We start from the raw sequence: 115,343 nt of genomic DNA, 5'->3' as shown, positions 1-115,343 counted from the left end.
CTATTGGGACGAAGGCAAACCGTACCTCGACCAACTCACCATCCAAGTGATCGGTGACCGTCAACAGCAGCGGGACACCGTTTCTTCTCAGAACACTGATCTCTTCATTGCCAACGCGATGGGTGCTGAGGAGTGGATCGCTGGGACCGACATGCAGCTACCAAGTTTCGACGTGGGCGGCTCGCGGTCGATGTTCTTCAATACCGCTCGAGCTCCCTTCGACGATCCGCGTGCACGGGAGGCGATAGCTCTAGCCCTCGATCTGGAAGACATTGCGTATGCAAATGAGCCAGAAGAGGGTTCCACTTCACCGGACAGTCTCTTCGCTGAGGATTCGCCATTCTATGACGTGGACTTCGCCCTGCCCTCGCAAGACCCCGATGAGGCTCAACGTCTATTTGACGAACTGGCCGAGGAGGGCAGTCCAGTCGAGTTCTCCATTGTTGCCGGAGGTGCGGGCGGCACTCGCTCTGCTGAGCTCATTCAGTCAGAGCTGGGCGCCTACGAGAACGTCACCGTCAACCTCGACATCATCCCGCTACCCAACTTCGAGGAGCAAGTAGCATTCCGCGGTGAATTCGATCTCGCGATTCGCCCAGGCTCTATGTTCGTCAACTCACCATCACCAGGAATCGACCAGCTGCTGCGTACCGGCGGTGTCAACAACATCTCCAACTACAGTTCTGACGAGATGGACGAGCTTCTTGACGCGGTGCGCGCCGAATCGGAGGTTGAGGACCAACGCGACGCTCTGAGTGAAGTGTTTGACCTCTACCTCGAGGAGTTGCCCTGGCTGCCCTTTGGGAATACCGAGCTAGTCGTCACGCACATCCCAGAACTTGAAGGTATCGAGCTGTTCGAGGAAGGAACGGCACGATACCAAGAGTTGTACCGGACCGACTGAGCCCAAACGGCGGACTGATTTTCAACGACGACAACCAGGGATAAGCGGTTATGGTGATATTACGCGCGGTGGCAGAGAAGCTTCTGTATCTTTTGCCCGTGCTGCTGTTGGTCACTTTGGCCACGACATTACTCATAGATCTGCTACCAGGGGACCCCGCAGTCACAGTACTTGGGCTGGGAGCCACCCCTGAACAGGTAGAACGTATCAATACCGAATATGGCTTTGATCGACCCTTCTATGAGCGATACGTGACGTGGCTCTTCGGAGCGCTCACGGGGGATTTTGGTAATTCACTGGTCACGTCTCGACCGGTCTTGGCCGAAATTACAGCGCGACTACCCGTGACTATCCAACTGACGGCTATGTCCCTGGTCCTGGCTGTCGTCTTTGCCATCATTCTGGCCCTTGTGGCCGCAGTGAAGGAGGGAAGCAAATTCGATCGGATGATGGCGGCACTGGCGAGTGCGTCAATGTCAGTGCCGCCGTTCGTCGCCGCCGTCGTCCTCGTCTTCATCTTCGCGCTGGTGCTGGGATGGTCGCCGGTGGCCGGCTACAGCCCGCTGCGTGACGGTCTAGGACGCAACCTCTATTACATGGCGTTGCCGGTCATCACCATGGCGATGCTGGAGACGGGGTTCTTCTACCGAATATTGCGCGGCGACCTCGGGACGACCCTTCGGGAGGACTACATCCTCGCTGCGCGTTCAAAGGGTTTGGGGACCGGTTACATCATGCTGAGGCACGCACTGCGGCCGTCGCTGTTCTCCCTGATGGCTATGGTGGGGCTCTCTGTGGGCAGACTGCTGGGGGGCTCAGTCATCGTCGAGTACTTCTTCAGTATCCCGGGGTTGGGCCAACTACTGGTCAACTCGGTCACCACGCTGGACATCCCCGTGATTCAAGCATCTGTGGTGCTTATCGCCATTTTCTATGTACTCATCAACAGCACTGTTGACGTCCTGTACTCCGTGGTCGATCCAAGAGTGAAACTGAGGTAGTTATCCATGAGTGTCTCTGAGCCCATGACCTCACCGACTTCGCCCAGACCAGGGCGATTGCCGAAGAAGCCCCAAAGCGCGGGGTCTAGATCTCAAACAGTCATCTTTTGGCTCGCGGTGGGGTGGATGGTGGCACTGGTGCTGGCAGCCATCCTTGCGCCGGTCTTGCCGCTCCGGGACTTCGCTGATACATCAGGGGAGCGACTGGAGCCGCTAGGATCCTGGCCTGAGGTTTTGGGAACCGACATGCTCGGGCGCAGCACTCTCTCCCGCGTCATCTATGGCGCACGTGTGTCGTTGACAGTCGCCTTTCTCGCCACAGGCATGGCATTAGTCATGGGGTTGATCCTCGGCCTGTTGGCGGCGTACCTGCGTGGTGTCGTGGAACGGGTGATTGAGATTGTCGCGGCCAGCGTGCTTGCATTCCCCGCGCTGGTGCTTCTCCTTGCCTTAGTTGCTGTGCTGCCGGCTTCGATACTCAGCCTCGCCACAGCGCTAGGGATCGTCGCCACGCCGGCGTTCATTCGCCTGGTCAAAGCAAACGCCCTAGCCCAGGTGAATCGCGAGTATGTCACCGCCGCCAAAGCCTTGGGGGCCCGCGTTCCCCGAATACTCATCCGCGAGCTGCTGCCAAATACCTTTGTTCCTTTGGTGTCGCTGGTGGCAGCATCGATTGCCATCGTGATCGTGGTCGAAGGTTCGCTGAGTTTCCTCGGCTTCGGAATTCCTGCGCCGCAGCCCAGCTGGGGGGGGAGCTATTGCTGAAGGCAAGGATGTTCTCGCGAATTCTCCCCGACTGGTTCTCATTCCCTCCGTCGTCATGTTCCTCACGGTTTTTGCCTCCAACACGATTGGCGACAAGTTAAGAAGCTATCTGGATATTGGGGAGGTCAAATTGTGAGTGAGTCTTCACCGCTGCTGGACGTCAGAGGCTTGAGGTGTGTCATTCCCACTCCACGTGGGGAGGTGCAGGTGCTGTCAGGGGTTGACGTGTCCCTGGAGAAGGGGCAGACCCTTGGGCTGGTGGGCGAATCGGGCTCAGGGAAGTCGATGTTCGCACGCTCGATCATGGGGATCAGCCCACCTCACGCGAGACTTGAGGGCGAGATTAATTTCGCTGGCCAAGATCTCCTCACGCTCCCTAAGAAAGCCGCACGACGCGTGTGGGGAAAGCGCATCGGAATGGTCTTCCAAGACCCGATGACGTCCCTGAACCCGGTGGTACGTATTGGCAGACAAGTGGGAGAGGCTGCTGAGAAGCATCTAGGCCTCAGCCGGCAGCAGGCCCGGAAACGTGCGATCGACCTCCTGGAGTTGGTGGGTATTCCAGAGCCAGCCAAGCGCCACCGCAGTTATCCGCACGAATTCTCCGGAGGCATGAGGCAACGGGTCACGATTGCTATGGCACTAGCATGTGAACCCGATCTCTTGATCGCCGACGAAGCCACCACTGCTCTCGATGTGACCGTCCAGCGGCAGATTCTCGACCTGGTGAAATCAATTCAGACAGACCGACAGATGGCGATGATTCTTGTCAGCCACGACCTCGGCGTGGTGTCTGACCGATGCGACGACGTCGCCGTGATGTACGCCGGGCGCATCGTGGAAAAGTCCCCCACAGATCGACTCTTCTCGGACCATCGGCATCGCTACACTGAGGCATTGCTTCAAGCAATTCCCCGGTTCGACACACCGAAGCACAGTCACCTCGCGGCTATTGAAGGCAAGCCCCCCAACCTAGCGGCGCTTTCGACGGGCTGCCCCTTCGCTCCCCGATGCGCTCACGAAATCGACGCGTGCACCGAAGCGATGCCGCCCATGAGGAGCGCCGAGGACGAACTCCACTGGTTCGCCTGCGCAAACCCGTCAAGGAGTAAGGAGCTTCTTTCGTGACTATGACGAAAGCCGAGAACCGAGTGCCACTGCGTGTGGTGAATCTTGAGTGTACGTTCCCTACCAGGGGGGGAACGGTGCAGGCGGTGTCCGGAATCAGCTTCGAGGTCCGTCCCGGAGAGGTTCTCGCCCTGGTAGGAGAGTCAGGGTGTGGTAAATCAACCACAGGCAAAGCCATCATGCAATTGCCGCCACCCACCTCAGGCTCAGTGGAGTTCGAAGGCACGGACTTAACAAGCGTCACCGGCAGCTCACTACGGGATATACGGCGTCGTTTACAGATTATTTTCCAGGATCCAATTTCTGCTCTGAATCCCCGTAGAAAAATCAAAGACATTATTGCCGAAGGGCTGGTCATTGCAGGCGTGCCTAAGGAGGAACGCCAGAAACGGGTAGAAGTCGCTATGCGTCAGGTGGGCCTGGACCCGGCCAATGGAGAGCGCCGCCCCCGCGAGTTCTCCGGCGGACAGTGCCAGCGCATTGCTATTGCACGAGCGATCGTGGTCAACCCCACCATGCTCATCTGTGATGAACCTGTTGCCTCACTCGATGTGTCCATTCAGGCGCAGATTCTCAATCTGTTGGAAGAGACTCGGAGGACTTACGACCTTTCGATGCTCTTCATCTCCCATGATTTGGCTGTAGTCAACAGCATTAGTGACCGTGTAGCCGTGATGTATCTGGGACGCATTGTGGAAATCGGGGATGCGGATTCTGTCTATCGCCATGCCGCCCACCCCTATACGAATATTTTGCTGGATTCCGCGCCAACAGTTGGCGACGTTGTGCGCCCACCAAGCGGCCTGGAACTCAAGGGTGAGGTTCCATCGCCGCTGAACCCGCCCTCCGGATGCCGGTTCCGAACCCGCTGCCCGCGTGCGACCGCAATATGCGCTGAGCAGGAACCGGTTCTGCAAGAGGTCAGAACCGAACATCAAGTCGCCTGCCACCACCCAGTCGTGGACCCAGACCTACCGAATAATGAGAGGCCTCACGTATGAACCCCGTGGGATTCCCTGCAACGTCTGACTTTGAAGAAATTTCAGTTGAAGATCGACTCTCTATTCAAGACCAAGTGGCGCGCTATTCGTGGGCCTTTGACTCCGGGAACTTAGAGGAATACCTCGGTCGATTCTGGCCAGACGGGGTGTTGGAGCATCCCAAGCGCGACGGAACTCCTGGTCGCTTCGAAGGCCACGAGGGAATTCGGGAGTTCATTCGGGATTTCAAAGGGCGAGAGACTCAGACGTGGGGGCACCAGCACCAACTGAACACGATGCTTATGGAGCGTAAGGGACCAGAGGAGATTCAACTGAACGCTTATTGTGTGGTGTTGCGGCATGAGTTTCACCGCCCTTACTGGCCAACAGGCTCATCTTTTCGCGTGGGCACTTGGCATGCGTTGTACACGCAGCGAGACCTGCACTGGCGAATCTCGCTGCTGCAGATCCGGATGTGGACGGATGTCTCAATTGGTCAAACCGGCGTAGACGCTGTTGACCGCCCGCCGCATTCACCGGGAACACGGCAGTAGCTAGGAGAGGCACTCACCATGGAAAAGATGCCAACGGAGGATCCCCGGGTGATGGGCTTTCTTGGAAGCCCGCACATGTTGTTTATTGGTGGCAAGTGGGTTGAGCCACTTCGGGGAGAGTCGTTCACCACTGAGAATCCAGCATCAGAGATCGTACTGAGTGAAATCGCAGCGGGCGGCCCCGACGATGTGGACCGAGCTGTGGAAGCTGCGCGCAAGGCCTTCGACGACGGCCGTTGGTCTTCAGCCGCTCCTGCCGAACGCACTCGGCTGTTGCTTCGTTTGGCGGATGTGCTCGAGGCGCACGGAGACGAGATGGCAATAATAGAGAGTCTCGACAACGGCATGCCTCTCTCTAGTGCGCGACAACGGGCGCTCGTTGGGGCGGTGGAGAGCCTGCGGTACTACGCGGGGTGGGCGACTAAGCTTGTGGGTGACACTTCGACACCGTCGCAACCGGGGGAGTGGCTGGCCTACACCTTGCGAGAACCGATCGGGGTGGTGGGACTCATCGTTCCTTGGAACAGTCCGCTGCTCATGGCGGTCAACAAGCTGGCCCCAGCACTGGCTGCCGGTTGCATGGTGGTCCTCAAGCCAGCTGAGCTCACTTCGCTGAGTGCTCTGCGCCTTGTCCAGCTGGCCGAGGAAGTCGGGTTCCCGCCGGGCGTGATCAACCTTGTCACCGGTACAGGTGAACTAGCCGGCCAGCGACTCATCGAACATTCCGGTATTGACAAGATTTCCTTCACTGGTTCCACTGCTACGGGAAAGAAAATCATTAGCGCCGCTGCGGGGAACTTTAAGCGGGTGAGTCTAGAACTGGGAGGTAAGTCCCCCACTTTCATTTTTGATGACGCCGACTTGGACAAGGCCATCCCCGCTGCTGCAAACGGCATCTTCGGTCACACAGGTCAGATTTGTGCTGCTGGCTCACGTCTCTACGTTGACCAAAATGTATTCGACAGAGTCATTGAAGGCATCGCAGAATATGCCCGTGCGTTGCGTGTTGGCAACGGGATGGAACCGGAGACGGATATAGGCCCGGTGATTTCGGACGGGCAGCGCAACCGGGTGCTGAGCTACGTCGACAGTGGTCGTGAAGAAGGTGCCGAGGTCGTCATCGGGGGAGGCAGAATCGATGGCCCCGGCCACTTCGTGGAACCCACAGTGTTCGTCAATACCTCTCACCGGATGCGTGTGGTGCGGGAGGAGATCTTCGGCCCGGTCCTGTGCGCGGCGCCGTTCGACGAGGCCGACACAGTCGATTCGCTGGCTGACCGCGGCAACGACACCGACTATGGGCTCTCGGCCGCTGTCTGGACGCGCGACATAAGCCGCGCTCACCGGCTTGCCCGCCGGCTCAAGGCAGGAACCGTCCGCGTGAATACACCACTGGGTGTTGACTACTCGATGCCTTTCGGAGGTTTCAAGCAATCCGGCTGGGGGCGAGAAAATGCGCGGACAGGCGTTGAAGCGTACACCGAACTGAAGTCCGTTTTCGTGGGGCTTTGACGCCTCAGGCAGATTCTGGGAACTGAGTGCCCAATGCGTTGAGAATCCCGAGCGACTTGGTGCGGACTTCCTCCCATTCGTTCTCGGGTATCGAATCGGCTGTGATGGCTCCGCCCACTCCTAGGTGAAAATCTCGGTAGACAGTACCGTCATCCTCCTCACGCCGGGTGAGCACCACTGTGCGAATAAGCACCGACAGGTCCATGGCCCCGGATGAGCTGAAATAGCCAGCAACACCGGAGTAAGGTCCGCGCCGCCCGGTCTCGAGCTCCTCAAGAATGTTCATAGTTGAGATCTTTGGTGCCCCCGTCATCGAACCCGGCGGGAACGCCGCGGCAACTACATCAGCCGGGTGAGTTCCCGCAGTGGTGCGAGCGCTCACCGTAGAGACCAGCTGATGAACGGTTGGATAGGTCTCAACGGCACAGAGCCGTTCAGTGCGAAGAGTGCCGGGCACCGCGTGGACCGAAAGGTCGTTGCGCACCAGATCGGTGATCATGACATTCTCTGCTCGGTCCTTCGGGTGTGTCCTCAGATCCTGCAGGAGGGCCTCGTCAACCTCTGGATTAGTGCTGCGGGGTCGAGTACCTTTGATCGGCTCAGAGCGAGCGGTACCTGAGGCGTCAATACTGAGAAACCGCTCCGGTGAGGTGGACAAAATTTCGACCCCATCGAACCGGAGGTACTGGGTGAATGGAGTTCGATTTTCCCGCCGAATTCGGCGAAACACTTCGATGCCATCTGCTTCGCCTAACAGTGGCCCGCTCACTGACGTGGTGAGGCAGATCTCGTAAGAATTGCCTTCGGCGATGTGAGTCTGAGCGGCGAGGATTTTGTCCAGATAATCTTTCTTGGTGTCTCGCAGGTGGAGGTGCGCATCTGCCGACGCGTTGAAAATTCCTGTGGAACGGTCAGCGGAGTTGTCCACGTCGGGAAATGCGTTCTGCACGCTGGACTCTGCGGCAGCAAATGCTTCCGTGACGCGCTCCTCCCACTGCCGGTCTCTGCCCCAGGATTGCAGTTCCGCGGTGCCGGTCCGGTGGTCTAGCACCAGTGCGTGGGTGACGCGGAAGAGTTGTGCGTCATATGGAGGGCACAAAGGGTCAGGTTGCGAAGCAGCACCATCGGGTGACCCTCGCTCTCGCTTGAGCTCGTAGCCCAGCCACCCCACCCAACCCAAGGCAAACGGCGCAGTATTCGGGTGCCACTGGCCAAGCACAGGACGAGAGACGTCAGACGGGGAGTTCGGTTGGGAGAGGTTTGGTTCAGTGATTGCCCAATTGCGTCGAAGCCACTCGAAGAAGGGCATCTTCTGTAGAGAACAACTCGTGGGAGTGATTTGCCGTGTCGCTCCGGCCCAATGATGGACCTCAGCGGAGTGCTCTCCCAGGGAGAATGCCAGGATGCTGTACTTGCTGCGCTCAGGACGCAGTGTGCGGGCGTGGTCTGAGGAGTCCATCAAACAAGCGGGGGCTTGAGGATGAGCCCTGGCAAGTTGAGCGAAGACCTCGATGGCGAGATCTTCCTGGCATCCCACGTCGAAAACTTTGCGGTAAAGGCGGTGCGATTGTTCCGCTGCGTGGTCGTTGAGTGTATGCATGATTCGGATGACTCGCGCTCCTGATACGTTCGGCGACCGCAGGCTTATTCGTGCATACCTTGCTACGCCTAGTGGTGCAGGATCAGGCTCATCGCTTCTGCACGGGTCGCTGCGTCACGGAGTTGCCCTCGAACAGCTGAAGTGATTGTTTTGGCTCCCTGCTTGGCGACACCGCGCATGGACATGCACATGTGCTCTGCCTCGATCACAACAATGGCACCCTGGGGTTGCAGGTGCGTCATCAGGGCGTCGGCGATCTGGGTGGTCAGCTGCTCCTGAATCTGCGGTCGCCTGGCAAAGAGATCAACAAGCCGGGCCAGCTTGCTGAGCCCGGTGACTCTGCCCTCAGGCGAGGGGATATAGCCGATATGAGCCAAGCCCAGGAATGGTACCAGGTGGTGTTCGCACATCGAGTAGAAGGACACATCGCGGACTAAAACAAGCTCCTCGTGTCCGATATCGAACGTGGTCTCCAGCAATTCGTTCGGAGTCTGGCCCAGTCCCTTGAAAACCTCCTCGTACATCCGCGCTACCCGGCCCGGAGTTCCGCGCAGCCCGTCACGGTCGGGGTCCTCGCCGATCGCACGCAAGATCTCACCCACCGCGGCTTCAATCCGCAACAGATCTATACCGGCCCCCTGTTGGTTCCGATCCGATTCCAGAGCCATCAAGTCATTCACAAAGGATTCTCCTCACACTTCGGCGTAGGACAGATTCTGCGGTGATCTCATGCGCATCAACTTCAACGCTCTCAGCACACAGGTCCCGAGAGACCCGGAAACGCAAGGGTCGGCGTACTTTCCAGACGCGTCAATCGCCGCATCTGGAAGCGCGCCGACCCCTGCCTTCCGCACAGGCGAGGAGCGTCTAGCTCGCTTTCTTCCGCCAGCCACCTTCGGTGTAGGACTCGCGGACCACCTCGGAGTACGGCACCGGGCTGACGTCCACGTTGACGTTGTACTGGCGGTGAGGCTCCACGGCTGGTTTCCTGGTTCCGCCGTCTGGCTCACCCCAAACGACTTGGAGCTGGGAGCCGATTTCGACGTCCGGATCCACAATCGCCAATGACAAGCCGCGCTTCTCATTCCAGCTGTATCCGGTGTACATCGACAATCCGCGCACTTTGCCTGACTCATCGACCACAGAGTCAAAGTTTGACGCGCCGTAGTTGGCCAACGGCAGGTCGAAGAACTTATAAGGAAGACCGTCCTTCTGGTACATGGATGCGTGAACGGTAGCCAGGTCGTCACCGCTCCATGCCAGAGTTACCTTCTTACGCTGTGAGTCGACATTCATCTGTTTCAGCGCATCGGCACCGATGAAGTCGTGGTCGAACTTGATGAACGAGCCGTATCCCAGTTCCCAAGGTGTCGTGTAGTACCCCTCGATGGAGTCTGGTACGTAGGAGCCCGCGATCGTAGAATTCGCCTCATAGCTGTCGGCCCCCAACCACTTACGGTAGTCGGCGAGCTCATCGCCCGAATAGATTCCGGGCAGTGGTGAAGGGATCCAGCCCGACTCCAGAGTATTGGAGGGGTAGGCTCGAGAACCTGCTGGCTGAATGCCCAGTTCGGCACCGGCCTCCAAGATAGTCTCTCGGATGAAGTCGTAGTCCTCGTACGGGCCCCAAAGTTCCAGTCCCGGTGCACCCGCCATGCCGTGGCGCAGGGTTCGCACCTGCTTCCCGCCAACGTTCATCCACCCCATGTTGAAGAACTTGAGCTTCTCCACCGGGCCGCCATTGACCTTCTCGATGACTTCCCATGCACGAGGTCCTTGGATTTGCAGTCGCCATAGCTTCCGGGTCACCGATTTGCCCATCGGACGAGAAGGCGAACGCCGGTCGATGGTGAGATCAGCATCGTAGCCGCCTTTCTCAGCTTGGAAGAGGAGCCAGTTCGCAGCAGGGCTGCGTCCAACATAGGTGAACTCATCCTCGGCATCGCGGAAGAGGATTCCGTCACCGATGACATGCCCGTATGGAGTCACCGGCACGTACTGTTTTGCCTTGCCGACGGGGAAGTTCTCCACCGAGTTGATGGCGGTGTCCGAGATCAGCTTCAGGGCGTCTTTGCCTCTGACCAACAGATTGTCCATATGGTGGGTCTGGTCAAAGAGCACAGCGCTGTCTCGCCATGCTTGCACTTCGCTGCGCCAGTTGCTGAACTCTGAGGCGACCACGGGGTAGACGTAGGCGCCTACTTGGGCGTTGCGGAGATGGTCTATGACGTTGCTGGATTCGTTCAACACATCTTGCAGGGACTTATGCGACATGTTTTTCCTTTCATAGGAGGGAAATTGAAATTTCTCTGATGCTTTCGTAAATGGGTTGGGTGACGTTGAGCGTTACGGGAGATGATTGCGTCGTTTGTGTGCCAGGAGAGTCTGTTCGAGTAGGCAGGCGATAGTCATGGGGCCTACACCGCCTGGGACCGGGGTAATCCAACTGGCGCGCTCGGCTGCGGGAGCGTATTCGACATCACCTGTATTGTCTGCGTACCCCGCATCTACCACAACGGCACCAGGTGCGATCCAGTCGCCTCTGACAAGTTCGGGCCGCCCGGCGGCAGCGACGACGACGTCAGCCGCCGCCACTTTCTGAGCAAGATCAGAGGTCTTGGAGTGGCAGTACGTGACGGTGGCATTTTCCGCCAGCATCAAGAGCCCCATAGGAATACCCAGTATTCGACTCCGCCCGATCACGACGACGTCCTTTCCGGCGACCGAGATGTCGTAGCTCTCCAGCAACCGCATAATTCCTCCTGGAGTTGCTGACCGAAAGCCCTCACCGCCAAAAGCCATGGACGCTAGCGAACTGCTCGTCACGCCATCCACGTCCTTGCGTGGGTCTATAGCTTCGAAGGCCTTTTCCTCGTCGACTTGGGGCGGTGCGGGATGTTGGACGAGGATCCCGTCTACCTCTGGATCTTCTGAAAGCGCACTGACCTCTTCGACGACTCGTTCAGTGGTGGAGTCTTTGGGAAGCTGAATAAGTCGAGGTTCGATGCCCACCTGGTGGCTGCGGTTGACCTTCATTCGCACGTAGGTGTGCGAGGCCGGGTCGTCGCCGACGATGACCGTGGCCAGGGTTGGGGTTTTTCCCGTCGAAGTCCGTATGTGGCCTATCTCCTGGTGCAAACTCTCCATGATGGTCTTTGCAGTCGCTCTGCCATCTAAAGTACGAGCAGTCATGAGACGGTGTTCCTTCGCTTCGGGGGACGTTTCAGGCGCTGGATGGGGTAGGTGATGCCGAAGTTCTGGTCGGACTAGAAGACGATGGTGATGTTGCCATCGCGGAGCACCCGATCTTCGCAGTGGGCCTTGACCGCGTTAGAGAGCACCCTGCGCTCAACGTCGGCTCCGCGTCGCTGCAGTTCTTCGGTGCTGTCCTTATGCGTGACAGAAACAACGTCCTGGGAAATGATCGGGCCTTCGTCGAGGTCTTTGGTCACGTAGTGTGCAGTAGCCCCAATCAGCTTCACCCCTCGTTCTTTGGCCTTTCGGTATGGTCCAGCGCCGATGAATGCGGGGAGAAAGGAATGGTGGATGTTAATGACGGGTACTCCAACGCTGTCGATGAAGATCTCGCTGAGTATCTGCATGTAGCGAGCCAGCACCACTAGATCCACGTTGTTGAGCAGTAATTCAAGGTGGCGGCTCTCTGCCTCCTCACGTCTCTCCTTGTCTACAGGAACGTAGAAATAAGGGATGCCGAAGGCTCGGACGTCGTCGCTGAGATCGGGGTGGTTCGAAATCACCATCGTGATGTTGACGGGGAGCTCACCACGGCGTTGTCTCCACAGGAGGTCAAGCAAGCAATGATCAGACTTCGAGGCGAAGACGGCCACGCGCTTGCGCCTCTTGGCCTCAATGAGCTGCCACTCCATACCAAAATCCTCCAAAGCCACTGATAGCTGTGCTCGGAGCTCATCTATGCGGGTGGTGAGTTGGGGAATGGTGAAGACCGTCCGTTGGAAGAATCGCCCACCTTCCGGGTCTGAAGTGTGTTGGTCCAGAGAGGAGATGTTCGCCCCGGCCTCAGCGAGTGTGCTCGTGATTCGCGAGACGATCCCTGATCTGTCAGTGCCCTGCACAATGAGACGAGCACTGTCGTCCAACGCAGGGTCAACCTTTGCAGCCCCCAAAGACAGTGGGGCCGTGCTCTCGGGATTCGAGGCAGTAGGTGTTTTCACTAGTACTCCTGTGAGATCCGGTTTATTGAGTCTGGGAGAGAAGGTCGCGTCGCCACGCTTCGGTTCTCGCCAAGTCGTTGAAGGTGAAAATATGGAATCCGGTGACGGTCGACTCTGACTGAGCAAGATTCTGGACGAGCCCACGGATCAACTTGGTTGGCTTATAGCCTGAGGGGCTGAAAAACTTCCAGAACATGTTCTGCTGCTTCGTTAGGAAGTTAGCTGACTGGCCCAATCCCAGACCAGCGGATATTCGCATCAGTTTCTGACGACTTACCGGGCCAGGCATCCCTGCGTAGACCGGAAGGTGCACACCGCGATTACTGATCTCCGAGGCCCAAGAGGTGACTGTGTCCGGGTTGAAGCAGATCTGAGTAATCACCCGATCCGCAAAGTCGGCCTTGTCATCCAATGCCCGATCAATGTCGCTCAGCGGAAACTTCGCGTGTCCCTCGGGATAACCACCGACGCCAACGTCGGTGAAATGGTGGCCCCGTTCGCGCAGGCTCCGCAGCAAGCCCAGGGCGTCAGTGAACTCGCCAGCCGGCTCTTCAGCGTCACCTCCGACGACGAAGATTCTGTCGATCCCCGCAGCCTCGAGACGGGAGGTCAGGGTGTCCAGCTCCTCAGGGCCAGTCACCAGCCGCGCGGGCACATGCGGGGCAACCGTATAGCCCTTCTCGCGCAGAAAAATACTGGTTTCGAGCGTGGGCTCAAGTCCCTTGCCCCCCGTCGCCGTGACTGTCAGCGGCACCTCAACCGGAACCTCCGCCACAATTTTTTCCTTGACGGACTTGAACGGCATCACTTCATAGCTGATGTTTGCCACGAGAGAAGCGAGAACTCTCTTCTCCTCATCTCCGCGGGCGATTGTACTGGCCATGAGACTTCCTCAGGGTAGGTAATGGGCAGGCATAATTTTGCTCTGCGAAACATCCTACGAGGTGACCTGCGCCACTCAATAGAGCAGGTGACGCAACTGCGTCCGAGGCATTTGTCTCGGTTCTTGACCTTCTCACCGGGCGGGGTCGCCGGATCGGCAGCGGTTATGTCAAGGGTGGAACCATGCCAGCCTTCACTGCGATCAAAGCGGCCTGCGTGCGGGACCTCACATTCAGTTTGGCCAGCATGTTGGACACATGGGTGCGAGCCGTTCGCTCGGAAATGTTGAGTTCCTGGGCAATCTCGCGATTGGAGCGCCCCTGCCCCACCAGTATGAGCACGGTACGTTCTCTCTCGGTTAGCGCAGACACCCCCGATGGCACAGCCATCGCCTGTGTGAGTTTCTTGGTCATGGCCGAGTCGATGAACACCTCGTCGCGCGCCGCGGCCCGTATAGCTGAGGCGACCTCCAACGGCCCTGCATCCTTCAGAAGATAGCCCACCGCGCCCAGCTCCAACATGGTGTTGAGCCGCTCTACCTCGTCGAAACTAGTCAACACGACAACTTTTAGCGCCGGATGCTTACGCCGGATCTCTTTCATCGTGCTCATGCCGTCTAGTCGAGGCATGACCAAGTCCAGCAGGACAATGTCAGGAAGGTTGCCATACGTTTCTAGTTCGGCCAGGAGAAGCAGAGCTTCCCTGCCGTCAGAAGCCTCACCGATCGCTACGATGTCATCCAGCACATCCAAGTACGCGGCGATTCCGCGCCGCGCAACCGCATGGTCGTCGACGATCAGAACCCGAAGGCTCTCCTCCGCTCTTTCGACGGAGAGTCCCCTCGGCGCTGGTCCTTCCTGGTCCGTGTCACTCATCATGCCTCCCGGGAGTCTGTTCGCCCAAGCTCTGGCGACGCCTTTTGGTAGGGGAGTTCAACGCGAACCAGAGTTCCTATGCCCCCAAAGTCAAAATCCACAAACAACACGCCTTGCCAGCGCTCCACACGTTGTCGCATGAACGTCAATCCATTCCCCTCCTCTGGTTGAATCGACTCAGCGCTCGGGGACCGCTTGAGGCCGCCGCCATCGTCCCGGACATATAACTGAATGGTTCGCCGGGGATCGACGTCGAGGCTGATAGTTACCCGCTCTGCCGACGAGTGCTTGACTGCGTTGTGAACGGCCTCAGCGATTACGTGATAAATGTCCTCAGCGAACTCCCCTTCGATCTCATCTGTGATGTAGCCGAGGGTTATGTCGAAGCTCACCCCAGTCTGTCGGTGGATGCTGGATGTGAGTTTATTTAACGAGTCCCGGAGACCCGCGCCGCTGACGGCCGTCGGCCTGAGCTGCGTCACGAGGCCTCGGAGGTCTTTGAGTACCGACTCGCTGATGCCTTCGAGGTCCGTGGTGATCTCCTGGATCCGCTCTAGATGCTCGGGTCGGTCGCCGTTGCTGAGAACCTTCAAAGTCTGAGTGAGCATTCTCATGGAGAAAACGTTTTGCACGACCGAGTCATGGAGGTCCCTTGCCAGCCGCTGGCGCTCCTCACGTTGGATGGCGTTGCGTTCCTGTTCCAATAGAAACGCATAGTCTATGGCCAGGCCTGCTTGTTCAGCCATGGACAGTAAGAAATCGAAACTGTCCTGATCAACATCTTTTCCAGGCGCAAAGAATGCATTCAGAATCCCGATCGTGCTCTCTCGAACCTTGATCGGGATAGACGCAAATGAGTCCCACACGGGGTACCGGTGGTATTCGTGCAAGGGTTGCCATGCGGGGTTATTCATGACTGCCTCGTAACGATGAGGGATCACTACTGGTCGACCAGTGTGGAAAGCCTCCAGCATTCTGAGGTCCGCTCCACGCCGTTTGCATTCCATCAGTCGGGAGAAGAAGACGCTGCGCGCGGAACCTGGAAAGCCCGCGATACCCAGCATGTGGAGCTTGTCCCCCGAGTGCTCGTTGGTGAACACTTGGACTGCGGCCAGGCCATCCACTTGGAGTATCTCGTGGGCCAATGCTCGGAGCGTCGCAGGGAGAGACCGCTCACCCGCAACCCGCGCGGCGGTGCGAGCGACCGCAGCAGCACGGCGTTCTCGTTGGAGGGTTGCCTCAACCTCTCCCCATCCCGGTGATTTAGAGCACATTAACAGTCAATATACTATCCTGACATCAGGACTTCACGGGATTTGCTTTACTCTGATTGCATCTAATGAATTAGATAACATGATATATTATAATTTTTTGGGTCCACGATGAAGCATTACCTTGCTTAAAAGCATCATCAGGACTTGCTTTTCAATATCGGTCAGCACGTCGAACCATTCATGCTCCACCTGGAGATGCCCTGCGTAGCTCTCGCGTATCGAGGTTTCGCCCTTAGGAGTCAGGCGAACCATGACAGATCGAAGATCTCCAGCGAACGGTTCTTTTGTCACCATGTCAGCCGAGCTAAGTCGATTAAGTGCTGCGGAGACTGTCGCCCGGCCCATATTTGTCACCTCGGTGATGCGGCGGGATGGGATAGGTCCCAGCGTCCACAGAGCTATACAGATGCGAAAGTCCGACCTGGACCATCCACCTGGACGGTGAACTCGCTGATTTCCGTCGTCATCCATCAGCTGGTGAAGTTTGCGGAACATCAAACCAACACGAGGCACCACCGAATCCTCATCAATGCCTTCCTCAGCAACTTTGTCTGCCAGCAAGTCGACAAAGGTGGGAAACGGAGGTCTGAGAAAGTCCTTTTCAGCGCTCATGTTCGGAAGTATAGTCATGCAGACGACGCCGCTGTCTCGGAAGTGGTGTAGTGGGTGACAGTCACTAATTCCGACATATCATCGAGGCCCGGTCTGCCCCCTTCGCGCCCGATACCACTCTGTTTAGCCCCGCCGAACGGAACCGCAGGACTGGGCCTGCCGAGCCCATTGACCCAGACTGTCCCGGCGTGCAGCCGTGGAACCACGGTGTCGAGGAACGTCTGATCCGGCGACCAGACCGTGGCACCGAGCCCAAATGGCGTGCTGTTGGCCATTTCGATGACTTCTTGGGTCGAGGAGTAGGGCACCACCGGAAGAATCGGACCAAACTGTTCATCGTCCACTACAGATGCGCCGGGCCGCGCCGAAACGACGATTGACGGATGGACATAATAACCCCGGGCGCTGTCGCGTTTACCCTCGAAAACTACCTCTGCAGCGGAGTGCGCCTCCTCCAGCATCAGTTCGATTTTTTCGTACTGTGCCCTGGTGGTCAGCACTGGGGCTGTGGCCTCTGGATCAAAGGGATGGCCAATCTTCGTCTCTCGGGCCAGTGCAACCAGACGGTTGGTGACGTCGCCGGCCACACCCTCGGGTGCATAGACACGTTTAGCAGCCACGCAAGCCTGCCCGCTAGAACCGAAAGCACTAGTGAAAATCTTGGGCACTACCGTGTCCAGGTCCGCGTCGGGACCGATTATTGCCGGATCATTGCCGCCGAGCTCTAGCTGAACGCGGGTCAAAGAACTAGCAGCGCTTGCCATAATTGTTCTGCCGACCGGCACACTGCCGGTGAAGGAGACGAGAGCGACCTCCGGTGATTCCGACAGCACCGGTCCGGTATCCTCCGTGCCAGCGATGATATTGACCCACCCCTCAGGGACTACATCGGCGATTGCACGGGCCAATCGAAGTGCCGCCAGGGGAGTGGCAGGTGAAGGCTTGGCCACCACGGTGTTCCCTGTGGTGAGTGCGGCACCGATCTTGTTGGCCATCATGAGCACCGGCATATTGAACGGGGTGATGGCGACTACCACTCCCAGGGGTTTGCGCTGCAGTTCGGTGACGTGCAATTCATCGGAGCTGAGCACCTCGTTTTGCGGTGCGGAATGAGCCCAATACCGAAACGACATGCTCACCGCTGTTGCCTCCATGCGGGCGGAGCGCAACAACTTGCCATTTTCGAACGAGATGATCATTGCGAGCTCTTCCTCGATGGCCTCGGCACGTTCAGCCATAGCTAGGAGAACGCGCTGACGGAGCTCGCGATCCCCCGTATCAGCTGCGAATGCGTTCGAAGCAGCGGCAATGGCTCGTCTAGCTGCTTCAGCCCCGACAGCCTGGTACTCAACGCTTAGCGAGAGATCCCAGGGAGCGCGGATGGTGGCGGGTGTTGTTCCGGGCACCAACTCTCCGCCAATGAGATGGAGTCCCTGGGTGGCAGCATCCGCAGCCAACTGGTGGGCTCGTTCAGGAGTGGCCGCGTGCTGCATGTTCATCAGTGGGTTCCTTCCAACTGTCGTACGAAGTTTTCAGCCAGAGCTAGGACGGTGAGGTATGTATTCGCACTGGGGACTGTAGGCATGACGGAAGCATCCACAACCCGAACCCCTCGAGTGCCGTATACCCGGCAAAACGGATCCACAACGGCATCGGGGTCGGTTTCGGCGCCCATGCGTGCGGTAGATGTCAGGTGCATGGTGTCTTTGACTGAAGCCAAGATTTCCATATCGTCGACGGGCGAAGTTGGCTCACCAGTGGTGATCCTGCCGAAAGACTCGTGGCGCATGAGCGCACGAGCTCGCGTGAGCCCGTCTCGCATACGGTCGAGGTCGCGTCGGTCATCGAGAAACTGAAGTTCGAAATGCGGTTCGACAAGCGGGTCCGCTGAGCTCAGTTCCATGAACCCTCGGGATTCGGGTGACTGGAGAGAGACTGCTATGCCTGCTGTATCTTGGCCGAACCAGTAGTTGTGGTTAGTGGCCATGAGCATCATGTCGTTTTCCCGACCTAAACCGGAGGAGTAGCGCACCACAATATTGGTCGGTCGGTGTCCGACCGAAGACTGGGCTCCAGGAGTGACGGGGACTTCCACAAAGGTCACGCAGTGATCCTGCGCGTTTCTGCCTACCGGAAGATCGATCCGATGGTCAATGCCATGGGGTTCAAGACTCTCGGCACGGCCGATCCCGGACCGCATAAGGATGGCAGGTGAAGCTGTGGCGCCCGCCGAGAGAATGACCTCTCCGCGTGTGCGATACTCCTGCTGATGTGCGGTGACCACACCGACAGCGCGATCCTTCTCGAAGATAACCTTGTCGACATGCGTCTCGCCAACAATTGCAAGGTTGGGACGATCACGCGCCGGTTCCAGATAGGCGTGATTCGTAGAGACCCGGAGGCCGTTGCGAATATTCATAGCGGTGGGGGAAACTCCCGAACTGCCAGGGGCATTGTGATCTGGGTGCCAAGGGTATCCAGCAGCCAGAGCGGCATCACGAACCGCTAGATCCACGCCACCCCACCCTGACTCGGGCTCTCGGTAAACCGGCGTGGGCCCCTCAGAGCCGTGATAGGGCTCCTGCCCGAAGTCGAGATCCGCTTCAATGGCACAGAAACTCTCCAGCATGGTCTCGGGGCCCCAGCCCTCGGCCCCTAACGCCTCCCAGGCCCGAAAGTCATCCGCGATCCCGCGAATGGCATACAGTCCGTTCACCGTTGAGCTGCCACCGAGTCCCCGCCCTCTGCGATAAGGGAACGGCTCCTGCCCCTTGGCGCGAGTGGCAGTAGTGCCGTGCCAATAGAACTCGGGATTCTTGTCGTTGGGGGGAGGGGCCAATGTGAGACCGAGACCTTTGGTCCGGTCCCGGAACTCTTTGGGGGTTTCCGCCGCGCGATAGTCGGGTCCAGCCTCCAGCAGCAGCACGGAGCACTCAGGGTCTTCGCTCAGACGAGCAGCAATGAGCGCTCCGGCTGAGCCGCCGCCGACAATGATGTAATCCCAGCCGTGCATAGTGTGTGGTCTCCCAGATCTCTTCGGCTCTCGGGGAAGTTAGACATTTCACTTCCTGAACTGCGCCTAGTAAATGTCAAACAGTGTACGCCTCAAATGAGGCCCACGTCACTACAGCCCGCATAATTTCCCGTCATAGCAACTCACGAGGAATACTTTGGTAGCAAGTCGAACTCTCATTAGGTACATCTATTGACAAATAAACGTGATACCCGTCACTCTAAGTAAGACCGGGCAACGTGCCGATCGCCCTGATGATAGGAAGAGCAATGACGCATTCCCCCCTTTCCCCCACTAAAGCCGCTGCCGGCGTCGTCCTCACTGGCCTGCTGACCCTGACGGCATGCGGAGGTGACGATGCCTCTCCGGGTGCCGAGCAGTCTGAAGAGGAGCTCGACCTCGACGCACTGGAGCTAACTGACGATCAGGAAGCTGAACTCACTGAACTCTACGAGGCTGCCACAGAGTCGGGCGAAACCGACGTCACTATATATGCGGGCCATCACGATGAGTTCCTCGCCATCTACGAAGGCTTTGAAGAGCGTTTCCCCGGGTTGACTGTTGTCCCCGAAACCTTAGTGGGCGCTGATTTGGAGACCACTATGAACGCGGAACGCGAGACTGGCCAGCATGTGGCGGACATTATTTCCAATCCCAACGCGGATCGATATGCCGAGCAGGGTTTTGCGGAAGAATTCCGGCCCAGCACCTACGAGACTCCTGAATGGGCTGAAGGACAAATCCACGAGTCCCAATTCGAGGATCCCGAAGGCTTCTATCACGCTCCATGGGCTCTGCTGTTCTCCTTCGGTTACAACACTGAGGTGCTTGAAGAGTCCGATCTTCCGGAGACCTGGGAGGACCTCGCTGATCCAGAGTGGGACGGACAGCTGACCATGATGACACCGGCGGTGCCTGGTGGCATGCAGACTGTGCTCACCATTCTGCTGCAGGGTGATGCTGTCGATGAGGACTGGCTGCGGACCGTGGCCGATCAGTCTCGAATCGTTGCTCAGGACCAGCTTGGACTCCAGTCCGTGAGCTCCGGAGAGTACGCTGCTGATATCAGCTCGGCGGCAACATCTCTAAGAAATGCCCAAGAGAGTGGCGCTCCCGTCGATATTCACTTCTTGGAGAACCCCGTGGTGGCGACAGAGAAGTGGATGCTGGCTGACAACGCCCCAAATAGAGAAGCTGCTCAGTTGTACCTGAACTACATCTACACACTGGAAGCCCAGGAGCAGGTAATGATCTCCGGAAACTTCCCGTTAGTTCCTCACGAGTCGCTGGAGTCTCCCTACGGTTGGCCCAATTTAGAGGATATTGATTTCGTCAGTCTTCCCTCTCAGAGCCAGCTCCGTGAAGAGATAGCTGCCAACCAGGACCTGTTCCAAGAGATCACGGCCACGGACTGACATTGAGAATGTCGCCCCACTGCCTAAGTCACCATAGTGAGGAATGAGATGACAGACATGAACGAGGCACTCCTTGAACGGCTCGAGTATCTCGAGAAGTGTCTTCACGAGCTGACTTCAGCCCAGGACATCCAGAAGCTGCAGCAAAAGTATTTCCGGGACTTGGCGGAAAGGAACTGGGACGGTGTTGCAGAGGCGTACGCGGAGGATGCCGTGTGCGACATCAGGCAACATGGCCCACATCAGGGTAAAGAAGAGATCGCCACGATGTTCTCGACCGAACTTGAGCCAGTAGTTAAGAGCCGAGACGGATATATGCTCTCTTCTCCTGATATTACTGTTGACGGTGACACTGCCTACGGCGAGTTCGTATGGCATCGATTTGTCTGCGAGTTTCGGACATCCTTTGGCATGATGCGCATTTGGGGACCCTGGTCCGAAGGTATCTACAAGGTCCACTACCGACGGATCGACGGCGTCTGGAAGATTCAGGACCTATGGACCCGGGTCGTTCGCCCAGACCACGACGACGACGTCGCCGCAATGCCAGAAGGTGCCGTCATCGGGGGCGGATACCAGCCCAGTCAGGAGCGATGACTCGTTGCCATGACGTTGCATCGACGTATTGGGCGGTATGTGAAGAACCCGCAGTTCAGTGTTGCGCTGATTTGTCTCGTGTGTTTCGTCGCGCCGGCGGCGATGATCGTTCAAGGCGCATTCAAGACAGAAATGTTCGGTGACGCAGGTGAGTTCTCTACTGTAGCTTTTACCGAAGTTCTCACCTCCTCAAGGGTGCACGCGGTCGCCATCCGGACGGTATTAATGGGGTTGGCGGTGATCGTCATTTCTACGGTCACCGCCTTGTTCTTCACCGCGATCTACGCGAAGACGAAGACTCCATTGCGACAGCTCATTCCCGTGATGATGTTCATCCTCATGGCAACACCGGGAATGTTCTTCGCGATCGCCTGGGGGCTGCTGGGTAACCCCAATATTGGACTGATCAATAATGTGCTGGCTGCGCTCTTCGGTGACGCTGGTCGCGTCATCAACGCCGAGTCCTGGTGGGGCGTCGTCCTCGTGGCTGCGATTCGCTTAGTCGCGCTCCAGTTCTTTCTCCTCCTGGGCCCGTTCTTGGCAATGGACCGATCTCTCGAGGAATCGGCACGCACTAGTGGCGCGAGTCCACTGAGAACGTTCTTTCAGATGGAGATACCGATCCTTGCCCCAGCTCTGTCTGGGTCAATGATTCTTAGCTTTGTGCTGTTTCTCGAATCTTTCGATGCACCACAGATTTTGGGTGTTCCTGCCGGTATATATGTGATTCCGACAGAAATTTATCAGTACCTTTCGGCTTCAACCGGGCCAATGTTTTCACATGCGAGCGCGATGTCGGTGCTCTTGATGGTCATCCTTCTGCTGCTGGTCTTCTTGCAGGTGCGGCTGTTGGGGCGCAGGTCCTTTGTCACCGTCGGGGGAAAGGAATCCCGTCCTTTGCGCCGTGAGGTGCGAGGTTGGAAATGGGTTTTCTCCGCAAGCATTCTAGTGTTCGCATTTGTCACTATCGTGCTGCCGATGTATCAGTTGATCCGCGTCTCGCTGTCGCCCTTCTTAGGCGCCACGTCCGGGTTTAGCTTCGACACCTATCTTGCAGTTCTAGACAACACGCGCATGCTGTCGGCATTCGGAAACACCCTGCAAGTCGCTGTACTAGGTGCCTTTTTGGCGATGGGAGCGTCCACCGCTTTGACGTGGGCTGCGCGTTACCGAGCCGGTTGGCTCTCTCGCTTCATCGAGTACAGCCAGTGGCTGGGGCTCGCGATGCCAGGACTCATCCTCGCCCTGGGAGTACTGTGGCTGTTCCTTGAAGTTCCCGGGCTGAGTCGCTTCTACGGAACATCAGTGATTATGGTGTTCGCGCTGTTCGTCGCCATCATTCCGCTGGCGGGAAGAACCACAAGCGGGGCCATGGCGCAAATTCCGAAGTCGCTGGAGGAGGCGGCATGGGTCTCCGGTGCGACAAAGTACCGGGCCATCTGGGATGTGATCATCCGGCTGATGCTGCCGAGCCTGGTGAGTGGCTGGGTCCTGTGTTTCGTCATCATCAGCGGAATCCTCTCTACCCCACTGGTGCTCTCCGCACCGGGAAGCTACTACCTCTCGGTTGAGATCTACACCCGTTACGTGGAGGGACAAGCCCCCACTGCAGCGGCCGCCTCACTCATGTTGGTCGCCACGTTCCTGCTGATTAGTGGTGCGGCGTTGCTGGTGACCTGGTTGCTGCGCCGCCGATCTCCCTCAGCAACACTGCTCCGAGAAAAGGACAAGACATCATGAAGGTAGAGATTTCTGCTATTGAGAAATCGTTCGGTTCCGCACGTGTCCTACACGGAGTGGATTTGACGATCCAGGAGGGTGAATTTGTGACATTCCTGGGTCCCAGCGGATGCGGCAAAACTACAACCTTGCGATGCATCGCTGGTTTGGAAGACCCCGACCACGGCAGGATTCAGGCCGGTGAACGGACATTCGTTGATGCGGAAGCCGGGCGATACCTGCCGCCGCACAAGCGCAACGTCGGCATGGTGTTCCAGAGCTACGCGCTGTGGCCGCATATGTCCGTGAAGTCAAACGTGGCCTATCCCATGAAGCGACGGAAGGTGCCCCGGGCTGAGATTAAGCACAAGGTCGAGGCGACGCTCACAGCTGTTGGTATGAAAGATTATGCCGACCGTTACCCCCACGAGCTCTCTGGCGGTCAGCAACAGCGCATTGCTTTGGCGAGGGGTTTGGTCTCTGCGAATGGATTGATGCTCTATGACGAGCCGTTGTCTAACCTCGACGCCAAACTACGCGTAGCAATGCGTGTCGAAGTCCAACGGCTCCACCGAGAATTCGGCAATACATCGATCTACGTCACCCATGATCAAGAGGAAGCGCTGGCGCTGTCAGACCGCGTGGTCATCATGAACAGCGGAAGAATCGACCAAGTTGGCTCGCCTAAAGAGATTCACAGCCGGCCCGCAACGCGCTTTGGGGCGAATTTCGTTGGGTTCGAGAACATTCTGGATGTGGAGGACGATTCCCGCCTGGCCGGAGGACTGCGACTGACCAATGCTGCATTGAAGCCGCGTAAGGGCTCCGCCGTCGCGTTCCGCGGCAAGAACGTCGAACTGAGCGAGGGAGACGCGCGAGCAGGGATCACCGGTAGGGGCGTGATTCGGGACAGCGAATTCGTCGGCGAGTTCTGGAAAGCCTGGTTGGTGACTGCCGCAGGAGCTTCCGTGGAGGTGACAGTTCCGGCCGGCACTGAAGGGTTTGGAGAAGACGGCTCTGAAGTTGACTTCCACATCCGGACCGATGACGTCGTCGTCGTTGAATAGTCACCCCGGGCGCAAGCCCTTGCCAGGTTCTTCATCAGAGTTAGGAACAAGCTAATGAGCATCAATGTCCATGACGAAGAAATCATTGATCGACCGGGTATGGACCCGACGCACGCCCCCGGTAAGCCTCCTCTTCCGCCGCTGCAGCACGAGTTCATAGAACACGGTGAGGTGGTTCTGGAAAAAGACGTTCCAATCACCATGCGCGACGGGGTGCGGATCTACGCTGACCTCTACCGTCCCGCAACGGGCGCTGTGGACCTTCCCGTACTGCTGGCCTGGGGGCCCTATGGCAAACACAACACTAAAGACCACCTCTTTCCTGGGGCCGATGTGGAGCAAGGCTGGATCTCGCCGCTGACCGGATTCGAGGCGCCAGACCCTGCCTACTGGTGCCCCAAGAATTACCTTCTTGCCTACGTGGATCCTCGAGGACTATGGAACAGTGAAGGCGAAGGCCGCCACAATGGTCCTCAAGAAGCCGAAGACCTCTACGACACTATTGAATGGTTGGGAAGTCCAGAACGTTCGAATGGTCGCGTCGGTATGCTGGGCGTCTCCTACTTGGCCGGGGCTCAGTTCATTGCCGCCGCACAGTCCCCTTCTGCTCTGAAAGCCATTAGTCCCTGGGAGTGCTTTACAGACTGGTACCGAGAATTCGCCTACCACGGTGGGATTCCGGAGACAGGATTCATTCCAAGAGCCTCGATGAACATGGGATTTTCCAGGACCCGTACCGAGGACACTGCAGCCAATGTGGCCGCCCGCCCATTGGATTCGGACTACTACCGCAGCAAGTACCCGCCCCTGGAAAACATCACAATTCCCGCCTATCTCGTGGCCTCGTGGAGCGATCACGGATTGCACTCGCGGGGCACGTTAGAAGCGTTCTCGCGCATCTCCAGCGCAGAGAAGTGGCTTGAAGTCCATGGTCAGAAGAAGTGGCGATATTTCTATCATCCTGAGGCAGTGGAGAAACAGCGCGCATTCTTCGACTACTACCTTCACGACCAGGGCCAGGGCCCTAGAGAATGGCCAAGAGTGCTCCTAGAGATCCGGGACATGGGAGATCGCTCAACTCACCGCACAGATGTGCCCTGGCCAGTGCCTGAGACGGACGCTCGGCGCGTGCACCTTGACTTCGACAGCGGCTCGTTGTCCGACACCGTAGGACCTGAGGCATCGCGGGAGATCGACAGCGCCACGGACCAAGAAACCCTGCGCTATACCTTTGACGCCACGGTGGACGTCATCGGCCCCATGCGGTTGCGTCTGTGGTTAGCAGCTGAAGAGTCCGATGACGCTGATGTCTTCGTAGCTGTCCGCAAGATCAGCGCAAGCGGTGACGAAGTACAGTTCCCTATCAACGCCCTTTTCAACGACGGCCCAGTGGCGCTGGGTTGGCTCCGCGCAAGCCACCGTGCAGTGGACGAGTCGGCCTCCAGCGAGCTACGTCCGGTGCATCCCCATGACGCCGTCGAACCTCTGGTGCCGGGCGAACCCGTGGCCTTGGAAATCGAGATTTGGCCCTCCGCGACTCGTTTTCACGCAGGCGAGCAACTAGCTCTGACAATTCTGGGACGGGACTTCCTCCAACGAGATCCTGATCTGATGTCTCCTGTGGTCCGCCATGAGCAGTTGCACAACCACGGATCATGGCGGCTGTATTCCGGCAGCGAGCACGACTCACATCTAGCGCTGCACACAGAGGTGCCAAATGACATCCCACGCTGACCCCTTGACGTACGAATGGAGAACATCATGACACGGCAGATGGCACTGACCACTTTTATTCTTCCCGCCGGCTACCACCGCGACAGCTGGCGCCGGGAAACCAGCCGCGCTGAAGAGCTGGCCAGCCTGCCGCTGATGGCGGACCTCGCGAAAAAAGCCGAACAGGCGAAGCTGCATGCTGTCTTTCTGGGTGACTGCGTCCACGCCAACTCCACCATGCGCGGAGACATCATGATGAACGGCTTCTACGAGCCAATCAGCACCCTTTCGGCGCTGGCTGCGGTCACGCAGCAAATCGGGCTCATCGGCACCATGTCGACCTCATTCACAGAACCGTACAACGTGGCCCGGCAGATGGCGGGGGTTGACCACATGTCGGGCGGTAGAGCTGGCTGGAACATCGTGACATCACGAGATGGCTTCGCCAACTTTGGAGGCTCTGGGGTGCCTGATCCCGAGGAACGCTACGACCGCGCCGAGGAACACGTGACGGTGGTCAAGAAGCTCTGGGACAGCTGGCGCGACGGCATCATCCATGTGGATCGGAAATCCGGGCGCTGGTTGGATACCGATGGATTAAATCCCATCGACCACGAAGGTAAACGATTCAGCGTTCAGGGACCCATCAACATGCCCCGCCCGCCACAGGGACACCCCGTCCTGGTGCAAGCCGGGTCCTCGACCACCGGCATGGCTTTCGGTTCCAAGCACGCTGACATCATCTACACGGCCCAACCGCAACTCGACGGCGCGAGGAACTTCTACCGTCAGGTCAAAGAACAAGTGGCCGGACATGGGCGCGACCCTGAAGCAGTCACTGTACTACCGGGAATCGTCCCCGTTATTGGGCGGACCGAAAAAGAAGCTCAGGAGATTGCGCAAGAACTGGGGAATTTCGTGGACTTGGATGCCGGGCGTGTTCAGCTTGCCGGGGATCTGAAACTGGAGATCGACGATATCGGGTTCGATGAAAAGATCCCTGCCGATCGCTTTTCCGAAGACCCCAAGCTCGGCAGCCGGTACCACATCTTTCGCCGGAAAGCCGTTGAGCAAGGAATGACTCTGGGCGAGTTAATTGTCGATCGGGCGCGTTCCACCGGCCACGTATGGTTTGTAGGAACAGCCAAGCAGGCTGCAGATGTCATGATTGAGTGGTTTGATTCCCACGCATGCGACGGATTTAACCTGAACGCACCCCATGTGCCTGAAGGCATGGAGGCGATTTGCGATCTCTTGGTGCCCGAACTTCAAGAACGTGGTTACTTCCACGCTGACTACCGAGGTAACACTCTGCGAGAGAACCTTGGCCTGAACAGGCCACAAGCGTAGGAGGCGTAACCCCTCGTGACTGACCCGCGCATGAACGACCCGTCGGCGGAGAACACCACCGAAGAAGTCCTTCGAGCCGCTGCGAAATTGACCAGCGGCGTGACAGTGATCACCACCGCCGTCGAAGACAAGATATATGGAACCACGGTGGCCGCTGTTGTCCCTCTTTCGGAGAGCCCTCCGATGATACTGGCGTGTATGAATCGCCAGAGCTCCACCCATGCTGCCGTGCTCGAGTCTGGCCAATTCGTGGTCAATGTTCTTGCCGAAGAGCAGGGGTGGATGGCGCGACAATTTGCTGGGAAGGGTGACAAATTTGTGGGCGTCGAACTCAGAAAGTGTGCTCTGACCGGGGCTCCGCTCCTCGATGGATCGATCGCCACACTCTCGTGCAGGCTCTCCAGCACCGCGGAAGGAGGCTCGCACACGATCTTGATAGGAGAAGCCCTTAATGCGCGCCTAGTCGGCGGCCGCCCGCTGACCTACTTCCAAGGTTCATTCGGCCGCTGGGACCGCCTTCGCGAACACGACACCTACGATAGCGTGCGTTTACTGGTACTGCGTCGGGAGGTTCCAGTGGGTCACCCACTGGACGTGGCAGACCTAGCTAAGCGCGTGGACGCCCGGGAGGATGACGTGCACAACGCGCTGATCAGATTATCCTCGGAAGAGTTGGTGCAGAGCACTTCGGACGGAGGATTTGCGCCCGCCCCCATCGGGTTCGACCTCGTTGAGAGCATTTACGAAGCCCGCACCAACATCGAGGTTGGAGTGGTAGCGAATTCAACAGGACGGCTCCGTGAGGATCAGCTGCGGCAACTAGAAGGAATTGTTGAGCGCATGGAAGAGCTCCGAAACGCGGATTCGCCGGATCCCGGAGAGTTCCTCTCACTCCACACTGAACTCCACAGCGCAATCATAAAGTCGTCTGGTTCTGATCAGCTGGCGGAATCGTATCGTCGACTGAGCATTGCGTGGGTTTGGCGGTCGGTATGGGAGTCCATGGACTGGCGCCGATACCTTGAACCTCGTCATCTGGACCGTATGGTCGTTGCTCTACGGGCAAGTGATTCCCCAGCTGCGATTGACTCCATTCAGCAGTACTACCAAGAAGCGAAGGAGCTGGCCAGGATCGCCCTCGAGGCTCGCGGTGGGACCATATAGATAGCAGGTTCTCAGCCTGCACGCTTCAGTCCAGGCTTGGGGTCATGGCTTGTCCCCTTGTGCCGACCCGGGCTCCTGATTTGCTTTGCAGAAAATTCAGTAGAGCGGTGTACTTGGCGGTACGGGGCGCGGCAGAGGGCCGTACCAGCCCAATGATCGTCGTCGGCACCTCATCGGCGAGTTCTATGTAGGTGACGCCGTGGCCTTCGTAGGTCCAACGTGAGGCTGGCCTTTGAAACAGTACTGCGTAGCCGAATCCGCGGCCCACCAAGCAGCGCGATACCTCGAAGCTGCTTGTGTAGTGGCCGATGGTTGGGCTCAGTCCCAGACTCTCGAAAACGCGCTGGGTATTGTTCCGTGCAGGTTGCACATCCAATGCCACCAAAGGCTCATGAATCAGATCACTAAGGCGTACTTGGCCCTTGGCAGCGAGTGGGTGATCATCTGCCACGATGACGTACGGGCGAATCTGCTGGACAGGTTCGAAGATCAGTTGAGATGAGGCGTCAACGCCGTAAATCAGTGCCGTCTCGATTTGCCCCCGCAAAAGCATCTCATGTAGTTCAGTCGCAGGTGCCTCGATGCACTCAAGCTGCAGTGCATCGTGGGACCTGCCGAAGTCTTCAAGAATGGCGGGCACATAGAAGGGTGCAAGCGTCGAAAAACAGCCAAGTGAGAACGCTCCGGTGAGTCCTTGGCTTAACCCAGAAGCGTCCGTGGCTAGTGTCTCTGCGCCCGCCAGAAGTCTTCGCGCGAGGGACAGCACACGCGAACCGGCAGGCGTCAACGATGTTCCGCGCCCCTTGCGCCTAATGATGAGTTGGACACCGAGATGACGCTCGAGGTCGTCCAGGGCAAGTGCAAGGGCCGACGCGCTTACGAAACAGTGCTCTGCAGCTGCTGCGAGCGAACCCTGTGAGGCGATGGCTTCGAAGTACTCGAGCTGTCGCAACGTGAAGGGAACGGAAGACGACATCTTAAGATTATCTCATGATCTATATCACGTAACCAAGTTTTACATACGATTTTTCTGAGGGTCTATCTTGATCCGCCTTGAACTCTGGTGCCTCAGGGCGTTGCCCGCGGCATGGTCCGACCTGGAGCCCTCAGTCTGTGCTCCAAAAGCGATAGGCCTCGGTGTGGTCTACCGGTCCGAGCGCCTCTAGTGCCGCGTTGAACTGGTTGGAGACCGCCTCGCTGACCGGTGCATAATGGCCGACCGCCTGTTGCAGTGCGGCAGCGATGCGCACATCCTTTGTGATGAGGGGCAGCGCGAAGCCGCTGGAGAAACGCTTTTCCACAATGTGGGGACCGAGAACATAGGTTGTGGCAAAGCTCTGCCCCGTTGAATCATTGAGTACGTCCACCATGGTGGCAGGGTCGAGACCGAAGCGTTGGCCTGCTGTGAGCGCTTCAGAGGCCGCAGCGAAGGAGGCGGCCGCCACAAAGTTGTTGAGTGCCTTCATAGCGTGGCCGGTCCCGAGCTTTCCGGTCCGGTAAATGCTCCGACTCATTTTCTCGATAATGGGAATGGCCCGTTCGGCTGCCGCATCATCGTCGGCTCCTAACATGATGGCCAGAGTGCCAGTGGCTGCCCTTTCTTTGGCGCCGGACACTGGCGCGTCCACCATCTGGACTCCGAGCTCGGCGAGCACCTTCCCCGTATCTACCGTTTCTGTGGGGTCAGAAGAACTCATGTCAACAATCACGGTTCCCTTTTCGAAGGGAATTCGCAGCTCGTTGTCCTGTGTGAGAAGAACGGAACGCACCACAGCGCTGGTGGGAAGCATCGTGAAGACCACGCTACAGGAGCTGAGCGTGGAAGGTTCTACCGCCGACGTGATCTTTTGGCCAGTTTTCGCGGCAAGTTCTTCGGCAAACGTGCGCGTGCGCGCAGGATCAGCGTCGTGCACACAAACGTCGTAACCTGATGCCGCGAGATTGGTGACCATAGGGCCGCCCATCGTTCCCAGCCCGACGAAGCCGATTGTCTCGACGCCCTTTGCTTCGCTCATTGCTGTTCCTCCTGGGATCCTTCGCCGTCGAGGTCAAGGGACACGCCCTTCTCAGCGAAGATCTCCTCTAGCGCATTCAGTCCCTCGACAGCTGCGGGAATTCCGCAGTACAGGGCTGCATGAATCGCTATTTCACGCAATTCAACTGGCGACACGCCGTTGGCAAGGGCGCCACGTGCGTGGATGCGAGTCTCATGGGGTTTACCAGTGGCCACCAGCATGGCGAAAGTCACTTTGCTTCGTTCTGTCGGCGACAGATGTGGGCGCTGCCATATGTCTCCGAAACAGTAACGAGTGACGAAGTCCTGAATTTTGTCATTCAGACCAGAGGTGTTGTCGGTCTGATCCTCCGCCCCGGCCTGGCCGAACATGTGTCGCCGTTGTTCGATTCCGACGTCGTAAAGCTCATCCTTGATGACCATGAATGCTTCCTTCCGCGTGATTTAGCTTCATTCTCGCGTCGGGGGCCTCCATGTGTCTTGTGTAGCGGCGCAATCTACTTCGTCAGAACCGCACGTCCTGGGAGGCGCCGCTAAAGGGAAAGATGAAAGGAGCGGTATTCGCGGGGCGCTACTCCGAAGCGGGTCTTAAAGACCTTACTGAAGTGGCTCGCGTCTGAGAATCCCCACCGCTGAGCGATCTGGAGGACCGAGAATGATGACTGGGCGGGATCGGAAAGGTCCAACTGACAACGTTCAAGTCGTCGGGCGCGAATATAGGTCGATACCGTCTGCCCTTCCTGGCTGAACAGGTACTGCAAGTACCGCACTGAAATGTAATGGGCATTGGCGATAAGAGTGGCGTTGAGTTCCGGAGCATGGAGATGGTCGTCGATGTAAAGCTTGAGTGTTCGCATCTCTACTTGTCGATCATGCTCCCGTTGATCCTCACCCTTGGCAAGGTGGGCATAGACGAAGGAAGTGAGCAAATCAAAGGTGCTGCGAAGCATCCGTGCTCCCGTCACCCCAGAGAGTTCATCAAGGTTCTCGGCCAGATGACGCATGAACGGCGAAATCATCTGTCCCACTCCCTGGTCACCTGGAAGGCACATAGCCGTCACTCGCTGGACCAACGAAAGGGGAATATCCAAGCTCTCTGCAGGAAAAGCCATGACGAAGCAACGCAGGGGGCCGGGAAAGTGAAGAGTGTAGGGATAGGAAGTCTCGTAGATCGCCAGATCTCCATCTTCCAAAAAGGCCTCACGGTCTCCCTGGCGAACGTAGCCGGTACCCGCCAGTTGAAGGCTCAGCTTGATATGAGGACGGCTATTTCTCCCGATGAGCTCCGGGGTGCGTTTAACATGATGCGCGCTCGCGACGATCTCGCTGAGAGTTGTCTCACCGATGATTCGCGATCTGATGCTCCCGCTGAAGCCCTCATCCGCACTGACCCGAACCGGTGTAATGCGGTTCGCCGCTACTACTCGCCATTCTCCTAAAGAATTGGCGGTATCAACGCGCACAGCTTCAGTCTTTGCCGGGTCCTCAAGCATGCCGTGTGTCAAGTGAGTATCCTTTGTGATGTACAACACATCATGCAAGCTGATTCTACAAGGTGTCTCATTGCTGCGGCAATTTAGGAAGATGGATCCGGAGACAGTCCCGCGGACCTAAGGTCCCCCATCAACCACGCCACGGCGCGACGTCGTCTGCCACAGCAAGCGGAGGATCGAAGACCGTCAAGGCTAGGGCCAGCATGCTGTAATAACCGCAGAGCCACACAAGCTCGGCCAATGTGCGCTCCCCAAGCCTCGTGGTGGCTCGATGATAGTCCTCGTCACGGAGCGCGCCATCAACCAGTAAGGTTCGCGTCGTCTGAAGAGCGTAGGCATCCTCTGCTGACAAACCGTGTGGTACGTGCCCACGGCCCAACGCTGCCAGCGCATCCTCGTCCAGACCAGCAGAACGGCCGAGTCCGGCGTGTGAGATCCACTCAAAGTCACACCGATGACGGGCAGCGACCAGGAGTATCGTAGCCTCCCGAACCAGTGGTGTGAGACCGCTGGAGAAGCGCAATGCCGCGCCCACCTGCTGAACCGCGTCGCCGATTGCTGGCGAGATGGTCATCAGAGCGAAGGGCCCGAGTAAGGCCCCAGACTCGTCTGTAAGCGGCGCCTGACTCTTTTGGCTCTGACGCGGCCCTGAGATAATCCGGTTGTGCAGCGAACGCTGCTCAGCGTCGAGTTCCTCCGGTCCCCGCAGCTGGTATCGGCCCGAGGTCACCGAACGAGTTCCTTTTCGGGGTCAACGACCGGGGTGCCGTACAGATGGAACTGGGGAGGAATCGGAGCGCCCCAGCCAGGCTTTTGGGACCATTCCTCCAGGTTCCACACGTACGGTTCGGCGTCGGGTGCGAAGACGAAGTAGCCACCGTTGGCCACTTCGATTCGATTACCTCCCGGTTCGCGGGTGTAACAGTAAAAGCCCTGGATGGCCGTATGTTTCGACGGGCCGGCCTCGATGTATATACGGGCATCGGCAAAAATGTCCGAAGCGCGCAGCACCTCTTCACGCGTCGGGACCACGTAGGCGAAGTGATGGAGGCGTCCGTTGCCCGAGGTGTTGTCCTGGGTGTAGATCAGTTCATGTCCCTGAAGAGAACTTGACATCCAGGCACCCACCTCCGAGCCATCGGCCCGGCGAATGATCTCGTAGCTACGCAAGCCGAAGGCCTCTTCCCAGAACTCGCGACACGCACGGACATCTTGGGCCAACAAGTTGACGTGATCACAGTGGTGGACGTTCGCACCCCTTCCGGCGTAGGCCTGAACATTGACCGGAATGACCGGCTTCTTGCCTTCAGGTGCCACATAGTTCTCGGTCTCGTAGTAGAGCCTGAAGACGTGCCCATCAGGGTCCTCGAATTGGTAAGCAGGGCCTTTGCCATACTCCTGAGTGACCCAACTTCCGCCCAAACCGTGTTTCTCGAGCCACTCCACGCGTCGGTCCAGGGCCTGGGGGCTCCACATACGCCAGGACACGTACTCTAACCCCGGCTTCTCCCGCTGGCTGAGCCGGAGTGTCCACCGCTCGTAGTCGCCGTAGGCACGCAGGTATACGGTGCTACCCTCGCGTTCAACGATGTCCATTCCGAGCAGATCTACGAAATACCAGAGGCTCCCGTCGAGATCTGGGGTATAGAGCCCGTGGTGGCCCAGGTGTGCCAGTTCGCGGATAGGTTCGGGGGGAGGTGTCTGGTGGTTCACGTCATTATTCCTTCTCGCCGGACGGGTGCCCACACGGTGGGCGAGGGGTGGCTAGTTGGGTGCAAGGTCAGCTCGTCGGAACACTGGAGTGATAATCCGTTCAGCAATGCGCCATCCGGCGGGGGTTAGCACGTATACATCCCGGAAGTCAGCGACCATGTAGACCTCGGGGTCAGTGGGAGCAGCTGCGTTGCTGGCGAAAGTGAACCAACTCGACCTGCCAGTCGCTCGGCCAGGTCCGTCGGCGCTCAGGAGCAGGTTTCCCATGCCGTGGCGTGTGGTGCGCGATTCTGTCCGGGCCTTGAAGGAGGCGATTATGGTTTCCAGATCTTGGAACTCGCGGCCCACTGAGACATAGTGCGCCTCTGGCATCAGAATCTCTCTCAGGGCATCAAACTCGTGGTCATCCAAAGCCCAAGCGAAACGCGCGTTGAGTTCCTGCAATGCCGACCGGTCGGCAGGCGCCAGTTCGCTCATCTCTTTTCAACCGGGTTCGACAGAGTTCCGATGCCTTCGATGGCGACCTCGACAGTCCCGCCCAGCTCTACCAGGTCCACGTTCTGGACGGCGCCGCCCTGAGCTGAGGCCTTCAAAGCCGTGCCCATGGCGATGATGTCGCCAGGTTCCAGGGTGAGGTAATGGGAGGCGAAAGAGATCACCTCTGCCACCGAGAATCGCAAGTTGGCGGTGCTGTCGTCAGTGACGATGCGTCCGTTGTGACTGCAGGTGATCCGGAGAGCATGAGGATCTGGAAGATCTTCGGCTGTTGTCACCCAGGGCCCGAGGGGTCCGAAGGTGTCAGCACCCTTGTAACGCGCCGGATAGCTGACCCAGCTATCTACGTACCGGGTGCCTCCTGCTTCCTCGGGTGCTGGATGAATCGCTCGGTAGTTGAACGTGTCGGTGCCGCGCATCGTGGGAGACGTGAGGTCGTTGATGATGGTGTAGCCAAAAACGTGCGCCAATGCCTCGTCGACGGCAATGTCTGCACCGCCGCGACCGATCACTACAGCTAACTCGGGCTCTGGGTGAACCCGTCCATACATGTCTTTGACGATGATCGAGCGACCGTGACCGAGGAGGGATGACGAAGGCTTAGTGAACATCGCCGGCGTATCCGGGCCAGACTTGATGCGGTCCGGATTGGCAGAGTTGTTGAGCGCCACGCACAGCACCTTCCCGGGACGGCGCACCGGCGGCAACCACTGGAACTCGTCCCGGTTCAGCCGGGCCCCGTCGTTCAAGGCCTGACCGGCCGCCGTGCGCCACGTGTCTTCCCCCGCAGCAATCAGGGCGTCGAGATCCTGATATCCCTCCAGGACAACAGTTTCACTGTCGGTCTCAACCACGACAGTCGTTGTCCCATCGTCCAGCTCGACCGTTCCTAGCTTCATCGCACTCCGTTTCCTACTTCACCGCCGTAACCCTAGGTACGTACTTGACGCGCCATAAGATTCAGAAGGTGATCACCTTGGGGTTTGCCACTGCCTTGAGTCCGTGCGATCCAAACTCCAGACCGTAGCCCGACTGCTTCACCCCGCCGAAGGGCACCATCGGGTTCAGTGTGCCGTGCTGGTTCACCCATACCGTGCCCGATTCGATGCGCTCTGCGAGCTTTCTGGCCTCGTCCTTGTCACCCCAGATGGAGGCGCCGAGGGCTTGGTCCGATGCATTCGCACGAGCAACTGCATCTTCGACATCGGAATAGCGGATGACCGGCAGGACCGGACCGAACTGCTCTTCGTCAACCAATCGAGCGCCATCGTCAATATCGGCAACGATCGTTGGCTTGTAGAAGTGCGGCCCGAGATCTGGGGCCGCTTCTCCACCGGTCACTATGCGGCCACCGCGCGCCTTGGCATCCTCGACCAGTTCGGACACGATTCGGAACTGCTGGGCGGTCGTGAGCGGACCGAGTTGGCTGTCTTCATCCAGCCCGGGCCCAAGCTTCGCGGCCTCAGCTAATGTGCCCAGCGCCTCGACCAACTCGTCATACACCGAGTCGTGAACGTAGAGGCGCTTGAGCGACGCGCAGGTCTGCCCGGTGTTGATGAACACTCCTCCGAAAATTTGTTCCGCGACCGCCTTCACATCAGTTCCGGGAAGGACAATTCCTGGATCGTTCCCGCCAAGTTCCAGGGTTAGTCGAGCGAGGTTGTTCGCCGAGCTCTTGACGATCTCACGCCCGGTGCGTGTCGATCCTGTGAACATCAGCTTGTCGATGCCCTCGTGAGCGGCGAGAGCGGCGCCAATTTCACGGTCACCGGAGATTCCAGTCAGCACACCTTCCGGCACATGGCGCCTGAGTAGCTCGATGAGCGCGAGCACGCTCAACGGCGTGTACTCACTAGGCTTCGCCACTACGGTGTTGCCCATCCGTAAAGAGGGGGCGATCTGCCAGATGGCGATCATTGCCGGCCAGTTCCACGGGCTGATAGCCCCGACTACCCCGACGGGGGCAAAGTGCATTTCCGAGCGAGTTCCGTCGGCCTCGAACAACAGCTCGGGTTCCAGCGGGGTCTCGGCGGCGCTGCGCAACCAGACTGCGCAACCGCCGACCTCAAAGCGCGATCCCATTCCGCCAAGCGGTTTTCCCTGCTCCTGAGAGATGATCTGAGCGAGGTCCTCAGCGTGTGCCTCGACCTCGTCAGCCATCTTATGGAGGATCTCCGAGCGCTTGGCATGTCCGAGTGCGGCCCACGCAGGCTGAGCCTCGTGGGCCGCGGCCACCGCGGCTTCTAGGTCGGCGATGGTGTGCTGGGGAACGTACCCCATCGTCTCTCCAGTCGCGGCATCTGGAATGGCGCGACCCTGCTCACTGGAGACAGTGATGGCCTCGAGAAGCGAGTTTTTAGTGTGGTTGGCCACGTCTGTGTCCTCCTGGTTTCAATCCGTCACTGTTCGTTGAACTCATCGATGCAGGCCGAAGTGGCATCTTCGACATCTGGGTCCGAAAGCTCTTCGAGGTCTTGCAGGTACTGGTCGAGGACGGCGTCGGCGTTTTCAAGGCCATGGCCAGTGGCGAGCTCAACCCAGCTCTCCTGGAGGTCGTCACCGGCTTCCGTTTCCCACTCTTCGGTGAGGCTCTCGTCCCAGCGGTCGAATGACTCCACCTGGCCGTCCATCATGATCGGGCACTGCTCATTGAGTGCCTGATCATGGAAACCTTCGGCGCCGGCACCCGCGGCGAGCTCTGCGGCTACCTCGTCAATGATGCCCTGAAGGTCTTCGTCCATGGATTCGTAGGTGTCGAGGTTCATCCACATTCCGAAGGCGGAATACTCACCAGTACCAGGGTCAGCCCAGTGCGAAAGCACTTCACGGAGCTGGTAGTCAACTGGAAAGTCCAGCCCTGCTGCTGTCGAGTCGATCAGACCGCGCTCAACGGCCTCGTAGACCTCGTTAGCGGCGACGGTGACGACGTTGACGTCCGTTCCCTCTTCGAACAGCTGTATTGCGAGGGGGCCGGAGACGCGAGTGGACAGGCCTGCGAGGTCATCGCGGTCCTCGACCGGTTCGTTGGTGCCGAGCAGAAGGCGTCCAACCGGCCAGGTGCCGATGTGGTGCAAGTTGTTCCGCTCCATGACCGCCTGAGCGTCTTCATTGTTGACGTGCATCTCGTGCAGAGCGTGAGTGACGCCCTGCCAGTTCTGATTAATGAACGGGATCGAGACCACCGATGTTGAGGGAAAACGTTCGGGAGTGTAGTCCGGAATGGTGACGCCAATGTCCGCCCGGCCGTCACCGACGCACTCCGCGATCTCGGGGGCATCACACAGTGCATAGGGTTCGTTTCGATCAACTTCGATTCGACCGTCACTGCGTTCTTCGATTTCATCGAGGAACCAGTTCTCGACTGCCGCGTTAGGAGTTTGGCCCAACGCAGCGGTCACGCGGACCAAGGTGACCTCTGGCCCCGCGTCGCCGTCGCCGTTGCCACCGCCTGTGACGCCTTCATCACATGCGGTGGAGAGCAAAAGAGCGCCGGCTGCAGCGATAACGCCGGTCGTCTTGGTGAACGAGTTTTTGCCTGGTGCGAACATCATTGTTCCTTTCTTTCTGCGTTGTCTCCACCATGCGCCATGCGACGCAGTGTTAGTTGTCTCACAGTGCACGATCTATGTTCTGGTGGCGAAGGGGTCACCACTGGCCTTCGAGGCCCTAAAGTGCCGTCGAGCCGCCGTTCATGTTCCACCGGATGCGGGCATACTTCCGGCCCGCATTTCCTATCTAATGAGGGAGGGAAGGAACATGGTCAGCGCTGGCACGAAGAACAAAATCGCCGTGATGATGAGATCCATGACCAGCAGAGGGATAACACCGATGAATACAGTTTCGGCACGAACTCTGGCGCTGCCGGCGATCACGAAGCTGATGATGCCCACCGGTGGCGTGACCATGCCGATCTCGATGAGCTTCACGATCATGATGCCCAGCCAAATTCCCTCGAAGCCGAACTCCATCGCGATGGGGTAGAGAAGGGGGACCGACAACACCAGAATGGACATCGATTCCAGGAACATGCCTAGCGGGATCAGACACAGTAGGAGCAGGCCCATAATGAGCATCGGGTTCATGTCGAGGCTGGTCACCCAATTGGCCACCGCGTTGGTCACCCCGGCGGTCACGAGGAAGGCGGAGAACAGTCCAGAGCCGATAACGATGAAGAAGACCATGGAGGTCGTCTGAGCAGTATCCAGCAAGGAGTCTTTGAAGGCAATAAATGTCTCCCGGATTCCTTTGCCGCGGTACTCCACGATCAGGATGATGAGGCCGGTCAATGCCCCGACGGCGGCAGCCTCGGTCGAGGTGAATATCCCGGAGTACATTCCGCCCATGACGATCAGGAAGAGGATTGCTACGTGCAGGACTCCGCGCCAAGGAAGGTCGCGGATGCGGGTGGCGCGACGAGCGAGTTCTTCGCGCGCCTCGTCAACGGCGGCCGTCAGTTTCTCGCCGCTGCTGTCCATCCCGTCGTCGACGTTCTCGCGGTGAGCCATCTCCTTGCGGATCATTCTCTGACCGAAGAGCATGATGTAAACGATGTAGAAGACGGCCGAGAGCAGCCCGGGGATGATCCCGGCCGCCAACATGGCGGCGACCGACTCGCGGGCCAGCACGGCATACAGCACCAAAAACGTTGAGGGGGGAATCATGACCCCGAGAGTGCCCGCGATGGCGACGATTCCGGTCGCCAACGTGGCGGGGAAGCCGCTGGCACGCATCTGGTTGACCGCGAGACGCGAAATGGTGGCCGCAGTGCCGATCGAAGAGCCAGAGACGGCTGAGAAACCTGCACAGGCCATAACGGTGGCGACTCCAAGCCCTCCGGGAGCCTTGCGTGCGAAATGGTTCGCCACGGCGAAGACGTTAGTGGCGATATTGGCCCGTACGGCGAACATTCCCATCAGGATGAACATCGGGATGATGGTGAAGGCGAAGCTCGCTGTATCGGCGAAGGGCACCGAGCCCATATTGCTCGTTGCGTAATCCAAGCCCCGCAACAGAATCAGTCCCACGCCACCGGCCAGACCGAGGCTCAGCGCCACAGGCATCCGGATACTCAACATTACGAGGAGGATGACGAGCGTCAGGATGACAACCTGATTGATATCCATAGTTTACGGTTTCCATCCTTGTCTTAGAGTTTTGCGCCCTCTTCAAGCTCGGCCGCTTCGCCGCGAGCTTCCTCTTCAGTGTGCGCAGGCAGAATGTCCATGCCGCGCAGCACTCGCACAAGGTTGATGACGCAGACCAAGAAGAACACTGCCAGACCGACGGCGACCACCCACCTGAGCGGCCACATCGGCCACTGCACAAGACCCATCCGAATCTCGTTTCGCTCCGTGGCGCTGATGGCCCGCAACGTGGTTGCGTAGGTCAGCCACGCTGCTAATCCACCGCTAAGCCCCCAGACCACAACGCCGAGAAACCGGTTGACACCTTTTCCGAGTCGGTCGGTGAACAGGGTGACTGAGACATGCGCCCCCGAGGTCCCCGCCCAGGCCAAACCGAAGAAGATCGAGACGATCAAAGCTGACTCCGATAGCTCCACCATTGCTGGCAGACTCGAACCCGTCAGAAAACGAGTGACGACATCCGCCACGATGGCAAGCATCAGCACAACAATCGCCGATGCGGCGATCACGCCCATCACCCGACTGACGCCGATAATCACACGTTCCACGACCGACATCCTTTCCCACGGTTCGACCGCCGATTGCCGCCTGACCAAACCGTTCTTCTCTAGATTGTGACGGTGCCCTTGATGATCAACGTTTCCAAAATCTTGGAGTCCGCCACTAAAAGGCTATACATGTGCGCGTAGATACGGAGCACCGGTTCCTTTTAACATCAGTGACAACGTGAAACTAGTGGCCATTCTGATCCACAGTAGATACCTAAACAAACACGAAGGGAAATGAGACCCGTTCGATTCCTGACCATACACCATGATGTCCTCTTGTGAGTCCGATCACAAGTCCATCGCGGATTTAGACAGATTTTCGGGCAAACTATGGGCGTGTCGCGACGCCCCGACGCCCTTGGGCCCTGTTTATCCGGAGGTCATCGTTTCAGGCGGGATAGGGGGCATAGGGCACTTTGGCTCAATTGGGCCGCGCATCGGAAGGATTCAGTCGTTCCTTTTCCGCGGATGCGCGCTCTAGAATGACTTTCGTCCAATGTCCCCCCCCCACAGGAGTTTCGCTATGCATCGCGTCGTCGTTCTCTATCCCCATCCCGAAGATCCAAAGGCGTTCGAGGAGCACTATCGCAATGTGCACCTGCCTTTGGCGAAGAAGCTTCCGGGCATGCTCGACCACCGGTTTTCGCTGAATATCGACGCTGGCGAGCAGGAGAGTCCCTATTTCGCGATCTTCGAGGCGGATTTCCAAAGCAAAGAAGCCTACGAGTTCGCTATGGCCTCGCCGGAAGGGCAGGCCGTTGGAGCCGATGTGCCAAACTATGCGACCGGCGGTGCCATCGTGATGCATTTCGCCGCCGAATCGATCTGATGGGCGGGGTCGTGAGGTCTCAGGGTGCTATCCGTAGATTTTCTTATGAGCTACATCACATATAAGAGCTTTTCTTGGGGAGGGCCTGGGTCAAGAATGGGAGAGAAGTCTTGACTAGCATCACCTAAGGAGCAACACCATGACAAAGAACCTTGACGACGCAATCGCTGAGGCAGGTAGTGCGCACAAGCTGCTTTGGGATTCCCCCGCGCCGCCCGCTGTTGTGCCGCGCGTAGTCCCCGAATTCAGCAACTGGCGTGACGAGCAGCTGTCCTGGCGGACCAACGCCGTAATCTTCGACCAGTCGCATCACATGGCCGATCTCAACATCAAAGGCCCGGACGCTAAGAAGCTCATCAGCGATCTCGCCGTAAACAGCGTAGAGAAATTCCCCGTGGACACCGCCAAGCAGTTCATCGCCGTGAATCACGACGGGTATGTCATCGGCGACAACATCCTGTTCCATTTGGAGGAGGACGAGTATCAGGCGGTGGGTATTCCACCCTCTATCAACTGGCTGCACTTTCACGCCGAGACCGGCGGATACGATGTGCGCGTGTGGCGCGATGACAACTCGCTCTACCGCTCTGGTGACCCGGTGGTGTACCGCTTCCAGGTCCAAGGGCCCGGCGCGATGGATGTCATGAAAGAAGCTATCGGAAGTGAGCCGCCGAAGCTGAAGTTCTTCGGTATGACGCGGTTTACCATCGGGGGCAAAGAAGTCCGCGCATTGCGTCACGGAATGGCCGGTGAGCCCGGCTTTGAGATGTGGGGGCCTTGGGAAGACGTCGACGCTGTCCACGGTGCGTTACTGAAAGCCGGCGAGAAGTTTGGGATGGTTCAGGTAGGCGCTCGCGCTTACCACACCAATGCCTTGGAGTCCGGGTGGCAGCCGCGCCCTCTGCCAGCCATTTACACTGGCGAGAAGATGGCCGATTTCCGGCGCTGGCTTCAGGACAGCGCCTACGAAGCGACTTCTCCGCTGGGCGGCAGTTACTACTCGCAAAACATCGAAGATTACTACATCACGCCCTTCGAGCTGGACTACGGCAGGGTGGTGCGGTTCGATCATGATTTCGTCGGTCGTGAAGCACTGGAACGCATGGTCGAGGAAGGCCTCCCTGAGAAGGGGCGCAAAAAGGTCACTCTCGTCTGGAACAACGAGGACATGACGGAGGCCTTCGGCTCGGCCCTCTTTGGTCCGGCCCCCGGTGCTAAATTCTTCAACCTCCCTATGGCCCTGTACGACACTTTCCACTATGACCAAGTGCAAACCGCGAACGGTCAGCAGGTGGGGCTCTCGCTGTGGACAGGGTACTCCGCCAATGAGCGGGCAATGCTGTCGCTGGCCCACATGGAGCCCGAGTTTGCGGAGCCCGGTACTGAGGTCACCGTCGTCTGGGGTGAGGAGACGCGCTCCAAGAAGTCGCAGGTGGAGGACCATGTACAAGTAAAGATTCGCGCTACGGTCCAGCCCGCTCCGCTCACGGAATATGCGCGTACTGTCTACCGCGCCGATTCCTGATCGGGGTTCATTCCTCTGAATCTCGCTAAGGCGTTGAATTCCGGGAGGGCACTGAACTCCAGCTGTGGCGAGCATCGAGTGCGTGTCTGGTCTTGTTCAGACATAGGCAGGGTTGGGTCAGTGTCACCCCGGGAACACTCCGGGCCGAAAAGTTCTACGTATTCACGGAGTGCGTCTATTGGCCCGACGGGGTTATCGCTTTAGAGTAAGGGCCAGTTATTGTGTGTGACTTGAGTCACTCACAGAGTGAGAGGATGTCCAGAATCTGAGCACTCACGTCATAAATGTGGTTACGCTCAGTTCAGCCAGCAGAAGGTCGCCAGAATTCAAGGCCTATGAAAGGAAGTCGGACGATGACCTCGACCACAGAGCGACCTGAGGTGTCCAGTGCATCGTCGTCCTCGCCTCCACATATCAGCGTGGCCGAAGCCGTCGGATCCGCTCTCGGTGAGTTGGGCGCAGCTCATATCTTCGGTGTAGTGGGCAGCGGAAATTTCCATATGACCAATGCTCTCATTCGCGCTGGAGCCGGGTTCACCGCTGCCCGGCATGAGATGGGCGCTGCCTGTATGGCTGATGCCTACGCTCGATCCACCGGGCGACTGACCGTCGTCTCTGTCCACCAAGGGTGCGGACTCACTAATTCGCTCACCGGAGTGACCGAGGCGGCTAAATCTGGCACACCAGTGATCGTTTTAGCCGGCGATACCCCGGGGTGGAACACGGCGTCGAACTTCTATATCGACCAAGACGCGGTCGTCAAGGGATTAGGCGCGGTGGCAGAACGGGTGCATCGCCCCGAAACGGTATGGCAGGACGTCGCCCGAGCTGTCCAGACTGCGGTGCACCGGCGCAAGACGGTGGTCCTCTCGGTTCCGTTGGACCTCCAAGAACAGCAGGCACCTTTGCGGCCCGCCTCCGGGCTCGAATTGCTGAGGCCCGTGCATTCCGGAGCGTCTGGTCCTGCCGTGTCGGAAGTCGCTAAGGCCTTGGCTACCGCGGAACGCCCGGTTATTGTGGCTGGACGGGGCGGGGTGCATGCGGTGACGGAACTGCGCGCCCTCGCCGAACAGGCTGGGGCGTTGTTAACCACCTCAGCAGTTGCACGCGGGCTCTTTGCCCATGATCCGTGGTACTTGGACGCCATGGGCGGTTTCGCGACGGATGGCAGTGCAGAGTTGGTTGCCCAGGCAGACTTGCTTGTCGTTTTCGGTGCGGCCCTGAACAAATGGACCACTCGCAACGGCTCCCTCCTGCTCGGCAAGCGAGTGATCCAGGTGGACGATCGGCGGGAAGCCTTCGGGTTTCATTTCCCCGTGGATGACGCGGTGCTTGGCGACACTCGGCTTACCGCTGAAGCCGTGCTTGGGGAGCTGCGCGGTGAAGCAGGTGGGTCGCGCACGGGGTACCGTACCGAATCTGTTGCCCAAAAGGTGCGAGCCTCACGGCATTGGTGCGAACAACCATTCGAAGATACCTCTACCGAGACCCACATCGACCCCAGGCTATTGACTGTTGAGCTCGATAAGAAGTTGCCGGATCACCGGGTGGTTGTGCCGGACGGGGGAAACTTTAACGCCTACCCAGCTATGCTCTTTCGAGTTCCGGACAATACTGGGTACTGTCTGGGTCTCGCTTTTCAGTCGATTGGCCTGGCCTTGTCTATGGGCGTTGGTGCCGCAACTGCGCTCCGCGACCGACTACCGATCGTCGGCGTGGGTGATGGTGGGTTCATGATGAGCCATGTGGAGCTGGACACTGCGGTACGAATGCAACTACGGATGGTTGTGGTGGTGTACAACGATCATGCCTATGGTGCCGAGGTGCACCACTTTGCCCACGAAACGGATGAGCTCGACACCGTGGTGTTTCCCGAGACCGACATTGCCTCCATCGCCCGTGGATACGGTTGTGAAGCTGTCACAGTCCGCACAGCCGACGACCTTGCAGTTGTCGACCAATGGCTTGAAAGTAATGTTCCAGTTCCCCTGGTTATCGACGCTCGGATCACTGAGTTCCCGTCCTGGGTCCTGGCTCACTCATTCGAAGGCGCGGAGTAGGAAGCGGCGCGCTGGATGAAAGCTGCGGTGCTCCATGGCGCGCACGATCTGCGAATCGAGAATGTCGAAGAACCAGTCCCAGGTCCGGGAGAAGTTAAACTCCTCAACGCGTTCTCCGGTATCTGTGGATCTGATCTTCATGTATATGAGGACCCCTCGAATCTGAGTCTGGACCTCTCAAAGCCACACCCCATCACCGGATCTGCGCTTCCGCAGATTCTCGGACACGAGTTTTCGGGCACCGTTATTGAGATGGGGGAGGGTGTGAGTGATGTTGAGGTGGGGGATCGGGTTGCTGTCTGTCCGACATATTCTTGCCGCGAGTGCGCGGCCTGCAGGACAGGTTTGAGTAACGCCTGCGCAGTGAGGGGACTGCACGGAATGCACTCTCACGGTGGAGGTATCGCGGAGTACACCACTGTTCCCGCTTACATGCTGCATCACTTGCCCGACAATGTTGACCTTCGGATGGGCGCACTGGTCCAACCACTTGCCGTGTCCTGGCACGGAGTGAAGTTGGCCAAGCCTCAGCCTGGGGATTGTGCTTTGGTTGTGGGTGCTGGGCCCGTAGGAATAGGAGTGTGGTTTGCGCTACGTGCACATGGGGTGGAGAGGATTGTCGTCTCAGAACCAAATCGGGAACGGAGGAAAACCATATCCGCTCTGGGTGCTGAGGTGGTAGATCCGAGTTGCCAAGACGTGGCAGCGGTGGTTCGAGCAGCAACCAATGACATCGGCGCTTCAGCAGCGTATGAATGTGCCGGCGTTCCTGCCGCACTCGAATCTGCGCTGGCAAGCGTTTCACCAGGCGGGCTCACTGTCATCCTAGGCTTGCACACACGTTCCGTCGAGCTTCATCCGATGGCTCTGGTTGAAAAAGAAATGGGTGTGGTCGGCTCCTCTGGCTACCTCCCGGACGACTTCGACGACGTCATCGCCGCTATGGCCGACGGCGCCATAGAACCTAGCGGATGGGTCGAAGAAGTCGGGATCGAGGAGACCGGGGCAGCCATCCAGAGGCTCAGCACTGGGGCTGGATCGAAAATCTTGATTCGCAGTCATTCAGCGGGCGAGGGATTGTGACTAGTTGGCCCCAGCGCGTCGCCGTCATCGGCGCTGCAGGCACCGTGGGGTCTTCTGTCTGCGCTCAGCTGGCCAGCCGCGGCGTCGGCCAGGAAATCTATATGCAGGACGTCAAAGACAACCTCGTCGAGGCTCACCGAATCGACATCACCGATGGGCAAACGGTCCTAGGTGTCGACTCGCCAAAGCTGATCACGGGAGAAGCTCCCGCAGGAACTGTCAACGCGGTCGTCGTTGCAGCGTCGCTGCCAGAAGATCCTGAAGGGGATCGGCGAGAATTTCTTGAGGCCAACGCCGGTCTGCTTGACTCACTCGCACCTGCTATTCAGAAGCAGCTTTCACCGGCCGGCATAGTAGTCCTTCTGACAAATCCGGTGGATATCCTGGCTCACTGGATGAGCCGAACGCAGAGTCTTCCCAGGGAGCGACTCATCGGCTATGCCCTCAATGACACTGCACGATTCCGCTACGCCGTTGCCCAGGAGTTCGACGTCGCGCCATCCCATGTAGATGCCATGGTCCTCGGTGAACACGGAGCAGGGCAGGTGCCGATATTTTCCTCGGTGCGCATCGACGGCGAAGCCGTCACATGGACAGATCATGCTCGAAGGCGGCTGGAACACCATATGGAAGGGTGGTTCTCCCGTTACCTCGCTCTCAAGGCCGGCCGCACCTCGGGCTGGGCAAGCGGCCTCGGTGTGGCCAAGCTACTCGAGGACCTTGGTCGGGGGCGTTCACTGGTCACCACCGTGTCGAGCCATGATGTCGAGGGTCTCCCGGATACGTTCATGAGCCTCCCTGTGGCATGGCACGGCACAGGCTTCCACGCCCATTTGCCACCGCTCGCCGCAAACGAAATGGAGAGCCTCGTCGCCATCGCACAGAACATTAGAGGGCAAGCGCAGGCACTCAATATTTGAGCTTGGCCCTTGCCACTCAGCTGCTCAGTTTCTTGCGCCACCCACCGTCGGTGTATGTCTGGCGGACTACTTCGGAAAATGGTGCCGGGCTGACGTCCACACCGACTTCATATTGGCGGTGCGCCTCCACGGAGGACTTTGCTGTTCCACCATCAGGTTCACCCCACACCACCTTTAGCTGAGACCCAATCTCGACCTCGGGGTCAACAACGGCCAAAGACAGTGCGCGCTTCTCATTCCAGCTGTAACCAGTAAACATAGACAAGCCGACAATGTCACCGGACTCATTGACAATCGAGTCGAAGTTCGAAGCACCGTAATTGGCGTTGGGAAGGTCGAAGAACTTGTAGGGAAGGTTTTCCTTCTGGTACATCGAGGCGTGAATAGTGGCGAGATCGTCTCCGTCCCAGGCCAGCGTGACTTTCTTGCGCTGAGCAGCAGGGTCCAGAGCTTTGAGAGCATCAGCACCAATGAAGTCATGGTCGTACTTAATGAACTGGCCGTAGCCGAGCTCCCATGGAGTGCTGTAGTAGCTCTCCACAGACGCCGGAACGTAGGAGCCCGCGATCGCGGAGTTGGCCTCGTAACTGTCAGCGCCGAGCCACTTGCGATAATCAGCTAACTCCCCACCGGAATATATTCCTGGTAGCGGGGAAGGTATCCATCCGGATTCCAACGTGTTAGAGGAGTAGGCCCGGGCGCCGGCGGGCACCAAACCAAACTCCGCACCAGCCCCAATGATGGTCTCCCTTATGAAGTCGTAGTCTTCATAAGGGCCCCAGAGCTCCAGACCAGGAGCGCCCGCCATCCCGTGTCGCAAAGTGCGGACCTGCTTACCACCAACGTTCATCCAGCTCATGTTGAAGAACTTGAGTTGTTCCAGTGGTCCGCCGTGGACTTTCTCGATGACATCCCAGGCATGAGGACCTTGGATTTGCAGGCGCCACTCTTGGCGGCTTACCGGTTTTCCCATGGGCCGGGATGGAGAGCGGCGGTCCACGGTCAGGTCCACGTTGTAGCCGCCGGTTTCGGCACGAAACGTGAGCCAGTTCGCGACGGGGCTACGGCCAACGTAGACGAACTCGTCCTCAGCTTCTCGGAAGAGAATGCCATCGCCAATGACATGGCCATACGGAGTGACTGGAACAAACTGCTTGGCCTTGTTGAGCGGGAAGTTTGCCACCGAGTTGATACCGGTGTCAGATATCAATTTCAGCGCATCCGAGCCCTTAATGTAGAGGCTGTCCATATGGTGGGACTGGTCGAAGAGCACTGCGCTCTCACGCCACGCCTGAACCTCACTTCGCCAATTGGTGAACTCCGCCGCGACGACCGGGTACACATATGCCCCGACCTGAACGTTGCGAAGGTGCTCCACTACGTCCCCTGAAGCATCCAGCACGTCCTGCAGTGTCTTGGTGGACATCTCATATTCCTTTCGCTGACACAGTTAGCATGTTGCGGACGCCCCCGAACGTCGGCCGCGAGACATTGCCCTGAGCGCAGATGACTGAGTTTCGTTCGGGATGGCCTGCGGCTGCTAGACAAGGCGTCACTCGTGGATACATCACGTAGATGAAGTGACATGACTCACAATTAGACTAGGTTCTAGACATATTCACGGCATCAGACAAAAGACGCCATTAGGTGCGAGACGTTTGTCGCGAATGGTCCTCGACCACTCAACTCATGCCTCTCCTGCTCTTCTGGGTAGCCGTTGTGAGTGCGTTGACCATTGCAGGACCTTGTGTTTTGCTAATTGGAGAGCACACGCCGGTGGAAATCACATCGCAGCTCTACATCATTGTTGGTGACAACGCCGTCGACAACGAATAGGACTCCATGTCAGAGAACCAGAAATCGCTCCTGGTCATCAGTGCTCACGCCGGTGACTTCGTATGGCGAGCAGGCGGAGCCATTGCCGCAGCCACCCAGAGGGGTGAACGGGCCGTCGTGGTGTGCCTTTCCTATGGCGAACGCGGTGAGTCGGCTAGCCAATGGTTACAGGGCAAGAGCCTCGACGAGATCAAGGGACTCCGTCGCGACGAGGCTGAGGCCGCAGCGTCGGCGCTGGGCGCCGAGATCGAGTTTCTGGACCTCGGGGACTATCCTCTGCGCGAGTCACCGGAGGCTATCGCGCAGCTCATCGACGTTTACCGACGTGTGCAACCGTCGGTCGTGCTGACCCACACTCTCGCTGACCCCTACAATGGCGATCACCCAACCGCTGCGCGCATGGCACTTGAAGCGCGTGTTCTCGCGCAAGCAATCGGCGTCGCGAACGCAGACGGCTCCTTCCCCACTGCGGACGACATCATTGGCGCGCCTCCAGTCTTCTTCTTTGAACCGCACCAACCCGAACAGTGTGGTTTCAGTCCCAGCGTCCTGCTCGACATCACTGAGGCATTCCCCCTGAAGCGGAAAGCGATGGAGTGTCTTCCGGCGCAAAAGCACATGTGGTCCTATTACACCGACCTTGCAGTCCGCCGCGGCGTGCAGGTCAAGCGGAACGCTGGCCCGAATCTAGGACTCTCACACGAGACCATGGGTGAGGCCTACATGCGGCACCTTCCACAGGTGGCGAGTGTGCTGGAATGACACACGTGGTCGTCACCGACATCGTCCGCGCCGATCTTGAGATAGCCAGGGCTCTCGCCGAGTTCGGTTCGGCGACCGTTCATGAGGCGCTCGGACGCGCCGGGTACGCCGGTCCGCGTATCCGACCCATACAGCAGGGCGTGAGGATTTCAGGCACAGCCGTCACCGTACAGGCGGCGCCAGGTGACAATCTCATGGTGCATGCCGCCATTGAGCAGGCCCACGATGGCGATGTCATCGTCGTTGTCCCCACGACCGAGTCCCCCTTCGGTTTCATCGGCGACCTGATGGCGACTCAGATGCAGAGGCGCGGGGTGCGGGGGTACGTGACATCCGGCGGTGTGCGCGACTCCCAGGAATTGCGGGCCATGGGATTTCCGGCCTGGACGGCCGAGGTGAGCGCACAGGGGACTGTGAAGGACACTGCTGGCTCGGTGAACGTGCCGATCGTTCTGGGCGGAGCGGTGGTGGAACCCGGCGATATTGTGGTGGCCGACGACGACGGGGTGACCATTGTCCCGCGTGAGCGTGCCGCGGAGGCTCTCGAGGCCTCGCAGGCGCGCGCAGCGAAGGAGGCGGCGAATCGGGTGCGTTTCGAGGCAGGCGAGATATCTATGGATCTTAACAACCTCCGCCCTGTCCTGGCAGACCTCGGCGTGCAGTATGTGACGCAGGCAGAGTTCGAGGAAACCCATGACCGCCGATGAGGGCATTCGCTGCATGCTGATGCGGGGGGGCACCTCAAAGGGTGCCTTTTTTGTGGCGGGGGATGTGCCAGATGACGCCGCGGAGCGTGCCGAACTTCTCTTGCGGGTGATGGGGAGTCCGGATCCCCGCCAGATTGACGGGCTGGGGGGAGCGCACCCGCTGACGAGCAAGGTGGCGGTGGTCTCCGCCTCCGACGACAGCGACGTCGACATCGACTACCACTTCCTACAGGTGGCGGTGGATGCTCCCGTGGTCTCGGACGCCCAAACCTGCGGAAACCTCCTTGCCGGAGTCGGAGCTTTCGCCGTGGAGCGAGGACTCATCTCTGCACATGGGGAGCTCGCCACCGTGCGCATTCGTCTGATCAACACCGGCGATCTCGCCACAGCGAGGTTTCGGCTGCGCGATGGGATGCCCCACTATGACGGGGAGCTGGCAATCGAGGGGGTCCCAGGTACCGCGGCAGGCGTCGAGCTGAGAATCGGTGGCGGTCGACCGCTCCTCCCGACGGGGAACACGTCGGACACGGTCGCAGGCCACTCCGCTACTCTCATCGACAACGGTATGCCGGTCGTCCTACTCCGGGCCGCAGAGTTCGGCGTTGCGGGCGATGAGCCGCCCGCCGAACTCGAAACACGATCGGACCTTTGCGATTCGGTCGAGCACGTACGCCTGACTGCGGGACCGATGATGGGTCTCGGGGACGTCTTGACACAGACCGTGCCCAAAGTTTTCCTGCTCTCGCCTCCGCGCAACGGCGGGGTGGTGGGCACCCGCGCCTTCATTCCGCACCGTGTGCACACGTCGATCGGGGTGCTCATGGCGGCCTCAGTCGCGGCCGGGGTGAGTATTCCAGAGGCTGTCGGCTCGGAGATGTCGCAGCTTCCGGACTCCACTGAGTATGACATTGAGCATCCTGGCGGGAAGTCCTCCGTGAACGTGGAAGTCTCACGTGCGTCCGATGGATCGTGGCGTGGCACCTCTACGTCCATTCGTACCGCCCGCAAGATTTTCGACGGCCGCGTCTTCGCGCGACCGCGCCTGTAACGTGTCAAATACCAGCCAAATAGCCTGTCAGAGAGGACCCAGCTATGGCCACCAGCGATAATTTCGATCTCGCCCATGTCGGCGGAATCGAACTCTTCACCCCGAAGTTCGAGGAAAGTCTTCACTTCTTCCGTGACATCTGCGCCATGAGGGAGGTGGAGCGCATCGGCGACTCGGTCTACCTGCGGTGTTGGGACGAGTACCAGCTCTACACGCTCAAGCTCACCGCATCCCACACCAACGGCGTCGGCCGTACGCTCTTCCGCGTCACCAGCCCCGAGGCGCTCGACCGGAGGGTCGCCGCGATTGAAGCTGCTGGTTTGGGACACGGCTGGCGGGAGCCTGAGGTCGGTGTCGGCAGGTCCTATGAGTTCGAGGATCCCGACGGGCACCTGATGGGCATCTACTACGACACCGAGCATTACGTCCCCGACGAGGAGGACCGCCCGGCATTGAAGAATCAGGCCTCTGCCTACCCCGGACGCGGAATCAACACCCGGCGCATGGACCACATCAACTATCTGGCAAGCGATGTGGATGCTGCGGGCGTGTTCTGGCGCGATGTCATGCGGGCAAGGGAGTCAGAGCGCGTCCGTCTAGACAGCGGAAGCTATGGGGCTTGGTGGTTCAGGTTCCATCAGAAGTCCTACGATGTCGTGTACTCCGACGACTGGACGGGGGAACGGGGGCGCTTCCATCACTTCGCGTTCGCGCCGGATTCCCGCGAGGACATCCTCAAAGCAGCCGATATCTGCCTGGAGAACGGGATCTACATAGAGTACGGGCCCTACAAGCACGCCATCAACCAAACATTCTTCTTGTACGTCTGGGAGCCCGGCGGCAACCGGATTGAGTTCGCCAATGCCCAAGCGCGACTCATCCTCGATCCCGACTGGCCGGTGGTGGAGTGGAGCCAGGCTGAGCGCGCCAAGGGGCAAGCGTGGGGAATGAAGACAGTTGCCACATTCCACACTCACGGAACCCCCTATGTGGAGAACCAAGAGGAAATTGACCGTAAGGCCTTAGAAGGCCAACACTAAATTCCGCTCCAGTCCGTGAATTTTACCTTGTTAGATATCGCGATCGTTGCGGGCTGTCTATGAGAAATGAGAATACACATGGCTCGGAACACTGGGTTTGACTATGACGAGTATGTCGAAGCTTTTAACCGGGGGGACGACGACGCGTTGGTGGACGGATTCTTTGCTGAAGATGTGTTCTTTGCTGGCAACAGTATGACGCTGCAGGGACGAGAGGAATTGCGCGCGTTTCTGCACAATGCCCACAACGGCGTCCGCGAAACTCTTCGACATCAAGCTATTGCTCGTGAGGACAACGAGCTCGCAGTCGAGGTGGACATGGACTTTCATGCGACGGATGATCGTCCGGACTTCGTGTTTGGACCCCTCCGAGCCGGTGAGCACATGACCGTGAAGTTCTTCTGTTTTTATCAGTTAAGTGGAGACAAGATCTCTTCATTGAAGACCGCAACGTGGGCTCCGAACAGAGAGGTCACGGTTCCCCCTACTTCTTTCACTACCGGGACTCTGGGAAAACGGACATATCTCAATTATGTGCTGGCGTTCAATAGCCAAGACACTGACGGATTCCTTCAGTTCTATGATGATGAGATCCAGGTCAAGCTGCCCTCTTTCGATGAGCCACTTCACGGTAAGGCAGCCGTCAAACGGTTCTACGAGAATATGTACCACACTGTGCATGAGGAGATTGACGTGCGGTCGGTCATTCTCGACGAGGGCGGCATCGCGGCTGATGTCGTATGTCGATTTACAGCGGTTGACGACGCCCATGACTTTGTCTTAGGGCCGCTGCTTACAGGTGAGTCTTACGAGGCCGACATGTTCGTCCACTATGCACTGAGGAACGGAAAGATCAATCGGGTCAGCGTCGCTCGTCGCAGCGAAGTTCGGCACATTGGAAACTGAAGCAACTCCGAGCCACCCACGCGAGGTTCAACCCGCCCCGCCTAGGAAGGAGCTTGCACTGAGGACGATGGAACCATGTGTCTCGAGTTGCGCTCTTCACCTGTGAGACGCACCACAAAAAACCCTTGCTTGCGGCCCTCGAATAATATACGATCTGGAATATGATCAGTCCTGGCAAGATCGTCGCAGTTCACATCAGCTATCAATCTCGGGCCGAGGAGCGTGGCCGCAGGCCGAGCAACCCCTCGTACTTCCTTAAGCCGACCAGCTCTCTAGCCGCCTCAGGAGACGCTGTCGAGCGGCCTATAGGAACAGAGCTTCTGGCGTTCGAGGGTGAAGTCGCCCTTGTTATCGGGACTGCGGCCCGACGGGTCTCCCCGGCGACGGCGTGGGATCATATTCAGTGGGTGACTGCCGCGAACGATTGGGGGCTGTACGACCTGCGGGGAGCAGACAAAGGCTCGAACCTGCGGAATAAAGGCCGCGATGGCTACACCCCACTAGGGCCTGAGTATCTGGACGCGCAAGCGGTCTCTCCGGAGAACCTGCGACTACGCACGTGGAAGAACGGTGAGCTCGTCCAAGACGACACCACCGACCGTATGATCTTCCCATTGCCCCAGTTGATCGCTGATCTCTCCCAACACCTCACTCTTCACCCGGGAGACATCGTCCTCACCGGCACTCCCGCGGGGGCGTCGGTGGCAGCCCTCGGTGATGTGGTCGAGGTGGAGGTCGACGCACCCGCTCTCGGGATAAGCACTGGCCGGCTGGCCTCCTCTGTGGTTGAAGGCGATGACGCTTTCGACCCGGCACTTGGCGCGATACCCGCCGTGGACGACCTCCAGCGTGAAGAGGCGTGGGGCTCGGCGCAGAAGGCTGGCCTCCCTCGCCCAGCCCCTGCTCTGAGTCGGGAGTTGAAGGACAAGTTGTTGAAGGCGCCTACTGCCGGACTCTCCCAGCAGCTGCGTCAGCGCGGCCTCAACAACGTTTCTGTAGAGGGCGTGCGGCCCAATAATTCCGCAGTGAAGATGGTCGGCACGGCGAAGACCCTGCGGTTCATCGCCAATCGGGAAGATCTGTTCAAAGCCCACGGACGCGGTTTCAACCCTCAGAAGCGGGTCTTCGACTCTGTGGACGCAGATGAGGTCATTGTGATTGAAGCTCGAGGCGAGTCGGGCTCCGGCACCCTTGGGGATATCTTGGCCCTTCGCGCCACCGCGCGGGGGGCTGCAGGCGTGGTCACCGACGGAGGGGTGCGGGATTATACGACGGTTGCGGAGATCGGTCTTCCGGTTTTCAGCCTCGGCGCTCATCCGGCCGTGCTGGGTCGCAAACACGTCGCATGGGACGCCGACCTGACCGTCGTCTGCGGAGGTGCCTCGATACAACCCGGTGACATCATCGTGGGCGACGACGATGGCGTCGTCGTCATTCCCCCGGCCCTGGCAGAGGAAGTGGCCGATGCTGCACTCGCCCAGGAAAATGAGGACGCTTGGATCGCCGAGCAGGTGAAACAGGGTGGATCGGTCGAAGAGCTCTTTCCCATGAATGCCCACTGGCGCAAGCGCTTCGAGGCTGAACAGGGTGGCGACGCATAGTGCCGGGACCGCACGTTCAACGCACCAGCAAATCCCAGCTCACCTATGACTGGATCCGCGAACGCATTCTCAAGCGCGAGTTCAACCCCGGGTACCGACTAGTGCTCAGCAGCATCGCCGCCGAGCTGAGTGTCAGCGTTGTCCCCGTCCGGGAGGCGGTGCGCCGACTGGAGGCGGAAGGACTCGTCGAGTTCGAACGCAATGTGGGGGCACGGGTCGCTATGGTCGATGAGCCTGAGTATGTCGAAACTATGCAGAGCCTCGGGGTATTGGAGGGTGCGGCCACCGCGCTCGCCCTGCCGCACATCACAGCAGAAGATATCGCCCGCGCCCAGAGCATCAACGATCAGATGCGCGCTATGCTCGCCGACTTTGACCCCGCGGTCTTCACCACAATGAACGAGAAGTTCCACCGCGCGATCTGTCACCGCTGCCCCAACAGCCACATCTCCATGCTCGTGGACCGTGGGTGGGAGCGCATGGCCGGTCTGCGCAGTTCAACATTCAGCTTTGTCCCCAACCGAGCCCCCCACTCAGTGGAGGAGCACGATCACATCCTGCGGCTAATCCGCGAAGATGCTGACCCCACGAAGATCGAGATGACAGTCCGGCGGCACAAGTGGCGCACTGTCGAAGCGTTCAGCCACCACACTCACTGACCACGCAGACCAGAGTTATCACCAAGGAGCAGCCCATGGCACAGTATGAGACGCACATTCCGTTAGACCTCCCGGCGAAGATCCAGCACTACATCGATGGCGCATTCGTCGACTCCCGCGACGGAGAGACTTTCGAAGTAATTAACCCCGTCACGAATGAGACCTACATCCACGCAGCCGCTGGCCAAGCCGCCGATGTCGACACGGCTGTCGCCGCTGCCTCGAGAGCATTCGCGGCAGGGACCTGGTCCTCTGCCCTCCCAAGGGTGCGCTCCCGTGTGCTGCACAAGATCGCCGATATTGTGGAAGAGCGGGGGGCTCGGCTGGCTGAGCTGGAAACTTTCGACACCGGACTGCCGATCACTCAGGCACGGAGTCAAGGAAAGCGTGCGGCGGAAAACTTCCGCTTCTTCGCCGACCTGATTGTTGCCCAGCACGATCACGCCTTCAAAGTCCCGGGCCAGCAAGCCAACTACGTCAATCGGAAGCCTATCGGGGTGGCGGGGCTGATCACCCCGTGGAACACACCCTTCATGCTAGAGAGCTGGAAACTCGCCCCTGCGCTGGCAACCGGAAACTCTGTGGTGCTCAAACCGGCTGAATTCACCCCCCTCTCAGCGGGACTGTGGGCCGAGATCTTCGAAGAGGCAGGCCTTCCGACCGGCGTGTTCAACCTGGTACACGGCATTGGGGAGCAGGCTGGTGACGCGCTGGTGAAACACCCAGATGTGCCGCTGATTTCTTTCACAGGCGAATCCAGCACCGGTCAGCTCATCTTCGCCAACGCGGCTCCCCATCTGAAGGGCCTGTCGATGGAGCTGGGAGGGAAATCTCCTGCCATAGTCTTCGCTGATGCCGACCTCGAAGCGGCCGTAAACGCCACAATCTTCGGCGTGTTTTCACTCAATGGCGAACGCTGCACGGCAGGTTCCCGAATCCTTGTTGAGCGAAGCATCTATGACGAGTTTGTCGACCGCTATGCCGCACAGGCCAAACGGGTCAAAGTAGGGTTCCCGCACGACTCCGACACCGAAGTTGGCGCCCTGGTCCATCCTGAACACTTCGGAAAGGTCTCCTCCTATGTGGAGTTGGGCAAAACTGAGGCGCGACTGGTCGCAGGAGGGGGCCGACCCGAAGGCTTCGAGACCGGAAACTTCATCCAGCCCACGGTCTTCGCCGATGTGCCTCCCCAGGCTCGAATCTTTCAGGAGGAGATCTTCGGACCCGTGGTGGCCATCACCCCCTTCGACACTGAAGAGGAAGCGCTTGAGCTAGCGAACAACACCAAGTATGGCCTCGCCGCTTACGTGTGGACTAATGATCTGAAGCGCTCGCATAACTTCGCACAGGCGGTTGAAGCCGGCATGGTGTGGCTGAACTCCAATAATGTTCGCGACCTCCGCACCCCTTTCGGCGGCGTAAAAGCCTCAGGTCTCGGTCACGAAGGGGGATACCGCTCCATCGACTTCTACACCGACCAGCAGGCTGTGCACATCAACCTCGGAGAGGTGCACAACCCGGTCTTCGGCAAAGCAGACTGATTCCACCCACTCGCCTTCAGAACAGAGCAAGGACGCCTGATATGACTACATACGCCCCCTCCGGCAGTATCCCCACCCCGCAGTCACCCGCACCAGACGTACTCCGGTGCGCGTATATGGAACTGATCGTCACGGACCTGAAGCGCTCACGCGACTTCTACGTAGACGTGCTGGATCTAGTGGTCACAGCAGAAGACGACGACGCCATATACCTGCGCTCCATGGAAGAGTTCATCCACCACAACCTGGTCTTGCGGCAGGGAGATGAGGCGGCCGTGGCGGCGTTCTCGTACCGGGTCCGCAGTCCTGAGGATCTGGACAAGGCGGAGGCCTTTTACCGAGAGCTCGGCTGCCCAGTTGTCAGAAAGTCCGAAGGCTTCGTCAAGGGCATTGGCGATTCCGTCCGAGTCCAGGACCCACTAGGGTTCCCCTACGAGTTCTTCCACGATGTGGAGCACGTGGATCGCCTGGCCTGGCGGTATGACCTCTACACTCCCGGATCCCTGGTCCGTCTTGATCATTTCAACCAGGTCACTCCTGACGTGCCCAAGGCCGTGGGGTTTATGGAAGACCTGGGTTTCCGGGTCACCGAAGATATCCGCGACGACGAGGGAACAACCTACGCTGCCTGGATGCGCCGCAAGTCCACCGTGCATGACACTGCTATGACAGGGGGAGCCGGCCCACGGATGCACCATGTTGCCTTCGCAACTCATGAGAAACACAACATCCTCGCCATATGTGACAAGCTCGGTGCGCTGAGGCTCTCTGATCACATCGAACGCGGCCCAGGACGGCACGGTGTGTCCAACGCCTTCTACCTCTATCTCCGGGACCCTGACGGGCATCGTATAGAAATCTACACACAGGATTACTACACCGGGGACCCGGACAATCCAGTGGTCACTTGGGACGTTCACGACAACCAGCGCCGCGACTGGTGGGGCAACCCCGTAGTGCCCTCCTGGTACACCGAGGCTTCCACTGTGTTGGACCTTGAAGGTCGTCCCGTGCCCACAACTGAGCGCACCGATGACTCCGAAATGGACGTCACGATCGGGGCAGACGGATTCTCCTACACCCGCAAGGATGATGAAGATTCCATGCCCGAATGGAAAAAGGGCGAATACAAACTCGGCAACCAGCTGTAGAGGATCTAGGGACTCATGCTTTCTTCAGACACCATCACTGCGATCGCTGACGAGTTGGCTCAGGCGGAGAAGGACCGCACCACAGTGCCATTGCTGACAGGGCGCTATCCGGACATGACGATCGAGGACTCCTATGCGGTGCAGAACCAGTGGCGCCGACGCGGCATTGAGTCCGGGCGCCGTCCGGTCGGCCGCAAGATCGGTCTGACCTCCAAGGTCATGCAGGCTGCCACGGGCATCACCGAACCTGACTACGGGGCAATCTTCGCCGATATGGTCTACGAAAACGGTTCTGTGATCGAACACAGCATGTTCTCCAACGTGCGGATCGAAGTAGAGCTCGCGTTCGTTCTTGGGAAGGCGCTCACTGGCCCAGATGTGACCGTCTTCGACGTTATGGATGCCACCGCCTACGTGGTTCCCGCCTTGGAGATCCTCTCTTCGCGCATAGATATGCAAGGCCGGACGATCGTGGACACCATAAGTGACAACGCAGCCATGGGCGCCATGGTCTACGGCGGGAACCCGGTCAAGCCCCACGACGTCGACCTACGTTGGGTCTCAGCGCTGTTGTACCGTAACGAAACGATCGAGGAGTCCGGCGTGGCGGCTGCCGTACTGAATCACCCCGCCACAGGGGTGGCCTGGTTGGCCAATAAGCTCGCTGCCCACGGCGACGCGCTTACCCCGGGGGAGATGATCTTGGCCGGTTCTTTCACCCGCCCCATGTGGGTCGAGGCCGGCGACAGCGTGCTCTGCGACTACGGACCGATGGGAACTGTCACATGCCGCTTCAACTGAAACCCCCATTTGGTCAGGAACTCGCGCAGGCGCAGAGAACGCTCTACGGCGGGTGGATCTGCTCCGGGTCGCCGGTGGCTGCCGAGATCATGGCTGGGGCCGGTCTCGACTGGTTGCTGATCGACATGGAACACGCCCCGAACGGGCTAGAGTCAGTGCTCGCCCAACTGCACGCCGTCTCCGGATACCCGCCCTCAGTGATGGTGCGGGTCCCCGCGGGCGAGCCGGTAGTGATTAAGCAAGTCTTGGATCTCGGGGTGCAGAACATCCTTGTCCCTATGGTTTCGTCGGCTGAGCAGGCTGAGCGCATCGCGGCGATGGCCCAGTACCCACCCCGCGGAATCCGCGGCATCGGCAGTGCTCTCGCCCGCTCCGGGCGTTGGAACCGAGTTGAGAACTACTTGTCCAATGGCGCGGAACACGTTTCGATCTTCGTGCAGGTCGAAACTGTAGAGGGCATCAATCACGCCGCCGAGATCGCTGCGGTAGAGGGGATCGACGGCTTATTTTGCGGACCCAGCGACCTGGCGGCTTCCATGGGGCTGATCGGACAGCAAAACCATCCCGACGTTGTCGGCAGCGTCAAAGATGCATTCTCTGCGATCTCCGCCGCCGGAAAACCAGCAGGGGTAAACGCCTTCGACCCGGCGCTTGCCCGCCAGTACGTCGACGCCGGAGCATCATGGGTTCTCGTCGGGGCTGACGTCGCTCTGCTGGCCCGTGGTTCAGAGACTCTCGCGGCCGATTTCATCCCGACTGGATCTCGAAAGGGGTCATGATGCATTTTCATCACCATGGTTACGTTACGGGCGACCCCAGGATCCTGGCCCCGGAGGGCAACGGCCTAGAACGGCCAGAGGAACTGCCCGACACGATGGATGTCCTCATTGTCGGTACCGGGCCCGCCGGTATGATCGCCGCTGCCCAGCTATCTCGGTACCCTGGGATTAATACCCGGATCATTGAGCGTCGACCGGGACGCCTGGAGGTGGGCCAGGCCGACGGCATCCAAGCGCGTAGCGTCGAAACATTCCAGGCCTTCGGCTTCGCCGACGAGATCACCAACGAGGCCTACCGCATCTCGGAGATGGCGTTCTGGAAGCCGAACCCAGAAAACCTCGATCACATCATGCGAACTGCGCGGCGCCTCGATGACGAACACGGCGTCAGTGAATTCCCCCACCTCATTGTCAACCAGGCCAGAGTGCTGGATTACTTTGCAGAGTATATGGAGAGGTCCCCCTCCCGGATTACACCCGACTTTGGCGTCGAATTCCTGGGACTCGAGGTCACCGAGGCCCCTGACTATCCGGTGCAAGTACGCGTTCGCCATGTGGCAGGTGAACGCGACGGCCAAGAGCGCACAGTTCGGGCCAAATACGTATTGGGGGCCGACGGGGCTCGCAGTGGCGTCCGGCGGAGCATCGGAAGGACGCTTAAGGGAGACACTGCAAAGCACGCCTGGGGTGTGATGGACACTCTTGCGGTGACGGATTTTCCAGACATCAGGCGAAAATGCGCCATCCAGTCGCGCTCTGGCGGAAACATCCTGCTCATCCCTCGGGAGGGCGGTCACCTTTTCCGCATGTACGTGGACCTCGGTGAGGTCGCCGAAGACGACGCCGGCCGAATACGTCAGACCACCCTGGATGACGTCATTGCTAAGGCGAACACCATTCTTCATCCCTATACCCTCGACGTGAAACATGTGGCCTGGCACAGCGTCTACGAAGTCGGCCACCGGGTGACTGACAAGTTCGACGACGTCCCCGATGACTTCATCGGCCAACGCTCGCCGCGAGTCTTTATAGCAGGCGATGCATGCCACACACATAGCGCCAAAGCAGGGCAAGGGATGAACGTGTCCATGCAGGACGGGTTCAATTTAGCGTGGAAACTCGGCCAGGTGCTCACAGGGCGGAGCGCTGAATCGCTCTTGGACACCTATTCGGAGGAGCGGCAGGAGGTAGCTCAGAACCTCATCGACTTTGACAAGGAATGGTCTACCCTGATGGCAAAGAAGCCTGAAGAGTTGGACGACCCGTCAGTGCTGGAAGACTTCTACGTTAAGACCTTCGAGTTCCCCGCGGGTTTTATGACCGAATACAAGCCCTCCATGATCACCGGAGATGCCCGTTATCAGGATGTCGCATCCGGCTACACGGTGGGCAAACGGTTCAAGTCTGCCCGGGTTTCTAGAGTCTGCGACGGAAATCCTCTGCACCTGGGGCATCTTGCCACCGCAGACGGTCGTTGGCGGATTTACGTCTTCGCCGACGCCCCAGGCCCGGGAGACGTGTCGAAGCTAAGTCACTGGGCACAGTGGTTCGAGACTTCCGCCGACTCACCAAGAGTCCGTTTTACCCCACCGGGAGGGGACGACGACGCAGTATTCGACACCAAAGTCGTCTACCAGCAGCGTCATGAAGAGATCGAAATGGATGCTCAGCCTGCGGTGTTCACACCCAGGGTCGGCCCGTTCCGCCTGGTCTACCTCAACAATGTCTTCGGGCAGCACCCCGAGGAGAGCATCTTTGCAGAACGCGGCATCAGCGCTGATGGCGCGGTGGTTGTGGTGCGCCCAGACCAGTACGTGGCACATGTCCTACCGCTAACGGCCACCGAGGAGCTCGCTGAGTTCTTCGCTGGAGTCTTTACCGGCCCCGGGAAATAGTCCGCCGGGCTCCTCTCCGCAGGTTTTACCTCGCCTTACCGGGATTACCACGCCGCAAAGCGGTAGGTATATCTGACAAGGCGAGGTAAAACCTGTGCGTGGGCCTGGTGCGCTTCCTCTTATGGTTTTCGGATGCCCCTGGTGCCCTGGTCAGTGTTCAGATGAGAAGTCTCACGTGAGAGCTATGCATCATTGATAATTGCAACCATTGAAATATTGAACGATAGGTGATTTGCGCGTAAGCTGAGTCACATGTGTTGCGAATCACAGTTCAGACGGTCCCGACGTGCGGTGTCCGAGAACGTGCACAAGGGGGTCGTCAATGACCGATGAAAGCGTGAACCCGGGGCCGGAACCCCGGAGAAAAACCCCTGAGACTCGCGAGGAGGAGGCGCATCGCCTGCACCGGTGGGAGTCCTCCGGTAGGTCGGATCACCGCGGCGGTGTTCCCGGACGCCACGCAGGTGGCTCAACTTCTGCGGGTTTGGACGTTGCCACACGCCCCGACCCGGCAGCACCAATGTCCTCGGTGGCGCAGACCGGCGCGACCGGACGGGCAACAACCTCTGGTCCGGGACGGGCCCGACGGCAGCGACGTCGCGGCTGGAGTACCCGACTGCTTGGCGCCGCCGGAGTCTTAGGAATGCTGCTGACCTGGGAGATCGTGCCCCGCACCGGTTTCGTCAATGAGCGCTTCATGCCGCCGGCTTCAGAAGCCATCGGTGGTCTCATCAGCAACTTCGGACTCACTCAATTCTGGATCGCGGTCCTTGACACGATGCATGCTTGGGCACTGGGCATGGTCATCGCCGTGGCCCTCGCCGTCGTGCTGGGCTTCATCATCGGCACGTCCCCATTCCTGCGGCGCTTCACAAACTCAACGATCGAGTTTCTTCGCCCGGTCCCCTCGGTGGCGCTGATCCCGCTCGCTGTCTTGCTTTTTGGCTTTGATATTGAGTCATCACTGATGCTCATCGTCTACGCGTGTTTCTGGCAGGTACTCATTCAGGTGCTCTACGGCGTGGCGGACGTGGATGCAGTCGCCATGAACACAGCTCGCTCCTACGGGCTCGGGCCGGTAGCTCGAATCCGTTATGTCATTTTCCCGACCGCTTTGCCCTACCTCATGACCGGGGTTCGCCTGGCGGCCGCTGTGGCGCTGATTCTGGCGATCACCGCCCAACTGGTGATTGGCACTCCAGGGTTGGGGGCGGAGATCGCCAGCGCGCAATCCGGAGGTAACTACGTGGCCATGTACGCACTTGTGTTGGCAACTGGTCTGCTCGGGGTCCTGATCAACCTGGTGATGAGAATGATTGAGCGCAAGGTTCTCTCCTGGCACTCATCGGTCCGCACGGAGGTGGCGGCATGAAATATATTCGCAGTGCCCTGCATATAGTGGCTCTTCCGCTAATTCTGCTGTTCATTTGGTTCATTAGCACGCTCGGCGAACCGAACTTCTTCATCCCTACTCCCCAGCAACTCGTTGAAACCTTCATCAACACCTGGACCGCCGACCGCTTCCTCGGCGATGTCTTCCCTTCATTGGGACGACTGATCGTTGGGATCGCGTTGTCGATCGTGGTGGGCATAGTTGGAGGTCTGCTGATCGGCTCCTTCCGCTGGTTGCGGGCCCTGCTGGAACCCACTCTGGAGTTCTTCCGCGCGATCCCTCCCACCGTCCTGATCCCGGTTCTCATGCTGCTGGTCGGCGTTGGTGACGACATGAAGGTCTCGGTCATCGTGCTCGGTGCAGTGTGGCCGATCCTGCTCAACACCATTGAAGGTGTGCGTTCAATGGACGAGGTGCTGGCCGACACCAGTCGCACATACGGGATGAACAGGGTTAACACTGTGCGCTACCTGATCCTGCCCTCGGCGATGCCGCAGATCATGGCGGGCATCCGGCAGTCCCTGTCTATCGCACTCATCCTCATGGTGATCTCCGAGATGTTCGCATCCACCGAAGGCCTGGGATTCGCCATCGTGCAGTTCCAGCGTTCTTTCGCCATCCCAGAGATGTGGTCAGGCATAGCCCTCTTGGGATTCATCGGGGTGCTGATGTCCTTCATCTTCCAGCTTGCCGAACGCTGGATTCTGGGTTGGTACCACGGACTGCGTGAGATCGAACAGTCCGCCTGAGCACATGACACGTTTCATATTGAGAGAAGGGATTCGGAGATGACATCCGAACACAAACACCCCACGAACCCCGTCGTCAGCCAGTCCAGAGTTGATGAGACACCAGATGGACGCATCCCGGTGGGAAAGACTATTCCCGATGAGCAACCGATGCTCTCTGTGCAGAATCTGAAGAAGATCTACCACACCGACGCTGGTGACATGGAGGCGATCAGGAACGTCACTTTCGACCTCCCCAAGGGCCAGCTGGCCTGCCTGGTGGGCCCATCCGGATCCGGGAAGACCACGCTGCTCAAATGTATCGCCGGCTTGATGGAGCCCACCGCTGGCGAGGTTACCCTGCACGGGCAGCAGGTCACCGGCCCGCCGAAGTCCATGGCTGTGGTGTTTCAGGAATACGGCCGTTCTCTGTTCCCTTGGTTGCGTGTGGCAGAGAATGTGGAGCTCCCCCTGAAAAATCAGGGCATGGACAAGTCCAAGCGTCACCATCTGGTCGAGGAGGCACTCGATGCCGTGGGACTTTCGCACGTGCCCAAGTCGTACCCATGGCAGCTCTCTGGAGGAATGCAGCAGCGCGTCGCTATCGCGCGAGCAGTCGCCTATCAGCCCGAGGTGCTGCTCATGGACGAGCCATTCGCCGCCGTGGACGCCCAGACCCGGGCCGACCTCGAAGACCTAGTGCGTGGCGTATGGCAGAAGCTTGGGGTTTCGATCCTCTTCGTCACCCATGACATTGACGAATCAGTGTATCTGGGTGAGCGGGTCATCATCCTGTCCTCATCGCCGACGATAGTTCAGGAAGATGTGCTGGTGGATCTTCCCGATGAGCGGGACCAGCTGGAGACCAGGTCGTCCCAGCGTTTCTCTGAACTCCGACACCACGTGTACGAGCAGATTCAACTGGCCAAGAAGGGGTTCCGCCCAGAAGATGCCGTCGCTCACAGCTAGGACGGTGCCTCCTGCAAAGCCCATAGCGCGCCGTAGGTTTCGCCTGTCAGAAGACGATCTTGGCCAGCAGCCTTCGAAGCTCGTCCTGTTCCTGAGGGGTCAGTGCCGTCAGCAGCTGTCTTTCCGCTGCTCGGGTCCTTTCGGAGGCACGAGTGTAGAGATCATGTCCAGAATCAGTGGCGATCAAAATCTTCGAGCGACGGTCGCGCGGATCAGGGGCTCGGCGGATCAGCTCCCGATGCTCGAGTGCATCGACCAGCGCAACCACCTGGCTGGGATCCAAGTCCAGAAAACTGCCCAACTCGCGCTGGCTGGGATTGGTTCCGGAGCACGCCATGGCCAGCACTGCGTAGTGCCTGACTTTGAGATCCAGGTCGACCAGCATCTGGTTGGCCAGTGCATTACCTCTGCTCCGGGACCGCGCAGTGAGAAACGCGACCTCCTGTGCCAGCGCGGATTGTTGAAAGCGGCTGGCGCCCTCGCCGTCAGGAGTTGGTCGAGTCTGAGAGGCCGCGACAGCTGCTGTGCCGGGGGTCGAGGGGGACATGAGTGCTCCTTGCGGGGTGTCGGAAGTCCGACTGGACGGATGAGAAGGCAAACGATTGACTTTTTCAATATTATCAAGTGAGATGTATCACAGTAAGCATAGGCTGCAATTCATACAAAAGGAGTGACTATGTCGTTGCAAGGCAAAGTGGCAATCGTGACCGGCTCGGGTGCCGGCCTGGGGCTGGCATATGCCCAAGAGCTCGCCGCGCAAGGCGCTGCAGTCGTCATCAATGATGTGGACCAGACTCACGCCGATGCGGCGGTGCAGTCTATTGAATCGGCTGGCGGCAAAGCCACATCAGTCGTAGCGCCAGTGGGTTCTACCGAGACCGCAGAGCGGTTGGTCGAGGCAGCTGTTAGCACCTTCGGCAGTTTGGACATTCTGGTGACTAACGCCGGCATTCTCCGTGATAAATCGCTGCTGAAGATGTCTGATGATGACTTCGACGCTGTGATCAATGTCCACCTGAAGGGAACCTTCACCTGTGTTCGGGCAGCATTCAGCCACTTTAAGACGCAGGGCGTCCCCGGCCGTGTTGTTTGTGTCGGCTCTCCAACTGGCCAGCGCGGAAACTTCGGTCAGACGAACTACGCCGCGGCCAAGGCCGGCATCGTCGGCATGGTGCGCACCTGGGCTTTGGAGATGAAGCGCGCGGGAGTCAGTGTCAACGCGGTTATCCCGGTAGCTGCAACCGCGATGACGAAGACCGTGCCGTACTTCCAGAAAGCAGTTGAGGCCGATGAGCGGGGTGAGCCCATGCCCGATTTCTTCCGCAAGAAGCTTGGTTTCGGGACGGCGAAGGATGCCGCCGGCGTCGTCGCCTTCCTGGCCTCTGAAGCAGTGGACGGAATTACCGGTCAGGTCATCGGTGCTGGTGGAGACCGCCTGCAGGTCTGGAGCCACCCGGAACCAGTCGCACAGGAGTACCACGACGGCGGGTGGGACTACGCGACGCTGATGGAACAGGGACGCAGCATTCTGGAGGGTCACCTCCAATCGGTGGGTGAGTCGATGCCGGAGCTTCCTTCCGAGCTGCAACCGGAGCCTACCCATTAATTTATCCGCCGAGACCATGAGAAGAGGTACTGATGCGCTACGAATCAGCCATTGACGTGACCGCCATTGAGGCGGTTGACACCCACGTTCACCTGGAGCAGGACTCAGCGGGACGTCGAGCGCTGCCACAGCTTTTCTTCGATGCCTCCGCGAAGTACTTCAAGACTGACGAGCGCACGCCTTCGGTCGATCGCATCGCCGAACTGTATCGTCAGCATCGGATGGCGGCCGTGGTCTTCACCGTGGATGCGCGAACCCAGATGAAGCACGAACCAAACTCAATCGACGATCTCGTCGAAGGCTGCCTGCGCAATAACGATGTGCTGCTTCCCTTTGGGTCGGTGGATCCCCGCCTCGGTTCAGCGGCGATCCCGGAGGCCCGGCGTCAGGCAGAGGATTTGGGTGTTCGTGGTTTCAAGTTCCACCCCACTGTGCAGGGCTTTGACCCTTCTGATGAGCAGTACTATCCCCTCTGGGAGACTCTTCAAGAGTTCGGCGTGCCGCTGGTTTTCCACACTGGCCAGAACGGCATGGGCGCCGGGACACCGGGCGGTGCAGGGCTAAAGCTGAGGTACTCCAACCCGCTGCTATTGGACGACGTCGCGGCAGATTTTCCTGGGCTCCCTATCATCATGGCCCACCCGTCGGTGCCTTGGCAGGATGAGGCCATCTCGATCGCTACACATAAGTCCAATGTGTTTATTGACCTCTCAGGATGGTCGCCCAAGTACTTCCCCGAGGCATTGGTCCGCAGTGCGAACAACATCCTGTCCCGGAAGCTTCTGTTTGGCACCGACTATCCGCTCATCTCCCCGAACAAGTGGCTGAACGCCTTCGCTGCCCTACCCATCAAGGATGAGGTCCGGCCCAGGATTCTGAAAGACAATGCGGTGGAGCTCCTCGGTTTGGGGCAGCCCGGCGCTGGCACGGCTGCCCGCAATCACGGTGCGAGTGATGCGTGAACCAGTGAAGGGAAGTGTCATCCCTTCTGATCTCTACGGCTTCGCGGAACGTCTCACTGAGGCGGAGCGAACAGTGATCACGAACCTGCGCCGGGTGCTGGCCGAAGACGTCCATCCACACCTCAACGCAGCCTGGGACGAGGCGCGTTTCCCCGAGGAGATCGTCGCACCCTTGCGCAGTCTGGAACTGATGGACCCTCCAGCACTACGCGAGGCCGGAGAGCCGTTACGCGAGATTTTCCTTGGGTTCCGGAATTTTGAACTCGCACGGTGTGACATAAACGTAGGGACCTACTACAACGCGCAGGCAAGCCTGTTCCGAACTGTCTGTGCAGTGGGCGCCTCTCCGGAACAGGCACGCGAGCTCGACGCGAAGATTGTCACCCACGAGCTAACTGGGGTCTTCGGGCTCACTGAACCCGATCACGGCTCGGACGTGGCGGGCGGCCTCGCCACGGAAGCGACACAGGACCCAGTGACAAAGGAATGGACGATCACCGGCACCAAGCGTTGGATCGGAGGAGCGGCAGCTGCTGATGTCGTCGCGACCTTCGCGCGAGACACCGCCGATCAGCGGGTCAAGTGCTTCCTGATACCGGTCTCGGCCGAAGGGGTTTTCGTGGAGAACATTCCGCGCAAGGCTTCGCTGCGCATCATGCAGAACGCAGACATCACCTATGAGCAGGTTCGGGTTTCGGACAGCGCGCGACTCCAGAGGATCAACAGCTTCTCCGACGTCGCAGCGTGCTTGCGGCGCATGCGGTCTGACGTGTCCTGGATGGCGACAGGTGCCATGGCCGGTGCCTATGAGGCTGCGCTGACCTACGTGCAACGCCGGAAGCAGTTTGGTCGGCCAATCGCGGGGTTTCAGCTCGTTCAGGAAAAGCTCGCGATCATGCTTGGCAATCTCACCGCCTCGCTCGGTATGGTCGTCCAGTTGACCGAGCAACAGGCTGCCGGGATATACCGTGACGAGGCCTCTGCGTTGGCGAAAATGTACACGTCGCTTCGCCTGCGCGAGACCGTTGCGCTGGCCCGCGAAGTGTGTGGCGGCAACGGAATCACTCTGGACACCGATGTCGCCCGGTTTCATGCTGATGCTGAAGCCATCTACTCGTATGAAGGCACCCACGAGATAAACGCACTGATCGTGGGGCGGGCCGTGACCGGAGTGGGGGCATTCACCTGACCCACCTTCCAGAGTCGCAGAGCCACAGAAACTAGGCACCAGCGCCCAACCTGACCCGGCAGAAAGTTCACCCGGGAAGACGCATATCCATAAGTAAGTGTGATCCGTATCACATTGAGACCAGAAGGGGAGCAGAATGACTGAGACCAATCCAGCACGCACCGTCGTATCCTTTGAGGATGCCCGTGGGGCAGCCGGCACCGACTTGGGAACGACGGCTTGGCGAGAGATCACGCAGGAGATGATCGACACTTTCGCCGACGCCACCGACGATCATCAGTGGATCCACGTGGATCCGGAACGGGCCAAGGATGGACCTTTCGGGGCGCCGATCGCCCACGGGTTTCTCACACTGTCGCTGATCATCCCGTTCTGGGGCGAACTCTTCGACGTCACCGATGTCAGCACCAAACTGAACTACGGCTTGGACAAGGTGCGCTTCACGGCCCCTGTCAAAGTCGGTTCCAAAGTGCGTATGCACGGCACCATTCGAGACGTCCAGGAGGTCAAGGGTGGGGGTCTGCACCTGGTGGTGGACGCCAGCTTCGAGGTTGAGGGTCAGGAGCGTCCAGCCGTCATCGCGACCTTCCTTGCGCGTTTCTATCCGTGATCGGGGTACCTCCCCCGAACACACGCAACAATCGCTTGACTCATTATCAAATCCATACGGGCCGCGACGCTGCGACCCGGTTTATGAAGGAGCAGTCATGAAGAAGAACATCACGTCCATCACCGGACTCCTCGCCGTGGGCGTCCTCGCCCTCAGCGCATGTGGTGAAGGCTCACCGGCTGAAGACGCCGATACCGATACTGAGAACGATGCTGACGCTGCGGGTGAAAACGGTGACCTGACGGAAATCAACGTCGGTGTGCTGCCCATCGCCCCGTCCGGCGCAATCTACTACGGCATCGAAAATGGCATCTTCGAGGAGCACGGGCTCGACGTCGAACTCACCACCTCCAGTGGCGGCGCAGCGATGCTCCCCGCGGTGAACACCCAGCAGCTGGAATTTGGAATCGGCAATCCCAACTCAGTGCTCAACGCCAATGACCAGGGTCTGGAGATGCAGATCATCACCGGTTACTCCAACTCCATGGCTGAAGGCGATGACATCGCCGGAGTGGTCACCACGGCGGATAGCGGCATCGAGAGCTGGGAAGACCTCGAGGGTCAGACAGTCTCAATCAACGCACTTCAAACACAGGGTGACCTGACGATTATGGAAGCCGTGGAGCAGGCCGGCGGTGATCCAGATGCTGTGAACTTCTCCGAGATGCCTTTCCCGGATATGGAGGCACAGTTGGAACAAGGCAACACTGATGCCATCTGGGTCCCCGAGCCCTTCCTGAGCAACTCCCTCTCCAGTGACGAAAATCAGCTCGTTGGCTACTCTTTCCAGGACTCGATTCCGGGAATGCCCACGATGGTGAGCTTCAGCTCCGCTGAGTATGTCGAAGAGAACCCAGAAATCGCTCAGGCGTTCAGCGACGCCATGACTGAGGCGCTCCAGGCCGCTGAGGACGATTCAGACGGTGTGCGTGCGCTCCTGCCGGAGTTCATAGACCTCCCGGAGGAAGCCGCTGAGAATCTTCCCTTGGAGGAGTTCGACGCCGAGATCCGCACCGAACAGCTCGAAGAGGCCGGAGAGCTCATGGTCAAGTTCGGGTTCATCAATGATGTACCGGATCCCGCTTCACTCTATTTCGAAGGTGAGTGATTCTGGCTCACACAACTTGTAGGCGGGCAGTCTGCCGCGGGAGCGCGGAACGGTGAAGCGACCAACGTGGAGGTCAGTGTCATTTCGGCATGATGCATGATGAGCAATTCCAGTAGACAGGAGTCCACAGTATGAAAAACCACGGTCTGGGTGATTGGATTCACCGCCGTCGAGTGCGATCCCGCGGCCAGACGGCGCTGATCAGCGCCACAGGAGAACAGACGTACGACGAATTGGCCGATCGCATCGACCAGCTGGCGAACGCCTTGGCTGACCGAGGGATCAAGCCCGGCGACCGAGTGGCGTATTTGGGTGAGAACTCCGCCTCTTTTATTGAGACGTTGTTCTCCGTAGGGAGCCTGGGCGCCGTATTTGTCCCTCTCAACACTCGTCTGGCCCCTCCTGAGGTGCAGTTCGCACTGCGCGACTCGGGGGCCAAGATGCTGGTGAGCTCGACCACGCTGCAACTACTGGCCGCCGCGGGGTCCCGTGAGACGGCTGTGGAGAGGGTTGTCACCGTTGAAGACGGTCCGCCTGAGCGCGGCGAAAGTCTGGAGTTCCCAGTTCCTGCCGAAGCGTTTGAGGATGTGCTCAGCTCGGGAACCCTTGATCGTCCCGACGTGGAGGTCTCCCACGAGGACCTTGCGGTCATCCTGTACACCTCGGGAACCACCGGTAATCCAAAGGGGGCGATGCTCACACATGGAAACCTCACCTGGAACGCGATCAATGTCTTGACGGACTTCGACATCGCCAGCAGCAATGTTGCCCTGATGATTGCCCCGCTGTTTCACGTGGCTGCACTAGGGCAGGGAACACTTCCGGTGTTGCTCAAAGGCGGGTGTGTCATTCTCGAGCGCCGCTTTCAGCCAGGCAGAGTGCTCGCGCTGATTGAGGAGCACGGGGTCACCAACATCTCTGGTGTCCCCACCACCTTCCAACTGCTCTGTGAGCATCCGGATTGGGACAGCACTGATATCTCCTCGCTGCGCAATCTGACCTGCGGAGGCTCGGCTGTACCGCTGCGCGTGCTGGAGGCCTATGAGGATCGAGGATTAGCCTTCACGATGGGGTACGGGATGACAGAGACCTCCCCGGGAGCAACCAGCCTGCCCCCCGCCTATTCGCGCTCAAAACAGGGCTCAGGCGGACTCCCCCACTTCCACACAGACGTAAGAGTGGTGGACGCCGATGGAGAACCGTGTGCTCCCGGAGAAGTTGGGGAAATTCAGGTCCACGGCCCCAATGTCATCGCCGAATACTGGAACCGTCCGGACGCGACAGCGTCGTCGTTCGTTCGCGACGAAAACGCAACCTGGCTCAAGACCGGAGACATGGGCTATTTTGACGACGAGGGCTTTCTCTTCATCTCAGACCGGCTCAAGGACATGATCATCTCCGGCGGAGAGAACATTTACCCGGCTCAGGTAGAGCAGCAGATTAGCTCATTGGAGGCGGTTGCGGCCGTCGCTGTCATTGGAGTGGAGGACACCAAATGGGGGGAGGTCCCACGCGCTTTGATTGAGGTGCGGCAGGGTCATGAGCTGACAGAGGAGGAAGTGCTGAATCACCTTGATGGAAAGCTCGCTCGGTACAAGGTGCCCAAGTCGGTTGTCTTTGTTGAGTCAATGCCCCGGACCGCCTCCGGGAAAATTCGCAAACCTGATCTAAGGAAGATGTACGCAAAATAGGCGACTTGATGCTGTGTCCGGGGTCTACAGGGTCGTGATGGTCTTGCTTCGATCCCTGAGGGCAAACGCATCGGTAGGTGCCCAACCGGAACTGTGTCTCTTTGGACAGCGTGTTCGAATTCATGTCGGATCGGTAGCGGACCGTGACGCCTTATTCGATCCTGTGAGACGATTCGAGCCAACCCTGCATGAGCTGCACTTCAGATCGAAACCTGTGGGAGGTCCTGTGGAGCAGGATAAAAGGACCCTACGCGCGGAAACCCGTCGTTCTCGCCGCTCCCACTCAACGCGTGAGCGTGAAGCACTGACGGAGGGCTTGACTCAGAACCTTGTGAGTGTGGTGCGCGCGCATGAACCGGCTCTGGTGGCTTGCTACTTGTCTACGCCGGATGAGCCGAACACCCGCCCATTTCTTGAGTGGGCCGTGGGACATAGCGTCGATGTTCTGCTTCCGGTGAGCCGGCCAGACGGACAGCTGAACTGGGTATTCAACCATGCGGGCACCGAAAAGGTGGGTCTTTACGGTATTGCGGAGCGAGCTGGTGAGCCGGTTCCGAATTCGGTGATCGAGAGTGTTGACTTGATGATTATTCCGGCTGCGGCAGTCGACAAGTCTGGAGTGCGCCTGGGCTGGGGGAAGGGTTACTATGATCGGACCCTAGCCCAGCTGACGCACGAGCCTCCCATTTTTGCAGTTGTCTACGACGGAGAACTTCGCGAACGTATTCCGCGTGAGGACCATGACAGACCTGTGGGTGGCGTTGTCACACCCACACAGATCCTCACATTTGGTTGAGGCTCACTGAACCGGACCGGTCGCGAAGTCTTAATCCGAATCCGTGGGCGCAGCCCGGTCATCGACGGCTGCTGCAGAGGTGTCGATGCGCTCGATTGCCGCATCCAGCTTCTGGACCGTCGCCCATAGCTGAGGGTGCTGCTCACGGACCTCGTCCAGTGTTGCACCGGAGGCCCGAAGGGTTCCCAAGTCGAAGCTCACGTTGGTGCGAGCACCTGTCAGGGCTGCCCGTAGTGCGCCGAATGCTACGACGACGTCGGCAATCAGCGCAGAGTTACCATGCTCGGCAAGCCAGCCCAGGTCGTCGATGGCTTCGAGGGCGTGCTCGCCCAGGATGGCAGAGGATCGGGCGGCTCCCACCGAAGCTTCCCGGATTGCTTTGTCGCGTTCCGGGCCCTTCTCCAGGTTGAATGCCGCACCAAAGGCGCGTGAAGCTGCCGCATCCTCATCTGCCAGGTGCAGAGCTAACTTCCTGAGCTCCTCCGCGCGGGAGAGCACGTTGTCAACGTGCGTCTGCTGACCGTCTCCTGCCTCTGTGTAGCCGGCCACCATAGAGGTAAGTGATGCTGCCATGGCGAGCATCACCCCTGCCCCCGCTCCACCGCCTGGAGAGCCAACAGCCCGTGCAAGGGCGCCCGTCCATTCTTCTACCGTCGAGTTCTGCGTGGTGACGTCTACTGAGTCGCTCATGACCCAAGTTTGTCGTAGTTGGGGCACAATCGGTAGCTGCCGGCTGAGGATCATCGAAGTTACCTGAGGTCGATCCTCAGAGCGCTCGTGGTCGTCTGGCTCACGGACTCAAGCAGCGCAACGGCATAGACTCTGGGGATATGACAGTGCAGGGCAAACGTGAGAAGCCGGGCAGAAACGAATTCGTCAGTTCCCTCGCCACAGGACTGAGCGTATTGGAGTGCTTCTCACCGGTGGACTCCCGGTTGTCCCTGACACAGGTCGCCGAGCGCGCAGGTCTCAGCCGTGCGACCGCTCGTCGGATGCTGCTGACCCTTACGGAGCTGGGCTACGCGTACTCCGATGGTAGGTATTTCGAGTTGACGCCGAGGGTGTTGGCTCTTGGTCACGGATACTGGTCTGGACGCGGCTGGCATGAACTGTTAGCACCCTCGCTGCGCAAGCTCTCCGAGGAGCTCGACGAATCCTGCTCGGCTGCCATTTTGGTTAATGACGATGTGCTCTATGTCAGTCGAGTGCACACTCGCAGGATCATGCGGATCGAACTGGGTCTCGGTACGCGCCTCCCGGCATTCGCGACATCAATGGGACGCATCCTGCTGGCTGACCTGCCGGAAGAGGCTCTGCGCGCCAGACTGCAGGACATGGACACGCCAGCACTGACCGCCCATACGGTCACTGATGTTGCTCGGCTCGCGGAGTTGATCAGCAGAGCTGGTGAGGATGCGTTTGCCCTAGTGGACCAGGAGCTCGAGCCGGGGCTGCGCTCGGCCGCAGTGCCGGTTAAAGACCCAGGCGGACGCACTGTACTGGCGATTAACACCTCCATGACTGCCAGCGCCGAAACTGCAGACCAGACCCGAAACCGCGTGCGGCCGGCTCTGGACGCATGTGCGGCAGAGGTTCAGACACTGCTGCGCTCATTGGGCAGTGACCTCGACAGTCTGCTCTTCCCTCGTCGCTGACCCTTCTCATTCGCGCCAGAGATGATTACACTGGGAGACCTGCTGCGAACACAAGTTTGCATAACGCACACTCTGCGGTTGTGGGGCCGATTCAGTGTGATCGAAGGGAATGAAGATGGCTCAGGACGCATACATTTACGGCGGACTCAGGACTCCGTTTGCCAAAGTCGGGGGAGCTTTGGCTAGTGAACGACCTGATGACCTCGCAGCACTTGTGATCTCCGCCATGATCGATTCGGCTCCCAAGCTAAGCGTGGAGCAGTCCGGTGAGGCCGTGGGAGAGGTCATCCTGGGGAACGCCAACGGGGCAGGGGAGGAGAACCGCAACGTCGCGCGCATGGCGTGGCTGTTGGCTGGTGGACCGGTCAACGTGCCTGCCAGCACCGTCAACCGGTTGTGCGGGTCCTCGCTCGACGCGGCCATTACCGGTGCCCGCCAGGTAGCCCTGGGCGAGACTGATGTGGTTCTGGCGGGCGGCGTCGAGTCAATGTCTCGAGCACCTTGGGTGCTGCCGAAGACCGAACGGCCTTACCCCTTGAAGAACCTCGAGCTGGTCAACAGCTCCCTGGGTTGGCGCCTGATCAACGACCAGATGCCCGAGGAGTGGACTGTTTCCCTCGGAGAAGCCACTGAGCAGCTGCGGGAAAGATACGGCATCAGCCGAGAACGTCAGGATCAGTTTGCGGCAGAGTCACATCTACAGGCTGGGCAGGCCTGGGCCGATGGGCACTACGAAACCCTGACGGTCACCGTCCCCGGTGTTGGGCTCAACCGCGATGAGACGATTCGCGATGGCACCAGCGCAGAGAAGCTGGCCGGGCTGAAAACTGTCTTCCGCGCTCATGGAGGAACAGTCACCGCCGGGAACGCCTCACCGATGAATGATGGGGCCTCGGCCGTATGGATCGGATCTGAGCGCGGTTCCGAGATTCTCGGCCAGTCTCCCAAAGCCCGGCTCGCAGGTTGGGCCGCATCGGCCAATGAGCCGCAGTTCTTTGGCTACGCCCCGGTGGACGCTGCGAACAAGGCCCTTGAACGAGCAGGGGTGCCCTGGGAAGAGGTCGGTGCAGTCGAGCTTAATGAAGCCTTCGCTGCGCAGTCGCTGGCCTGTCTCGATGCATGGGGATTCGGCACTGAACTTGATCCTTCCATTGTCAATGCGTGGGGTGGGGCCATTGCCATAGGGCATCCACTGGGCGCTTCTGGCACCCGTGTGTTGGCGACGCTTGCCGCGCGTATGGAGCATAGCGGCGCCAAATGGGGAGTCGGTACCCTATGCATCGGCGTCGGGCAGGGCCTGGCTGTGGTCCTGGAGAACGTCAACTGAAGGAGGAGCTATGACTCAGACTGCAAAGACCGCTGCCGACGCCGTGGCAGATGTGCAGGATGGATCGACCATCCTGATGGGAGGATTCGGCAATGCCGGTCAGCCGATGGAACTCATCGACGCGCTGCTGGAGGGCGGGGCTACCGATTTAACCGTGATCAATAACAACGCCGGACAGGGTGATGCGGGGCTGGCTCTGCTGATCAAGGAGCGACGAGTGCAGAAAATCATTTGCTCGTTTCCGCGCCAGTCAGACTCTTGGCACTTCGATGAGGCGTACCGGGCCGGTGAGATCGAACTGGAGCTGGTCCCCCAAGGTAATCTCGCTGAACGGCTTCGTGCCGCAGGTGCAGGCATTGGAGCCTTCTTCACGCCCACCGGCTATGGCACAGAGCTGGCGGAAGGCAAAGAGACCCGAGAGATTGACGGCATCAACTACGTACTCGAATACCCGCTACGCGGTGATGTGGCTCTGATCAAAGCACTCAAGGCCGACGAGCAGGGAAATCTGGTCTACAGGAAGACAGCCCGCAACTTCGGTCCCGTTATGGCCGCTGCTGCGGCTCATACGATCGTTCAAGTCGAAGAGCTCGTTCCAGCAGGTTCCCTTGATCCGGAAACGGTCGTGACTCCAGGAATCTACATCGACACCATTGCAGTTATCCCGACGGCCTCCGGTCAGCGTGCCCAGGCCGGCGCCGCATCTTTCAGCAGGAAGTGAGGACATATGCCTATTCGCGAGACTCTCCCGTCACGGCCCGACACCTCAGAGCGGCTTAGCCGCGAGCAGCTGGCTGAGCTGGTGGCCGCAGATATTGCCCCGAGCTCCTATGTGAATCTCGGCATCGGTCAGCCGACCAAGGTCTCGGACTATCTCAAGCCCGAGCAGAAGATCACCCTGCACACCGAGAACGGGATGCTTGGAATGGGCCCTGCCGCCCAAGGGGACCAGGTGGATGAAGACCTCATCAATGCCGGCAAAATACCTGTCACAGAGCTCCCCGGCACAAGCTACTTCCATCACGCCGATTCCTTCTCCATGATGCGTGGGGGACACCTTGACGTCTGCGTACTAGGAGCGTTCCAAGTGTCAGCCAATGGCGACCTGGCCAACTGGTCCACTGGGGCTCCTGACGCGATCCCAGCAGTCGGCGGTGCCATGGACCTTGCCATCGGCGCGAAGGAAGTTTTTGTGATGATGAGTCTGTTCGCCCGTGACGGTACACCGAAGATCGTTCCCGAGTGCACCTACCCGGTGACGGGTCTGGGGTGTGTCACGCGGGTCTACACTGATCACGGCGTTTTCCTGATTACCGAGCATGAGGGTGAAAGGCGACTGAAGTTGCGAGAACACTATGGGATTACTCGTGAGGAGTTGGCGAGCAGGCTCGACTTCGACCTTCACTACTGACCACACATACGAGGCCCTCTTGGGGCGCCAAGCGTGTGCAAGTCTGCTGAATCGCTGCCGAAGACCGTTCCGCCACATTCAACGTCCCATGAAGAGGCACTTCCGTAACCTATGACCTGCCGCAGACACCACAGATTCCGCTGACCTTAAAATGCGAGCGATCGGCATTGTGGGGGAGGGATAGCGCTCCAAGAGCTTCGATACTGTGTGGAGGTTCCAACCCAACGTGAGCCACCTGCGAGCCACTGATATCGTCCCTGAGAGAGTTCAAGCTCTGGCCGCCGAGTATAACGGTGCGGAAGTAGCCACCAGCTACGACGATATCTTGGACTCCGTTGTGGACGCTGTGGCGATCTTCACACAGCGGTGGACTACGGGCATAGGTTGTCCAAGCCCTCCAGGTAGGTAAGCATGTCTGTTCCGCTGTTCCCATGGTGGTCGAGCTCGCTGAGATCGAGCACATCATTGCCGAGGTGGAACGGGCAGGCCTCGTTTACGTGATGGGACCAGCTACTACAACCCGGCCACCGTATTCATTCGTGATCGCAGATCGGCGCGGAACTATCTCGCATCATCTCTGCGCAGGCGACGGGTGTCCGTCTAGGTTCCATGCTCCACAAAGAAAAAGCCGTCGGGGACGTGGAGCGGTCCCTTCGCGCGGTTGACGCGATGCTCCTTGCCCACGGTTACCTCTCAGGTTACCCCCGCCTTGAGGAAGTGAGCGAGTGCGCTAACGTGCTCTTCGAAAGACCAAGACATCATGAGGGCGAAAATGTCTCAGGGAGAGATTGTGGCGGCGCGAACCAGATGCTCCGCCAGCACTTCCGGGTCAGGGCTAAAACCTAGTCCCGGTCTCTGACTCAACTCGATCTGTGCGCCTGCACCCTGCAGCGGGTGCAGGCGCTGCGGCCACGTGAGGAATGGAACTTCGAGCTGAGCCCCGCCGCCGATGGCAGCCACAATCTCCGCTGAGGCATTGAGTGCAGGTCCGTAGTAGAAACAATGCGGAGCCACGGCCACATTCGCAGCCGCTGCTGCTTGGATAACGTCGAGCATGCCGGAGACTCCACCGATCTTGCCCACACTCGGTTGGGCGAAGCTGACTGCACCGGCGGCAATCTGCTGAAGCAATCCCTGAGTTCCAGATGCATTCTCACCTGCGGCAACCCGTCCGTGGACTGAATTCAGCCGCGCGAGGGCCGCAGTGTCATCCGGTGGGAAGACCGGCTCCTCAAGCCACAGCAGGTCATAGGGTGCAAGATCCGTCAAAGCCTGCGCGGCTCCAGCCTCATCCCAGTGGCAATTGACATCAGTCATCAGTAGAGCCTGCGCGCCAGCATGCTCACGGGCGGCGGCGACAGCCCGGGGCGTGGATTCGTGAAGCTTGAAGGCAGTAAAGCCGGCACCCCGTGCCCGATCAATATGATGTGCCACTTCCACCGGGTCCTCCCCATAGTGCACCAGGGAGGCGTAACAGCTCACACTGTCTGCAGCGTCTTGGGCGAGGAGGTGGCGAAGTGGCACCCCTGCGCGCTGGGCTGCCAGATCCCAGAGCGCGGTGTCGACTGCCGAGAGGGCAAAGTGGACCGGGCCGGTTCGGCCGAAGGCATGGAAGGCGTACTCCGCCTCCGTTCGAAACTCCGCGGGCTCAGCCGCCCGCCCCAGCGCAAAAGGTCCCACGATCTCTTCGAGCGCTGCCCACGATGCGGGATTCGCCTTGTGGCCGAAGGCTTCGCCCCAGCCGGAGCGGCCGTCGGAGTCGTGCACTCGCACCATCAACGCTTCCATCCGGGTGAAGGACTGAGATGAGGCGTTGTACTCGTCGATACTCTCCTTGGCGGTGGTTCGACGCTCGGCGGAAAACGGCAAGGAAGTCAACATCATCTCGATATGAGTGATGGAGGGAACGGTAGTGGCCATAGTCGGAGCCTAGACAATGCACAGCTGGCGGGTCCACGCCGGGAAAAGCATGAATTTATGCGCTGAGAGTATTACAGGTCCTATATATGGTCTTAAACCGCATCAATACAGGGCTCTCCGGCTCTTCTCTTGGAACGATTCAATACTTTCGGCGACAGAACGCCGGAGCATGAGACAGAATCAGGTTGAAGCGCTTGACCTCCTAGTGTGACACTGCTTACAGTGGCTACACGAACCTTTGGAAAGCGATTTCCCCACGTGATGAGGAGGCGGCCATGCTGTCCCGGATACACCGGCTCACCGGGCGCGCACTATGCGCTCCCCCGATACCGGAGGAGAACACCGCATGAGTGTCGTAGCAGAACTCAGTCGCGTCAAAAAAAGCTCCCAGAAGCCTGCAAAGGGCCAAGGGAAAAGAAGCTATAAGGACAACCTCGCCGGTCACCTCTTCCTCACTCCGTGGACTGTTGGCCTCTTCGGCATCACGCTCTTTCCGATGGCCGCCACGTTGTACTTGGCATTCACCAACTACAACCTGCTTCAGCCGCCCTCATGGACCGGGCTCACCAACATCACACGCATGTTCGGTGACGAGCGCCTTCACAACTCTCTGCAGGTCACTTTTACCTACGTGTTCATTGGGGTCCCGATGCAGTTGGCGGTGTCTCTGGCGGTGGCACTCCTACTGGACCGCGGTATGCGCGGCCTTCCCTTTTATCGATCCGTCTTTTACCTGCCCTCGATGTTGGGCTCATCAGTCGCGATCGCAGTCCTATGGCGCCAAATATTCGGTCAGTCGGGCCTTGTCAATCAAATCCTGGCTATGGTCGGCATTGAGGGTCAAGGTTGGGTCTCCTCCCCGGACACGGCACTCGGCACCCTCATCATCCTCCACGTGTGGACATTTGGTGCCCCCATGGTGATCTTCCTGGCCGGGTTGCGTCAGATCCCGGACATGTACTACGAGGCTGCCGCGATCGACGGCGCCAGCAAGATCAGGCAGTTCGGTACGATCACGATCCCGCTGCTGACCCCTATCATCTTCTTTAACCTGGTAATGCAGCTGATCAGCGCATTCCAGAACTTCACTCAGGCGTTTGTGGTCTCCGGTGGTACCGGCGGACCTGCAGACTCGACCCTGTTCTACACGCTGTACCTCTATCAGCAGGGCTTCGCGCGCTTCGACATGGGTTACGCCGCCGCTATGGCATGGCTGCTCGTGCTGATTATCGCCACGCTCACCGCTCTCAATTTCGTCCTCGCAAAGTTCTGGGTGCATTACGATGACTGATTCACTGAAGACCCGGCGGGAGCCGGACAACGCACTGGCCGCACAGGCCCGTGGTGGAGAACAGAAGAAAAGCGACGCCACCGCGGCGCTCAGCGATCCGCAGGGTCTAGGGGCCAATAAGCCCCGCGGTTTCAAGCGGAACACGCCGGCGGATAAGGCCGTCAAGTCCATCATCAAGCACATACTGCTCATCGCAGCATCCTTCGCGATGATCTATCCGCTGCTGTGGATGCTGGTCTCCTCGCTGAGACCTAATGACATGATCTTCCGTGAGTCAGGCCTTCTGCTGACCACACTGGAGTTTGAGAACTACATCGGCGGGTGGAACGCGCTGAGTCACCCCTTCAGTCACTTTCTGATGAACTCAGCGATCGTCACCTTCGGGTCCATTCTGGCGAACCTGGTGGCCTGCTCCATGGCGGCCTATGCGTTCGCCAGGCTTGATTTCAAATTCAAGATTCCCATGTTCGCCATGATGTTGCTGACGATTATGCTTCCGGTGCACGTGGTGATCATTCCGCAGTACATCCTCTTCTCACAGTTCGGCTGGATCAACACGTTCCTGCCACTGATTGTGCCGAAGATCCTGGCTACAGATGCGTTCTTCATTTTCCTGATGGTCCAGTTCATCCGTGGTATCCCCAAGGATCTGGATGAGGCTGCCCGCATCGATGGAGCAGGGCATATCCGCATCTTCCTTCAGGTGATCCTGCCGCTGATGATCCCGGCTCTGGCCACCACCACCATTTTCACGTTCATGTGGACTTGGAATGACCTATTTAGTCAGTTGATCTTCCTGACCAGCCCGGATATGTATACCGTGCCTCTGGCGCTGGCAGCCTTCATCGACTCCACGGGTCAGTCCAACTGGGGAGCAATGTTCGCGATGTCGATCGTCTCGATTCTCCCGCTGTTCCTGATCTTCCTGTTCGGTCAGCGCTTCCTCATCAAGGGCATGGCTACCACCGGTATCAAATAAGAAACCCTCTACCAAGGAGTAGCGCACACGTGAGTGACGCACAAAACCGCAAGAAGTACGTAGTACTCGGTATGGGCAACAGGTGTGCCATGTACATCGATGCCATCGCCGAGACCCATTCCGATGTCGCAGAACTGGTCGCCTTGGGGGATACCAACCCAGGGCGGACCGAGTACTACGTCAACTCTGTGCAAGAGCGATACGGCAAGTGCGTTGACTCATTCAGCCCCGCCGAGCTCACTCAAGTGATCCACAGCCGTGGAATCGACCGCGTCATCATCACCACGCCTGACTACACCCACGCTGACCTCATAGTGGAAGCTCTCACTGCCGGTGCCGATGTGGTCGTTGAAAAACCACTGACGGTCGATGCCACGTCCAGTGCGCGCATTGCCGAGGCTGTGAAATCCACTGGTCGAGAGGTCATCGTTACTTTCAACTATCGGTACTCGCCGCGCAACACTGCACTGAAGGCTGCGATTCTCGATGGGTCCATAGGCAAGATCACCTCGATCGACTTCACCTGGGTCCTCGACACGGTGCACGGCGCGGACTACTTTCGCCGCTGGCACCGCATTAAGGAAAACTCCGGTGGGTTGCTCATCCATAAATCCAGTCACCACTTCGATCTGGTCAACTGGTGGTTGGCTGACGCTCCCAAACGTGTCTATGCTTCCGGAGGGCTGAAGTTCTACGGGTCCGACGCTGCGGCAGCCCGGGGGATCACTCCCGCTGAACGTGGCACCAGGGAAGGCGCCGCGGAGGACCCCTTCGCCCTCGACCTGCGCACTGATGAAAAACTGAAAAGCCTCTACTTAGACAATGAGCACCACGATGGATACCTCCGTGACCAGGATGTGTTCTCTTCGGGGATTACGATCGAAGACAACCTCGCGGTCATCGTGGACTATTCCCGTGGCGCAGTCTTGAACTATTCGCTCAATGCGCACGCGCCTTGGGAGGGATACCAAGTAGCGATCAATGGCACGGAGGGTCGTCTGGAACTCGACGTTGTGGAGCGTGCCGCAGTCCAGCCCGCTGAAGGGGGATCACCTGTAGACCCTTCTGTCAGTGACGATGGCCAATCCAACCAGCTCCGGGCCAAAGGCGAGCGACTGCTGCTGCAGCGCCACTGGGGGCAGGCCGAAGAGATCGAGATCGTCACCGGTGAAGGGGCCCACGGTGGCGGAGACCGGCTCCTGCTAGATGACATTTTCCGTGGTGTGGGCGAAGACCCCTACAGCCGACCCGCCGGACTGCTGGACGGGGTCCATGCGATTGCGGTTGGCATCTGCGGCAACCAGTCGCTCGCCTCAGGCATGCCGGTCACTGTCGATGATGTCGACCTTGGACTGCAGGCAGTGGCAGAGCTGACGACCCACACAGACGAGAAAGCCGTCGTGTGAGCCAACGCATCATCATTACGGGCGGCTCGGGCCGTCTCGGACGCAGCGTCGTGGAGGGGTTCGTCGAAGCCGGATTCGATGTGACCAGCGTGGATCGCAATGTTCCGCCGAGCCCGGCCAAAGGTGTCGACTATCGCACGGTGGATCTCCTGGACGCCGAGGCCACAGGTGAGCTGTTCACCGACCTTGCCCCTGAGGCGGTCATCTCGCTGGCCGCCATCGCGGTACCCTTCTCGGCTCCCGAGGACGTCATCCTGAAGACCAACGCGGGAATCGCCCACAACGTGACGGCCGCAGCAGTCTCCGGAGGCGCGAAGGCGGTGATTATCGCTTCTAGTCCCTCCATTATGGGATATGGTGCCCCCACTGGTTGGGTGCCGCCGCGATTGCCGCTGGACGAGGACGTCAAGCCGGAGCCCTGGCATGCTTACGGACTGAGTAAGTACGTGGCGGAGCAGGTAGCGTCCCTGTTCGCTCAGCAGACTTCTGAAGTGAAGTTCATCAGCTTCCGCCCCTGTTATGTCATAGCGCCTGAAGAGTGGGCAGGAGCCCCCACGCAGCAGGGTCACACCGTCAAAGACCGCTTGGACCAGCCAGAACTCTCCGCCGTGGCGATGTTTAACTACGTCGATGCCCGGGATGTGACGGACTTCCTGATCACAGCACTTGCCAATATTGATCAGGTGGACAACGGTGCGGTCTTCTTTGTGGGAGCACAAGATGCGCTTGCCCGTCGGCCGCTGGCTGAATTGGTCCCTGAACAGTTCCCAGAACTTGCACACCTGGCGGAGGGCCTCACTGGAGACTCGCCCGCATTTTCTGTGCAGAAGGCCAAGGAAGTCCTGGGCTGGGAGGCAAAACGCTCCTGGCGCACCGAACTTGTAGAGTAATTCCTGCAGCTTTTAGCGGGGGATCTCCGGCGCTGGTCCCGTTGAGCATCGGCGAACCAAGTCGGCGTCGAAACTGTGAAATGCCTCTGATGCCGAATCAGGGTGCTCGAGAAGAACCGCGAGTTCGCGCCACGCTCGACAACCGAGCTCATAGTGTGCAACCTTCACAGTGGTCAGTGAGGGATAGGCACAATGGGCCAGGTCGATGTCATCAAAACCGGCCACGGACAGTTGATCCGGTACTGAGATACCGAGTTCACGTAGTTTTGAAAGCAGTCCTACAGCCACTAGATCATTGAATACGAGCACTCCTGTGGCCCGAGTACGGAGGACTTCCTCGGCGGCCTCCCTGCCGTCGAATACGTCTCGGCCCCCGGAGACTGTCTGGATCTCCAGACGTGAGTCGGCCGCCAGAGCGCGGGCGATCGCGCGTTTTCGGGGGAGGTCGGAGACTGCCGTTGGTGGTCCGGTGACATATGCCAGATGTCGGTGGCCCAACTCCTTCAGGTGCTCGATAAGCAGCGCGATGCCACGTTCATGATTCACACTCAAGGTGGGAGCAGGTAGGTCAGTGGTGTCTCGGTTAATCACCACAGCAGGCGACAACTGCAGAAGCGCACTTCGCAGCTCGTCTTCCGGTCCCCTCGGATTGACCAGAATGAGGCCATCGCAACGCTGTCGGGCGTCGAGAAAGTGACGTTCCTCCTGGGAGACATCGTCACCGGCAATCGACACCAGCAGGTGGTAACCGTCGTGAGCTGCAGACGCTGATATACCTTGTAGCACCGTGTGCAACATCGGGTTTCTCAAGTCCGGCACCGAGACAGCTACAGTCCCTGTCCGGCCCAGAGAGAGACTCCTCGCGAGATTACTGGGACGGTATTGCAGCTCCGCTGCCGCCTTACGTACCCGATCTGCGATCACCGCGTCGACTGTGGGAGAGCCATTCATTACGCGGGAAACAGTTGCTCGGGAGACATCGGCAAGTGCGGAGACATCTCCAATGGTGGCCCTGTGCTTCTTCGCGCGAGTCATGTGTTGCTCTTTCCGTCCTCGATACTGGCTGTGCTGAGAATACCGCCTCCCGGGACGGGGGGCCTTACTGCGAATGTGACGGTGATCCTTGAGGGACCGGTTTCTCGGCGTTACTATGACTTCACAGAGATGGAGATGAAACCATCCTGATGACCCTCCATACCTGGGCGAGCCGAGGAGAACAGATGGTGGAACCAGTGGCGGCCCGTTTCTGGCCGCGTCCTCGATTTCCCATCAGCCTGAAGAAGTGACGGAGGGGACGGACTTCATGCTCAACAGTACTGACGCGGAGGTGAGGGGAGCTATGAACCGTGATGTGCCCTCTAACCATCATCACCGAGCGGCGGTGTTGAAAGCCCTTGACGTTAAGGATCTGCAGGCCGCCCAGGCTGTGACGGGCGTTGACCGGAGAAAGACGTCCTGCAGGCAGATGGTTCCCGCGATGATTGCAGGCGGCACCACCTCAGAAACGGTGTGCCAGCTCCAATGACCGCTGCACTTGCTGCTGTGCTGGAAAGCCTGCGTAGCTCTGCTGGCCCGGTCCGCAGGAGTGGTTTGACCGGGTCCCTAGCGGAGGGACTCGACAGCGCCGCGGTGAATTTCGCAGCCATCGGCGGACGTGTCGAGCGTCGATGGTTCGAGGCGCTCTCCCAGCTCCAACGGTGTATCAGGCCGCTGGACAGCGCTGGGCCTGAGGTGCTGCTGGAGGGCGGGTCCCATGCGGGCGCTCTGCTGGAGTCCACTGGGACTGTCAGCGCCGAAGTGCTGACCCGATTCAGTCCCAAGGCGGCACACGAGACCCTCTCACTGTTCGTCGACAACCAGCGTTCGGACGGACTTCTGCCCGGTGAAGTCAGTGCCGAAGGCCCTCGCTACACCCAGCTACTGCTGGGCAGCCCATTGGCACGTTCAGTGTTGAATCACTATCGGCTCAACCGGGACAGCGCCACCCCAGATGATGACTGGTTGGGAACAATGTACCGGGCGATGTCCCGCTACGACGCGTGGATAAGTCAGCACCGCAATACTCGTGGCACAGGTGCGGTGGAGGCGTTCTGTGCCTTCGACGCCGGTTATGACCTTTCTCCGCGCTTCTGGTTCGTTCCAGAACAGTGCGCCAACGGAGATGCTTCCCAATACGACTCCGAGACACCCACACTTCCTTACCTGTCCCCGGATCTCACAGCGAATATCGCCTGCCAGAGAGAGTATCTGGGGCGCATCGCGCGCCAAATCGGTCAAAGCCACATTCCATGGGTGGGCAAATGGTCGGATTCCATCGATGCGCTCTTCGAACACTGTTTTAGCCCTGAAGATGACTTCTTCTATGATCTCGACGTCACTGGGACGGCCGTTAGGGTGCAGTCAGATGTTCTGCTGCGCGTGGTGGCCTGCGAGGTAGGAGATGAAGAGCTGTTCGACACTGTCGTGGAACGTTATCTCATGAACACCTCGAAGTTCTTAGCTCATTATGGGTTTACCTCTATCGCGTTGGACGATCCGCGATGTGATGCTGACTCGAAACGACACCCTGGGATGGCGGCGGTGAGCCTGCTGAGTCTTCTACGCGCGCCGCAGGCTTTTGAGCATCGGGGTCGCACCGCTGAGCTGGCTCTCACTGCGAGACCCGTGTTCGCCGCGCTGACAGCTGCAGAGGAATTCCCGCAGAGTGTGGATCCGTTCAGCGGCGAGGTTGGCTCTGGGGCCGTCTACTCGCCGTCGGTTCTTTGGTACCTAGACGCCCTGGAGCGATACTTCGGTATCTTGCCGGTCAGTGGAACCAAACGCAGTTGGGCTGAAGAGGACGGTGAGCCGGGTATTTGGTTCACTGGATTGGCGCCCACGCGCTCAGGAGCCGGACACGGCAAAGCTGCCGAGGCTATCGCCTACGCGCGAACGACGCACGGCCGGCACTATGAATTGGCGGCCGACGACGAACAGGTCGTGACTTTCCAGAACGGCAGTGAGCACTTGAAGTTCCCTCGCGGATGGCGGGTGGAAACCGATGCAGAGGGCGTGCCGGTGGCCGCTGTGGGGGTTTCTCCCGGCGCAGTGTCCGGGCATCTCCACCACAGAGGCAAGCACCTTGGTCTCACGCTTCAACCTAACGAACGAGTCGAGCTTCAGTGGACTGCACAGACCCCTTCCATAGTGTCCCGATGGCGAGCAGGCTTTACCCCGCCTCAGACGGGTCCAGCAGGTACAGCAGAGAAGATCTGAAGGGGGACCTCAATGCACTGCGGACGGTGACTCCCGCGCGTAGCACGCATGGAGCCACCGGCACCGTCAGTTGAGAAGGTCTGCGATTTCCTGATACATCCGCTCGCCGGCTTCTTCGGCCGAGAGTCGTTCGAAGAAGAACTCATCTTCATAGCGAATGACGATGTCCTGGACTGTGCCGAATCCCTCAGGCTGCAGAGGCGGAGCCTCACCCACGAACTCTTCGATCCGGTCGGCGTATTCAACGACTCGGGCCTCGACACCATCAAGATCTTGACCAATAGCTTCGCGGATACTGTCGTTACCGGGAACGCCGCGTTCGATGTCTTGCAATTCACCCGCTTCCTGATCGTTGACCATGAAGTCGATCAGCATCTGCGCCTCTTCGGGGTGGTCGCTGGCAGCGGCAGCTGAGTAGAACATTGAGGCCTTGTAGTACATACCTGCATCGGCGGCATCACCAGTCTCGCTGGGAAGCATGAGGGGTTCGAGGTCAACTCCATCGTTGCTTGAGAGCGCGATGAGCATGGCGTCCCACGCCGGGAACATCGCCGCCTGGCCCGTAGCTAGGAGTGTCTGTTCCCGGGCTATGCCCCGCTGCTCGGCCATCTCCGCGGGGGAAGGGTAGGCGCCCGCATCCTGAAACTCGCCGAGCATCTCAAAATACCCCGTGGCTTCCTCAGGGCCCCAGGGCAGTTCGCCGTCTTCTTCGACCGTATCGACACCGTAATTCTGCCTCAGGTAGAGGTGGAAACTGCCAGAGTCGAAAGATCCGGCCAGACCATAGGCTTCGGTTTCCTCTGATATCTCCGAGGCGATCTCAAGAAGTTCATCCCACGTCCAGGTCTCGTCGTCGGGAAGTTCGACTCCCGCCTCCTGAATCAACTCGGTGTTCGCCCCCATAGTCAGGGCGGTACTGCCGACAGGCATCGCGTACAGTGTCGAGTCGACGGTGCCGGTGTCGAGGAGCTCGTCGGCGAACTCCTCGGTGTTGACCTCCTCAAGTTCTAAGAGGACCCCACTTTCGATGTACTCACGCAGATAGACGAGGTCCATCTGCATGACATCCGGGGTGTCGCCACCTGCGGTCTGGGTAGCGAGCTGGTCCCAGTAGTTGTCCCACTCGTGGTAACGGACGTCAACGGAAATGTCTGGGTGCTCCTCTTCGAAGAGTTCCACCATTTCCTGGGTGTACTGGTGCCGAGCCTCCCCACCCCACCAGCTAAAGGTGAGGTTGACTTCTCCGTCGCCTCCATCGGCACCGCAACCGCTCAGCAGCAGGGCGGTGCAGGCTGCGCCGATCGTGAGTTTTCCTGATGTTCTTACCGTCATGTTGAGTCACCCATCCGTTTATGTATTTCCATAAGACATTATAGGGAGACCTGGGTCACATTGCACATCTGGTGTGACAGCGGGCACGCCGGATTTGAGCGAGATAATCCCTGAAGTGTTCACACGAGGCATTGAGGCAGGGAAGGGTGCGGCGGCGACCACTCGGTCAATGTCCTAGAGTTTCTACGGTTTGGGCGCCCACTGGTGGTGGGCTTGATCAGCCTGTGTGCGTGTTCGCGATGTAGACGTCACAGGTTGCGTTGTGCGAGACGGAATTCGCCACACTGCCGAGAACTCGGCGCACCCCACGCATGCGCTGGTTGCCCACGACGATCATCTCTGCGTTGATCTGCTCCGCATACCCGATCAGCGCTTCAGCTGGTTTACCGCGCACCGAGCGGGGCAGGACCTCTACGTCGGAGGTGTCGAGCGACTTGGTGACTGTTTCCGCAATGTAGCGGGCGTTGTCAGCGTCGGAGACGACCCATTGGTCCGATCCGCTGCTGACGACTTCGGTGCGGTCCTCCGCGTATGCGGACACCACATGCAGCGGCGCCTTCAATGTCGCCGCGAGGTAGCGAGCCTTCTCAGCTGCTTTGCGGGCTGTGGGGCTGCCGTCGACGCCGACGATGATGGGGCCTGTCATAGTGCGCTCCTTCTTGAAACGGTGAAATGTTCTACCTTCAGCCTAACTTGGGCCGTGACGAGCCGGACCGCTCCAACTCAGCGTTGCAGCACCAAGGGACGACGACGCCCGCGCACCTCAGCAGTGGGCCATCGCTCATCCGTTGTCAAGACTTCGATGACGTCCTGAGAGTCGTCTGCTCGGAGCAGCACAGTGTCCTCCACTTTGAGGCCGATACCCAGGTCCGCGCTGAAAGCACTCGGGTTCCACGCGAAGGCCTGATTCGCGCTGATCGAGTCAGGAATTCCGGGAGAAACCCGGGGATCGCGACCCTCATAACCGGCAGCACCACCCTGGTGATGCCGGGTCCATTCCTCGGAGGAGAAGCCATGGCGTCCATAGGATGTTTTGAGAACATCCAGCACTGACTCCAGGCGAGTTCCAGGCACGAGGGAGTCAAAGACATCGGCCTCCACCTCCTGAATCGCCGCGTCGAGATTCTGCTCAGCTGCTGAGGGTTCACCGAAGCGTACCCACCGGGTGACATTGGCAATGAGTCCAGCGCGGCGTGCGCAGACCACAGCCATTGCTCGCTCGCCTATGGCCGCGTCAGTCGGAAGCGGATGCCGGTGCTGGGCCCGTGAGACGCCATTGACTAACAGGACCACTGGGTCGGCGCCTGCTGATATCAGTCGAGGAGCTAAGGCAGCGGCGACTTCACGCTCTGTGGTCTGAGGGGTCACTTCATGCAGCACGTCTGTCAGCGCCGTCGCTGCGTCTTGGCACAGCGACCTGTAGCGCGATACCTCAGCCTCCATCAGGGGCGCCCGAGCTTTCCGCAGTTCATGAGGCACCTGGGACTCATTGACTACTGTGGGCAAGGAGGTGGGCAACCAGGAGGCGAGATCGTTCATATTGTGATGCCAGGCCAGCTCATGGATGCGGATCTCCGGCACCTCGGTGAGTTCTCCGAGCTCTTCGGAAGCGATGCGCTCTGCTTCATTGGAGAACACCGCGATGTCCAGACCTTCGCGGTGTGCCACCACACGCAGAATCGGTGCTCCAGCCAAACTGATATGTACCCGGGCACCGCCAAGGAGCCAGGAGAGAGCTCCGGTGGAGGACAACTCGATCCCGTCGGCTCCGGTTTCATCCAGAAGATCAATCAGGCGTGCGTGCTTGGCGGTGTACTCTGCTGTCACATTCATGCGGTCGTTCTCCTCATATCATCGACGACGTCTGCTGTCTGGCCAACGGAGAGCCGACCATCAAGCACGGCCACCCGTACCCCGCGCTTGAGAGTCTGACCGGGATGCAGCACGACCGGTTCGTCCCAGGCAAGGGACAGGCCCACACCGGGGTAGGAGTCATACCTGACGAACCACGGGTCAGGGCTTGTGTCATAGTGACGCTGCAGGATAAGGGTTGCGGGACCACCGTGGCCATGCCTGCTGGGGAGGGGGGCGAAATCCCCCGATACGGCAAGCCACTCGGTGGTGGTTCCGTGGACTGCCTCTTCACCTTCTGCCTCTGCGGTGAAGATGTGCCCATCGGTCATGGGCGGCAATCTCCAAAAGAATCCCCCATACCCGCCGTTGGCACGGCCGTTGGAGCCGGGACTGCCCAGACTGACAGGTTCGTTCCTGGCGGCGGTGAGTTGGAACGTCAGTGCGAGGTCCCAGCGCGGCGTTGCCGCTGAGTCGTCTGCTCGTCCCACGCGGTAAGTGCGCTGTTCAGCGAGGATCGGTTCCCCGTCAGCCGCGACCCAGCTCAAGCTCTGCGCTAGGCGCTGGCCTGAGCCCTCTGCTGTGACGTCCTCACCGGTAATGAGGATGCGCCCATGGTCGTTCCGCCAGATGTAGCGGCCGGCCTCCCGGGTGTAAGTCCGACCACCCCAGAAGTTGCTGCCGTTGACGTCCTGCAGCGCGACGCCGACTCCGAGGTGCCAGGTGTGGTCCAGGGGCTGCTGGTCGGTGACGACCACGCCGCCGAGGGTCGTTATTTGGTCGAGGAAGGGACGAGGGGAGTCCGTGGGCGAAATATCTTCACCGGTGCGCATATTCGCTACCCGGGTGGAACCCTCGTCAGCGGATTTCACCGAGAGTGTGCCCGACTGGGCGGGCTGTGCGGCCCAAGGGGCGCCTAGGGATGAGAAGGAGGAGGGCGCGGCCTTCACCGCGCGAGCCAAGTACTCCTCTATATGGGGGATGATGGGATGCCGATCGGGGCCGGAACCGGCATAGTCCAGATGCTCTGCGCCGATGGTGGCAGGTTCCGCTGCGGTGCGCACCGTCTCGAGCACCTTCATGAATGCACCATGGTCTTCCAGAGGTGACAGCAGGGTCTTTGCCGTCCCGCTCTGGAAATCGATGAGGTTCTCCAGCAGGTCCGTGCGTCCGAAGGTGCGTCTCTGAGGCTCCCCGGCGCCGGGACGCTGAGCGTTAGGAGTCACCACTAGCTCATCGCGGGTGTAGTACAACACTGCTTGGCCTTCAGTGCCGTCGATAGTGATCCATGGGTCCTGCTGTTCCGCAGCGCACAGGGTCAGGGCTGCGGTGACCGGAATACCAGTGCTGGTCCGCAACTGGACTATTGAGGTGTCATCAGCTTCGATCCGGTGCGCGTGGTGGAGCTCGGTGCGCAGCTCCGCGACATCCCCCAAACGCTTAGCTCCGGCGATATGCAGGGCCGTCTTCACCGCGTGGGCAAGTGGATTGGTGACGACCCCGTCCACCACGTGCACGCCGTCGAGGGTCCGGTGTCCTGCCCAGGCGGCTCGTGCGTAGTAACTCTCGGTGCGCAGCCACAGTCCGGTGGCTCCGACCGCACGCAGTTCTCCGATATTGCCACCAGGTTTGTTCAACATGTCCCTAAGTGCCGGCAGCGCGCCGGAGCCCAGTGATTGGAAGCCCACCTGAACGTAGCGTCCGACTCTGTCGGATTCAGAAAGTAGGCGCTCGTACTGCTCCAGGGTCGCCGTCGGTGGCTTTTCCAGAAGCACATCAGCGTCCATTCGCAGTGCCGCCACTGCGAGCTCATAGTGCGTATTGATGGGAGTCGAAACGATCACAATATCCGGGCGGTGGCCGGCGTCCCAAGCTTCAGCCAGGGTGGCGTAAACGGGGATGTCCCCGCGCACTTCCGGTCCGGGATCTGACAGGCTGACACCGGCGATCAACTGGGCTTTGCCCAGCTTGGCGAGCCGGGAGAGATTGAGCAGGTGCTGGCGGCCGAAGCCGTCTAGCCCGATCAGAAGAACCTTGGCAGCACCCTCTGGTGCCGGGGAGTCAACTGGCATTACTCTCCTTTGAGGAATGGAAGCACCAGGTTGTTATAGCGGGCCTGCATCGTCTGGCAGGTGAGGGCGGCGTCCTGGTTGTTGATCTGGTCGTTGAAGATCTCCACCTCCACCGGCCCGGTATAACCCGCTTCTGCCACCCATCGGCTGATGGTGGGAAAGTCAACATAGCCGTCTCCCATCATGCCGCGAGACTTCAGGGCGTCGGCCGCAATCGGGAGGTTGACGTCACAAATCTGGTAGCTGGCGATCCGGTTCTCAGCACCAGCGCGATCAATCATGTCCTTCAACTGGGGGTCCCACCACACGTGATAGGTGTCGACGACGACGCCCACGGTCTCCGGGGCGAAGGGCGCAGACATCTCCAGGGCCTGTCCAAGGGTGGAGAGTACCGCGCGGTCCGCGGCGTACATCGGATGCAGTGGTTCCAGCACAAGCCGAACTCCGTGCTCGGAAGCATAGGGAGCTAGCTCGTTGAGGCCCTCGGCAACTCGTTGCCGTGCGGCGACCACATCCTTATCGCCGGCGTCACCCGTGCCACCGATGAGGTGGGCTGCAGCTGGAAGCCCCCCCACCACCATAATCAGTTCACTGGTGCCGATAGCAGCTGCTTCACGGATAGCCGCCCGGTTGGACTCCAGCGCCTCAGCGCGGGCGGTTCCTTCGGCGACGGTGAGAAAACCCCCGCGGCATAGCGTGGTCGCGGTCAGCCCATGATCGTCAAGGATGGTTCGCGCAACCTCAGCGCCACCTGCTTGGTCCAGGAGATGCCGCCATGGGCCAATATGTTTCAATCCGGCCGCTGCCACAGCCGCACAGGCCTGCTGCAGGGAAAGATTCGGTGTCGTGCCTGTATTCAGTGACAGTTCGAAGCTCATCCAAGACCCCCGGCTTTCAGCAGATGACGCATCCTTTCCGCAGCAAGGTCCGGATCACGCAGCAGACCCGCCCGGTCGGCGAGTACAAGAGTATGAGCCAGGTGGGCAAGTGAGCGTCCGGAGTGCAGACCGCCCACCAGCTGGAAGCCGGATTGGTGACCGTTGAGCCAGGACAGAAAAGCGATGCCGGTCTTGTAGTAGAGGGTGGGTGCGCTGAAGATGTGTTTGCCCAGCTCACGGGTGGAGTCCAAGATGGCTCGCCCGCGGTCGGCATCCCCTGCATCGTAGGCCTGCAAGGCCGTGGAGGCTGCCGGGTAGATGGCGGCGAAGATGCCCAGCAGCGCATCGGAGTAGCTCTGCTCGTCACCGTGGATGAGTTCTGGATAGTTGAAGTCGTCACCGGTGTAGAGCCGGACGCCCTCGGGAAGCTCAGCGCGCAGCTGCTTCTCATGCTCCGCGTCAAGCAGTGAGACCTTCACACCGTCGACCTTGGCAGCGTTCTGGCGGATCAGCGTAAGAAATGTTTCGGTCGCTTCCGCCACGTCGTCTGAGCCCCAGTAGCCGGCCAGCGCGGGGTCAAACATGGGGCCTAGCCAGTGCAGGATGACCGGCTCCTCTGCCGCGTCCAGCAGCTCGGCGTAGAGCGTCAGGTAGTCCTCTGCGTTTCTGGCGACTTTGGCCAGGGCGCGGGAGGCCATCAGGATGACCTTCGCTCCGGAGGACTCCACGACCTTGAGCTGCTCCAAGTAGGCCTCGCGGACTTCTTTGCGCCCAGCTTCGCCAGGCTCCACCAGCGCGGGATCCACCTGGTCAGTTCCTGCACCGCAGGAAATCAGGTCCCGGACACTGCGGCCTTCCAGTGCTGGGTATTTTCTAGCTTCGAGTACAGAGGCTGCCTCCGCGGCGGAGCGCCGAATCAGCTCCTTGGTGGCTGGGTAGTCCAAACCCATACCGCGTTGGGCCGTATCCATGGCGTCTGCGACACCGAGGCCGTAGGACCATAGTTCATGCCGGTAGGCCAAGGTGGCTTCCCAGTCCAGCTGCGCTGGCGCTCCGGGAGTGTTGTCCGCACTCATCACCGGAACCACGTGAGCGGCAGCGTAGACCTTACGTGAGGTCAGCGGCTTCGCAGGGCGGGTGAACTCGCCGATGTGCGGATCAGTCTGTCCGGTCAGCGTGTAGTCAACTGTCCCCCCTTCAAGGGTGGGCAGAGTCAAAGTTTGTGATGCCACGAAAGTTCCTCCTCAGAGAGTGATCTCGGGAATGTCCAGTGTCCGGCCCTCTGAGGCGGACTGCAGGCCCAGTTCAGCCAATTGCACGCCGCGCGCAGCGGAAAGCAGACCGAAACGGTGTTCGCGACCGGCGACGACGTCAGCCAGGAACTCCTCCCACTGAGCCTTGAACCCGTTGTCCAGTTCAGCGTTGCCGGGCACTTCGAGCCACTGGTCGCGGAAGGACTCAGTGACTGGTAGGTCAGGGTTCCACACGGGCTTTGGAGTGTGCGCCCGCTGCTGGGCCACGCACTTATTGAGTCCGGCCACAGCTGAACCGTGTGTGCCGTCGATCTGGAACTCCACGAGCTCATCGCGGTAGACCCGCACTGCCCAGGAGGAGTTGATCTGCGCGATGACGGGATCGCCCTGCGGGGTTTCCACATCGAAGATGCCATAGGCGGCGTCGTCGGCGTCGGCCTCATACGGCTCGCCGTTCTCATCCCAGCGGGTGGGAATGTGGGTGGCGGTCCGGGACGTCACGGTCTTGACGGAACCGAGGAGTCCCTCCAGAACGTAGTTCCAGTGGCAGTACATGTCCACGGTCATGGAGCCGCCGTCGGCCAGCCGGTAGTTCCAGGAGGGGCGCTGAGCTTCCTGAATCTCGCCTTCGAAAACCCAGTAGCCGAACTCGCCGCGGAGGGACAGGATGCGACCGAAGAAGCCTTCGTCGACCAGGCGGCGCAGTTTCACCAGGCCTGGAAGGTAGAGCTTGTCATGGACCACACCTGCGGTGACGCCAGCCTTCTTGGCCTGCACGGCGAGGTCCACCGCGTCCTTGAGTGACTCTGCTGTGGGCTTCTCGGTGAAGACGTGCTTGCCTGCTGCGATGGCCTTGGAGAGAGTGGCGTGACGCAGGCTGGTCATGGAGGCGTCAAAGATGATGTCGATGGAGGGATCGTTGATCGCGCCGTCGAGGTCTGTGGTGAAGTGCTCAACGTTGTGCTGGGCGGCCAGCGCCTTAATCTTCGCCTCGTTGCGGCCGATCAGGATGGGTTCGACGGCGACTTTGCTGCCGTCAGGCAGCGTGATGCCACCCTGGTCGCGGATCGGAAGGATGCTGCGCAGCAGATGCTGGCGGTAGCCCATACGGCCGGTGATGCCGTTCATGGCGATGCGAAGAACACGTGGCTCAGACATTGGAAGAACTCCTTGAAGAATTGTCACGGGAATGCGCTTTCCACGTTATTGCCTAGTGATCAAAGTGTCAACTGTCACAGTGTCAGCGGTACGTGTAGATTTGTCTCTCATGGCTGTCCGACTTGCAGATGTTGCTAAAGCTGCGGGAGTGTCTCAAGCCACAGCCTCCCGTGTGCTCAACGGCTCCGATCGTCGCCCCAAAGAAGAGGTGGCCGTCAGGGTCCGTGCGGCTGCTGAGAAGCTGGGCTACTTTCCCAATGCTCAGGCCCAGGCGCTGGCGAGATCCTCGGCAGGGCTTGTCGGGCTTATCGTCCATGACATCGCGGATCCCTACTTTTCTTCAATTGCACGTGGTGCCCAGCGCGGGTTGGAAGGTTCGGGGAAACAGCTGATGCTGGCCTCTACTGAGCGAGTCGCTCAGGCTGAGATTGAGGCCGTGCGCTCGTTTATGTCCTACCGAACCGACGCGATACTCCTGGCCGGTTCCCGCGGCTTTGATGACGATGTTCTGCTTCAGAAGGTGCTGACCACCTACCGGGAAAACGGGGGACAGGTGGCGATGATTGGGCAACCTCTGCCGAATACCGGCGGCGTCCATATCGCCAACGCGGTGAGCGCAGCTGCCTTGGCACGCGAACTGCTCGGCGCCGGGCATCGGCGGTTTGCGGTGCTCTCTGGAGAAGCTCAGGTGACCACGGCTGTTCAGCGCGCGGAGGGATTCCTCGGTCAGCTCAGCGGTGCTGAAGTGGACGCTGATGCGGTGCTGCAAGGATCCTTCACCAGGGAAGGTGGGTACCGAATGATGCGGGAACTGATGAACACCGGAATAGTTGGTCCGGGGGATGGTGATCACAAGCCGGTCTGTGTCTTCTGCGTCAACGATGTGATGGCCTTGGGTGCCCTTGCTGCCTTGCGGGAAGAAGGCCTCAGCGTTCCGCAGGATGTGTGCATTGCGGGATTCGACGATATTCCGACCCTGGCGGACCAGTATCCCGGCATCACCACTGTGCGGCTGCCGCTTGAAGATATCGGCCGGACTTCGGCTGAAATTCTCTTGGACCAGGCCGGGGCCGAGCGGCGAATCACCGTGGAGGGTATTCCGATTCTGCGAGAAAGCACCCGATTGTCGCGGGCTTGACGAGCGTCTGCTGTGAGGATGTGATTCCTCACCGCGAACGACCCATCTTGGGGTTCACCGCCCGCGAGTTTGGGCCGCTGCTCGGGGGTTTGTGCATGCTTGAGGGGCAGTCAACATTGCCCTCAGTCCAGCTCATTGCGGACTGTGTTGAGGTCTTTGCTGAATACCGAACATCATGACATGCTACGTGATACGCATCACATCAATGTGGGGGGATGCGTATCGACTATCAGGGAGGGTGTGAATCGAGATGAGTTCTCGCACCATGTTTGTGAAGAGCGCCGCGGGCCTGGCTGCCCTGGGTCTTGTCTTGACCGCGTGTGGAGGTGATTCCGGGGATGATGGCGATGGCAACGTCGAATTGCGGTTCGTCTGGTGGGGTTCAGACGCCCGTCATCAAAATACCCAGGAGATCATCGACGCGTTCGAAGAGGCGAATCCTGACATCACCATTAACCCTACGTTCAGCGATTGGGACGGCTACTGGGACACGTTGGCCACGCAGACCGCTGCCGACGACGCTCCGGACATTATGCAGATGGATGAGCTGTACCTGCGCGAGTATGCCGATCGAGGCGCTCTGCTCGATCTTTCCGAAGTCGATGTCTCTCAGTTCGAGGAAACTGTCGTTGATTCCGGGCGCACCGAAGGCGGACTCTACGGCGTCACCGCTGGCGTAAATGCATTCGCTCTGCTGGCCAACCCCGACCTGTTTGAGGAGGCGGGGGTCGAAATGCCAGATGATATGACCTGGACGTGGGACGACTATGCGGAGACTGCGATAGAACTCTCTGAAAATCTTGACGGGGCCTGGGGCTCGGGGAACTTCGACGAGACCGGAGGATTCCAGACCTGGGCGAGGCAGCATGGGGGCCACCTCAGTGACGAGGACGGGGAGCTCGGCTTTGACGTAGAGGTCGCGGAAGAGTACTTCCAGTTTTTCCACGACCTGCTGAACGATGGTGGCACACCGTCTGCCTCGGCTATGTCTGAGGATCAGGCGGTGAGCCCTGACCAGTCCATGACCACCACAGGCCAGGTAGCCATGCGTCCATGGTGGAGCAACCAGGCGGTTGCGCTGACAGAGTCCTCGGGTGCCGATCTTGAACTGCTGCGTTTTCCCAGCCCCACCGGGCAGGCCTCTGATGCTGTGCCGTGGTACAAGTCTTCGATGTTCCTCTCTGCCAGCGGTGGCACCGACCACCCGGAGGAGGCTCAGATGTTCATCGACTTCTTCGTCAACTCTGAAGAGGCGGCGATGATCGACATGGCTGAGCGTGGTATGCCTCCCAATGCCGAGATCAGCGAAATGATTACCGAAGAGCTTGAGGGCCCGCAACTGCGAGTAGCTGAATACATCGAAGAGTTGGGTGCGGACCTGGGACCCTCTGAGCCAGTTCCTGCCATGGGCGGCTCAGCATTCCCCAACATTCTCTACCGCTATCACGACGAAGTGCTCTTCGACAGGCAGTCACCGGCGGAGGCAGCGGAGAACATGGTCCGCGAGATGGAGGCAGAAATCCAGTGACGCCGGGGGTTTGACCTCCCTGTCCGGCGCCAGCAGCGCGCTATGCCCTTATGATGGCCACTGGATGGCTGTCCCCGGGCGCCCGAGAGGTGCATTCACGTAGATGCGCGGATTCGCAGGGTGGGCAGGAGTTTCACCCGGTGCGGTGTCCATAGTTCTCCACTTCGCTCTGCACGTATGCGTTGGCTCAGCAACATAGCGCCTGTTCGTCCCACTTCTTCTTTTGGTGGTGAGACTGCGGTGAGAGGTGTTGAGCCTAGGCCGGCAACGACGTCGTCGTAAGCGATGACGGCACAGTCTTCAGGAACACGCATAGCGCTCGCGGTCAGGCGTTGTGAGAGAACGAGGGCGTTTTCGTCACTATGAATCAAGACAGCTGTGAAGTTGTGCTCCTGAACTAGGTTGGCCAGCCATTGCGGGTTGTCATGATCGGGGTACCCACGATGCGGTGTCTCGGCTGCGCTCTCGTCCTCCGCAATGCGCCCTACGCTTCCTACCACTGCGTCGGGGGCACTGAGAACTGTCATCCAATGTTCAATGTCCGGATGCGCGGACGCGATCTCGGCGAATGCGGTGTTCACAGCACGTGCAGTGGGGCTGTCTTGGCGAGCTGCGAGAAGAATTCGGCCGTGTCCGCGTGAGATGAGGTGCTCTATGGCCAGGTGTACCCCGTGCCAGTGGTCGCTGCAGACTGAGTCCACCGATTCGAGAGGCAGGGTTCGACTCGGATGTCGTTCGAGCAGCACCGTGGGCAGCGCCAAGTTCTCTAGCAGGGCTGCAGCAGCGTCCTCTTGCTCCAGCGTCCGCCATCGGGGCGCCAGGAGGAGCCCATCGACGTTCCCCCGGGAGATCTCTTCAATCACTTGGCGTTCTGGATTGGCAGTGTTCGGAGTCAGGTGCAGCTCGGCCCGGTATCCCGAGTACATCAAGTAATTGCGCGCACCGGCAGTCACGGCACCCAAATAGGAGTGGCGTTCTGGGGCGATGATCGCCACTGTTCCTTGCGCTGCGGAATCATCGGAATTGCTCGCTGCCACAGCGTCGGCGCGGGCAACCATTCCGTGCCGGCGCTGGACGCCCCCATTGTTCGACATGACTTCGAGATCGCGTCTTACGGTCACCATGGAGACATTGAGCAATGCGGCCAAGTGCGCCACCTTAACCTCGCCGTGCTGATCCAGGACATCCAGGATGCGTCTGCGACGTTCTTCGACGGATTCCCTCACAATGCCCCCTGATGAACTAATGATCGATTTTCGAAGTATACCGAGAGTTCCAGAGCTCGCTTCTGTCCCTGAGCTTCCGTGGCTCAGCTGACGGAGGGACGTGATTCTGCGCTTGATGAGTGATCGAGTGATCGAAATAAGATTCAAACAGGGTATTGACGTTCAAGCGATCGAAACGACATAATCGAGGTGTTATGCACATCACATCAGTAACAGTGTCGAGAGAAGCGGGATTTTCATGAGGAACAGCCACACCATCAAAGGCCTTGCCCTGGGTTCCATGGCAATGCTCGTCGCCGTAGGTTGCGCCGCGGATCAGGAAGGGGAAGGTGAAAGCGAAGAGGAGCCGATCGAGTTGAGCTTTTCCTGGTGGGGTTCTGATCAAAGAGTCGCAAATACCGAAGAAGTCATCGAAGCTTTCGAGGACGAACACCCCAACATCACCATCTCCCCCGACTACAGTGACTTTCGAGGGTACTGGGACCAGCTAGCGACTCGTGCTGCAGGCGGACAGACGCCAGATGTCGTCCAAATGGATCTCGAGTATTTTCGGGAGTACGCGGAGCTGGGGGCGCTGCTCGAACTCTCAGAAGTCGAGACATCCCATATCGACGAATCGTTGCTAGAACAGGGCTTTACGGAAGGCGGTCAGTACGCGATTCCTACCGGGTTTGCCGCTGTTGCAGTCATTGCCAATGACGGGGTATTCGACGAGGCCGGAGTTGACCTTCCCGACGATACAACCTGGACATGGGAAGACTTCTCAGAAATCGCGGCAGAGATACAAGCCAGCTCGGACAGTGTCTACGGAGCGACGACACCATTCGAGCCCTTCGCCGGTGTCCAGGCGTGGCTGCGGCAGCAGGGCAAGGAGCTCACGACAGCCGACGGCGAGCTGGGCATTGAAGCCCAGGATCTGGTGGATTATTTCGCCCATATTCAGGAGCTCAATGAGGCAGACGCCCTGCCGTCAGCGTCGGTGATCGAAGAAGACCGGGGCGCTGGTGCTGATCAGTCACTGATTGCGCAGGGAGAAATGGGCATGATTTTCGGCTTCTCCAACTTGTTTCCCGCGCTGAGCGAGAACGCAGGCCAAGAGTTGAGCCTCCTAAGACTACCGAGCCCCACGGGCCAGGCAGCGGATAATGGTATGTGGCACAGAGCCTCCATGTTTCTCTCAGCAGGTTCGCAGACAGAACATCCCGAGGAAGCACAGCAGTTTATTGATTTCTTCATCAATAGCGAAGCCTCCGGCTTGGCGAACCTGACCGATCGCGGTCTACCTGCCAACACAGAGGTTCGGGAAGCCGTAGTAGAAGAGCTCGAAGGGCCCGAGGTGGAAGCAGCTGAGTTCCTCAATGAGATCGAAGACGAGCTCGCAGATGCCTCTCCAGTTCCGCCCCTGGGTTTCGGCACTGTATCTGAGACGATGCACCGGTATCAGGCGGAGGTTCTGTTCGGACAGATGACACCGGACGAAGCAGGTGAAGCTGCCTTTGCTGAGATTGAATCCAACCTCGGATGATCTGCATTGTGATTGACTCAGGGTCCTACGCGAAGGTGATTCATTGACTGCCCACCACTCATCACATTGCGCGAAACAGGAGCCGCAGTCTGGTCTGGATCTTGATCGTCCAACGGTGCTGATGGCGATGAGTGCCGAAACCGCTGAAGCGGTCATCGGCGACGAAGGCCGTACCGAAATCCGCCGAATCTGCGAGATGTCTGAGAACGAGCCGCTCACGGAATTCCAATCAGAGCGTTCCAAAGGCTTGTTGTCCAGGGTCGAAGTGTTAGTCACTGGATGGGGATGTCCAGTGATTGACGACCAGACCCTTGCCGCAGCTCCTCGGTTGCGAGCGATCATCCACACCGCCGGGTCGGTCAAGAATCACGTCACCCACGCGTGCTTCGATCGGGGTATAGCTGTCGTATCCGCTGCCGCGGCGAACGCCCGGCCCGTGATCGAGTACACGCTGGCTATGATTCTCCTGGAGGGCAAGCGCGTGATCCCCAGAGCGGCAGAGTATCGTCGGTCTCGTCGTATTCCTGCCTTGCGGGAGACGGGGTTTTCCGTGGGCAACTACCAACGCACCGTGGGCATTCTCTCCGCCTCATTGATCGGGCGAGGTGTGATGCAGCTTCTGCGCCAGCACGATATTTCTGTTCTCCTCTGCGACCCCTATATCGACGCTCGGACTGCCAGCCAGTATGGTGCGGAATTGGTGAGTATCGAGGAGGTTTTTCTGCGCAGCGACATCGTAAGCATTCACACGCCCCTCCTCCCGGCCACCGAAGGGTTGGTCAGTCGCGAGTTAATCGACTCCATGCCGCCTGGCGCTGTCTTGATCAACTCTGCTCGGGGTGCAGTGGTCGATCAAGCTGCGTTGACGGACGCCGCTATGGCTGGGCGTCTCCGGGCGGTGCTGGATGTGACCGACCCCGAGGTGCTTCCCTCTGACCACCCCCTGTGGGAGTGTGAAAACGTGTTGATCACACCGCACCTCGCTGGTTCACAGGGCAATGAGCTGGAGCGTCTACGTGACCTCGCGTTGGCAGAGCTCCGCAGATGGGTGCAGGGGGAGGATCTGCTTCATCCCGTACCGCACGACGCACTGGAAGTGAGCGCATGAGTATCCCCGACACTGCAGAAACTTTTCCCGGCGAGGGACACTCCGCACACACTGCCGCGCTCAGCAGCTCGGCGCTGAACTTCCAGATCAGCCCGTACACCGGCTACACACGTGATCACTGGGAAGCTGTCGCTGACGCGTTGCTAGCTCGAGCCTGGCGTTGGGCTTCACCCCAAGGTGGGCGGTTGAACTTGCCGGGGCCCAGTTCTGCAAGCGGAGTTCGTTCCGATGGTCTGGAAGGATATGCCCGTACCTTCCTGGCTGCGGCGTTTCGAGTAGCCGGTGCAGATGGGGCCGATCCTCATGATTGGCTTAGCAAGTACGCGGAGGGATTGGTGGCAGGAACACGCAATCCTGGAGGTGACGACGCGGAATCCTGGCCACTTATTCGCGACTACGACGTATTCGGCCAGCCAATGGTGGAGTCTGCCTCCATCGCTCTGGGGTTGCGCATGACGAAGCCGTGGCTCTGGAACACGCTCAGCGCCCAGGAGCAGGACCGGGTGGCTGAGTGGCTCCGAGGTGCGCTGGTCGCTGTGCCGGCTCCCAACAACTGGTATCTTTTTCCGTTCACCGTGGCCGGTTTCTTGGAGTCAGTAGGACGGAGGGATGCGCTAACGTCCTATGTCCGTGAGCGAGGGCTTCAGCTCGTGGACAGCTGGTATAGGGGAGAGGGTTGGTATACCGACGGTGATGGCGGGTCTTTTGACTACTACAACGGCTGGGCATTGCATCTCTACCCCGTGCTGGACGAGCTACTGGCAAGCCGTGAGACGGATGGGGCTCCACATCCTGGAATGAGCGTCTGGGGTGCCCGCCTTCGAGAACACCTCACGGACTACGGACACTTCTTCGCAGCGAACGGAGCACCGGTCTATTTCGGCCGGTCGATGACATATCGCTTTGCGGCCAGTGCCGCAGTAGGACTGGGTGCTGTGACTGGCAATACTCCGCTGAGCGCTGGCGCTTCGCGGCGTATCGTGAGTGAATCGCTGAAGCACTTTCTGGACCGTGGCGCGCTCGATGAGCACGGCGTGCTCACCCTCGGTTGGTACGGGAAGCACGCCGCGACTGTGCAAAAGTACTCGGGCCCGGGCTCCCCCTACTGGGCGTCGAAGGCATTTGTCGCGCTACTGGCGCCACCGAACGATCCCCTGTGGGTTGATACCGAGCAGAAGATGCCGGTAGAGACCCGAGACCATGTGATCGCTCTGAAGGCGCCAGGATTCCTCCTTCACTCCACCCAGGAGGACGGCATTGTCAGGCTTCACAACCATGGCAGCGACCATCTCAGGGCGGTAAATGGTGAGGCGGGTTCAGCGACGGACCCACTCTATTCGCGTTGGGTCTACTCGACACACTCCGGACCGACCTCGCCTACCAACCAGCCGGATAATGATCTCTCAGTCTTTTGGCGCGGAGAACGTGGAGTACGCACCCGTATTCATCCCCTTGGCACGGGAGTTGAACACGGTATCGGATGGGCTGCCTCCTGGCATCGGCCGGTCTTCTCCGGTCGGGCATCGGCATTCCCTGGCCTCAAAGTGACAAGCGTCGTCGTCGTGTATGGTGCGTCCGAACTGCGAATTCACGCGATCCGTGGTGCTCCTCAGGGTTCATCCCTCCAGTCTTCGGGATGGGCGACGCGTTTCGGTTCTGCCAAGGAAGTCACGTCGACGTTACTGCCCCTGGCAGGTTGGGAGCGACCGACTACGGAGGTCGCCCCGGAAGGGACCGCGTTTGAGCCGATAGTCGAGGTCCCGCGACTTCGCGCGGAGCTCGCTCCCGGTGTTGGGCAAGTATTGGTGGCGCTGGCGTCCCTCACCGGAGTTGAATCAGACCGGTCTGACGGTATTGCCGAGGTGGAGAATCTGAGCATCACAGAGAATCAGGTCACCTTTCAGTGGGCTGGGCACAACAGGGTGGTTGTTGTGGACCTTGACCTGGGCGTCGTTGCCACCCGAGGGGTGAGGGATTGATGACCTGGAAGTTTTCAGTGAGCACACTGGGCATCCCGGGAGCGCCCCTGGAGGAGGTCATTAGGCTCGCCACCAGTGGTGGGTGTCAGGGAGTGGAGCTCCGGGTCCATGACACCGAGTTCCTGCACCTGGGTCTGGAATCTACCGAGGCGCAGCGAATCGGCCAGCGCATAAAAGACGCTGGACTAGCGATCTCGGGACTGGCCGGGTACGCCCGAGTATGCAGTCCAGCTGAAGATGCTGAGGTCATTGAAGAATTAGATTCGTTGATTGCGCTGGCTCATCACACCCGTTCCGGCGCGATCCGGGTCTTCCCCGGCGGGGACGCCGAAGCACATCCCGCGGAGCTTTGCGCCCGTGCCCTTCGCCGCATTGCCGCGGTCCTTCCGCAAGCCCAAGACGCAGGGGTTCAGATACTGGTAGAAACTCACGATTCACACCCAACGGGTCGCGCCGCGCTGGACTTGGTGAAGGATCTAGAAGACCCTGAGCATGCCGCGGTGCTGTGGGACGGGCTTCATCCCTGGCGGTGTGGTGAAACCCCGGAGGAGACCCTAGAAATTCTGGGGGCACATCTCGGATACTTCCAGGTCAAGGACGCCACGCTCCGCGGTGAGAAATGGGTCCCTGTTATTCCAGGAACCGGAACGGTACCGCTGGAGACCCAGGGTCGGGTTTTGCAGGCGTTTTCTGGATGGTGTTCCCTTGAGTGGGAACGGGCCTGGCATCCGCGTATCGAGCCGCTGAGGGAGGCTCTCCCGGCTGCAGCGGAGTGGTTTCACCGGTGGAGGCCATAGCTCCTGTGCCCAGGATCTCTGTTCTAGCTGTAGGCATCGCGCTTACATGAGAACAACGGAGGGCGTTGATACGTCCGTGGGGACGGTAGCCCACCCTTTGGATCCGACTCCTTTCCTGCACATCTAGACGCACACGTTTTCCTGTCCTTTCTTGACGAGCCTCGTCATCGTCTCTAGTGTATCGATAAATGTGATGTAAACCACGTCATCGAACATCGGTGATGAGAGTGCCGTTGAGGGGAACCCCATGAATGCTCAGCAAGGAACTGACGAGGTAGTCGTGAATCTGGACACACCGGGTCCAGTGATTAGCCGCCATATCTATGGCCACTTCGCGGAGCACTTGGGCCGATGCATCTATGAAGGCTTCTGGGTGGGTGAAGATTCCGAGATAGACAATGTCGACGGCATCCGGTCAGACGTCGTCGCTGCGCTGCGGGGGCTCAAAATTCCCAACCTGCGCTGGCCGGGTGGCTGCTTCGCCGATGAATACCATTGGATGGACGGCATCGGGCCGCGCCAAGACCGGCCGCGAATGGTCAACACCCATTGGGGTGACGTGGTGGAGAACAACCACTTTGGTACCCACGAGTTCATGAAGCTCTGTGAGTTGCTCAATACCGAACCGTATATCTCGGCCAACGTCGGGTCCGGAACGGTCCGCGAGACCAGCGAATGGGTGGAGTACCTCACCCGCGGCGACGACGCCCCCATGTCTCAGCTGCGTTCACAGCACGGCCAGACAGAGCCCTGGAGCGTGAAGTTTTTCGGCATAGGAAACGAGCCCTGGGGCTGCGGAGGCCGCATGACCGCCGAGCAGTACGTCGCACTCGCCCGGCAACACGCCACCTACGCACGCGATCACGGCCACAACTCACTGTACAGAATCGCCGCAGGGGCCTCGGACGATGACTACGCCTGGACCGAGACCCTCATGAAGCACCTCACTCAGGGGCTAGGGGACCGAGCGCCCTCCGATATCTTCCAAGCGATTTCCTTCCACTTCTATACCTTTTCTGGCGGTTGGGCGGACAAAGGCCATGCCACCGAGTTCAGCCGGGACGAGTACTGGAACACCATCGCCAAAGCTCAGCAGATCACCAGAATTCTCCGGGGCCATACTGCCGTCATGGATGCCTATGACCCTCACCAGACCGTGGGACTGGCCTTGGACGAATGGGGTACCTGGTGGAACGTGGAGGAAGGCACCAACCCAGGATTCCTATACCAACAGAACACCATGCGCGATGCACTGGTTGCTGCGGTCCACTTTGATGCCTTCCACCACTTCGCTGAGCGCCTCACTCTCGCGAATATCGCCCAAACAGTCAACGTGCTGCAGGCCATGGTGCTCACAGACGGAGCAGAGCTGGTGCTTACTCCGACCTACCATGTGTTTGAGATGAGCACGGGGCACCATGATGCACAACGGCTCGATGTTCGACCCAGGACTCCATCAGGTATGACCAGCCCTGGCAAACACACTGAACATACAAAAGTGAACGTCTCCACCAAAGACGGAACACTCACCATCACAGCAGCGAACCTTGACCCTGACACAGCGCAGGAGGTCACCTTGGACCTCCGTGGCGGCACCATCAGTGGGCTCCGCGGTCGAGTGCTGCACGGCTCAGACGTCAGCGACCACAACACCCCACAAGCACCTCAGGCAGTAGCGCCCACCCCATACCGCGGTGCCACCCTCGTGCCTTACGACCGCGGAGCTGAGCTCACCTTGTCCCTACCGCCAGCTTCGTTCGTCTCCCTGAGCGCGCAGCTCGACTCACACTGAGTCACCCCACACTTCCGGACACCACCACTGAGACAGCTCATTGAGGAGAAAACCCATGAAACACTCAGCACTGACCACATTCGCCGCGGTGGCCTGCGCTGGCACCCTAGCTCTTACCGCTTGCGGGGCCGACGGCGGGGATGAGGAGGTGACCCTCAGCATGACGTGGTGGGGGGCTGACTACCGCAACAACATCACCAACGAGATGATCGACATCTGCGAAGACGAAGCCGGTGTCACCGTCGACCCGCAGCACAGCGCATGGGAAGGCTACTGGGACCAACTCGCCACCCAAACGGCCGGCAACAACACTCCCGACATCATGCAGATGGACGACACGTACATTCGCGAATACGCCGATCGGGGCTTGCTGCTAGACCTGGACCAGGTCGATCTTTCCGCGATGGAGGAAGACGCGATCGCCAATGGTGCCACTGAAGACGGGCAGGTGGGCATCACCACTGGGATCAACGTCATGGCCATGCTCGCCAATCCAGAGATCTTCGACGAACTCGGCATGGAGCTACCCGATGATTCCTCCTGGACCTGGGATGACTACCGGGAACTGACGATCGACATCTCGGAACAGCTTGAAGGTCAGCAGTTCGGAGGCGGCGGCCCAGTCGAGCCGGTGAGCTTCCAACTGTGGCTGAGGCAGAACGGTCTGAATCTCACCACAGATGATGGTGAGGTGGGCTTTGAACCTGAAGACCTCGAGGAGTACTGGGAGTTCCAGCTTCAACTCATTGAAGACGGCGGTTATCCCAACGCCACGCTCATCCAGGAGGAGGGGAACGTCCAGCCGGGTGAGTCGATGTTTGAAATTGGTGAGCAGGCACTTGCTCGCTATTGGTCCAACCAACTCACCGGCGTTACCGACGTGTCAGGTGTGGAAATGGTCCCCCTGCGCTGGCCCTCAGCCACTGGAAGTTCCGCTGAGAATGGGCTCTGGTACAAATCCACCATGCTCTGGTCAGCCGCAGCGGCCACCGACCACCCAGACGAGGCCCAGACATTCATCGACTGCCTGGTTAACAACGAAGCCGCGGGCCTGGCCCAAGGAATGGACAGGGGCCTGCCCGCCAACCAGGATGTTCGGGAGGTCGTTCGCGAAGGGCTGGAGGGCTCAGACTTGGTGGCAGCCGAATTCCTGGACATCGTCGATCCCGATGTCGAAGCACAAGAACCAGAACCAGTTCCGGCGATGGGAGCAAGCGCCATCCAAGACATCCTCGGTCGGTACAGCGAAGAAGTCTTCTTCGAAAGCATGACCCCAGCGGAAGCCGCTGAAGCTGCCCACACCGAAGCAGTCGGTGAAATCGGTGAGTGAAGCCGATCAAAGTTCCCAGAGGTGCTGACTGCAGCCTCGCCCCGGCGCTCACGCACGGCATATGGTAGAAATGTGCCTCGTAACGTGACCATGAGCGACGTCGCTCGCTCCGCCGGCGTCTCACCCATGACGGTCTCCAATGTTGTCAACGGGCGCGCCGGCGTGAGCGAATCCGTCCGTCGGCGAGTCACCGCACAGCTGGCGGCCTCGGGCTACCGGATGAACGTAGCCGCTCGAAACCTCCGAGCAGGCCGAACCGGAGTCATCGGGCTTGCAGTCCCCGAGTTGGACCGGTCATATTTTGGCCAACTCGGAGCATGTATCACCGCTGAGGCGCGCAGACAGGGATACCGCGTAGCTGTGGAGGAAACTGGGGCGGGGGCGCAAGGAGAGACTGACGCCATTCAGCTCTCTCAAGCGCTGCAGTACGACGGCCTCATACTCAGCTCGGTCGGCATGGATCTGCAACAAATCGCTGGTCAGCAGTCGTTTCCTATCGTCCTGTTAGGTGAGCGGACCGCCCCTGAAGGGGTCGACCACGTGGCAATGCCCAATTTCGCTGGAGCCCAGGCCGCCACAGAACACCTCATCGCGCAGGGAGCGCGCAGCATCGCATTCGTCGGAGGGCCCACCACCTCTGAGGCAACGATACGAAGCCTGCGGCTCGATGGCTTCCATGCGGCGTTACATGAGGCAGGACTCGACACTACGGGCGCGGAAAGGAATGAGCGGATTGTCGACGTCGTCGAAATCACCATGGAGGACGGGCGCCGGGCCGGGCACGCGCTCGCAGACCAGGCAGATCGCCCAGATGCGGCATTCGTGCTGACCGACACGGTAGCAATAGGAGTGCTGCGCGGACTCCATGAGAGAGGAATCCGAGTCCCCCAGGACATGCTGATCGCGAGCTTCGACGATATCCCCGAATCGCGCTACCTGACACCATCGCTGACAACGGTCAGCCCTGATCACCAATGGACAGCCCGACGCGCAGTGGAGATGCTGCTAGCTCGCATCCAGAACGGTTCCGGGTCGACGCAACGTACCGAAGAGATCGTGTCATTCACCCTCGTTCATGGTGAGAGCAGCCATACGCTGACCACGCCCCCAGAAACCGAGCACCACAGCATCAAGCAGCGGAATCAACCGCACGAGCGAAGAAAGGAGGCATCATGACGTGGAAAATTGCCTTCAGCGCACTGGGTGCCCCCGGCTCGTCCCTCGATGGTCGCCCCGCTATCCCTGATACTGCCTGCGCAGCGGCATGGTTCGGCCGTTGGAACCCCGGGGAGTGCTGACCAGATGACCATGCCGAGTAAGGAATGGTTTGAACGCCACATCCACCAGCACCTGATCCCAGAACTGGAAGACCGCGGCCTTGTGGTCCACTCGCTACTCGCTCTGCACCGCGGCGCTCTTATGCATGAAACTTACTGGGCGCCATACAGCGTGGATAGGGTGCACCGACTCTACTCAGCGGGGAAGTCACTTGTTGCGCTCGCCATTGGCGCCTTGGCGGACGATGGCGCCCTGCGGCTCACCGACCGCATCGTGGACTACTTCCCTGAGTTCAGAGCCGACGCTCACCCGTGGGTCCTGGCCATGTGTGTGGAGGACCTGCTGACAATGCAGACATGTCACCGCCAAGCCACCTACCCGTTGGTCTCTGACGCGGATTGGGTGCGCACCTTCTTCACGCTCGCCCCCTCCCACCCTCCCGGTACGGTCTACTTCTATGACACGTCAGCCACCGTGGTGCTCACCGCCCTGGCAGAGAAGCTGACCGAGCGGCCTTTCGAGGAGTACTTCGCTGAACGGATCGGTCAGCGCGTAGGGATGCAGCAGCCGCTGAAGGCCCTGCGCACCCCGCTTGGACTGCCTCCGGAATCTTTCGCCGAACGACCAACCTGGCGGGAGGTGAGCGAGAATTCCCTAGGAGTTGCACATGGCGGCTCAGGGCTTCTGTCCACCCCGCGGGATATGGCGCGGATTGCGTGGCTGTGCCTAAACAACGGGAGAGCCGGAGACTCACAGGTCATCTCCGCTGAGTACCTCCATGCAGCCACCACCGCCCAGGTCCCCACCGGAACCGGAAATTTTTCCAACCCGGAATCACAGCTGGGCTACGGCTACCAATTTTGGCGATGCAGGCGCGACAGCTACGCAGCATGGGGAATGGGTGGACAGATCATGCTCGTAGTTCCCTGGTTGGAGACCGCCGTAGTCGTCACCGGCTGCAGTATGCACATCGAATCCGATGCTCAGCTGATCCACAATGCCCTCTGGGAGAAACTGCTGGATCCTCTGGCTCTCACACTAAGAGGCGAGGCCACAACCCCGGACGCGGCGGTCCAGCAAAAGGTCCCCCTGCTGCACATCGGCGAAGCCAGCAGCCCGGGCCAGCGTGCACCCCGCCCGGTGCGTGGCGCCCCGATGCCAGGCACCACCATCGGCCGCAGCGCCACACTGGAGCTGAAGTTCAGCATTGACTCTGTGCCGTTCGAAGTTTCCGGTCCGGGCCAAGCCGGGCAGGCCGCGCTCAGTACGCATTTTTCCGCCCTGGAATTGACCTGCACTGCAGATGGCGGCGAGCTCGTTCTCGTCACTCACGCCGGTCAGCGCCGGGCGTTCCCATACCTGGTTGGGGGACACCAGGAGCACCCCCTGCCCGGATATGGGTACGAAACGCATACCTCAGGTGCCTGGCTGGATGACAGCACGCTCTGCCTCCAGGCGCAGGTGGCCGGAGACTGGTTGGCGCAGATTCAGATCTTCGTGCACCTCAATGACAGCGCGGATCAGGCGGTGTGCCGTATGAAGGCCGCGGCAGAATTCTTCGCCCAGGAATACGACGGTCTGCTGGTGGGCCGCCGCAGCCAAGAAAGCGCCGCCGCCACCGGCGACCCCCTGCCTATGGGTGAGCCTGCTGGCACCCCGGACCGGATTCGGCTCACCAGCCAGTACATCGAACGTGGTGGCCGGCCATGGATACCGATCACGGGAGAACTGCACTATTCACGAATACCGCGAAGCCGGTGGAAGCAGACCCTGGCGCAGGCTGCTGCAGGCGGCCTGAACTCAGTGGCGTGCTATGTGTTCTGGCGCTACCACGAGCCGAATCCGGGAGACTTTGACTGGACCGGAAATCGGGATCTGCGCAGCTTCGTACAGCTGGCTGCTGAGGCGGGGCTGGACGTCGTCGTGCGTTTGGGGCCCTGGGCCCACGGTGAGGCAAGGCGAGGAGGTTTCCCTGACTGGTTGGAGAACACTGTTTGCACCCCGCGCACCAATGACCCTGCATACTTAGATTTGGTGGAGCGTTTCTACGCGCAGACTATTCACCAGCTCACCGGGCTGACTCATGCTGAGGGCGGACCGATCATCGCCGCTCAGCTGGAGAACGAACTCCACGACCAACCTGAACACATTGCCCGACTGCGTGAATTGGCCGAAGGCCTTGGGCTGAATGTGCCGCTGTGGACTGCCACCGGGTGGGGCGAGGCGCGCCTGCCGGGCACTGTGCTGCCGGTCTGGTCTGGCTACGCCGACGGGTTCTGGGCCGAGCAGGATGACGAGTTTCCCGACTTCGCGCGGCCGCACTTCGCCTACCGCCATGAGCGGGATGACCACGGGGTCGGTGCCGATGTCCGGCAGGTCACCCAGACCTTCTCCACTGCGGTGCGGAATGAGGATGACGACGACGCCCCCAGCTCGCCACCATTACCGTTCGCCACCTGTGAGCTGGGCGGGGGCATGCACGTGGCATACCACCGGCGCCCCCTGGTGACACCGGAGGATGTGGCCGCCCTAGCTCTGGCGAAGATCGGCAGCGGCTCCACTTGGCAGGGCTACTACATGTACTCCGGGGGCAGCCACCCGCATGGTCACCCCGATGGCGAACAAGAATCCCAAGCGACCGGCTATCCCAATGACATGCCACAGATCAGCTATGACTTCGCAGCAGCGATCGGTGAGCATGGACAGCTCCGCCCGCACCACCACCTCCTGAGGCGCCACCACCTCTGGCTCACCTCGGAGGCGCAGCGGATCGCCCCCATGACCGCCAAAATGCCGGGAACAGACATTGCCCTTGATTCGGGAACCGATGCGGATTCGCTGCGTTGGTCCGTCCGCGATGACGGGACCCAGGGGTACATGTTCCTGTCCACCTATCAACCAGATGTGGCTCCTCTACCGGGGCAGCAGGCGTTTCAGCTGCACGTCCCACTAGGGGAACGGGCCATCACTGTCCCGCACACCCCAATAGACTTCCCCGCCGGAGTCTCCACAGTCTGGCCGCTGAACTATCCGCTCGCGCCAGACCTCAGCATTGTGAGCGCCACCGCAGAAGTTCTCACCCGAGTGGTCGACGATGAGGGTGAACTGCTCATTCTCTGTGCACTGAACCAGATCCCAGTGGAGATCGTCCTAGACCATAGTGTGGAGGTCTCAGGTCCGGCTGTTCTTCGGCAGTGTCAGGAAGCAGACGTCGTCGTGCTCACCGCTCAACCAGGTCCCGATTGTCTGCTCCAGATCGGCGTACACCGCATCCTGGTGCTGGACGAAACACATGCGAACCAGGTTCACCGGCTGTCCTATGAGGGACATGATCGGATCCTGCTGGCAGAGCAGCCCGTGTGGGTTGAGGACGGCGAGCTGAGGACCGAAAGCGTCGTGAACCGCCGGACGTTGATGAGGGACCTGGTCCTGGAGGAGAACGGACACCGGGCCCCGGCGCCAAACACCGGCGGGCCCCAGAACCGGCTCTCTGCGCCCCAGGACTGGTCAGCGGCGTCCATTATTGACGTGCCCCTACCAGCAGAATCGTTCGCCGAAGACGTTCGCAGCATGCTGCGCGTGGAGTTCGTGGCCGACATCGCACGTGCGGTGATACCAGGAAGGGGCAACAACGAGGATCTGCTCATCAGTGACCATTTCTGGCACGGACGGGACTGGGAGGTGGAGCTGACGCTCTGGCGGGACGACATCATTGCTCGCGGGTTGCAGATCCACTTTCTACCCCGCCGTTCCGGTGACGCAGTGTGGATTCACCCTCAGCACCGAGGTGCGCCCGACGGCGCCCACCTCCACCATCTAGAGTTCTTCGAGATAACCACTCACTCGCCTGCCCCGGCCGGAACCCGCCCATTGGGTGCAGCTCCTCCACCTGCGGGCCCAACCACGGAGAGTCCCAGCAATGGTCCCCATAGTTTCCACCGTTTTGAAGAGTAACTGGCAGCCGGTAGATGCTCGGCAGATGCGCCTGGGTGAGGGAGCCCGCTACTTCGGCGACCGAAGCCCACGATCAGGCGAACCGTTTCTCCTGGTCAACCTCCTCGACAGTGAGCTGTTCAGCACCTCTGGTGAACCAGGCGCAGGAGTCCACCAATTGGGTGCTTTTGACCGTCCCTTGGGAGCTGTGGCTCCGCTGAGGGGCCGGCCTGGTCAGTGGATAGCGGCGCTGGGCCAGGGGTTGTCCCTGCTCTCGGAGCACCATGGCCGATTAGTGGAGACCGCAACCTGGGATCAGCCCGCAAGTGACCGACCAGGTCAACCCGAGCTGCGAGTCAATGACGCACTTGCGGACCCCACAGGACGGTTCTGGGCCGGCGCCATGGCCTACAACGGCGACGCCGGCTGCGGCCTGCTGTGGTGCCGGGACACCGACGGTGAAGTCCGTATGATCGTCGAGGGCATCAGTATCCCCAACGGCCCGGCCTTCACAGAAGATGGCACTCGCATGTTCTTCACTGATTCTCCAAGCCAGCAAATCCACTCCTACAAGTTGGATGCCGAATCAGGCGCGATCAGCTCGGCGGAACCTTTCGCGGCGGTCCACAACGGGGTGCCGGATGGGATGGTCGTCGATTCCGAAGGCTGCCTGTGGCAGACAGTTTTCGGCGACGCCGCCCTACTCCGGCTATCTCCCGATGGTGACCTGTTAGAACGCTTCGACCTGCCGGTCCGTCAGCCCACCAGTGTGGCGCTGAGTGCTCAGGCGCCCTATCGAGCCATCGTCACCTCTGCCGCCAACGGACTCGAGGACCCCGGACCTATGGACGGCTGCGTATTCACGGCAGAAATCAGTGTCGCCGGCGTCGAAGCGTACTCAGCCGCCTAAGGCACCGACCCAGGTCATGTGACCCCAGACCACATTCAGGCGCGACCGACCTCCCGGCGGCCGAGGCGAAAGGAATACCGCTCCCATGAAGAACGCGACTCCCACCTGGCTCCGTCACCACCCGGACTCCAAGAACTCCTCCGCTCCCCGGCGCATCTCCTTCGGGGCCGACTACAACCCAGAGCAGTGGCCGCGCGATGTGTGGGGTGAAGACATCAGATTGATGAAACAGGCCAATGTCGACGTCGTCTCCGTAGGAATCTTCTCCTGGGCTCGTCTCCAGCCGGCGCAGGGTCGCTGGGACTTTGACTGGCTGGACGAAGTCATGGATCTCCTGGCCGAGGCGGGGATAGGCGCTGACCTTGCCACCGCTACCGCTTCACCGCCGGCGTGGCTTGTGACTGAACACCCTGAGATCCTGCCCGTGACTGAAGATGGCGTAACACTTTCCCCAGGAGGCCGGCAGCATTGGCGCCCCACCTCTCCGGTATTCCGCGAACATGCCCTGAACCTTGCTAGGACCCTCGCCGAACGCTACAAAGACCATCCCGCACTGGTCGCCTGGCACGTGAATAATGAACTTGGCTGCCACAATCTCTATGACTACTCAGACGACGCTGCGGCGTCGTTCCGTGAATGGCTGGTTCAGCGCTACGGCAGTGTGGATGAGCTCAACCGCGCCTGGTCAACGGACTTCTGGTCCCAGCGGTACCAAGCATTCGACCAAATCCTTCCTCCACGGAAGGGAACCGCTTTTCCGAACCCCACTCAGCAGCTGGACTTCAAACGCTTCAGCTCAGATGCGCTAAAACAGCATTTCATTGCCGAGCGGGATGTGCTGCGAGCGGTCACTCCGGATGTGCCGGTGACCACCAACTTCATGGTGGTCGGTGAAACCAAGGGCATGAACTTCTCCGATTGGGCGGATGAGCTGGATTTCGTGGCCAATGATCACTACCGCCTCCCGATCGAACACTCCCGCGATGAACTGTCCTTCTCAGCAGCAACTACCTCCTCTCTGGCGCGCGGCAATCCGTGGTTCCTCATGGAGCACTCCACCTCTGCGGTGAACTGGCAGCCCATCAACCGGCCCAAACGAGACGGTGAGCTGGCACGGGACTCCCTGGCGCATGTTGCCCACGGAGCCGATGCCGTCTGCTACTTCCAATGGAGACAGTCCGCAGGAGGAGCAGAGAAGTATCACTCCGCCATGGTTCCCCACGCCGGTGAGGACAGTCGGCTCTACCGCAGTGTGGTTCAACTCGGGCAGACGCTGGACCAGCTGCAACCACTGGCCGGCACGCAGCGTGCGCCCGCACAAGTTGCTGTGCTGATGGACTGGGAATCCTGGTGGTGCAGCGAACTCGACTCCCACCCGACCGAGGACCTGCGGTACCGACAGGAGGTCTTTCACTGGTGGTTGGCTCTGCTCAACGAGGGAGTCCGCGCGGATGTTGTGCAGGCCCACCAGGACTTCTCTGGGTACGACGCAGTCTTCGCCCCGGTGCTGCACATGGTGCCCCACCAGCTGAAAGGACGGCTTGAAGATTTCGTGCTCGAAGGCGGGCACCTAGTGACCACCTACTTTTCCGGGACTGTGGACCAGGACGACCGTGTCTGGCTTGGCGGCTACCCCGGAGCGCTGCGGGACCTGCTCGGCATCCGAGTAGAGGAGTTCGCCCCACTTCTACGGGATGAGACGGTGACCCTCACTGACGGCACGCTGGGCACACTGTGGAGCGAGCAGGTCGACATCACGGACAGCGGCGTCGAGGTGCTGCGCCGGTATGTGGGTGGAGAACTCGACGGAAGTCCGGCGGTGACCAGGAGAAGAGGTGGGGCGGGAACGGCGTCCTACGTGTCGTCGCGCCTGGATTCGGCTGGCCGAGCCAGCCTTCTGCGTGACCTGCTTGCTGGCGCCGGTGTGGAGCCGGAGATCCCGCAGCAGCTTCGCGGACGTATTGAAGTCACCAAGCGGGTGGGGGCGCAGGGTGAGTACGTGTTCGTGATCAACCGGACGGATGAACCGGTGAATCTTCAGGACTTTGCGGGGCATGCATTGATCGGCCTCAGTGCGGGCTCACGCACATTGGCCTCGCGTGGCGTCGCCGTTTTTCACCTTCAGCGCTAGAGCGGAAGACCCAATACCGAGTTCTCAGATGGGCCACGGCCGAGGGTCTCCTCGGTGACTTCCTCCCTGA

Annotated in this window: 101 protein-coding genes (1 of these 101 only partly in view); 64 read left to right on the top strand and 37 right to left on the bottom strand. The window is 59.5% G+C overall.

The features are described 5' to 3' along the window. From FH975_RS09380 to FH975_RS09350, 7 genes are all read left to right on the top strand, one after another. Positions 1–904, top strand: the 3' portion of a protein-coding gene (locus FH975_RS09380; RefSeq protein ID WP_162321140.1) for an ABC transporter substrate-binding protein. The gene continues 755 nt to the left of window position 1, outside the view; the window shows 904 of its 1,659 coding nt (coding positions 756–1,659); its start codon lies off the left edge, out of view; its stop codon occupies positions 902–904. Between the two features lie 68 nt (positions 905–972). Next, complete coding sequence (locus tag FH975_RS09375) at positions 973–1,905, top strand: ABC transporter permease (RefSeq protein ID WP_202923154.1); 933 nt, start codon at positions 973–975, stop codon at positions 1,903–1,905. 6 nt (positions 1,906–1,911) lie between these two features. Continuing rightward, positions 1,912–2,670 carry an ABC transporter permease gene (locus FH975_RS09370; RefSeq protein WP_162321138.1) on the top strand — a complete coding sequence of 253 codons (759 nt, stop codon included), beginning with the start codon at positions 1,912–1,914 and terminating at the stop codon, positions 2,668–2,670. Between the two features lie 132 nt (positions 2,671–2,802). Further along, a complete protein-coding gene (locus FH975_RS09365; protein ID WP_202923153.1) occupies positions 2,803–3,798 on the top strand; it encodes an ABC transporter ATP-binding protein in 996 nt (331 codons plus the stop codon). A 2-nt stretch (positions 3,799–3,800) separates the two neighbouring features. Further along, positions 3,801–4,799, top strand: a complete 999-nt coding sequence (locus tag FH975_RS09360; protein ID WP_162321194.1) for an ABC transporter ATP-binding protein — start codon at positions 3,801–3,803, stop codon at positions 4,797–4,799. Next, positions 4,796–5,332 carry a nuclear transport factor 2 family protein gene (locus FH975_RS09355; RefSeq protein WP_162321137.1) on the top strand — a complete coding sequence of 179 codons (537 nt, stop codon included), beginning with the start codon at positions 4,796–4,798 and terminating at the stop codon, positions 5,330–5,332. Before FH975_RS09360 ends, FH975_RS09355 begins: the two co-directional genes overlap by 4 nt. An 18-nt stretch (positions 5,333–5,350) precedes the next feature. Further along, a complete protein-coding gene (locus tag FH975_RS09350; RefSeq protein WP_162321136.1) occupies positions 5,351–6,844 on the top strand; it encodes an aldehyde dehydrogenase family protein in 1,494 nt (497 codons plus the stop codon). Between the two features lie 4 nt (positions 6,845–6,848). Here the strand turns inward: FH975_RS09350 and FH975_RS09345 are convergent, their stop codons facing one another. The 11 genes from FH975_RS09345 to FH975_RS09295 form a co-directional block, all read right to left on the bottom strand. Beyond that, positions 6,849–8,444: an anthranilate synthase component I family protein gene (locus FH975_RS09345; RefSeq protein ID WP_162321135.1), complete on the bottom strand. Its 1,596-nt coding sequence runs from the start codon at positions 8,442–8,444 to the stop codon at positions 6,849–6,851. 68 nt (positions 8,445–8,512) lie between these two features. After that, entirely contained in the window at positions 8,513–9,112 is a 600-nt protein-coding gene (gene folE, locus FH975_RS09340; protein ID WP_162321193.1) for a GTP cyclohydrolase I FolE, read from the bottom strand. 199 nt (positions 9,113–9,311) lie between these two features. Continuing rightward, a complete protein-coding gene (gene ligM / locus FH975_RS09335) occupies positions 9,312–10,718 on the bottom strand; it encodes a vanillate/3-O-methylgallate O-demethylase (RefSeq protein ID WP_162321134.1) in 1,407 nt (468 codons plus the stop codon). Positions 10,719–10,790: 72 nt separating this feature from the next. After that, complete coding sequence (locus FH975_RS09330; protein WP_162321133.1) at positions 10,791–11,636, bottom strand: bifunctional 5,10-methylenetetrahydrofolate dehydrogenase/5,10-methenyltetrahydrofolate cyclohydrolase; 846 nt, start codon at positions 11,634–11,636, stop codon at positions 10,791–10,793. Between the two features lie 74 nt (positions 11,637–11,710). Then, positions 11,711–12,589 carry a formyltetrahydrofolate deformylase gene (purU, locus tag FH975_RS09325; RefSeq protein WP_162321192.1) on the bottom strand — a complete coding sequence of 293 codons (879 nt, stop codon included), beginning with the start codon at positions 12,587–12,589 and terminating at the stop codon, positions 11,711–11,713. Positions 12,590–12,659: 70 nt separating this feature from the next. After that, complete coding sequence (locus FH975_RS09320; RefSeq protein WP_162321132.1) at positions 12,660–13,520, bottom strand: methylenetetrahydrofolate reductase; 861 nt, start codon at positions 13,518–13,520, stop codon at positions 12,660–12,662. Between the two features lie 163 nt (positions 13,521–13,683). Then, on the bottom strand, positions 13,684–14,397 hold the full coding sequence (locus FH975_RS09315; protein ID WP_235928623.1) for a response regulator: 714 nt from the start codon (positions 14,395–14,397) through the stop codon (positions 13,684–13,686). Continuing rightward, positions 14,394–15,668, bottom strand: a complete 1,275-nt coding sequence (locus FH975_RS09310) for a GAF domain-containing sensor histidine kinase (protein WP_162321131.1) — start codon at positions 15,666–15,668, stop codon at positions 14,394–14,396. Before FH975_RS09310 ends, FH975_RS09315 begins: the two co-directional genes overlap by 4 nt. Positions 15,669–15,755: 87 nt before the next feature. Next, on the bottom strand, positions 15,756–16,280 hold the full coding sequence (locus FH975_RS09305) for a MarR family winged helix-turn-helix transcriptional regulator (protein ID WP_162321130.1): 525 nt from the start codon (positions 16,278–16,280) through the stop codon (positions 15,756–15,758). A 14-nt stretch (positions 16,281–16,294) separates the two neighbouring features. After that, entirely contained in the window at positions 16,295–17,779 is a 1,485-nt protein-coding gene (locus FH975_RS09300; RefSeq protein ID WP_162321129.1) for an aldehyde dehydrogenase family protein, read from the bottom strand. After that, complete coding sequence (locus FH975_RS09295; RefSeq protein WP_162321128.1) at positions 17,779–19,293, bottom strand: GMC family oxidoreductase; 1,515 nt, start codon at positions 19,291–19,293, stop codon at positions 17,779–17,781. Before FH975_RS09295 ends, FH975_RS09300 begins: the two co-directional genes overlap by 1 nt. A 269-nt stretch (positions 19,294–19,562) precedes the next feature. On the opposite strand from FH975_RS09295, the gene FH975_RS09290 reads away from it, so the two are divergent. From FH975_RS09290 to FH975_RS09260, 7 genes are read left to right on the top strand one after another with little or no spacing between them, the layout of a single operon-like run. Next, the gene (locus tag FH975_RS09290) at positions 19,563–20,708 is read left to right on the top strand and encodes an ABC transporter substrate-binding protein (RefSeq protein WP_162321127.1); all 1,146 of its coding nucleotides are present in this window, start codon (positions 19,563–19,565) and stop codon (positions 20,706–20,708) included. 48 nt (positions 20,709–20,756) lie between these two features. Next, entirely contained in the window at positions 20,757–21,305 is a 549-nt protein-coding gene (locus FH975_RS09285; RefSeq protein WP_162321126.1) for a nuclear transport factor 2 family protein, read from the top strand. Positions 21,306–21,314: 9 nt separating this feature from the next. Further along, positions 21,315–23,045 carry an ABC transporter permease gene (locus tag FH975_RS09280; RefSeq protein WP_162321125.1) on the top strand — a complete coding sequence of 577 codons (1,731 nt, stop codon included), beginning with the start codon at positions 21,315–21,317 and terminating at the stop codon, positions 23,043–23,045. Next, positions 23,042–24,091: an ABC transporter ATP-binding protein gene (locus FH975_RS09275; protein ID WP_162321124.1), complete on the top strand. Its 1,050-nt coding sequence runs from the start codon at positions 23,042–23,044 to the stop codon at positions 24,089–24,091. The genes FH975_RS09280 and FH975_RS09275 overlap by 4 nt, the downstream gene beginning before the upstream one ends. Before the next feature lie 54 nt (positions 24,092–24,145). After that, complete coding sequence (locus tag FH975_RS09270; protein ID WP_162321123.1) at positions 24,146–25,825, top strand: CocE/NonD family hydrolase; 1,680 nt, start codon at positions 24,146–24,148, stop codon at positions 25,823–25,825. 27 nt (positions 25,826–25,852) lie between these two features. Then, positions 25,853–27,154 carry an NtaA/DmoA family FMN-dependent monooxygenase gene (locus FH975_RS09265; RefSeq protein ID WP_162321122.1) on the top strand — a complete coding sequence of 434 codons (1,302 nt, stop codon included), beginning with the start codon at positions 25,853–25,855 and terminating at the stop codon, positions 27,152–27,154. A gap of 15 nt (positions 27,155–27,169) precedes the next feature. Beyond that, complete coding sequence (locus FH975_RS09260; RefSeq protein ID WP_162321121.1) at positions 27,170–28,318, top strand: flavin reductase; 1,149 nt, start codon at positions 27,170–27,172, stop codon at positions 28,316–28,318. Positions 28,319–28,343: 25 nt separating this feature from the next. Here the strand turns inward: FH975_RS09260 and FH975_RS09255 are convergent, their stop codons facing one another. The 12 genes from FH975_RS09255 to FH975_RS09200 form a co-directional block, all read right to left on the bottom strand. Further along, positions 28,344–29,294 carry a LysR family transcriptional regulator gene (locus FH975_RS09255; RefSeq protein WP_162321120.1) on the bottom strand — a complete coding sequence of 317 codons (951 nt, stop codon included), beginning with the start codon at positions 29,292–29,294 and terminating at the stop codon, positions 28,344–28,346. 130 nt (positions 29,295–29,424) lie between these two features. Further along, on the bottom strand, positions 29,425–30,333 hold the full coding sequence (locus FH975_RS09250; RefSeq protein WP_162321119.1) for an NAD(P)-dependent oxidoreductase: 909 nt from the start codon (positions 30,331–30,333) through the stop codon (positions 29,425–29,427). Then, positions 30,330–30,755, bottom strand: a complete 426-nt coding sequence (locus FH975_RS09245) for a carboxymuconolactone decarboxylase family protein (RefSeq protein WP_235928622.1) — start codon at positions 30,753–30,755, stop codon at positions 30,330–30,332. Before FH975_RS09245 ends, FH975_RS09250 begins: the two co-directional genes overlap by 4 nt. Positions 30,756–30,865: 110 nt before the next feature. Next, positions 30,866–31,837 carry an AraC-like ligand-binding domain-containing protein gene (locus FH975_RS09240; RefSeq protein ID WP_162321118.1) on the bottom strand — a complete coding sequence of 324 codons (972 nt, stop codon included), beginning with the start codon at positions 31,835–31,837 and terminating at the stop codon, positions 30,866–30,868. A gap of 118 nt (positions 31,838–31,955) precedes the next feature. After that, on the bottom strand, positions 31,956–32,555 hold the full coding sequence (locus FH975_RS09235) for a carboxymuconolactone decarboxylase family protein (protein WP_162321117.1): 600 nt from the start codon (positions 32,553–32,555) through the stop codon (positions 31,956–31,958). Continuing rightward, the gene (locus tag FH975_RS09230; RefSeq protein WP_162321116.1) at positions 32,552–33,538 is read right to left on the bottom strand and encodes a VOC family protein; all 987 of its coding nucleotides are present in this window, start codon (positions 33,536–33,538) and stop codon (positions 32,552–32,554) included. Before FH975_RS09230 ends, FH975_RS09235 begins: the two co-directional genes overlap by 4 nt. A gap of 51 nt (positions 33,539–33,589) precedes the next feature. Further along, on the bottom strand, positions 33,590–34,015 hold the full coding sequence (locus FH975_RS09225) for a nuclear transport factor 2 family protein (protein WP_162321115.1): 426 nt from the start codon (positions 34,013–34,015) through the stop codon (positions 33,590–33,592). Continuing rightward, complete coding sequence (locus tag FH975_RS09220) at positions 34,012–34,932, bottom strand: fumarylacetoacetate hydrolase family protein (RefSeq protein ID WP_162321114.1); 921 nt, start codon at positions 34,930–34,932, stop codon at positions 34,012–34,014. Before FH975_RS09220 ends, FH975_RS09225 begins: the two co-directional genes overlap by 4 nt. A gap of 61 nt (positions 34,933–34,993) precedes the next feature. Continuing rightward, a complete protein-coding gene (locus FH975_RS09215; protein WP_328821847.1) occupies positions 34,994–36,406 on the bottom strand; it encodes an aldehyde dehydrogenase family protein in 1,413 nt (470 codons plus the stop codon). Between the two features lie 26 nt (positions 36,407–36,432). Next, complete coding sequence (gene dctP / locus FH975_RS09210; protein WP_162321113.1) at positions 36,433–37,584, bottom strand: TRAP transporter substrate-binding protein DctP; 1,152 nt, start codon at positions 37,582–37,584, stop codon at positions 36,433–36,435. A 180-nt stretch (positions 37,585–37,764) separates the two neighbouring features. Next, positions 37,765–39,156: a TRAP transporter large permease gene (locus FH975_RS09205; protein ID WP_162321112.1), complete on the bottom strand. Its 1,392-nt coding sequence runs from the start codon at positions 39,154–39,156 to the stop codon at positions 37,765–37,767. Positions 39,157–39,179: 23 nt separating this feature from the next. Continuing rightward, positions 39,180–39,725, bottom strand: a complete 546-nt coding sequence (locus FH975_RS09200) for a TRAP transporter small permease (protein ID WP_162321111.1) — start codon at positions 39,723–39,725, stop codon at positions 39,180–39,182. A gap of 523 nt (positions 39,726–40,248) precedes the next feature. Between FH975_RS09200 and FH975_RS09195 the strand changes: the two genes are divergently transcribed. From FH975_RS09195 to FH975_RS09185, 3 genes are all read left to right on the top strand, one after another. Next, entirely contained in the window at positions 40,249–40,554 is a 306-nt protein-coding gene (locus FH975_RS09195; protein ID WP_162321110.1) for an EthD family reductase, read from the top strand. Positions 40,555–40,693: 139 nt separating this feature from the next. After that, positions 40,694–42,079 (top strand): aminomethyl transferase family protein, encoded by a 1,386-nt coding sequence (locus FH975_RS09190; protein WP_162321109.1) that lies wholly within the window; start codon positions 40,694–40,696, stop codon positions 42,077–42,079. A 353-nt stretch (positions 42,080–42,432) separates the two neighbouring features. Then, entirely contained in the window at positions 42,433–44,139 is a 1,707-nt protein-coding gene (locus FH975_RS09185) for a thiamine pyrophosphate-binding protein (RefSeq protein WP_202923152.1), read from the top strand. Here the strand turns inward: FH975_RS09185 and FH975_RS16610 are convergent. Next, entirely contained in the window at positions 44,119–44,280 is a 162-nt protein-coding gene (locus tag FH975_RS16610) for a hypothetical protein (RefSeq protein ID WP_235928621.1), read from the bottom strand. The genes FH975_RS09185 and FH975_RS16610 overlap by 21 nt on opposite strands. Here FH975_RS16610 and FH975_RS09180 point away from each other — a divergent pair. Both FH975_RS09180 and FH975_RS09175 read left to right on the top strand, forming a co-directional pair. Then, entirely contained in the window at positions 44,260–45,222 is a 963-nt protein-coding gene (locus FH975_RS09180; RefSeq protein ID WP_328821850.1) for an alcohol dehydrogenase catalytic domain-containing protein, read from the top strand. The two genes, FH975_RS16610 and FH975_RS09180, sit on opposite strands and share 21 nt — an antisense overlap. Continuing rightward, positions 45,219–46,142: a malate dehydrogenase gene (locus FH975_RS09175; protein ID WP_162321107.1), complete on the top strand. Its 924-nt coding sequence runs from the start codon at positions 45,219–45,221 to the stop codon at positions 46,140–46,142. Before FH975_RS09180 ends, FH975_RS09175 begins: the two co-directional genes overlap by 4 nt. A 16-nt stretch (positions 46,143–46,158) precedes the next feature. Here FH975_RS09175 and ligM (FH975_RS09170) read toward each other — a convergent pair whose 3' ends face one another. Next, a complete protein-coding gene (ligM, locus tag FH975_RS09170; protein ID WP_162321106.1) occupies positions 46,159–47,568 on the bottom strand; it encodes a vanillate/3-O-methylgallate O-demethylase in 1,410 nt (469 codons plus the stop codon). Positions 47,569–47,984: 416 nt separating this feature from the next. Here ligM (FH975_RS09170) and FH975_RS09165 point away from each other — a divergent pair, with 416 nt between their 5' ends. The 15 genes from FH975_RS09165 to FH975_RS09095 all read left to right on the top strand — a co-directional run bounded on the left by FH975_RS09165 (position 47,985) and on the right by FH975_RS09095 (position 63,958). Next, positions 47,985–48,740, top strand: a complete 756-nt coding sequence (locus FH975_RS09165) for a PIG-L deacetylase family protein (RefSeq protein ID WP_162321105.1) — start codon at positions 47,985–47,987, stop codon at positions 48,738–48,740. Beyond that, positions 48,737–49,447 carry a 4-carboxy-4-hydroxy-2-oxoadipate aldolase/oxaloacetate decarboxylase gene (locus FH975_RS09160; RefSeq protein ID WP_162321104.1) on the top strand — a complete coding sequence of 237 codons (711 nt, stop codon included), beginning with the start codon at positions 48,737–48,739 and terminating at the stop codon, positions 49,445–49,447. Before FH975_RS09165 ends, FH975_RS09160 begins: the two co-directional genes overlap by 4 nt. Further along, positions 49,434–50,495, top strand: a complete 1,062-nt coding sequence (locus tag FH975_RS09155; RefSeq protein ID WP_162321103.1) for a PrpF domain-containing protein — start codon at positions 49,434–49,436, stop codon at positions 50,493–50,495. The genes FH975_RS09160 and FH975_RS09155 overlap by 14 nt, the downstream gene beginning before the upstream one ends. Before the next feature lie 44 nt (positions 50,496–50,539). Next, complete coding sequence (locus tag FH975_RS09150; RefSeq protein WP_162321102.1) at positions 50,540–51,535, top strand: VOC family protein; 996 nt, start codon at positions 50,540–50,542, stop codon at positions 51,533–51,535. Between the two features lie 78 nt (positions 51,536–51,613). After that, the gene (locus FH975_RS09145) at positions 51,614–52,441 is read left to right on the top strand and encodes a nuclear transport factor 2 family protein (RefSeq protein WP_162321101.1); all 828 of its coding nucleotides are present in this window, start codon (positions 51,614–51,616) and stop codon (positions 52,439–52,441) included. A 161-nt stretch (positions 52,442–52,602) separates the two neighbouring features. After that, positions 52,603–54,042: a fumarylacetoacetate hydrolase family protein gene (locus FH975_RS09140; RefSeq protein WP_162321100.1), complete on the top strand. Its 1,440-nt coding sequence runs from the start codon at positions 52,603–52,605 to the stop codon at positions 54,040–54,042. Further along, a complete protein-coding gene (locus FH975_RS09135; protein ID WP_162321099.1) occupies positions 54,042–54,701 on the top strand; it encodes a GntR family transcriptional regulator in 660 nt (219 codons plus the stop codon). The genes FH975_RS09140 and FH975_RS09135 overlap by 1 nt, the downstream gene beginning before the upstream one ends. 35 nt (positions 54,702–54,736) lie before the next feature. Beyond that, positions 54,737–56,242 (top strand): 5-carboxymethyl-2-hydroxymuconate semialdehyde dehydrogenase, encoded by a 1,506-nt coding sequence (gene hpaE, locus FH975_RS09130; protein WP_162321098.1) that lies wholly within the window; start codon positions 54,737–54,739, stop codon positions 56,240–56,242. Positions 56,243–56,283: 41 nt separating this feature from the next. After that, on the top strand, positions 56,284–57,393 hold the full coding sequence (hpaD, locus tag FH975_RS09125) for a 3,4-dihydroxyphenylacetate 2,3-dioxygenase (RefSeq protein ID WP_162321097.1): 1,110 nt from the start codon (positions 56,284–56,286) through the stop codon (positions 57,391–57,393). Between the two features lie 15 nt (positions 57,394–57,408). Beyond that, a complete protein-coding gene (gene hpaH, locus FH975_RS09120; protein WP_162321096.1) occupies positions 57,409–58,194 on the top strand; it encodes a 2-oxo-hept-4-ene-1,7-dioate hydratase in 786 nt (261 codons plus the stop codon). Further along, entirely contained in the window at positions 58,179–58,973 is a 795-nt protein-coding gene (locus FH975_RS09115; protein ID WP_162321095.1) for an HpcH/HpaI aldolase family protein, read from the top strand. The genes hpaH and FH975_RS09115 overlap by 16 nt, the downstream gene beginning before the upstream one ends. Further along, a complete protein-coding gene (locus FH975_RS09110; RefSeq protein ID WP_162321187.1) occupies positions 58,973–60,868 on the top strand; it encodes an FAD-binding monooxygenase in 1,896 nt (631 codons plus the stop codon). The genes FH975_RS09115 and FH975_RS09110 overlap by 1 nt, the downstream gene beginning before the upstream one ends. 520 nt (positions 60,869–61,388) lie before the next feature. Continuing rightward, entirely contained in the window at positions 61,389–62,240 is an 852-nt protein-coding gene (locus FH975_RS09105) for an ABC transporter permease (RefSeq protein ID WP_162321186.1), read from the top strand. Then, positions 62,237–63,010: an ABC transporter permease gene (locus FH975_RS09100; RefSeq protein ID WP_162321094.1), complete on the top strand. Its 774-nt coding sequence runs from the start codon at positions 62,237–62,239 to the stop codon at positions 63,008–63,010. Before FH975_RS09105 ends, FH975_RS09100 begins: the two co-directional genes overlap by 4 nt. A 150-nt stretch (positions 63,011–63,160) precedes the next feature. After that, positions 63,161–63,958: an ABC transporter ATP-binding protein gene (locus FH975_RS09095; protein ID WP_235928637.1), complete on the top strand. Its 798-nt coding sequence runs from the start codon at positions 63,161–63,163 to the stop codon at positions 63,956–63,958. A gap of 46 nt (positions 63,959–64,004) precedes the next feature. Here FH975_RS09095 and FH975_RS09090 read toward each other — a convergent pair whose 3' ends face one another. Next, on the bottom strand, positions 64,005–64,505 hold the full coding sequence (locus FH975_RS09090) for a MarR family winged helix-turn-helix transcriptional regulator (protein ID WP_162321092.1): 501 nt from the start codon (positions 64,503–64,505) through the stop codon (positions 64,005–64,007). A gap of 129 nt (positions 64,506–64,634) precedes the next feature. On the opposite strand from FH975_RS09090, the gene FH975_RS09085 reads away from it, so the two are divergent. From FH975_RS09085 to FH975_RS09055, 7 genes are all read left to right on the top strand, one after another. Beyond that, complete coding sequence (locus FH975_RS09085; RefSeq protein WP_162321091.1) at positions 64,635–65,564, top strand: SDR family NAD(P)-dependent oxidoreductase; 930 nt, start codon at positions 64,635–64,637, stop codon at positions 65,562–65,564. 32 nt (positions 65,565–65,596) lie between these two features. Further along, entirely contained in the window at positions 65,597–66,526 is a 930-nt protein-coding gene (locus FH975_RS09080) for an amidohydrolase family protein (protein WP_162321090.1), read from the top strand. Then, entirely contained in the window at positions 66,519–67,715 is a 1,197-nt protein-coding gene (locus FH975_RS09075; RefSeq protein ID WP_162321089.1) for an acyl-CoA dehydrogenase family protein, read from the top strand. Before FH975_RS09080 ends, FH975_RS09075 begins: the two co-directional genes overlap by 8 nt. A gap of 136 nt (positions 67,716–67,851) precedes the next feature. Next, the gene (locus tag FH975_RS09070; protein ID WP_162321088.1) at positions 67,852–68,325 is read left to right on the top strand and encodes a MaoC family dehydratase; all 474 of its coding nucleotides are present in this window, start codon (positions 67,852–67,854) and stop codon (positions 68,323–68,325) included. Between the two features lie 97 nt (positions 68,326–68,422). Beyond that, on the top strand, positions 68,423–69,433 hold the full coding sequence (locus FH975_RS09065) for an ABC transporter substrate-binding protein (protein ID WP_162321087.1): 1,011 nt from the start codon (positions 68,423–68,425) through the stop codon (positions 69,431–69,433). A gap of 131 nt (positions 69,434–69,564) precedes the next feature. Next, positions 69,565–71,124 carry an acyl-CoA synthetase gene (locus FH975_RS09060; protein WP_162321086.1) on the top strand — a complete coding sequence of 520 codons (1,560 nt, stop codon included), beginning with the start codon at positions 69,565–69,567 and terminating at the stop codon, positions 71,122–71,124. A gap of 163 nt (positions 71,125–71,287) precedes the next feature. Continuing rightward, entirely contained in the window at positions 71,288–71,920 is a 633-nt protein-coding gene (locus FH975_RS09055) for a 5-formyltetrahydrofolate cyclo-ligase (protein ID WP_407938628.1), read from the top strand. Positions 71,921–71,950: 30 nt separating this feature from the next. Here FH975_RS09055 and FH975_RS09050 read toward each other — a convergent pair whose 3' ends face one another. Beyond that, on the bottom strand, positions 71,951–72,610 hold the full coding sequence (locus FH975_RS09050; protein ID WP_162321084.1) for a cyclodeaminase/cyclohydrolase family protein: 660 nt from the start codon (positions 72,608–72,610) through the stop codon (positions 71,951–71,953). A gap of 140 nt (positions 72,611–72,750) precedes the next feature. Here FH975_RS09050 and FH975_RS09045 point away from each other — a divergent pair, with 140 nt between their 5' ends. From FH975_RS09045 to FH975_RS09030, 4 genes are all read left to right on the top strand, one after another. Then, positions 72,751–73,575, top strand: coding sequence for an IclR family transcriptional regulator domain-containing protein (locus tag FH975_RS09045; RefSeq protein ID WP_162321083.1), 825 nt, complete (start codon positions 72,751–72,753; stop codon positions 73,573–73,575). A 109-nt stretch (positions 73,576–73,684) separates the two neighbouring features. Continuing rightward, a complete protein-coding gene (locus FH975_RS09040; protein ID WP_162321082.1) occupies positions 73,685–74,902 on the top strand; it encodes a thiolase family protein in 1,218 nt (405 codons plus the stop codon). A gap of 10 nt (positions 74,903–74,912) precedes the next feature. Then, positions 74,913–75,623 (top strand): 3-oxoacid CoA-transferase subunit A, encoded by a 711-nt coding sequence (locus FH975_RS09035; protein WP_162321081.1) that lies wholly within the window; start codon positions 74,913–74,915, stop codon positions 75,621–75,623. Between the two features lie 6 nt (positions 75,624–75,629). Continuing rightward, positions 75,630–76,313 (top strand): 3-oxoacid CoA-transferase subunit B, encoded by a 684-nt coding sequence (locus FH975_RS09030; RefSeq protein ID WP_162321080.1) that lies wholly within the window; start codon positions 75,630–75,632, stop codon positions 76,311–76,313. A gap of 777 nt (positions 76,314–77,090) precedes the next feature. Here the strand turns inward: FH975_RS09030 and FH975_RS09025 are convergent. After that, entirely contained in the window at positions 77,091–78,233 is a 1,143-nt protein-coding gene (locus tag FH975_RS09025) for a mandelate racemase/muconate lactonizing enzyme family protein (RefSeq protein ID WP_162321079.1), read from the bottom strand. A 346-nt stretch (positions 78,234–78,579) separates the two neighbouring features. Between FH975_RS09025 and FH975_RS09020 the strand changes: the two genes are divergently transcribed. The 4 genes from FH975_RS09020 to FH975_RS09005 are packed head-to-tail and all read left to right on the top strand — an operon-like array spanning position 78,580 to position 82,799. Then, the gene (locus FH975_RS09020; RefSeq protein ID WP_153077813.1) at positions 78,580–79,524 is read left to right on the top strand and encodes a carbohydrate ABC transporter permease; all 945 of its coding nucleotides are present in this window, start codon (positions 78,580–78,582) and stop codon (positions 79,522–79,524) included. After that, positions 79,517–80,503 carry a carbohydrate ABC transporter permease gene (locus FH975_RS09015; RefSeq protein WP_162321078.1) on the top strand — a complete coding sequence of 329 codons (987 nt, stop codon included), beginning with the start codon at positions 79,517–79,519 and terminating at the stop codon, positions 80,501–80,503. Before FH975_RS09020 ends, FH975_RS09015 begins: the two co-directional genes overlap by 8 nt. A 29-nt stretch (positions 80,504–80,532) precedes the next feature. After that, positions 80,533–81,909 (top strand): Gfo/Idh/MocA family protein, encoded by a 1,377-nt coding sequence (locus FH975_RS09010; protein WP_162321077.1) that lies wholly within the window; start codon positions 80,533–80,535, stop codon positions 81,907–81,909. Beyond that, the gene (locus FH975_RS09005) at positions 81,906–82,799 is read left to right on the top strand and encodes an NAD-dependent epimerase/dehydratase family protein (protein ID WP_153077816.1); all 894 of its coding nucleotides are present in this window, start codon (positions 81,906–81,908) and stop codon (positions 82,797–82,799) included. Before FH975_RS09010 ends, FH975_RS09005 begins: the two co-directional genes overlap by 4 nt. 12 nt (positions 82,800–82,811) lie before the next feature. Here the strand turns inward: FH975_RS09005 and FH975_RS09000 are convergent, their stop codons facing one another. Continuing rightward, complete coding sequence (locus FH975_RS09000) at positions 82,812–83,834, bottom strand: LacI family DNA-binding transcriptional regulator (protein WP_162321076.1); 1,023 nt, start codon at positions 83,832–83,834, stop codon at positions 82,812–82,814. 247 nt (positions 83,835–84,081) lie between these two features. On the opposite strand from FH975_RS09000, the gene FH975_RS08995 reads away from it, so the two are divergent. Further along, the gene (locus tag FH975_RS08995) at positions 84,082–84,324 is read left to right on the top strand and encodes a hypothetical protein (RefSeq protein WP_162321075.1); all 243 of its coding nucleotides are present in this window, start codon (positions 84,082–84,084) and stop codon (positions 84,322–84,324) included. Next, on the top strand, positions 84,321–86,054 hold the full coding sequence (locus FH975_RS08990; protein WP_162321074.1) for an MGH1-like glycoside hydrolase domain-containing protein: 1,734 nt from the start codon (positions 84,321–84,323) through the stop codon (positions 86,052–86,054). The genes FH975_RS08995 and FH975_RS08990 overlap by 4 nt, the downstream gene beginning before the upstream one ends. A gap of 66 nt (positions 86,055–86,120) precedes the next feature. On the opposite strand, the gene FH975_RS08985 is transcribed toward FH975_RS08990, so the two are convergent. The 7 genes from FH975_RS08985 to FH975_RS08955 form a co-directional block, all read right to left on the bottom strand. Beyond that, the gene (locus tag FH975_RS08985; protein WP_162321073.1) at positions 86,121–87,386 is read right to left on the bottom strand and encodes an ABC transporter substrate-binding protein; all 1,266 of its coding nucleotides are present in this window, start codon (positions 87,384–87,386) and stop codon (positions 86,121–86,123) included. A 217-nt stretch (positions 87,387–87,603) separates the two neighbouring features. After that, on the bottom strand, positions 87,604–88,032 hold the full coding sequence (locus FH975_RS08980) for a universal stress protein (protein WP_153077821.1): 429 nt from the start codon (positions 88,030–88,032) through the stop codon (positions 87,604–87,606). A gap of 77 nt (positions 88,033–88,109) precedes the next feature. Then, positions 88,110–89,219, bottom strand: coding sequence for a M24 family metallopeptidase (locus FH975_RS08975; RefSeq protein ID WP_162321072.1), 1,110 nt, complete (start codon positions 89,217–89,219; stop codon positions 88,110–88,112). Then, a complete protein-coding gene (locus tag FH975_RS08970) occupies positions 89,216–91,309 on the bottom strand; it encodes a DUF6807 family protein (protein ID WP_162321071.1) in 2,094 nt (697 codons plus the stop codon). Before FH975_RS08970 ends, FH975_RS08975 begins: the two co-directional genes overlap by 4 nt. Beyond that, a complete protein-coding gene (locus FH975_RS08965) occupies positions 91,309–92,187 on the bottom strand; it encodes a sugar phosphate isomerase/epimerase family protein (RefSeq protein WP_162321070.1) in 879 nt (292 codons plus the stop codon). The genes FH975_RS08970 and FH975_RS08965 overlap by 1 nt, the downstream gene beginning before the upstream one ends. After that, a complete protein-coding gene (locus FH975_RS08960; protein WP_162321069.1) occupies positions 92,184–93,419 on the bottom strand; it encodes a dihydrodipicolinate synthase family protein in 1,236 nt (411 codons plus the stop codon). The genes FH975_RS08965 and FH975_RS08960 overlap by 4 nt, the downstream gene beginning before the upstream one ends. A gap of 12 nt (positions 93,420–93,431) precedes the next feature. Next, positions 93,432–94,598 (bottom strand): Gfo/Idh/MocA family protein, encoded by a 1,167-nt coding sequence (locus tag FH975_RS08955; protein ID WP_153077826.1) that lies wholly within the window; start codon positions 94,596–94,598, stop codon positions 93,432–93,434. 109 nt (positions 94,599–94,707) lie between these two features. On the opposite strand from FH975_RS08955, the gene FH975_RS08950 reads away from it, so the two are divergent. Both FH975_RS08950 and FH975_RS08945 read left to right on the top strand, forming a co-directional pair. After that, positions 94,708–95,736, top strand: a complete 1,029-nt coding sequence (locus tag FH975_RS08950; RefSeq protein WP_202923151.1) for a LacI family DNA-binding transcriptional regulator — start codon at positions 94,708–94,710, stop codon at positions 95,734–95,736. A 250-nt stretch (positions 95,737–95,986) separates the two neighbouring features. Further along, entirely contained in the window at positions 95,987–97,264 is a 1,278-nt protein-coding gene (locus FH975_RS08945) for an ABC transporter substrate-binding protein (protein WP_162321068.1), read from the top strand. Between the two features lie 95 nt (positions 97,265–97,359). Here the strand turns inward: FH975_RS08945 and FH975_RS08940 are convergent, their stop codons facing one another. Next, complete coding sequence (locus FH975_RS08940) at positions 97,360–98,490, bottom strand: LacI family DNA-binding transcriptional regulator (protein ID WP_153077829.1); 1,131 nt, start codon at positions 98,488–98,490, stop codon at positions 97,360–97,362. 238 nt (positions 98,491–98,728) lie between these two features. Between FH975_RS08940 and FH975_RS08935 the strand changes: the two genes are divergently transcribed. The 11 genes from FH975_RS08935 (at position 98,729) to FH975_RS08890 (ending at position 115,273) form a co-directional block, all read left to right on the top strand. Further along, a complete protein-coding gene (locus FH975_RS08935; protein WP_162321067.1) occupies positions 98,729–100,015 on the top strand; it encodes an ABC transporter substrate-binding protein in 1,287 nt (428 codons plus the stop codon). A 127-nt stretch (positions 100,016–100,142) separates the two neighbouring features. Beyond that, the gene (locus FH975_RS08930; protein ID WP_235928618.1) at positions 100,143–101,123 is read left to right on the top strand and encodes a hydroxyacid dehydrogenase; all 981 of its coding nucleotides are present in this window, start codon (positions 100,143–100,145) and stop codon (positions 101,121–101,123) included. Further along, positions 101,120–103,102 carry a DUF2264 domain-containing protein gene (locus FH975_RS08925; RefSeq protein ID WP_162321066.1) on the top strand — a complete coding sequence of 661 codons (1,983 nt, stop codon included), beginning with the start codon at positions 101,120–101,122 and terminating at the stop codon, positions 103,100–103,102. Before FH975_RS08930 ends, FH975_RS08925 begins: the two co-directional genes overlap by 4 nt. Beyond that, positions 103,102–103,899 (top strand): sugar phosphate isomerase/epimerase family protein, encoded by a 798-nt coding sequence (locus tag FH975_RS08920; protein ID WP_162321065.1) that lies wholly within the window; start codon positions 103,102–103,104, stop codon positions 103,897–103,899. The genes FH975_RS08925 and FH975_RS08920 overlap by 1 nt, the downstream gene beginning before the upstream one ends. Before the next feature lie 247 nt (positions 103,900–104,146). Further along, positions 104,147–105,691 (top strand): alpha-N-arabinofuranosidase, encoded by a 1,545-nt coding sequence (locus tag FH975_RS08915; protein WP_162321064.1) that lies wholly within the window; start codon positions 104,147–104,149, stop codon positions 105,689–105,691. A 55-nt stretch (positions 105,692–105,746) separates the two neighbouring features. Then, a complete protein-coding gene (locus FH975_RS08910; protein WP_162321063.1) occupies positions 105,747–107,021 on the top strand; it encodes an ABC transporter substrate-binding protein in 1,275 nt (424 codons plus the stop codon). A 90-nt stretch (positions 107,022–107,111) separates the two neighbouring features. Further along, entirely contained in the window at positions 107,112–108,197 is a 1,086-nt protein-coding gene (locus FH975_RS08905; RefSeq protein WP_162321062.1) for a LacI family DNA-binding transcriptional regulator, read from the top strand. Further along, on the top strand, positions 108,194–108,319 hold the full coding sequence (locus FH975_RS16790) for a hypothetical protein (protein WP_268896707.1): 126 nt from the start codon (positions 108,194–108,196) through the stop codon (positions 108,317–108,319). The genes FH975_RS08905 and FH975_RS16790 overlap by 4 nt, the downstream gene beginning before the upstream one ends. 4 nt (positions 108,320–108,323) lie before the next feature. Continuing rightward, positions 108,324–112,253 (top strand): beta-galactosidase, encoded by a 3,930-nt coding sequence (locus FH975_RS08900; RefSeq protein WP_162321061.1) that lies wholly within the window; start codon positions 108,324–108,326, stop codon positions 112,251–112,253. Next, on the top strand, positions 112,219–113,142 hold the full coding sequence (locus FH975_RS08895; protein WP_162321060.1) for an SMP-30/gluconolactonase/LRE family protein: 924 nt from the start codon (positions 112,219–112,221) through the stop codon (positions 113,140–113,142). The genes FH975_RS08900 and FH975_RS08895 overlap by 35 nt, the downstream gene beginning before the upstream one ends. An 85-nt stretch (positions 113,143–113,227) precedes the next feature. Next, positions 113,228–115,273 (top strand): beta-galactosidase, encoded by a 2,046-nt coding sequence (locus FH975_RS08890; RefSeq protein ID WP_162321059.1) that lies wholly within the window; start codon positions 113,228–113,230, stop codon positions 115,271–115,273. Positions 115,274–115,343 lie beyond the last annotated feature (70 nt).

The sequence above is a fragment of the Nesterenkonia haasae genome, from assembly GCF_010119385.1.
GTDB lineage: Bacteria > Actinomycetota > Actinomycetes > Actinomycetales > Micrococcaceae > Nesterenkonia > Nesterenkonia haasae.
The sequence above is the reverse complement of the archived record's forward strand: the minus strand, read 5'-3'. Positions and strand labels throughout refer to the sequence as shown.

Bases quoted from the DNA above. Each gene is read 5' to 3' on its own strand.
- FH975_RS09275 (WP_162321124.1), top strand. From the start codon at position 23,042: ATGAAGGTAGAGATTTCTGCTATTGAGAAATCGTTCGGTTCCGCACGT.
- FH975_RS09225 (WP_162321115.1), bottom strand. From the start codon at position 34,015: ATGAGCGAACTGGCGCCTGCCGACCGGTCGGCATTGCAGGAACTCAAC.
- FH975_RS09015 (WP_162321078.1), top strand. From the start codon at position 79,517: ATGACTGATTCACTGAAGACCCGGCGGGAGCCGGACAACGCACTGGCC.
- FH975_RS09065 (WP_162321087.1), top strand. From the start codon at position 68,423: ATGAAGAAGAACATCACGTCCATCACCGGACTCCTCGCCGTGGGCGTC.
- FH975_RS09280 (WP_162321125.1), top strand. From the start codon at position 21,315: ATGACGTTGCATCGACGTATTGGGCGGTATGTGAAGAACCCGCAGTTC.
- FH975_RS09050 (WP_162321084.1), bottom strand. From the start codon at position 72,610: ATGAGCGACTCAGTAGACGTCACCACGCAGAACTCGACGGTAGAAGAA.
- FH975_RS08950 (WP_202923151.1), top strand. From the start codon at position 94,708: ATGGCTGTCCGACTTGCAGATGTTGCTAAAGCTGCGGGAGTGTCTCAA.
- FH975_RS08965 (WP_162321070.1), bottom strand. From the start codon at position 92,187: ATGAGCTTCGAACTGTCACTGAATACAGGCACGACACCGAATCTTTCC.
- FH975_RS09095 (WP_235928637.1), top strand. From the start codon at position 63,161: ATGCTCTCTGTGCAGAATCTGAAGAAGATCTACCACACCGACGCTGGT.
- FH975_RS09310 (WP_162321131.1), bottom strand. From the start codon at position 15,668: ATGTGCTCTAAATCACCGGGATGGGGAGAGGTTGAGGCAACCCTCCAA.
- FH975_RS09040 (WP_162321082.1), top strand. From the start codon at position 73,685: ATGAAGATGGCTCAGGACGCATACATTTACGGCGGACTCAGGACTCCG.
- FH975_RS09070 (WP_162321088.1), top strand. From the start codon at position 67,852: ATGACTGAGACCAATCCAGCACGCACCGTCGTATCCTTTGAGGATGCC.
- FH975_RS08910 (WP_162321063.1), top strand. From the start codon at position 105,747: ATGAAACACTCAGCACTGACCACATTCGCCGCGGTGGCCTGCGCTGGC.
- FH975_RS08990 (WP_162321074.1), top strand. From the start codon at position 84,321: ATGACCGCTGCACTTGCTGCTGTGCTGGAAAGCCTGCGTAGCTCTGCT.
- FH975_RS08935 (WP_162321067.1), top strand. From the start codon at position 98,729: ATGAGGAACAGCCACACCATCAAAGGCCTTGCCCTGGGTTCCATGGCA.
- FH975_RS09085 (WP_162321091.1), top strand. From the start codon at position 64,635: ATGTCGTTGCAAGGCAAAGTGGCAATCGTGACCGGCTCGGGTGCCGGC.
- FH975_RS09115 (WP_162321095.1), top strand. From the start codon at position 58,179: ATGCCGCTTCAACTGAAACCCCCATTTGGTCAGGAACTCGCGCAGGCG.
- FH975_RS08895 (WP_162321060.1), top strand. From the start codon at position 112,219: ATGGTCCCCATAGTTTCCACCGTTTTGAAGAGTAACTGGCAGCCGGTA.
- ligM (WP_162321106.1), bottom strand. From the start codon at position 47,568: ATGTCCACCAAGACACTGCAGGACGTGCTGGATGCTTCAGGGGACGTA.
- FH975_RS09360 (WP_162321194.1), top strand. From the start codon at position 3,801: ATGACGAAAGCCGAGAACCGAGTGCCACTGCGTGTGGTGAATCTTGAG.
- FH975_RS09330 (WP_162321133.1), bottom strand. From the start codon at position 11,636: ATGACTGCTCGTACTTTAGATGGCAGAGCGACTGCAAAGACCATCATG.
- FH975_RS09020 (WP_153077813.1), top strand. From the start codon at position 78,580: ATGAGTGTCGTAGCAGAACTCAGTCGCGTCAAAAAAAGCTCCCAGAAG.
- hpaD (WP_162321097.1), top strand. From the start codon at position 56,284: ATGACTACATACGCCCCCTCCGGCAGTATCCCCACCCCGCAGTCACCC.
- FH975_RS09350 (WP_162321136.1), top strand. From the start codon at position 5,351: ATGGAAAAGATGCCAACGGAGGATCCCCGGGTGATGGGCTTTCTTGGA.
- FH975_RS16610 (WP_235928621.1), bottom strand. From the start codon at position 44,280: ATGAAGATCAGATCCACAGATACCGGAGAACGCGTTGAGGAGTTTAAC.
- FH975_RS08900 (WP_162321061.1), top strand. From the start codon at position 108,324: ATGACCATGCCGAGTAAGGAATGGTTTGAACGCCACATCCACCAGCAC.
- FH975_RS09295 (WP_162321128.1), bottom strand. From the start codon at position 19,293: ATGCACGGCTGGGATTACATCATTGTCGGCGGCGGCTCAGCCGGAGCG.
- FH975_RS09075 (WP_162321089.1), top strand. From the start codon at position 66,519: ATGCGTGAACCAGTGAAGGGAAGTGTCATCCCTTCTGATCTCTACGGC.
- FH975_RS09145 (WP_162321101.1), top strand. From the start codon at position 51,614: ATGGCTCGGAACACTGGGTTTGACTATGACGAGTATGTCGAAGCTTTT.
- FH975_RS08890 (WP_162321059.1), top strand. From the start codon at position 113,228: ATGAAGAACGCGACTCCCACCTGGCTCCGTCACCACCCGGACTCCAAG.
- FH975_RS09270 (WP_162321123.1), top strand. From the start codon at position 24,146: ATGAGCATCAATGTCCATGACGAAGAAATCATTGATCGACCGGGTATG.
- FH975_RS08975 (WP_162321072.1), bottom strand. From the start codon at position 89,219: ATGAATGTGACAGCAGAGTACACCGCCAAGCACGCACGCCTGATTGAT.
- FH975_RS09155 (WP_162321103.1), top strand. From the start codon at position 49,434: ATGACCGCCGATGAGGGCATTCGCTGCATGCTGATGCGGGGGGGCACC.
- FH975_RS08970 (WP_162321071.1), bottom strand. From the start codon at position 91,309: ATGCCAGTTGACTCCCCGGCACCAGAGGGTGCTGCCAAGGTTCTTCTG.
- FH975_RS09030 (WP_162321080.1), top strand. From the start codon at position 75,630: ATGCCTATTCGCGAGACTCTCCCGTCACGGCCCGACACCTCAGAGCGG.
- FH975_RS09000 (WP_162321076.1), bottom strand. From the start codon at position 83,834: ATGACTCGCGCGAAGAAGCACAGGGCCACCATTGGAGATGTCTCCGCA.
- FH975_RS09250 (WP_162321119.1), bottom strand. From the start codon at position 30,333: ATGAGCGAAGCAAAGGGCGTCGAGACAATCGGCTTCGTCGGGCTGGGA.
- FH975_RS09025 (WP_162321079.1), bottom strand. From the start codon at position 78,233: ATGGCCACTACCGTTCCCTCCATCACTCATATCGAGATGATGTTGACT.
- FH975_RS09370 (WP_162321138.1), top strand. From the start codon at position 1,912: ATGAGTGTCTCTGAGCCCATGACCTCACCGACTTCGCCCAGACCAGGG.
- FH975_RS08905 (WP_162321062.1), top strand. From the start codon at position 107,112: ATGAGCGACGTCGCTCGCTCCGCCGGCGTCTCACCCATGACGGTCTCC.
- FH975_RS09355 (WP_162321137.1), top strand. From the start codon at position 4,796: ATGAACCCCGTGGGATTCCCTGCAACGTCTGACTTTGAAGAAATTTCA.
- FH975_RS09150 (WP_162321102.1), top strand. From the start codon at position 50,540: ATGGCCACCAGCGATAATTTCGATCTCGCCCATGTCGGCGGAATCGAA.
- FH975_RS09265 (WP_162321122.1), top strand. From the start codon at position 25,853: ATGACACGGCAGATGGCACTGACCACTTTTATTCTTCCCGCCGGCTAC.
- FH975_RS09140 (WP_162321100.1), top strand. From the start codon at position 52,603: ATGATCAGTCCTGGCAAGATCGTCGCAGTTCACATCAGCTATCAATCT.
- FH975_RS09245 (WP_235928622.1), bottom strand. From the start codon at position 30,755: ATGGTCATCAAGGATGAGCTTTACGACGTCGGAATCGAACAACGGCGA.
- FH975_RS09300 (WP_162321129.1), bottom strand. From the start codon at position 17,779: ATGAACATGCAGCACGCGGCCACTCCTGAACGAGCCCACCAGTTGGCT.
- FH975_RS09195 (WP_162321110.1), top strand. From the start codon at position 40,249: ATGCATCGCGTCGTCGTTCTCTATCCCCATCCCGAAGATCCAAAGGCG.
- FH975_RS09315 (WP_235928623.1), bottom strand. From the start codon at position 14,397: ATGATGAGTGACACGGACCAGGAAGGACCAGCGCCGAGGGGACTCTCC.
- FH975_RS09345 (WP_162321135.1), bottom strand. From the start codon at position 8,444: ATGCATACACTCAACGACCACGCAGCGGAACAATCGCACCGCCTTTAC.
- FH975_RS16790 (WP_268896707.1), top strand. From the start codon at position 108,194: ATGACGTGGAAAATTGCCTTCAGCGCACTGGGTGCCCCCGGCTCGTCC.
- dctP (WP_162321113.1), bottom strand. From the start codon at position 37,584: ATGATGTTCGCACCAGGCAAAAACTCGTTCACCAAGACGACCGGCGTT.
- FH975_RS09035 (WP_162321081.1), top strand. From the start codon at position 74,913: ATGACTCAGACTGCAAAGACCGCTGCCGACGCCGTGGCAGATGTGCAG.
- FH975_RS09285 (WP_162321126.1), top strand. From the start codon at position 20,757: ATGACAGACATGAACGAGGCACTCCTTGAACGGCTCGAGTATCTCGAG.
- FH975_RS09185 (WP_202923152.1), top strand. From the start codon at position 42,433: ATGACCTCGACCACAGAGCGACCTGAGGTGTCCAGTGCATCGTCGTCC.
- FH975_RS09060 (WP_162321086.1), top strand. From the start codon at position 69,565: ATGAAAAACCACGGTCTGGGTGATTGGATTCACCGCCGTCGAGTGCGA.
- FH975_RS09290 (WP_162321127.1), top strand. From the start codon at position 19,563: ATGACGCATTCCCCCCTTTCCCCCACTAAAGCCGCTGCCGGCGTCGTC.
- FH975_RS09090 (WP_162321092.1), bottom strand. From the start codon at position 64,505: ATGTCCCCCTCGACCCCCGGCACAGCAGCTGTCGCGGCCTCTCAGACT.
- hpaE (WP_162321098.1), top strand. From the start codon at position 54,737: ATGGCACAGTATGAGACGCACATTCCGTTAGACCTCCCGGCGAAGATC.
- ligM (WP_162321134.1), bottom strand. From the start codon at position 10,718: ATGTCGCATAAGTCCCTGCAAGATGTGTTGAACGAATCCAGCAACGTC.
- FH975_RS09205 (WP_162321112.1), bottom strand. From the start codon at position 39,156: ATGGATATCAATCAGGTTGTCATCCTGACGCTCGTCATCCTCCTCGTA.
- FH975_RS09160 (WP_162321104.1), top strand. From the start codon at position 48,737: ATGACACACGTGGTCGTCACCGACATCGTCCGCGCCGATCTTGAGATA.
- hpaH (WP_162321096.1), top strand. From the start codon at position 57,409: ATGCTTTCTTCAGACACCATCACTGCGATCGCTGACGAGTTGGCTCAG.
- FH975_RS09110 (WP_162321187.1), top strand. From the start codon at position 58,973: ATGCATTTTCATCACCATGGTTACGTTACGGGCGACCCCAGGATCCTG.
- FH975_RS08925 (WP_162321066.1), top strand. From the start codon at position 101,120: ATGAGTATCCCCGACACTGCAGAAACTTTTCCCGGCGAGGGACACTCC.
- FH975_RS08955 (WP_153077826.1), bottom strand. From the start codon at position 94,598: ATGTCTGAGCCACGTGTTCTTCGCATCGCCATGAACGGCATCACCGGC.
- FH975_RS08980 (WP_153077821.1), bottom strand. From the start codon at position 88,032: ATGACAGGCCCCATCATCGTCGGCGTCGACGGCAGCCCCACAGCCCGC.
- FH975_RS08930 (WP_235928618.1), top strand. From the start codon at position 100,143: ATGAGTGCCGAAACCGCTGAAGCGGTCATCGGCGACGAAGGCCGTACC.
- folE (WP_162321193.1), bottom strand. From the start codon at position 9,112: ATGGCTCTGGAATCGGATCGGAACCAACAGGGGGCCGGTATAGATCTG.
- FH975_RS09080 (WP_162321090.1), top strand. From the start codon at position 65,597: ATGCGCTACGAATCAGCCATTGACGTGACCGCCATTGAGGCGGTTGAC.
- FH975_RS08945 (WP_162321068.1), top strand. From the start codon at position 95,987: ATGAGTTCTCGCACCATGTTTGTGAAGAGCGCCGCGGGCCTGGCTGCC.
- FH975_RS09045 (WP_162321083.1), top strand. From the start codon at position 72,751: ATGACAGTGCAGGGCAAACGTGAGAAGCCGGGCAGAAACGAATTCGTC.
- FH975_RS09105 (WP_162321186.1), top strand. From the start codon at position 61,389: ATGTCCTCGGTGGCGCAGACCGGCGCGACCGGACGGGCAACAACCTCT.
- FH975_RS09255 (WP_162321120.1), bottom strand. From the start codon at position 29,294: ATGTCGTCTTCCGTTCCCTTCACGTTGCGACAGCTCGAGTACTTCGAA.
- FH975_RS09100 (WP_162321094.1), top strand. From the start codon at position 62,237: ATGAAATATATTCGCAGTGCCCTGCATATAGTGGCTCTTCCGCTAATT.
- FH975_RS08915 (WP_162321064.1), top strand. From the start codon at position 104,147: ATGAATGCTCAGCAAGGAACTGACGAGGTAGTCGTGAATCTGGACACA.
- FH975_RS09220 (WP_162321114.1), bottom strand. From the start codon at position 34,932: ATGAAGCTAGGAACGGTCGAGCTGGACGATGGGACAACGACTGTCGTG.
- FH975_RS08920 (WP_162321065.1), top strand. From the start codon at position 103,102: ATGACCTGGAAGTTTTCAGTGAGCACACTGGGCATCCCGGGAGCGCCC.
- FH975_RS09305 (WP_162321130.1), bottom strand. From the start codon at position 16,280: ATGAGCGCTGAAAAGGACTTTCTCAGACCTCCGTTTCCCACCTTTGTC.
- FH975_RS09190 (WP_162321109.1), top strand. From the start codon at position 40,694: ATGACAAAGAACCTTGACGACGCAATCGCTGAGGCAGGTAGTGCGCAC.
- FH975_RS09320 (WP_162321132.1), bottom strand. From the start codon at position 13,520: ATGGCCAGTACAATCGCCCGCGGAGATGAGGAGAAGAGAGTTCTCGCT.
- FH975_RS08985 (WP_162321073.1), bottom strand. From the start codon at position 87,386: ATGACGGTAAGAACATCAGGAAAACTCACGATCGGCGCAGCCTGCACC.
- FH975_RS09165 (WP_162321105.1), top strand. From the start codon at position 47,985: ATGTCAGAGAACCAGAAATCGCTCCTGGTCATCAGTGCTCACGCCGGT.